Here is a 115,343-nt window from a genome sequence, read left to right as displayed (position 1 = left end):
TCATCATTTAAAACGAGATAAGGTGACAGGAACGAGTCGTCGATGGCTGGACTTATCTCTTGTACAGATAACAAATTCATTTTGCCAGATATGGATAGGTTTACATCAGAGTAAGGTCGAGATGTGCCTTTGAAACTCAGGATTATTGGATTAGACATGGACTCATCTTGTAAAGAGGCAATATGTGTAATAGTTCCGTGGTTTACTCTAGTTAATCCATCGATGCGTAGGGTATGGTCATCAGGCAGAATATCGACAATAGTGTGGTGATAACGATTATCCTCGGCGTTATGACGACAAGGTAGATTCCAGGCCCCAAGGAACAATAGGCAAGACAGGGCAACAGCGATATAGGGTTTCATCGTCTCTCCTCCGCAACAAACTGAGCAATGGTCTTCGAGGCTTGCTCAAACTGGTCTGGTGTGTAAAACACATTGATTGACTTTCGCGTTTTTTTATTAAGCCAGGAGAGCCCAGAAAATCCGTTATTTTCTTCAATATAAACAACACATTGGCATTGGTTCTCTGCGAGTAACTCTTGAACTCGGAGTGACAATGAGGTGCTAGGAGACATATAAACCTCAAGCGAGCCCACGGTATGTTCATTGAGCAACCTACTAAACTGAGGATGGCTATAAGAGCTGTGATACTTACTCGCTACCATTAGAACGGCGGCAAATAAGAAACTCAGTGATACAACATAACAAACTAGGTTTCGATAGCCCGGCTTTTGCTTAATGGCATACGCGGGCTGAGAGATTTCTTCTGGTTTAGCCGGAACTCTTTCCTCTTTTGGAGCGTTGATGGTAACGAGACACTCATTCAACAAGACGTCCTCCACCAAGCGATATCCGACCTTTGGAACCGTGAGAATAGGGGAGTCTTTGATACCGATTTTGATAAAGCTTTGTCTGAGTACGCTGATACTTTTGGCTAGCGAAGTTTCACCGATGTACTCATTTCCCCAAGCGAATTGAACAATGTCTTGTTTTTTCACAACCTCAGGGGAGCGTTCCAGTAAAAGGGTAAGAATCTGCGATTCTCGGTACCCGATCTTTATTGTTTTTTCACCATTAGAAAGCGTGTTTTTAATAGGATTATATAAGTTCATACGACAGTTTTTGTTTTTATAATAAGCAAGGGGAAACGAAAAAGAACATTACACTTTACTTTGTGTGAATAGGCGTCACAAAAGTCACATTTAAATATGAATTAGTTAATACCTAATTTTCATTTTATAAAATAAAGCACAATAGTCGCTAAACATCAATCTCGTGTAGTACCAAACTTAAACCAATTGAAAAACTTTCAGATGAATCTCACCTATTTCGGTAATGACATAATGGTTTAGTATCTACTCATTTATCGAACGGCTTATGGTGAAAAAATTGATTTCATATATCGTCATAAAACTTGTTAATTTGTAATATCTTCAGGGTTATTAAGCGAATTGAAAATTAAATGGGGAAAGGGAATTGGAGGTTAGAAAAAGATGGAATTCAAGCCAAGAAAAAGCCCGCTGAATTCAGCGGGCTTAGAGTTTCTAGCTTGGCTTATGCTTTCACTGCATCAAAATCATCCGATTGAGATGACGGTTTGAAGAACAGTTTTGTTTCTTCCAACACCACATGGCGCAGAGCAATTAAACCAATCAGGTTAGGAATTGCCATCAGGCCGTTTACGATATCAGCTAGTAGCCAAATCATATCGAGGTGAAGGAACGCGCCAGATGCCACCAAACCAACGAAAATCAGCTTGTATGGAAGCACCGCTTTGGTACCGAATAGGAACACAACGCAACGCTCGCCATAGTAGTTCCAACCAAGAATTGTGGTAAACGCGAAGAACATAAGACCGATAGACACTAGCATTGGGCCAAATGTTGCTGCGTTTAGGCCTACTGCAAATGCATGGGTTGTCATCGCTGCACCAGAGAAGTCACTTTGCCAAGCGCCTGTCAGGATCAAAGCTAGACCAGTCATAGTACAAATGATGATGGTATCGAAGAAAGTACCTGTCATAGAAATCAGACCTTGTTTAACACAAGAGTCTGTTTTCGCTGCTGCAGCTGCCATAGGTGCACTACCCAAACCGGATTCGTTTGAGAATACACCGCGAGCGATACCTGACTGGATAGCTAGCATAATGCTTGCCCCCAAGAAACCACCTGTCGCTGCGGTTGAAGTGAAGGCTGACACCAAAACCAACTCAACTGCGCTCAGCAATTGGTCTGCGTTCATGATGATCACACTTAAACACGCCAGCACATAAAATAGCGCCATTGCTGGAACCACTTTACCCGCTACGCTGGCAATCGACTTGATACCACCTAAGGTTACGAATGCCACTAATAGTGTCAGGACAAAAGCAGACATTTCACGGTTTACACCAAGAGAAATCTCGCTTGCATCAAGAATCGCATTCACTTGAGGGAAGGTACCGATACCAAAACAGGCAACGCCCAATGCAAATACCGCGAACATGATAGCCAGCGCTTTCGAGCCAACACCATATTGCAGGTAGTACATAGGACCACCAATCATTTGGCCTTTGTCGTCAACACGACGGTATTTCACCGCAAGAAGACACTCAGCGTATTTGGTTGCCATACCGAATAGGGCAGCGAGCCACATCCAGAATAGGGCACCAGGGCCACCAAGTTTGATTGCGGTAGCAACACCAACGATGTTACCTGTACCAATGGTTGCAGACAGCGCAGTACATAGCGCTGCAAAACTAGAAACGTCACCCTGTTTATCAGATGACTTATCTTTACTGAATACCATCGCTAACGCAGTTGGCAGGTGTTTAAATTGGATCATGCCTAGGCTAAAAGTGAAGTAAACACCGGTACCCACAAGCAAAAGCAGCAGTGGTGGACCCCAGACAAAGTTATCAATGGTTTGAAGTAAAGATTGTAGGTCGTTCATGATTTCCCCTTAATAAAACAACTAATAAGGAGAAGAGGGAAAGGACGAGATCAATGATCTCTAATAGCCACGCTATTCAAAATAAGGCGGGAACGCCAAATAGTTAGGTTGTTACTTTCCACTCCTCTGTCCTTTTGCCTGAGAGTTTCACCCTACACACATGTGCAGGGCTTGCTCCTTCGGCGACCGATTTAACGGTTCTCTCCAGAGGTTCCTCCAACTACAGTCCCCGCTACTAAGGTAGCACCTGAAATAGTTAATTCTTCGGCGAGTTACCCTAACTAAATGTTAAAATTTAGTTAATAACCACTCTCCTGCAGTCTTCATCGGAACATTTACTCAATTAAATGAGTAAAGGTTAGTTAATGATGCTGGTCACCATTAACGTGTGAACTCTATCATGTTTTGTTACCATTTCAACACCAAATGAAGATTTATTTTCAGCATATTATGGCGCCTTTGTTGTCTTAGTTTCATAGGCTTGCTGATTAACTAACCAAATGCTTTCTCGGGCTGGTTATTGTTGGTTTGTATAGAAGGGAAGAGATTAACCCTATTTGTTGATGAGAATCGCATGGCTTGGCGATAAGTTGTTCAGTTTAGAACAGATAATTGATCAAAACGGGAGCAATCGCTTCAAAATCTACGCTAAGTTGACCGTAAGCAACGTAGAATTAGGTTACAATGATTCCTTGAACAGCTGTCTATGGGATCGGATAAGTTTTTATTATTGGACAAGGAGACGGTATGACCAGATTGTTAGCCATAGCGGTATTGATTGGAGTAGCGTTTGTGCTATTTCGTTATCGTACCAATGAAAAAGTCCAAAAGGCGACCGTGATTACTTTGATCGGCGCATTCTTAATTTATACCGCGTCAATTATGATTGCGGAACTCACTCGCTAGCCAACCAGTAGAGTCCTTGGAGTAAGATACGGTGACTTCTCAAAATAATATTGAAGACCAAGACGAAGTAGTTGTCATTGAGGAACGCGATAAGCGTACTCACATTTATATTGCGATTGCGGCCGTGTTGGGTTTGGCATTCGGTGGATTGGCTGGCTCAGCAATGACAGCAAGCAAGTGGGAATCCACTTATCAAGTGCTGGAAGAAAAGTACCAAGCACTGGCACAAGATAAAACTAACTTGGTCTCTCAAGTGAAAACACGCGAAGCGGGCATAGATAAAGAGATCGACGTAAAGGTTGCGAAGCTGCTGACAGAGAAAGAAGAAGCGCACAAAGCGGAACTGAAAGCACTTCAAGAGCAGCTGACTGAAGTGGAGAAAGTGAACTTGTCGCTTGAGTCTCAAGTGAAAGAACAGAAAGCAACGCTGAACACGACCAAAAGCGAGAACGACAAGCTAAACCGCCAAGCAGATATGCAAGCAACCATGTTTGAGCGCTCACGTGAAGTGTTCCGTAAAGAACTGCAAATCTCACAGGAACTTGAGTCACTCGAGAAAGAGCGTCAAGCGTTAATGCCGAAGATCGAGAAGCTCAAGAAAGAGTGTGACGTTTTCTTGGAAGGCAAATCTTGGGATGTGAAGTCTGACGCGTGTGATAAACACGATGAGGCCAATTCCCGACTTAGCCAAGTTGACCAGCTCATTGAAGTTAACAAAATGGACTTGAAACAGATTAAAGAGATCACTGAAGACATGGGCCTGTAGCGCCAACATATAGCACAACGATTTTCGGAGGCTATATATTTCCACAGATTTGGAAACAACAAAGGAGCTCAATGAGCTCCTTTTTTATGTGCCATATTTCTCTGAAAGCGGGATCAGATACGAGAGGCGTCGTAGCCTGAAGCCAACAGTAATTCGCGCTCGTGTTTAATCAACTGAGCGCGATCTTCAATCAGCTCGTTCAATGCTTGAGAAGGCTTACCTGCAAGTGCTTTGAACGAGTCAAACGACTCAGCGCTGTCGATCTCATCAATCATGCTACTGATGACGTTACGCGCTTCGCAAGGGTTATCATTGGTAGTGAAGTATTCCACTTGTTTTGCCGCCGATTTCATTTCCGTAAGCAGTTCGAGCGGGCTACTTTCTTTTGCCACAGCCATGTAATTATCAAGTACACGCTTCGCATACAACAATTCTTTTAGTGGGATATCTCGGCCACTTACAATCAGCGATTCATTAAGGATCATACTTGAGCTCATTGGCATTCCTTTTTTATCAATAATTCAAACTTCTTGGGCGTTTGACTGAGTCTAATTTATTGCCGACTGAATGGGAATGCCTAAAAAGCACATTATTAAACGGTTTTTCTGACTTTTTACGCTTTTTTAGTGAGTAAATACGCGAATGCGGTGCCCGTCAGGATCAAGTGCAACGAAGTTCCAGCCAAAAACAGAATCTTCTGGCTGTTGTGCAAAGTGCATGCCCTGAGCTCGCCACTCTTCAAACAATGTATCCAGCCTAGATTTGTCTGCCACTGGTATTGAGAGTTCTGTACCGCCTCCATTGACATCACTACTAGGTACTAATGCATTACTTTGTTTAAGTGTGATAGTGACATTATTTGCGAAATCTAACGCGACAAAACTGGGAGAAAGCACTTTTGGCTCGCACTGAAAAGTTTGCGAATAAAAGTCCTTACTCGCGTTGATATCTGTGACGTAAAGGACGAAAGAATTGATAGTAAACATCGCGGTTTCCATAACTTTTGGGGGATTGAAAACCGAGCTTACCTAAGAGAAATGACAAGTTATGTCAGGAGTGACAATGAAAAAGGAGCGCATGGTGCGCTCCTTATCTTTATCTACTTCGTCGCCTTGGAAGAATACCAGTTGTTTTGATAAGCCTTAGAAGCAAACAATGCGTTGGCTTTCGCTCGCTCGATAATTGCCGGCTCCACTTCGATAGGTTCCATCGTTTGGTTATCGAAGTTGTATTGCATCGTCGATACCTTTTCTCCCGGAGAGAATACAACAAGATTATCTCGGGTTAGGTAACCAAAGTTTTTGTCGTATTGCATCATGGCACGTTCATCTTCACGCGCGAGAGGCTTGGTAAGGTCACGACCAATCATTGGTGATGTCGCATCCACACCAATCAACGAAAGGAGGGTCGGCGGCATATCTAAGTTATTAGCAATGCGGTCATCTTTACGCGGCTCAACACCTTTACCAATGATCAATGCTGGAATGTGGAAGTGTTTCACCGGTACTAGGTTTGCACCAGAAACACGAGCATCGTGATCAGCAATGACAATGAAAATCGTGTCATCCCAGTAAGATGATTTCTTCGCCTTGTCAAAGAATGTGCCAATCGCATAGTCTGAATACTTAACTGCGTTGTTGCGTGTCATAAATTCAGAATCATAAGGTTCGATCTTGCCTTCTGGATATTCGTAAGGGCTGTGGTTGCTCGAACTGAATACCAGACTAAAGAAAGGCTTGTCTGTTTTAGACAAACGTTCAAATTCTTGGTCTGCTTTGGTGTAAAGATCTTCATCACTTACCCCCCAAGAGCCAACAAATTCTGGGTTCTCATAGTGTTTCTCTTCAATAATTTGATCGAAACCATTGCCGAAGAAGAACGACTTCATATTGTCAAAGTTTGCTTCGCCACCGTAAATGAATTCGGTGTGGTAGCCATTTGCTTTAAGAAGATCGGCAATCGTAAAGAAGTTCGTCTGACTCTTGCTCAGTTTCACAACGGCGCGAGAAGGCGATGGTGGAAAACCGGTTGTCACGGCTTCAATACCACGAACAGAGCGTGTGCCCGTCGCGTACATTTGGGTGAACTGCCAACCTTCAGCCATTAACTTATCGAAGTTTGGTGTTAGTGGAAGACCACCGAGTGAACCAACAAACTGAGCACCTAAACTTTCCTGAAGCAAAATTACCAAGTTCTTTGGTTTACCTTGATAGGTGGCTTTGTTGGTGTTCATCGTTGGTAGCAATGAAGTGTCGAAGTCAGACTTAGTTGAAGAGGAGCGAACAAGCTCAAGCATCTTCTGGTTGTCCATCTTGCCGTAAAACTGCTCAGCGCTTTTCTCGGATTTCATATTATTCACAGCAAACAGCAGTGAATAAGAGGAGTTAAGTGCCAAGTCATTGAGCAGAGGATCATTACAAAATGCCACCATCGCAGGGTTAAGAGGACGGTGACCTAACGAAGAGCGTGCACCGCCGACACCGATCAATACAACCAATATTGCAATCAACGGGCGCCATTTCCAGTTTACTTGCTGAGCATTGTCGGTGAGTTTTTTACTCCATTTCCAACCAAGGAAAAGCGTGATAGCAGTGCCTAGTGCACCAATAAATAGCTCTAACTTGTAACCGGTCCATAGCATACTGAATACTTCTTTCGGGTAAATTAGGTACTCAACAAACAAGCGGTTAGGGCGCAGGTCATACTCTTGAATAAATGGGGCAGTTGCAAGCTCCATGTAAACCAAGATCCACAAACCAGCGACCATCCAGCAGCGGAGAACTAGTTTCCAACATGCACCTATTTTACCTTGTACGGGCAATAGAGCAGAGAGTAAGCCCGGAAGAATGAACAGCCAACAGATAGTCGCGAAGTCTACGCGTAGGCCCTGACCAAGAATATAGATGAGGTCGTTAAAAGATTCGATTCGGTCAGCGAGCCAAATGGCCAGTAAAATTCGCGAAACAGAGAGAAAAGCGAGCGAAAATAGCGCAAATACAGCAATAGGCTGTAAAGGCCCAAATGCGGGCTTCTTCATAAACAATTCCTAATTTATTGATGTGTAAGACGTTATGCAGCGTTTTTTATCAAATAAAACGTGAAACAAACGTAAAATATAAGGTTTATTTATAAACTTAATTGTAATGATTGGTACGGCTTTGTAAGGTAGAGTAATGCCATACGGCACACGCAGTTCAATTTGTCGCCACGAAAGGCGTGATAATCACAGGGTTGATTTCTAAAGATTTCTTATTTAGGGTGTTGGGTATGAACTATTTAGCTATTTCTATCTCGACTAACTGTTGTTGTCGCACCTCTAAAGACGTGCGGCGGCTTTCGCGTAGCTATTAGTTAGCAAAAGATCATACAGACATATTAAAGGCCGCCGATGTTTTCATCCGCGGCCTTTTTGCATTTAAAGGAATAACAATATGAGTCAGTCAAAACTACAACTATTCAATACACTGGGGCGCACCCTTGAGCCGTTCAATACCATCGAAACGGGTAAGGTTGGTTTGTACGCTTGTGGTCCGACGGTGTACGACTATGCGCACGCAGGAAACTTGAGAACCTACCTTTTTGTGGATGTGTTAAGACGCACGCTAGAGCTCAACGGCTACGACGTAAACCACGTTATGAACATCACGGATGTTGGCCACTTGGTGTCTGATGCCGATACCGGTGAAGATAAAATGGAGAAGGGCGCGAGAAAACAGAACAAGTCTGCTTGGGAGATCGCAAAGTATTTTGAAGACGCGTTTTTAGATGATCTTAAAAGGCTCAACATCATTAAGCCTTCCATTATTTGTCGGGCTACCGAGCACATTCAAGAACAGATTGAATTCGTCCTAGAGCTTGAACAAAAGGGCTTTACCTATCAAACCTCCGATGGCGTTTATTTTGATTCGGCCAAGCTTCCAGATTACGGAAAACTTGCCAAACTGGACCGCGAGGGCTTAGAAGCGGGCATTCGCGTCGAAATGGCAGAGAAAAAGAGCCCAACCGACTTCGCACTCTGGAAGTTTAGCGGCGACATACCAAGACAAATGGAATGGGAAAGCCCTTGGGGAGTTGGCTTTCCAGGGTGGCACATTGAATGTTCTGCGATGGCAGAGAAGTACCTTGGGGAAGTGTTCGATATTCATGTTGGTGGGGAAGACCATATCCCAGTTCACCACACCAACGAAATTGCCCAATGCCAAGCAAAGAATGGACACGTTCAAGCGAATTACTGGCTGCATGGCTTCTTCCTTCAATTGAACAAAGAGAAGATCTCTAAGTCCGGTACGTCACTTCGCCTTGATGCCTTAATCGAGAAAGGCTTTGACCCGCTGGCTTACCGTTATTTGGTATTGACCAGTCATTATCGCAGTCATTTGAGCTTTACTTGGGAGAGCTTAGACGCTGCACAAACAGCTTTAAAGCGCCTGAAAGCGAAAGTGTCGGCACTACCAGAAGGTGGCAAAGTCGACCAAACGTATGTTGAGCGTTTTATGTCACTCATCAACAACGATTTAGCCATGCCACAAGCGATCGCATTGATGTGGGAGTTGTTTGGAAGTGCATTAAACGATGCAGATAAAAAGGCAACGGCGCGCTATTTTGACCGTGTGTTTGGTTTGGAGCTTGATAAAGTAGAAGAAGAGGAAATCCCTAGCGAGATCTTGGAATTGGTAGAGTTGCGTTTGCAAATGAAAAAGCAGAAGGAATACCAACAAGCTGACGAAATCCGCCAGAAAGTTGCCGAACTTGGCTACAGAATCAACGATGCTGGTGATGGCTCAACGGTAAGTAAACAAGGCTAGCAAGCTGGAAAACAAAAAAGCTCACTGCGATAGTGAGCCTTTCTAATTGAAACGATCAACGCTCTCGTCGCTATTGAATCGCTAACTCAGGTTGCGAAGCCGTATTCACTTCTGCGGTTTGATTGTATTTCTTAATCACTAGCGTCAAGCGAATCAGCATTGCAATTGCTGCTGTAGTTAAGCCGGTTACGATACCAATCCAGAAGCCTTCTTCGCCCATTGCAGGAACGATTTCATCCGCGATACCCAACAACATACCCAGTCGAAGCGCCAAGCCCCAGTAGGCTAGAATCGCCAGAATCATCGGGATCTTAGTATCTTTGTAGCCACGCAGAGCGCCGTTCGCAGAGGTCTGTAGCGCGTCGCTGAATTGGTACATCGCAGTAAACATCAGCAGAGTAGCCGCTGTTGCTGAAACCACTGGATCTGTGGTGTACAAACGAATGATCCATTCTGGGAACAGCAGGAAGAAACCGACTGAAATCAGCGACAGTAGCGCTGCGGTAATAATGCCAACCACGCTCCGATGTGAAGCTGTTTCAAGCTTTTGTTCACCTAATTCATGACCAACACGAATCGTGATACCAAAGGAAAGGCTCATTGGGATCATGTACGTCATGCTAGAGATGTTCAGTGCAATCTGCGCCGCCGCAACGTTCTCAGCACCAATACGCACGATTCTTTAAAAAAGCGAGAAAAAGAGGAAGGTGTGTTTTGCATGGATGTAGTTAAACACCAATATCAATGCACCAGTGGAAGCAGGATAGCGTTGTGCATTGTAAGGTGTGCCGCGTAGGCAGGCGCAATATACGGATTTTTGTTCTTGCGTTCAATATGTAATTTAGATCACAAGAAAACGATTGCTTTGGCTTCTGAATTTATCATTTGCTGTGTGAATGTATTGCTTTGTTTGCTGTCGATTTGTAGATGAAAACTGGCTGACTTGAACGCTCTCGTTTCAATAATAATCAGTCATTATTCCGCTTTTCGATGGTTACAAATCTTTTTATCTAACCTCTCGATTTATTTATTGTGTGATTATTTTCTTGGTGATATTTATCGCCTTAGTTTAGGCAATGCATGGAATAAACAATGGAAGCCGAGCAATTAGAAGTACTCAATTTCATTAGCCAATACCCACCTTTTGATGACTTACCGGAAGAGCACCTGAGAAACATCGCAATAAATGCCGAAGTCGCGTATTACCGCGCAGGGACAGACATTCTCAAGAAAGGCGATGACATTCGTGATTTGTACATGATCCGCAGTGGTGTGGTAGAAATCTTCCGCCGTAAAGGCGAGTTGTACAACCGCATCGACGCTGGTGGCTTGTTTGGACAAATGGGGTTGTTGATGAACAACCGTGTCCGTATGCCAGCCAAAGCGATTGAAGACACCTTGGTTTACTGCATTCCAGAGAAGATCTTTACTGAGCTATGTGACGAGTTTGAGAACTTTGCCGATTTCATGGAGTTGGAAGACAGCGCGAGGCTACGTACCGCGGTATCAAACCACTCAGATGGGAATGACTTTACTACTGCGAAAGCGCGCAAGATCTTAAGCCGTGAGCCAGTGACACTTGAAGCCAGTGCAACGGTACGTGAAGCGGCGATCTTGATGGCGGAAGAGGGCGTTACTGCGCTTTTGATTGTCCGTGCGCAAGAAGACATTACCGAAGACGACGATGACCAACTGCTTGGTATTTTGACCGAGAAGGATCTGTGTGATCGCGTTTTAGCTGAGGGTAGAGGCAGTGATATTCCTGTCAGTGAAGTGATGAGCTACGACGTTGTGTCGCTCGATTACAGCGCTTACGTGTTTGAAGCCATGCTGACAATGCTACGTTACAACGTCCATCATCTGCCTATTCTTAAAGACAAAAAGCCAATTGGCGTAATTAGCATGACTGATATCGTCCGTTATGAGTCGCAAAACAGCTTGTTGCTTGTGAGCTCTATCTTCCAACAAAACTCAGTCGAAGATCTCAAAGCGGTTTCTAAACAAGTGAAAGACTGCTTTGTGAGAATGGTGAGTGAAGATGCAAATGCCCACATGGTTGGACGAGCAATGTCGGTCATTGGCAGCAGTTTTAAACAGAGACTGGCAGAGTTAGCGGAGCAAGAATTAGGTCCCGCGCCAATCCCTTATTGCTTATTGGCGATGGGCTCCATGGCGCGTGATGAACAGCTTATCGTCACAGACCAAGACAACGCACTGATTCTGGATAACAGCTACGAACCAGCACTGCATGGTGAGTATTTTGCTCAGTTTGCGAAGTTCATTTGTGATGGATTAGCGGAGTGCGGTTACACCTACTGTACTGGCGATATCATGGCGACTAACCCAGAGTGGCGTAAAACGCGCTCCGAATGGGAAGAATGCTTTGCGAACTGGATTGATGATCCAACGCCAGAGCGACTTCTGCACAGCAATATATTCTTCGACTTACTTGGTGTACATGGACGCGTAAAATGGGCAGAGCAGTTGAGTGGATTCATTGTCCGCCGCGCAAAGAAAAATAGCCGCTTCTTAGCTTGTATGGCTTACAACGCGATTCGTCGCACGCCGCCACTTGGTTTCTTTAAAGACTTCGTGATGGAGAAAGACGGTCGTCATCGCAATTCCATTAACTTGAAGCGTCGCGGTACCGCACCAATGGCGGATCTGATTCGGGTCCACGCTTTGGCGATTGGCTCTCGCTCGCAAAACTCGTTTGAACGTCTAGATGATATCAACAATGCAGGAATCTTACCGAAGGGGCGCGTCATGGACTTAAAAGATGCGATGGAGCTGATCTACATGGTGCGAATCCGACATCAAGCGTTGGATATCGAAAATGGGGAAGAGCCGGATAACAACATCGAGCCAGAAGAAATGTCGGAGTTTGAACGCCGTAACTTAAAAGCCGCATTCCAAATCCTAAGCAATGCTCAGAACTACATTAAGTTCCGTTACCAGAGAAGTGGCAAATGATGTGGTTTTCGGAACTAAAGCAAGACAGTCTCGATTTGCTTGATACCAGCCAGACACCCGATTGGCCGATCTACTTTAAGCAACTTGCCGAGCAAGCGAAAGATACTCGATTAAAACGCTATTACTCTGCGCCTATTGTGAATGGTGATACGCCATTAAAAGAGGTACCGTTTGTCTCCGTCGATTTCGAGACCACGGGTTTAAACGCCGAGCAAGATGCCATTCTCACCATAGGTTTGGTGCCATTTACGCTAGGGCGAGTGCAGTGCAGCGGATCTCGCCATTGGGTGGTGAATCCAAATCGAGAACTGAATGAAGAGTCTGTCGTGATTCACGGTATTACCGATTCTGAAGTGAAGAATGCACCGCAACTTGAGCAAATTCTGGAAGCCATTCTTGATGAGTTAGCCGGAAAGATTGTGGTGGTGCACTACAAGAGCATCGAGCGTCAATTCTTTAATAACGCGTTGTTAAACAGCCTGGGTGAGGGGATTCAATTTCCAGTCGTTGATACGTTGGACATCGAATACGCCATTCAGCGTCGAGAGTGTGAAGGTTGGTTGAACAAGCTCAAAGGTAAAAAGCCAGGCTCAGTGCGACTCGGCCATGCGCGTGAGCGTTACCATTTGCCTGCTTATCAGCCACACCATGCGCTGACCGACGCTCTCGCTACCGCTGAGTTGTTACAGGCGCAGTTCCAATACCACTTTGACGGTGACATGCCGTTGTCTGTGATTTGGCAGTGAGTTATTAGTCTCGTTAATGCATTGGCGATAAATTTTATTGGTCGTCCTGATAACAAAATGCAATGCGATATCAGGACGGTTGAAGGTAAAATTATAAAGTAGAGCAACCCTTCTAAGAGCGACACAACGATCGCACATAAGCTTTGCAATAAGTGACACAAGAGAGCCATTACTCGGCTTCCTACATCAAGCTTAATTTGAACTTAAATATAGCCACGTTTTGAGGAGATAAATCGTGAGCACCGACAACAATGGCGGTATACAACGCCCCGAGGGTAAGGTGAACCCGATCGATACTGATTACCAGATTGGTCAGGACAACGTCGCGTTAAAAGTAGGTCCTTTTGGACTTGATATTCACAACCGTGTGTTTGCTATTTCAGGTATGTCGATCATCCTGTTCGTAGTGTTAACACTGACATTCAGACAACAAGTAGAACCGTTTTTTGCGGGTTTGCGTGGTTGGCTAGTGTCGAATCTTGATTGGTTCTTCCTATCTGCAGGCAACGTGTTTGTCGTGGTGTGTTTGATCCTGATCGTAACGCCACTTGGTCGCGTTCGTATCGGCGGTACAGAAGCAACACCGGACTACACTTACGCAGGCTGGTTAGCGATGCTATTCGCTGCTGGTATGGGTATCGGTCTGGTATTTTTCGGCGTATCTGAACCTATGTCTCACTTCAGTGCTGCTCTTGGCGGTGTGAACGTTGAGAATGGTGTTCGTACTGACTGGGCTCCACTAGGCGCAGCAGAGGATGATACATCAGCGGCATCTGCACTGGGTATGGCAGCAACGATTTACCACTGGGCACTTCACCCTTGGTCAATCTACGCACTATTGGCACTTGGCTTGGCGATCTTCTCGTTCAACAAAGGCCTACCTCTAACGATGCGTTCTATTTTCTATCCTCTTTTTGGCGAGCGAGTTTGGGGTTGGGTTGGCCACATTATTGATATCTTAGCGGTAGTCGCGACGGTATTTGGTCTTGCGACTTCTCTTGGTTACGGCGCATCACAAGCAGCTACAGGTCTAAACTTCCTGTTCGGTATTCCGATGACAGAGACAACGCAAGTTGTGCTTATCGTAATCATCACAGCACTTGCTTTGATTTCGGTAGTCGCTGGTTTGGATAGTGGTGTAAAACGTTTGTCTGAAATCAACATGGGCTTAGCGGCACTATTGCTATTGTTCGTGATCATCGTGGGTCCGACAGTCGCTATCATGACTGGTTTCTTCGAGAACATCATGTCATACCTTGCGAATGTTCCTGCGCTTTCAATGCCATTCGGCCGTGAAGACGTGAACTACTCTCAAGGCTGGACGGCATTCTACTGGGCGTGGTGGATTTCATGGTCACCATTCGTCGGTATGTTTATTGCGCGCGTATCTCGTGGCCGCTCAGTTCGTGAGTTCATCGTGTGTGTTATCCTGATCCCATCAACCGTCTGTGTCCTATGGATGACGGCATTCGGTGGTACGGCGATCAGCCAATACGTGAACGATGGTTACCAAGCGGTATTTGACGCAGAGCTTCCACTTAAACTGTTCGCGATGCTAGATGTGATGCCACTGTCTCAGATCACGTCTATCGTGGGTATTATTCTGGTTGTGGTGTTCTTTATCACATCAGCGGACTCTGGTTCGCTTGTGATCGATACGATTGCCGCGGGTGGTAAAGTAGATGCACCAACACCTCAACGTGTATTCTGGTGTACATTTGAAGGCTTAGTTGCAATTGCGCTAATGCTTGGTGGTGGTCTCGCGGCTGCACAAGCGATGGCGGTAACAACTGGTCTGCCATTCACTATCGTATTGTTGGTTGCAACGGTATCTCTAGTGAAAGGTTTGATGGATGAGCCTCGCCCAGCATCAAAATCAATGAAGAAAGCGAAGGCGTAATTTAATCCTCCTTCAAAACTAACAAAAAACGGCACGTCTCGACGTGCCGTTTTCTTTTCTGAATTCTTCGTATAAAACCATCGGTGGCCAGCGATTTTCTTCTGGTTCAAAACGTTTCAGCTAGTACGAAACAGAAGGTATTTGCGCTGCACTTGTTTGATCAAACCATGGTTGGAAAAGTGGACAATGTCAGTTATGAACTGATGGAGATCATTGCCGATGCGCGCGTCAATCTTATCAGTAAAGAGATGAATGTTGCTTAATCGCTATTTGAAACTGCTTAGCTGAATACATATTTTAAACTTCGCATGATAGTGGAGAATACAAGAGTAAATAATGACTTAGAACGTCGTTTATCAATTAGTTCTTCTATCACAAAAGTGTCGTCTTTCGTTAACCTTGCTCGCCAAATTAAGCACCAAATGACCCTAACACGATAACACTGGTTGTTAACGGTAATTGGAGCGTTTCTAAATGCGATAATAAAAAGCCGTTTTGAATAGAGGATCTCTTCTCCAATTCGCAAGGTAAACCTCGTCGACAGGCGGTGGTATTCTGCTGTTACGAGTATGCCATCGACATAATGTGATTGTGTTTGAACGGTTTTGAATCCCATCTCGATCTATCCTTAGACCTCTCACTTAACGCTACTAATCAATATCTTACTATAAGTTCGTCCAAGAAATTTAATTACATTGTATTTCTTAATAAAAGCCGGGTTAGTGCATATGGAGTGGTATGCCATTGCTCGGAATAACAGCAAGAGGCTGAGACTGAAAAAGTCATATATTCAACAGATGAAACTGTATTAAAGCGGCTTGATAAGCAGTAAAGGAGCCAACCATGGCTCCTTTGTTATTCATGAACGACCGAGTTAGATATTTGGACGTGCCGTCTCGTTGGTTGAAGGTGGAAGATGAGGCAGTGTTACCTCTGGTTAGTCACCGGTTAACGAGCGTAAGAACTCAGTGATTTTTCCAGATTCCTCTTTCGTTAGCTTCTGGCCAAGTTGAAGGTCAGCCATCATTGTTACGGCTTCTTCTAAATCCTAAACCGAGCCATCGTGGAAGTACGGGTAGGTGAGTTCGACATTACGCAGTGTTGGTACTTTAAACACAAATTTATCGAAGTCATTACCCGTGATCGCCTTGCGTCCCACATCTGGATTGTCTGTTGCAAACGGCTTCACTAAGCCCATTTTTTGGTACATTTGCCCACCGGCGAGAGGACTACTGTGACACGCAGTGCAACCAAAGGAATTTGAGAGATGGAGTCTCTAGATTGGAGAAAAAGTGGAGATTTTATCGCCCAAATAGGACGTTGGTAGAGGACATATAACAGCCAACAAGTCCGATGTTTAGAATTATTCCATTTTAGGGAGTTTGCTCTAACTCTGAGTTAATCATTACATTTCAATTTCAAGAAAGGTTTGGAATTGGTCATGTTTCTGAGTATACGAATTATTATCAATTACGCATCCGGTTGCGCATTGTTCTAGGTTGAATTGTGTAACGTCACTGCAGCACGTATTGAGCGTATTACGCTGATTGTCTGTGTTTTCGTGTTGACAGTTTGGTACTAGGTAAAAATCAACAACACTATGATTTCAAGGAACATTTTATGTCAAAGAAACTACTTACTTGTTGTATAACCTCGGCAATCTGTTTTCATTCTGCTTTCGTTTACTCTCAATCAACGGATCTGCCAGGTGCTTCTGATTTACAACAAGCCCCTGCAGCGCTGATGCTCGCTCCGGACGATGTCGCCATCGCGGATCGTTATATCGTGGTCTTTAAACAGCCGCAAATGATGCCGAGCGACTCTCCAGATTTTCAACAGTCCACGAAACAATCGGTGGACAGTATGTCCAGTTTATATTCGATACAGGCGGAGTCCATATTTGACCGATCCATCAGTGGCTTTGTGGCAACATTGAATGCAAACCAACTCGATGAGTTACGCTCTGATCCCCGAGTAGACTACATCGAACAAGATAAAATGCTAACGCTCGAACCGATAGTCTCGGTAGAAGCAAACCAAAGCAATGCGATTTGGGGTCTTGATCGAATTGATCAGCGCAGCCTACCTCTTGATAGTAACTACAACACCAACTTTGATGGTACAGGGGTAACGGCTTATGTCATCGATACCGGTGTGAACAATTCACACGTCGAGTTTGGTGGGCGTTCTGTTTCTGGTTACGACTTTGTCGATAACGATTCAGACTCAAGTGACTGTAACGGACACGGTACGCACGTTGCCGGCACCATTGGCGGCAGCCAGTATGGTGTGGCAAAGAACGTGAATATTGTTGGTGTAAGAGTACTTAGCTGTTCTGGCTCTGGTTCGACATCCGGTGTCATTGCCGGGGTGGACTGGGTGGCTGCTAACGCTTCCGGGCCTTCTGTTGCCAACATGAGTTTGGGAGGCGGACAATCCACAGCGTTGGATAGCGCAGTACAAAGTGCGATTCAATCAGGGGTGAGCTTCCTGCTCGCAGCTGGCAACTCTAATGCGGATGCTTGTAACTATTCACCAGCTCGCGTTCCTTCTGGCGTGACCGTTGGCTCCACAACGAGCTCAGATTCACGTTCGAACTTTTCAAACTGGGGTAACTGTGTCGATGTGTTTGCACCGGGCTCGCAAATCAAATCTGCTTGGTATGATGGTGGCTACAAAACCATCAGTGGCACCTCAATGGCAACGCCACATGTAGCCGGTGTCGCAGCGCTATATCTTCAAGAAAACAGTGCATTATCACCAAGCCAGCTAGAGGCACTGATTGCTGAACGAGCATCCAATGGCAAAGTCACAGACACTCGCGGAAGCGTAAACAAGCTGCTCTATAGCTTGGCGGATTCTGACTGTGGTCAAGATTGTGGTGGTCCAAATCCAACGCCAGATCCAGAAGGCAAGCTAACCTCTGGTGTTCCAGTGAATGGCTTGAGCGGCGCAACAGGTGCGATGGACTATTTCTATGCTGACCTAGAGGCTGGCCAACGTCTAACTGTGCAAACCATTGGTGGTAGTGGGGATGCTGACCTCTACGTTCGCTTTGGTTCGAAACCAACACGCAGCAGCTGGGATTGCCGACCATATAAATACGGCAACAACGAAACATGTACTGTGACGGCGCCTCAAAGTGGACGTTACCACATCATGATTCATGCATACTCTAGCTACAGCGGTATGACGATTCAGGCGAACTACTAACGCTCATCACTAAGCCCACTTTCGGGTGGGCTTTATCTCTCAATCCCAAATAATTCTGAGTTGCTGGTTCCCGATGAACTTCCATCGTTTCCCTCGACGAATGCTTGTACTTTCAGTGAGTTCCTTCACCTGAAGTCACTTGAGCGGCTCAGATTCGCACTTCTTAAAGAGACAAATATCATGAAAATACCAAGGATACAGGTTGGTTTGTTCTTAGCGACGCTGCTCTTTTCTTCGCTGGCGACTTCTCAGGAAAAATTGATTCAAGTGGCGGACAAAATTGAACATGCCTATACATTTACCAATACAGAAGAGAACCACGACACCGTCAAATATCAGCTCCATCATTCAGGTGCGAGCTTTATCAAAGTCCATTTCTCCCAATTCAATCTTGGCGTTGGTGATTCCGTTACATTGAGCTCTGATAACTCAGCAGAGAAGGTGACTTTTCACGAAGGTAGTAATGAGCCCTTTTTCGCACGTTCCATTTCTGGTGACGCTGTCACTATTGAATGGTATCGTGCTTCTGAGTCTGGCAGTCTCGCCATTGATTACTACACGGCAGGCTACAGTGAAGAAAAGTTGCAACAAGTAGGTACGCTTTCTACCTGCGGTGTTAATGAGCGACGCGATGCTGCTTGTTGGGAAGAAAGCCATCCGACAGAGTTTGGTTGGAGTCATGCCGTCGCGCGATTGCTCATCGATGGCCGAAGTCTTTGTACAGCTTGGCGAGTGGGACCAGAAAACCATCTGATGACAAATAACCACTGCGTTTCAACGCCAGGTAAGTTGCGCAATACAGAAGTGTGGTTCAACTACCAACGTATGACGTGTAATGGCAGTTTAGATGACGTGGTAAAAGTCATGGGTAATGAGCTGATTAAGACTGACTACACGCTTGATTACTCTCTGTTTAATGTGACCAACTTCGACACCATTGCCCAGTTTGGTTATCTAGGACTAACGGATACACCTCCTGTATACGGTTCAGGTATTTATATCCCACAACATGGTGCAGGTAATCCAAAAGAGATTGCGATAGAGAGTGACAAGAATGGTTCAGGGCTTTGTCAGATCGATGTCGCGAGTGCAAACGGCCGTGGCACCGGGACGGATACCGGTTATTTCTGTGACACGATTGGTGGGTCTTCTGGCTCCCCGGTTCTTCTCTCGGATAGCCATCAGGTTGTCGCACTTCACCACTATGGAGGTTGTGAAAACCAAGGGGTTAAGATGGAACGAATTTGGCCAGAAATTGCGCCAGTTTTTGGAGGGCAATTGCCTCAAGGTAAAATGGGTAAACAGCCTCCAACATCGGATTACCCAACAATCTCCATTGGTGACGTGATCGGTGATTTACAGCAGCCTAAAAATGGCCAATTGATCTTTGTTTTACCCGCTTCTGAAAGAACACAAGACGTCGTTGTGTCGATGTCTGGTGGGGCGGGGGATGCGGATTTGTATACGCTTTCCGGGAGCCGACCGGATAAATCAACGTACGATTGTCGACCTTATCGTGCCAACAGCAACGAGAGTTGTGAAGCGCGAATGGAATCGCAAGACCTCTACATTCTTATCAGCGCGTATTCGGCGTTTTCCGGCGTAACATTGAGCGTGGATGTGAAGTGATTATTACTTGTAGCAATCACGTAGGGGGCTCCCTGAGTCCCCTAGACCTCAAACCTCAGCAGCTTTGTTCCAAGCAGCACTCAAAAAATAACGACAAAACGCACCACATATTTTAGAGCTATAAGTCTAGATTGCTGATAGAAACCGCTACCTTTAAATTTATCTGTGTCGATTTTCCCCTCAGTTACTCATCAAATTACATCTGTCATTAAAACCACTAGAAATCATGAGTTTCATTATATTTACTTTTTAAATTTTTTTAATTAACGAGTGACTATTAGGTCAGTAGTTATGTTCATGATAAAAACTTCGTAAGATTGGCAACTACGGAAAAGTTAAATTTTACGTATTTTTATTTATTCCATTGGAGGTGTTTGAAGATATATCGGTTTCAATTTTACAAGTGTTTTAATTAATAGAAGTATAATGTAAATAAGATTACGCCAGAGGAAGTCGGCGAAATTTATTAATAAGTTAGTTTTAATTTACACACGTGAAGAAGTTTATTATGAATAGAAAAATGTTGTCTCTATTATCAGTGTTTTCATTGCTTATGTCTGCAAATGCCATGTCTGCTGAAGAAGGTAACCTATCTTACGATGAGAACACGGACAGTTGGGGGTACCCATTTGTAACCGTTGCTAATTCGACTCAGTTTCATGTGTCGGGACGAGTTGATTTTGCTGTTTGTTTACAAAGCACTTATGTTGCAAATGCGGGTCAAAAATGGACCGATGATGAAAGAGGCCTTTGTTTAGTTACTAAAGTGACGGCAACGGTTGCTACGGCTGATGGGAACGTAACCGCTAAACCTTACACTTCCACTGGGACATCTTTCAGTAACTTTGCCGTAATTTACCGAGATGGAAATTACGAAGTGACTCGTATCATCAATTAAAAATGAGAAATAAATTTAAGTCCTAGGATATATAATGAAAACAATTATATTTTTATCGCTATGTGCTACATGTATTACGTATGCTGGTTCCATGAGTAGGTCTTCTGAAGGGTATTTTAGTAGTAAATGCAAAGCTACGCCTTCGCATGAGATGTGTAAGATTAAGGGTTAGATTTTAAATACAACGGATTAATAGGTTTTCTGTTATTGAAATTCGAAAATTTATTCAAGTAAATAAATCAAAGCCCACCGCGCGGTGGGCTTTTTAAGTTTACGGTTGGGAATCTTCCTCTAACTCGTAACTGGGCTTAAGAAAGTAATGATGACGTTGATTGTACTTAAACATCAGAAAACCGATTAAAAGTAGTGGAGGAATAAGAATTGGTTTGCGAGCGGCCAGCGTCATGAGGGTAAGAAAAATCGTCGCCATCTCACCAGCCATCAAAACGAGGTTTTTAGATAGCGGATATTGCTCTGCGCCTTTGAAACACTTAAATTCCGCTTTTGGTTGGACACCCTTGTAAATCTTTAAATCTAAGTCACCATTACGATACTGTGTGGCATCTACACTAATGGTGTACCAATGCCCCCCAGCGAAATAAACCGTTCTATGGATGTCTTTATCCGATAGTCGATACTCATCGATCTTTTCCCCATTTAAGGACAACACCATACGGCCTGAATATCCAAACTCCATGGCTAACTTCTCGTCATCTAAAGTGAACAGCCATTGGTGCCTACTAAAGATAAAGCTTGGTTTTGAAAAATAACGTACCTCAATATCAGATGGCGACTTGATCTCTTTTGGTATGCTTTCGGAGTCATGAAGTGAGACAAAAAAGTTCGCCTCTAGCCCATTCTGTGTAAGGTACTTTTCAAACGACAGCCTTATTTTCTCAACATAGTTTTCTGGGTCATGCAGCAGTGTATTTTGTGTCGTTCGCACTACAACCAGTGGTGTCGTTTCTTCAAAAATCAGTCTGATCTCCACTTGGCCGCTGACCGCTCGTTCTTTCTTGGGATCAGGATCATTTTCAAAGATGGGTAACAGATTTTCAGAGCGGACCCAGTCAAATATAAAAGGTCCGGTATCAAACATGTCGATAATGCTGGAAGACGGTACAGGAAAGCCAATAGTGAATGATGTGTCTATACACTCTTTTTCAATCCTTTCATCATCCAAGTTGTCAAGATACCAAGCTCGCAAGTTGAAACGACTCGTGAAAAAATCGCCACTGAATGGGACTTGTATGTCGAAGGCTTCAAGCAAGCCTGTCTGATGCTTTTGTGCGTATTTGAGTGCTTTAATAAGGCCACTGTCTTCTTCAAACAAAGGGCCGACAGCGCGATCTAATTGCATGAGCGCGTCGTGCAGCGGGGTTATGTTTTCTTTACTTATGTAGTAGCCGGAGCAGTAGTTTGGGCCGCCTGAATCACCGCAGTGAGGCACGGTCGAAAAGAAGGTTTGAAAACAATTCAATAGCGAAAATAAGTGCTCTGATTGTTCACCGCCGAAGTCATATGCCAATCTTCCTAGTGATTGTCCTCTGTCATAATAGTAGGGAGACAGATACGCCAAAATACAGCATGAGGTAAAGCCAAAATGACTGTCGAATGTGTCGTTTTCAGTCTGAGCTAAGAGGTTTTTATACAGCGTATGAGTGAGAAACTTTCTTTCTTGCTCAGAAGGCGTGAGTTGATTCACTCTTTGTTCAACCAAATCAGGGTTGTTACAAACGTCTTCAACGAAGTACTTTATGTCCTCTTCTGCAACAGGGATGTAAGCAGTATCTAGCCCCAAAACCATTCTCCATATCGTTCGTTTGGATGAGAATAGGAAATATTATCAAAATACGATTGATTTATAAATCGAGTAATTCAATAAAGCATAAGGCGTTCTTACAAAGTGAATGTTGATGATAACAGTAAGTTAATACACCTAATCCATTAGGGGATGGTGAAATACAATAATTTAAAGAGAGGAGGTATTTTAATGATAAAAACATCACTTTATTTATGTCGCACCAGTATTCTATTGATAATTGGAACTTTAGTTTTAATTGTAATTACTAACTACGTTAAATATGATCATTGTCAGATTTGTTGGTAGTACCAGTAATTCAATCTTTTTTTCAGTAGCATAAGTTAAAAATAGATGTTTAAGTTATTCTTTCTAAAAATACTACTATTTAAATTCATTGTTTTTTATAATTAGAGGAAATTACATTTCCACATGTTTATGGTCTGATGAATTTTATATTTAATGTCTACGTTTTTAATTTAAATCTCCCAAGAGTAAATTTATAATGAAAAATAAATCATTATTATTAGCTTTACTGTCAACTAATACATGTTTTGCTAATGAAATCTTTTTTTTCGAGCAAGTCACAGCCTACAAGATAAGTGCTAACGAGCATAGTCTTAGCGGGTTGGAAAAGTATACGAATCAGAGAATTCGCATAGAATGGCAAGAAAGCCCCTATGCTAAGCCAGAGCGGTTTAATAGATGTATTGATGTGTTTCAACAAGCGATGAGTCAACCAGAGCTATATTATTTAAATGTAGAGCTGTCTGGAACATCGTTTATAGGTTGTGAGGTTGGGATAAAAGAAAGATACATTTCTAATGAAACTATATCAGAATGAATTTAGTTAGCTTGGTTTACATGAAAATAATCCACACCTTCAGCTTAACATCGAAATAGCTACTTCACTGGCCTTATTAAAACCCTAATGCGCTGGCGGTTGGAACCGCCAGTGAGAAAATAGATCCAAATGCTTACAATAGGCATCCAATTTTTCCCATAAAAACCTCTCCCGCTGCCACTGACAGCGATAATCAAGTATACATAACCATAACACCAGTTAGCTTTGTAATCAGAAAGTCTGTAGTGCTTGAGCATACCGCTTGTAAAACAACCCCATTACTTGCTTACAATTGAGCTAATTACTGTCCCATATCAGTGGGGGTCTTGTGCTCTGATCTTTATCGAGATCACAATAAATCATATTTTTCTTGCAAAAAAGGTAGAAAAATTTATAGTTTTTTAGGTCGGATTTGGAGAGGCGACATGTCATTACAAAAGAAAAAGTCCAAAGTATCGCTGAACATTAAAATTTCGTCAGATTTAGATTCTCGCTTGAAGCGAGCTAGGAAATCTGCACGTGATCAAGGGTTGATGTTCAACGTATCTCGAGAGGTTGAAAATTTCCTCGAGAAGGAACTTAAGAAAGTAGAGCGCCACTTATCGATAGATGACGAGATTAAATCAAATCTAGAAGAACTTGGCGGACTCAACATAGAAAAGATGATGAAATCAATGAGTTGATTGTTACTCATTTGATTGGCTTACAAACTTTAACTGCAATTGGAGAGCATAATGGGAACAATAATCGGAATATTAATTTTAGCTGGGATTGATTATTTACTTAAGCGTAAAACAGGACTTCATTTGCACCAGTGGATTGCAAAAAAAATCAAGAACTCTGAGAAGAGCGAGTAAACTCACTTCATCAAAATGCAGAACTCATGATTTCAACGTTTTGACTTTGTGAGTGCTGGTATCATTAAATATTCTGACCTGAAACGTGAATAACGATTAATATTTCAGAATAGTAAGAAAACGCCCTGTTTTTAAACATGTTAGTTATGCCAATGTGCAGTGTCACTTTGCCGTTTCAAAGTGCCACTGCATAGGATTGACTGCTTAATTACCTTAGGTAGACTTCAGTCACAATACCATGTAACCGAACATTTTTTAAAGGCGTTAAATAGGAAGTTTGCTTTATGCGCAAGTCAGATAAGAAGATCGAAAACCAAATTAGAGAGGTGTTAACCGACGTTTGTGAGGATACATTAAAAAGCTACGAGGGCTTTCTTTGGGTGACTCATACGGTCAATTACTCTTCCTTCCCACAGAGCTTAAAAATCATCTGTGTATTTGAAACAAGCCAATACAGAACAAACTTTTTAACCGGAGAGGGGCAACGTCATGTTGCTACAGCAATCCAAAAGGCGTTTCATGAGGCAGGAACTCAGCTGAAGAACGTAGAGAAGCAAATCAGCTACGACATAAAAAGCGATGTTCGAAGAAAGTAAGTCGCGTTTGATTGGGTATCTAAGGCTCTACATTACGAGCTTGAATATAAAGCCTTTAGTCTACGTTTACCCTCTGAGTCAGAGCTACGAATGCCAGTTCGCCTATTTCAACTCACTGAATCATGTTCAGTCCAATCGGGTAATAAACGTTTGTTCGTCATCCACAAAGGCGACAAAGCCACCGTGATAGATAAATACTCGGCCACGCCCTTCAACTATGCAGGCAAGTTCTGGATTCAAATCTTCTTCGTTATCTTGGCTTTGAAAGGTGCCAGTATCCGTGATTACGCCGCGGAGTGGTGGCAAGTATCCATAAGTGCGCTTGGCTTGATCTATCAGGCTCAATTCACTGGTGATAGAGAAGGAAGCGGGAATCGACCCCGCGTCTTCAATAAATAGAGGCTTCAGTTCTTCAAAGGCGGTAATCACCAGCCAGTCAATGCCGTTTACATTATGGATAAACATAGGTGTTCTCGATAATTCTGGATCGGAGATCTTATCATTATCAGAGGAGAACGCAGTAGAAATTTGCTGTTTAAAATCGTTATTCCATTGTCACTCGAGTCATGCGAGATGAACTGAACCTATGGCAAAACGCGGCTCATAGATCCAATTCTCTTGTCTACTTATTTATAGATACTAATCCTCACAAGCAACGCGTCTTACAAATAAAGATCTGCAAGTTCATGCCACTTTTGTTTACCGATGACATCAGTAATGTCAGAGATGGAAGCTTCAGAAAGATGCCCCTCTTTGTTGAAAGTCAGAGTCGGCAATAGCGTATCTAAACTTTTTCCTTTAGCCATTAGACTCTGATCAATCAATTGCCAAAATGCAGGGCCCTTAACGTAAAACAATGGGTAATACTGGTACATCTGTTCTTTTGACACGCGGTCATTGGCCTCTAAGAGCCCGGTACTTGCAAAGGGGAAGCGCTTCTTAAAGTCATTCCATTCTGCTTGAGGATCGGTAAAGTCATAACGCGTCTTTCCTAAAGACTTAATACCATAGTATTCAGCAAGACTTTCAGATGCCCACATTGGCGAAGTTGTGTCGAGTAAATGCATGGACTCGTGAGCTGCAATCTTAAGCAGCATCGGCATTGCATCATCTTCTAGTTCATCATTGTTTAGTAAGGCGTTAACAAGAATTTTATCGCTACCTGCTGCACCACTGACGCTGCCCGATTGTTTATCTCGGCTAAAAAAAGCGATATCCCATTTTTCTACTTGATTGTTCGGAAACAAACTAATTAGGTATGCCAGCTGAGACTCAAGCGCAGGTTTCCAGTCTGACATGGTTTTTAAAATCTCATCAGTATCTGTGGTGACCGTGATTGTTTTACCATTGATATCCAGTTCGATAGGCTTTAAGCCCCAGATCATAAACAGTGGCGGCTGGCTTTCATCTGGCATCCAGCTACATTGGTTGTTTGGAGAACAGACTTGAGCGGGGATAGGTTCATCATTGTTTTTAGAAAATCGTGGCAGAGAGTTGAATTCACTAATAAAGCGCCATCCTTTATCTGGGGAATAGCTATCGACTTGGTCAGCGATATCGAAGCCGTCATGGCCAATTTTAGCTAGCGGTAATTGCCAATCGACATGGTCACATTGGATATCCGTTTGGTACTTAATATCAGAACGGCTGCCACTTGCAGTAACGCAGGCTAAAGTAGGCTGTGTGCCGTCTGCGAGTGTTCTTGCTGGCTGGATATTGAATGTGCCAAGTTGTTTAGTGTCGACACTAACAGTGACCACATCAGAGCGTTCAGTGTTTTGCTCCAATTGATAGGTTAACGATGATTCGGCTGCGGTGATGAGTGCGGTGGAGAGCAATAATACAGACATAATACGATACTAGTTATTGTAAAAACCGTTGGACATGATGCAGAGGAGTTAGTTCACTCTTAAATGTCTTTGATGTTAAGTATCGAACCCGCCTGAATATCGACTTTTCGTTTTGTATGAAATAGAAATGCCATTGCTACGGTCTCTCTTAATCAACGTATTACCAGTTCGCTATTTACTAAATTATAAACACATTCGGGGAAGATTATGTGGATTAAGAAGAATCATCGTTGGGCTTTGTCTGAAAACGAAGCGACGCCAGAGTCAGTCTATAAAGAGCGTCGTGAAATACTGAAAAAGCTTGGCATTGCGGTTGTCGGTATGCCGCTCGCTGCAAATGCGCAAGCGGGTATTTTGGACATCTTCGCGTCAAAGGAAAAGCCAGTCTCAGATAATCGAATTGACCTTAGTGCAGTTAAGCCACAGCAGTACCAAGCGGATCTTTCTCTTACTCCTGAAAGTAAGGTTCTGAAATACAATAACTTCTACGAATTTGGTACCGATAAGTCTGATCCTGCGAGAAACTCTTCTGAGTTCGTGTCTGACCCATGGACGGTAGAGATCGACGGTTTGGTGAATAACCCAATCAAGCTCGACTACGACGATATCTTTAGTAAGTTCACACTGGAAGAGCGTATCTACCGCTTACGTTGTGTGGAAGCGTGGTCAATGAACATTCCGTGGATTGGTTTTCCTTTAGCGGACATCATCAAAATGGCGGATCCAAAAAGCAGCGCGAAATACGTGGCTTTTGAAACCCTCTACGATCCAAAACAGTTCCCAGCTCAAGGTTCGTTTAGCAGCATTGAATATCCTTACGTAGAAGGGCTTCGTCTTGATGAAGCAATGAACCCGCTCGCGCTGATTTCTGTGGGTTTATATGGTAAGACGCTTGCTCCACAAAACGGTGCGCCACTTCGCTTAGTTGTACCTTGGAAGTACGGCTTCAAAAGCATCAAGTCTATTGTTCGAATTCGTTTAACTGACCGAGAGCCGCCAACAACGTGGAATCGTTTAGCGCCGAATGAATACGGTTTTTACGCCAATGTGAACCCAAATGTTGACCATCCACGTTGGAGCCAAGCAAGTGAGCGTTTCATCGGCGAGGGCAGTGTGCTCAGTGCTCGCAGACAGCCAACATTGATGTTCAACGGCTACGAAGAAGAAGTGGCACATCTCTATAAGAATATGGATCTGAGGAAGTTCTATTGAGAAAGCTGACGCCAAAACACATCATTGCGCTTAAAGTCCTGATCCACCTTGTCTCTCTCGTTTTCTTGGGTCTGCTGGTTATTGCGATTAATACCGACAACCTAGGTGGTGATCCTGTTCAAGGTATCATTCATTACACGGGTATTAGCGCGCTAAATACGCTGTTTATTACCTTGTTGGTTTCTCCGCTTGCGCGTTGGACGAAGCAGGGTTTGTTAGTGAGATTGAGACGACTACTCGGTCTCTACAGCTTTTTCTGGGCAGTGCTTCATTTGGTTGCGTTTGCTGTGCTCGATTTAGGATTAGATTGGAGTTTACTTGCCTCCGAAATCGTTAAGCGCCCTTATTTGACCGTTGGTGCAGCAGTGTGGGTAATCTTGTTACTTCTGGCGGTAACTTCGACTCAATCCATACAACGTAAAATGGGTCCTAAATGGCAAAAACTGCATAACTGGGTTTACCTAGCGGCGATATTGGCACCGATTCACTTCTATTGGTCGGTGAAGTCAGAGGTGGCAGAGCCAACGATTTATATCTTCATCGCCATTGGTTTGTTGCTGTTACGCTGGAAGACATTGAAGCCGCGAGTGTTTCGAAAGCGGTTATCCAGTTGATACGCTGTTAGACTAATTGCGACAAATGAATCAACAGACTAAAAGGGGCTACGAGAGCCCTTTCTTAATTGGATAACAAGCCGCTAACCCAAGCTTTCTGTTGCGGTTGGCTCACCACGCTTCCACACCTTTTGTTCGCTCTCGCCAAAGACCGTGAGACTGTTCCTATCAAATACCATCACAACGCTTATAGCGTTAGCTCTTAACCTACGACTAATATCTAACTGTCTGACACTATTTGTATTTTTCGTTTGGTATAAGGTACTAGCAACTGAAATTCAAGGATTCATGAACATCCTTCATCGAGTTCTTGTAGAAGAGAATGTAGGCAATCAACTGCTTAATCTTCGTTTGGTGAGTAAATAACGTTGGTTGGAAAAACACACCTTAGAGTGTGAACGAAAGGAATCACTATGAGCAGTACTTTAGAGTCCGTAAAGATACGAACAGATAAGCCTCAAGCCAATGAGGCTGAACTCACTTATGAACAACAACATAAGCCAAGATCGAAATTTGAGTCCCGAGAGCAGTATTTAGATCACGAGTTGCAGATCATGGCGCCTAAACGCTGGCGTCCCAATTTGCCGTTCAAAGATTACCGATTCGAGGTAGAAGATGCCATTCCAGCGATGGCCGCGACCATTGGCAAAGTCGTTATGGTGGGAGCCATAGCCGCAACCTTTGCTGGGCGCTAGGGCTCAATGAAGGCTTTATATTAGAAAATGTTCGATATGAACTGCTCATAGCCTCAGTTTTCATTATTCTTTTCTCAGGCTTTCTATTGCCGACCGCAAACCTCGCGGGTACACACGGCCCACTCATCTCTTTAATTCCAATCGTTGTTGCTGCTGGTGGGCACCCAATGGCCTTTGGTTTGCTGATTGGCGCTTTTGGCATACTGTTAGCTATTAGTAAAGGTGGCAGTATGCTGGCAAACCTTACCAGTAAAGGCGTATGTGGCGGCTTATTACTCTACCTAGGCTTTGTTGGAACCGTCTCTCAAGTGAAAAAACTGTTCGCTTGGGCAGAGGGAATAGGGATGAGTCACATCGCTTTTGTCGTGATCTTTTGCACCATTATTTTATACGCATTATTGGAACATTTTCGTAAGCGTTGGCTAGCTGTCCCTCTTAGTTGTTTGCTAGGCGGCACTTTAGCTTTTGCCATGGGTGCCCCGTTTTCTTTTCAAACTGAGCCCGGATTACCTAATATGAACCCTATGTATTGGTGGGGGGAAGATACGGGTTGGATGCTAGGTTTGCCTGCGATTGAGCATTTCATGGTGGTATTGCCTTTTGCTATTTTAGCCGTGGCCATGTGGTCGCCAGATTTCTTAGGGCACCAAGTGTTCCAAAAAATCAGCTATCCAGAGCGTACAGAAAAAGTACATATGAACATCGACGATACGATGACCACAGCGTCAATTCGTCAGACGTTCGGTTCTCTGCTCGGTGGTACTAACTTTACTTCTTCTTGGGGAACGTACATTGTTCCGGCGGCTATCGCTAAACGCCCAATTCCTGCTGGTGCTTTGCTGACAGCACTGTTCTGTATCATCGCCGCGGTTTGGGGCTACCCAATGGACTTAGCGATCTGGCAACCTGTACTCTGTGTTGCGCTCATTGTTGGGGTATTTGTGCCTTTGCTAGAAGCTGGAATGGAAATGACACGTGAAGGGAAAACCACCCAATCGGCGGCGATTGTTGTATTTTCTTCAGCGTTAGTTAACCCTGCATTTGGCTGGTCTCTCACCATGCTGCTAGATAACTTAGGCTTAGTTGGCTGTAAAGAACGTAGCGGGGAACTCAGTAAAATGAGCCGTTGGGTGTTGCCTAGTATTATGTTTGTTGTGCTAACAAGCGTAATGGCGTTGGTTGGTCTATTACCGGGAATTCCAGCGATTATCCCAAGTTTCCGTTAGAGAGGTTCGTAGTACGATTTATGGTTTGAAGAACCTTTTTCTAACCTGATAGAAACGGTTTAGTTCAGTTGTTCTAAACCGTTTTTTGCCCCAAAGTGATTTATAAAATACTTTAATGACTCAGCTGATTAACTAAGAGGTTGATCATGATGTCTTAGAGCGCTTGTTGGTCAAGCTTCGGAGATGATGCTATAAAAAGTTGTTTAGTAATACTAATTTACTGTATATCAAATAAAGAAAAGGTAAATTGCTATCAGGCATAGCATTCCACCCATAACCTTATTAAATATGGCAATACTATTTCTTCTTTTTAAATAAACACTCATTTTCTCGCCCAAAAATGACCAGCAACCTATACCTAAATAACAAATAAGAAAATAAATACTCACGAAGGTAGCGAGGGCTTCATTGGAAGAGTGGACATTAAAAGCCGAGCAACCCGCTAAGCAAGCCATCCACGCTTTTGGATTGAGCCACTGCATAAAAATGCCTTGCGTGAAAGATGGAATATCGTTGAAATCAGCACCTTTAATTTCTTGCGGATTAACGCTAAAGATCTTTATTCCCATATAGAGGATAAACCCGCAGCCAAAGTAACTTAAATATTCTAAGGGTTGAGTGTAGTTGCTAAGTAGTGTTCCAATTCCTAAACCAATTAGAAGTAATAAAAGTGTAAACCCTATGGTTGCACCAGACACAAAAGGGATTGAACGCCAGAAGCCATAATTAAGTCCGCTTGTAAGCGCAATCAAATTCACAGGTCCTGGTGATATAGACATCGAAAAAGAAAATAAACTCATTGCAATTAGTACCGACATAGGAGTCTCCTCATAAAGATTCCATGATACGTCATTGAAGTTTGTGTCACTATATGGTTCAATTCGAATTTAAAATTCGAATAAATAGTACAGTTGGTGTGTTTAACAGTCTAAAATCAATGGCAATTTTTGCGGAAGTGGTTAAAAAAGGTTCGTTCAGAGAGGCTGCCAAATCGTTATCCTTATCTCCATCAGTTATTAGTTACCACATCACGCAGCTTGAAAAGAAGGTCGGAGCAGCGTTGGTCTATCGTTCGACTCGCAAGCTCGCTTTGAGTAATGAAGGTGAGCAGTTCTACGAATATGTAGAGCAGATGCTTCATGCAGCCAATCAAGGGTTGGAGCTGCTTTCAGGCCAAGATGAAGAACCATCAGGTGAAATTAAGCTTTCTCTGCCTACCGCTCTCAGCGGATCATATATAAACAATCTAATCGCAATGTTTGCCAATCAATTTCCTCAAATCTCGCTTAAGTTGATATTTACTGATACTCATAGCGATATTATTGAAGATGGCTTTGATTTGGTTTTGAGGGCAGGAGAGCCTTATTCGAGTAATCTAAAAGCACGTAAAATTGGCTATTTGGAAAGAGTGTTAGTATGCGCACCCTCATACTTCGAGCAGCGTGAGCCCCCCAAAAAGATAGATGAGTTATCGAAGTGGAATTGGATTAAGCTCGAACAACTTTCTAATGAGCGTACTTTTTGCTTGGGGAAGGTAAAAAAAGTAGTTAAGTATCAATATCAAATTAGCGTAAATAGCGTAGAAGCTATGCATCATTATTGTCTTCTCGGTTTAGGTTTGGCGACACTGACAAAGTCCCAAGTGTCGGAATCTATAGAGATTGGAGAGCTCATACATATCATGCCAGATTGGAAAGTTGAGCCTATCCCTCTGTATGCTCTGTGGCCAAACAACCTTACTCCTAAAAGCAAAACCAAAAAGTTAATTGATTTCTTAGCTACTAACGAGCAGAGTTTCTAGATCTAAACTAGTTTGGGTTAAATCAGACATTTTATTGAGCTTACCCGTTACACATTTTATTTTTTAGTTATCAACATCAACATCAACATCATTGTCAATAATCTAACTAAAATATGCCCGTGCTACCTGAAGTCGTATGAAGCGTTGTTCATCACGATAATAGTGAACCGACTGTATCCATGCAAATAAACGAGGCTCTAAACACCTATTCCATGGATGAAATAATTCTTACAGAAAATTAGGACAAGAGTATTTTGGTTTACATGTGTAGATACCCATGCCTTTGGTAGCGCGTCACTGAGCCGATTACATGCGTCAGACAGCTTGGAAATAGAATACTATTCCTCATCGTTGTCTTCCTTGAATTTAACTCAGTGACCTCGCTCTTAATCAAGCATCTGAGGTTACTTGGGTGCATTTGAACCCACTATATCGAGGTCATCACAAAAGAAGGGACCACTGAACTCTAATAGTGCTTGCGGCAAACTGATAGTTTCTACGAGTTGTCTATTCTCGAATAACGTTACGTTAACCTTTGCTTTCATCGATTTCATGTATTTTTGTTCCCCACCAAAAATAATGACCGATGGAAAAGCAAGAGGATAGAAGTCAGAAAGGTCTGACATAACTTCCATGACCATACTTTGGTTGAATTTATTCATTTCGACTTTCAAATAACCCGCACAGCTATCGATCTCTCTCTTTACTGAAAGGTTGCCTATAGCAGGGTAAAAAATCAGATCATATTGATCTGAAATATACCGACCCGCCCATAATTCAATCGATGAGGTGCCGATTTGAGCTCCGGTGAACATAAAATAGAGTTCATCTGAGAGTCCCATGGTATAGACCATCCCTGCACTGGATTCTTTGTCATACCAGCCTTTATCTAACTGTGCATAGCCTTGCCCAGAAAAAGACTCTTCACCGTTAAAAAAATGGTATTTAATTGGTGTCCCAACGGTATAAAGAAACCATTTACCGCCTACTCCGGGAATATCTGGAATAAAGCTAAATGGAGTTTGCCCTGGATTCCTGCCCGGCCAGTAATGTGTATGTTCACCATCCCAGCTCATTGAAAAGTTGAACTGATCAGCATTGACATTCACTGTATGGTTATTGGCGCTAATAATGCCGGGGATCTCGTAATGGAATTGCTCTACATCGTCAAACCCCTTAAGGATCAAGTCATCACTGAATATGTCGTACTTGATGGTTTTGCCATCAATCGGTGTAAAAGCGAGGTGAACATAACCTTTTGGTGTAGGTTCAGTAAAATCAGGAGCGATGTAAGTCTGTAAACTTATTTTAAAATAACCGACCTCAGGAACAGAAATATTATAGAACCATTGCTCCGCCCAAGTTTGCTCTGAACTAGGTTGGTGAGGACGAATGTCGTCAAGAGTCGTTGCTAGGCTGTTCAATGATAACAATGAGCACCACAGAAAAAGCAGGGGGGATATAATGCGCATATATAAGATTGCCTTGTTTAGTGGGTGGGTATTCAAGCGTTGAACTCCTGTCAACGCTTGAATAGATGATGATGAGTAACTACGCATCATTAGTTATTTACAAATGACTATAAAAGTGTCTGTTTGTAATTGGTTGTTTATGAGGTGCTGTTTTAATATTAACGGCAAATTCTTGCTTCAGTGAAGTGCAAGCCAGGTTGACAAGTGGTACCTGTTTGACAGTGCGAATCTTCTTGGCAATAACATTCTCCACGCAGGTTACATCCTGGCTTTAAGCTATCTACTTGTGGAATTTCTCCACTCGCTCGACGCCAGAATGGATTGCTAAACACATCATAAGGGTCGAGCTCGGCCTTCGCTTGTAAGAATTCTGACCACATAGGAAAACGTGATGGCATGTCTTCAAAAATGGCGACCGAGTTTTTGCCCCAATGTGGTCGAGCATCGTATTTACGTAGCGACATTTGCTCGATTTCAAGGTTCACAAAATAGTTTTTAGGTTCTCTGTTACCTTCTTGTCTTAATGTGTACTCGATGCCGACAAATGCGGTTTCACGACCTGCACTCATACCTAGGTAACTCTTCGAGGCTTTACCAAATCTAAAATAGATACCATTGAGCGGGAAGCAAGTTCGTGGGTGCTTAGCGACAATTTGGCGTACGTCTCGAATCCAGTTAGGTAGGCGTTCGATGTCTATTGCCACCTCTTGAAGGGCGATTGGTAATCTATCCCAAATACATTGATTGGGGTCTTTGCATTTGAAATATTGCATTTGATCAGAGTAGCCAACAGGTTCTGCAACTAGGTCACCAGATACGCTATCACGAAAGTAAGATTTAGCTCTTGCATTGTATCGTGCGGTTGCAGCCAGGCATTGTAGGCCGGAACCAGGGAACTCATGTGCGGCGTTAAATAGCAAACCAAAGAAAAACTCTTCAGTATCGCTGACATCAGCTTGAGCGTTATAGGCTTGACCTGGTGTCCCCGCTGGAACAGGGTTGTAGAGGGTAGTCGTATAGCGGCCAAGGCCTGGAAACCAAGCAATGTTCGCCGAGTAATTATTTCTTGCGATCTCAAGTACTTTATCTTCTAAGCCAGTATCATCCCGATAGCCTTTAACCTCGGCACTGACTTTAAATGCATCTTCTAGCGCTAAGGTTACTTCGACAACGACCCCTAAGACCCCTAGATTGACTCTTGCCGCATCGAGTAAATCGCCATTCAGCACTCTGACATTGCCTTGCCCATCGACGACTTTGAGTTCGGTGACGTAATCCGCCAACATATTACTTGGCTTTGTTAATGTAGAGCCATGAGTACCACTCCCGAGCATGCCACCAATAGTAAAAATAGCCAGTTCGGTCACCATATTAATCGCATAGCCTTGATGACGGAGGAAGTCATTCAGATCGTTAAATCTTAGACCTGCCTCGACGGTGATGCGTTTGGTGTTTGAATCGAAATGGAGAATTTTATTCATATTACTCAGTGTGAGCTGAACTTGATCATCACCAGCACAAGCCGCATCAATTTGGCTGGCAAATTTGCGGTTGCCAGTCATCACTTTTTTGCCTCGAACTAATGCATCTTTAACAATCCTTTGTACTTCTTCAATGTCATTGGGCTCATAAATCGCTTCAGGGTAGCAAGTATAAGTCCCCTGATAGTTCGAGAGAGAAGGGCCAACCGTTGATGATGCTTGAACAGAGGCGCTGCTTAAGCCCATAGAGAGAATAAAAGTACTCAAGGCCGTGGTTGTTACGTTCATTAAAAACTTCCTTATTTATTTTGCTGTTGTATTTATGGTGATGCTTCTAAATTGTTGTGTTTAGAGCTTACGCTGGGAAAAATTTTGAAAGTACTGTCAACCAAATCTCGGTAGAATATACTGTTCGATTACTTCTTTTACTGAGCTCCTATGGTTGCTGGCTTTAGAGCGAAAGAAATCCCCTACATTGGCGTTATAAACATCGAGGGGTCTTGGCCCTATATTGGCGACCCAGAGAGCATGATTGGTTGTGGCAAAGTTCAGTTTTGGATGGCCTAAAATTGCGAGTGGACCTTGCGCAAGATGCTGGGCATCAAAAATCCAAATTTCTTTGCCATTACCGATGGAATGGGTAGTGTTATTGCGCACGACAGCGGTAAAAATGTAACCATCATCTTGGGTGTGGCTGTTCTTTCTCGGCATAAATTGAGGTGTTCTCATAACGCAATCGGTAGGAAACTGATACGCATCCGTCAGGCGCATGGCTAAGCAATCCATATGTACTAAGGCCGAAGGCTGATCGTTCTGCGGTAAGCTATCATTCGTGTATAAACGGCCAGGATAATCTTCGTAGGCATCAGCAACACGTTGAAGTACATGATCTTTTCGGTATCCAACGGCGGCCCAATAAATATGTTCAAATTGTTCAGGGAATTGAAAATGTCCTCGATACGCTGGGTCATTCATATCCCAGAACAATTGATCGTCGCGAATTAAACGAAAATCACTGGTGATCTCTCTGACTGTGAGAGGTTGGACGTCGATTCTTGCTCTGACCAACCCACCAACGTCAATGGGGGCTGCTGGGTAACCCGCTAATTGATTGGGGACTCTTCCACCGAAGGTACGTTTATCTCTCGAATATTGAGGTTCAGATTTGTCCATCGCTCCGAGATATTGACCATAAAGGGTGATTTCACTGTCTGAGTCATCGTAATTGCACATGATGTCAGACGTGTCGAAGTCCAATTCGAGGTAATCGGCAATGACAAACTCTTGTCCTAGCTGTAAATCGGCTTTACGAATGATCCAAACTGGGGTTCGGTGTTGCTGCGGCTGAACGGAGCGAATTCCCATCATTCGAAGTGGTTCGACTTGAGCTGCAGTTTCAAATACTAGTACATGGTGACGTGTTACTCCGAGTGAGTGTGCTGTTGCAGCAATGAAGGCTGGGTGACCATCACGGCCAAAAATACGCCATCTTTGTAGTGGGTGGTATTTGTCCCATTTAATTAAATGAATAAAGCCGTTTTTTGTTCCCGTATTCGCGACATTGCCACCGTAATTAATCGTGAAGCATTCGTCAGATTCAAGGTCAAAATATGGGTGACCTGTGGTTCTAATTTGTGGGAAAAGCCACTTATCGGGTATAAAACTATCCATCCAAGGGGGAAGGCTACTTTGCCACTCGTTATAGTGCCCAATTGGGGTAATAAGATCTAAGCTTAAGGCGTCAAATTCATAGGGAGCTCCGCCTTCGTGGCTGAGCGCGAAACGGTTATTGCCTAAGTAATTTGGTGCTGTATTACAGTAGTTAACAAAGCCCATAGAGGGGCTGTAATAGGCCAATCCACCCAGTAATCTGAATTTATCGAATCCCCAGTCAATGTGCTGCTGCATGATTGCAGAGGGGGTATCAATCATTTTACGTAGAAATGTCACTTTCTCAGGTGAGAAATCAATTCGAGTTAAAGCGCCACGTCCACTTGGGCTTAAATGGCCTGGCTCCAGAGGGATACCCTCAGCAAAAAATACGTGACCATGAATATCATTTGGTACCTGCCCATAAATCAGGTGTAGTTCTCCAGAGGCTGGCTCTAAACTTCCCTGCATAATGGATGTGGGAAATACACTACGGCCTGTGTTGGGGTTTGCTAGTAATTGATGAGGGAATAAGCTCGCCCCTGTCATGCCTTTAAGGAATGTTCGTCTCTTCATGTTTTTATGATTTTTTATTAACTATGATTCTAAAATAGAAGAGTTTTATATTGTGAAATGATTGATTTTTAAAACTATGAATTGAAGCAGATAAAAATTGCAAACATTTAAACTAATTACAATGCATTTCATCAATAGTGTTGGGGTGGGGTGGGGTGAAGAGATATTATTGATGCACATATGGCTTTGTTCCATAATTTGATGGCACTAAAAAAAGTCGATACGATCTGATCTGTTACATCTTCCAATCGTTGTAGCCTCATGTTTAAACAAAGTTACAAAACAACTAACTGAAAGCAGCATAATAAAGACTTAATCAACCGTGGTTCTCTGACCTTTTGGATTGATGAGGGAGCGATAGCTGAGTGGAAGCAAAACAAACAAGGTAAACGTAGAAGACCTCGCCGATTCAGCGACTTAGCCATTACTACTGCACTGATGTTGAAACGTGTTTTCTTTATGCGATTGCGAGCGCTGCAAGGTTTTTCTAGACTCAGTATTTAAGCTGGCTCACATCCCATTGAATTGTCGCTGTAAATCCGCAATTGAAGTTCAGTTTCCTTTGCTTAACGCGGCCACTAAGCTAATGATTAGCTGCTCGGGTAATATCACTCGACACCGTTTCATCAGGCCTGTACTCTCGCCATTTTTTGAAGGGTGACAGGATTAAAGAATTGCTTAAATTGCTTCTGTAAGGAGATAATCGTCATCGGCTTCACTATTGATTTAGGTAGTTTGTTTGGCGACGATTATCTGATCATAAATGAAGCTTTTTTCTTTCTAAATAAACAAGTTAGCTCTTAATATCCTGTCTATGATTGGCCTATTAGAAGAGCATTTAGCAGATATGTATGAGACGTCGCCACCAGAAAGCGTGCATGCACTCGATCTTGATGCTTTGAAATCACCAGAGATTGCTTTTTTCAGTGCATGGAAAGACAGTCAATTATTGGGTTGTGTTGCTATTAAGGAATTGGATGCCCAACACGCAGAGCTTAAGTCGATGTGGACTTCTCAGTTTGCTCGCAATACAGGAGTGGCGAGCAAACTCTTGCAGCACGTTCTCGACACGGCCTCTAACCGCAAATATCAAAAAATCAGCTTGGAAACAGGTTCTGAGGAATACTTCAAGCCTGCGCGCAATTTGTATGAAAAGTTTGGCTTTGGATACTATGGCCGAGTATCGAATTACGCTGGACGCAGTCTAGTTGAAACACAAGGTGAAAGAGATTCTCAATCACGTTCGTTCCTCACTGTTGGCAATGACGAGTACTACACTCGTGCTATTTTCTCTCGTCATTGCAGAATCGAGTGAGGAGGTATCTGGAATCTCTTTTGCTGCAATAAAAAAGAAAAAGGTTGCTCTGGGCAACCTTTTTCTTCGCTAATCAATGAATAGGAAAGCGTTAGCGCGTTTCCAACTCTGTGAATATCGCCTCAGCGTCAATCACGCTTCCGGAAATCGATAGGGTGTTGAAAGGCACTAAATCTGTTGGGCTAGAAGGCTTTTTAACAAGCAATTCTGGATAGATTTTTGATTCGTTCATTAATAGCGATTTCAACTCTTTTACTGATAGGTCTGGGTAACGAGACCATACTAATGCCGCGACACCCGAAACTACAGGTGCTGCCATGCTAGTTCCACTTTTCGAACCGTAAGTGTTACCTGGTGTTGTTGATAAGATACGATATCCAGGAGCAAATACATCGACTGATTCTTGACCGAAGTTACTGAAGCTTGCGACTAAGCTTTGATCTGCGTATTTTGCAGATGCACCCACATCTAACCATGTTGAGATAGGCTTTGAACGGTAGTGCTTAGCGTAGCGGTTGGGAAAGCTTGGTTTGATGTCGTTGTCGTTACGGCTATTACCCGCAGAGTGAACAATCAATACACCTTTACGAGCGGCATAGCGGAATGCATGGTCAACAATGTACTTGCGAGGTGAGTAGCTTTTTCCGAAACTCATGTTAATGATCTTTGCGCCATTATCGACAGCGTAACGAACAGCGTTTGCAATGTCTTTGTCTCGCTCATCTCCATTTGGCACCATGCGTACTGCCATAATTTGAGCATGGTCTGCAACACCATCGATACCAATAAAGTTGCCGCGTTCAGCAGCGATGATACCAGCTACGTGGGTGCCGTGAGAGCCCACAGGCCCCTTAACATCGTTGTTACCGTAACCTTTTTCCCAAGGGTTATTGATGTCATCTAGGACAATGTCGCGACGAGTATCGAGCTCAAGATTTAAATGGAAGTCTAAAGAGTCTTGATAGCGGCTACGACGAGACTCCAAGTATTCAAATGAGTACCAAGATTCAAATAGGCTGAGTAGGCCTTGCGCCGCTGTAACAACGCTAGCGTTTTCGTTATCTAAAAGCGTTTTTAAACCATTAGTCGAAAAGTCTTTCTGATCAACGTATTGAAGAATCACTTGTTTGTATTCGTTGGCTTGGTCAATCGCGGTAGTGACACGATTTAACGCATCTTGGTCGCCTTTTAAAGAGGAGAGATAGTCTGACTCAACGCCTTCATAGTACTTACGCTTTTTGCGTGGAATCCAATGCCCATTTTCTATAAGCTTCAGGTACTTATTGTATTCTCGTGTGACCTCTAATGTATCTTGATCAACGTTGATCCCTAATGAGTTTCCGAGAAAGTTCCATCCGTGAATATCATCGATGTAACCATTGCCATCATCATCGATACCGTTATCTGGGATCTCGCCTTTGTTCGTCCAAAGCTTGTTTTTAAGGTCTTCATGTTCCACATCAACGCCCGAATCAAGAACAGCTACGATCACTGGCTCTGGCTTTAGTGGTGGCAAAAGGTAGTCATATACCACGTCAGAACCTACGCCTTGAAGCCTTGTGTAGCTCGCAGATAGATTGAACCAATCGCCGCGCTGTGAATCAGCAGAGCTCATCATTCTCATCGAGAAGAAGGATGGTTGGATGGGATCTTCAGAGTAGTCCTCAACAATCGTACCTTTTACATCTTGTATGAAAGGTGAATTTACAAGCTGTGGTGTAACGCCATCTTCTTTAACCGTTGAAGCGGTGGCGTGTGCGGAAGCAATAATAGCTAAAGCGAGAGTAGTAAGTCTGTATCCGTGTTTCATCTGTGTAGCATCCTTATAATTATGCGGTCAAAACTGTTTTTAAACGCAATGCTAAACGCGTTTTGCAAGTTTTGTGAGCGGGAAATGCCCGTTCAAAAAGCAGCTCAAAGGTAATATGCAATTAGACTGCTATCATTCACTTGGTCAATGAAATGGTATTGAGATCTCACTGTGAGCGATTTTTAAGCTTTAAAGTTTGAGCTGAATTCTATTAACATATTCAATATTTATAAAGTACAAACTGGAGGGTAAACTTTTAAAAATCAATTGATTAATTTGTTGTTTTTCAGGCGGGAAGGTTTTCATTTAGCCCGTGGAAAGGAGGGGATAAGGAGCTCGATCTTTACATTGAAGGTACAGAACGAGCATCCCAAGTGTGTTTTGTTGGCTCAATCCTATGGCCGTATTAGAGCGTTACTCATTTGGACTAAATACAAAGTGAGCATCATTAGCAAAATGGTCGGATAAGTGCCAACTTCCCCAAGTCTCCGAGTTTAGCCTTTGGTTGTGCTTGACCGTATTTGTGTTACTAACAGCTCGTCTATGCACTCTACTTACAAAAACGTAATCCAGATACTCTACATCAGCACCACCTGAATACTTGTAAGCAGCGTACGGATTAATCGTCGTATCAAAAGTTGCACGGGTATAGCCCTTGAACTCGGGAGGATCAACATCTAAATTAGCAAGCATCAAAAGGTATTCCTAAAATGCAAGCATGGCAGAGCGCGTTGATTAAGTCGGGCTTAACAGACAAAACGGTACCTCAATACTTTTTGGAGAAGTTTAGTGGTTTCTATTTAACGAATACCTATTTGGCAAGCCTCTCTGAAGCTCGTTAATATTGCATTTAGTATTTTAAATATATTTTAATGGCACTTTCTTCCGAATGACTTGAAAAGAGAAAAATAAAGCTCACTCTATTAATAAATAGCGTGGGCTTTTTGTTTTCCAGGAAGTGGTAAGTTAACAAATAGCTAGCATATATATACCACTTCAAATGATGGTTTTTACTATAAGTATATGATTTATATTTATTTTATAGCTATGAATGTAATGCTGATATTGTAACGCTTACTTGTCTTTTGTCTTTTGTCTTTTGTCTTTTGTCTTTTGCTCGATTTTGTCCAAAAACTTCCCAAATAAGTTGGACATCGGACGTGCTATCCAACTTACAGGTGATTCTACAAAGGCCACCTCTCTTCTAGAACTTCAGCGATTATATATAAGCATTAGGTACGGCTTAGCCAGCATAAGCCCCAAATTTTGAGTAAATCAGGGTCTCTGTGCAGATAAATTGTGTTTGACGGCAGAGTGGACTTACCAGGGAGTTATCCAAAAGGGACGCAGTCATCGCAAGGGAGTGGATAGAGGTTTTATGAGCTGCATGTCCCTTTTAAGACTCCGCTACCATCGTTTTTAAATGAACCCGTCCCCGAAATCGTTAAGGAATAGCAATCAATGCTTTCTGAAACAGAGATTTTACCGATTATTTTTATTCGCAAAAGGTCTTCTTTGGGCGGAGCTTATCACAAATAATACCACCCCATTGGTACGCGGTTTTTCCAGAGACTGAGACCTTAAACCAAGGATAGCCATTCCAATAATTGGACGTTTCTTGCAAGATAGCAATTGGCTGCCTCTCATAAGTTGAGCCAACTTGGTCGGACTCTAAATTGGGTAATTGGCGAAGAACTCCTCCCCATGAAAAAACAACTGACTCCCTCGTCTTCAAAATGCTAAGTCTCTCTAAGCTCTCAGTCTTCAGGCAGTCAAAGCTGTACTCGCACTCGTTTCTATTTTGAACCCACACTCTCTGAGCCTGACGCAAAGACTGTTTGTCATTCTTCGAGCTAGCCTCGCTAAGAGCATTTCTATACTGTTTAGCAATTAAAAGGTCTAAGTTGGCGAGTTCTTGGCTACCACAAATAACTTGTTCCGCGATCTGGCTGACTTGTTTGCAGTTGTAACTTGGTGCCGCGAAGGTAAGTGCAGGGAGCAAAGCTAACGCGGATGCAAAATAATTGTACATGAGCACCTCAGTAATGATAATAAAAATTTCTAGCGTACGTTATCGTCACAAACAATAACATCTCTTTTTAGGCAGAGTGGGGGTATGAGTGTTTTAAAATAAAACTGCGCTCGATTTGACGAGCAAATTTAGCTGTGGATTTATCTTAAATGCTGATGGTATAGCGACTAACCAAAAAATGTTGGATGAGCAACACTTAGAGGTTAAAGGCTACTTCGTCAAGATTTCTACATATTGGCATAAGGAGTGGAGTTTAGTGTTTCAAGCAAGATGTTTTGATGCAGTCGCTACAGCAAAATACTTTTTGGTAGGTTGAGACTTATTGCTCTTTTAAGTCTCGCTTGCGTACAACCATGCTTTTACTATCGAATTGGGTGAGGGGAGTGACAGACAATTGCACTTATTTGGTGGGCGGTTTAGAACCGGTGACACAGTGGAATACGTAATCTTTGCTGGCCTTTCTCATATTACAGGCGGACCAAGCTTTGCACCTTTCTTTTACGATTGGGCTGGCATGTATGAGCAAGTTTTAATTGATGCCTTAGAATGGAAGACTAACCAATTCAAAAAGCTCCACTAGTCAATTGAGGTGGCTAACAGGGTGCAAGGACTTGGAGCACCCCGCTAGCCAATTCTTGTTATTACTTAGCTAGAACTTCAACCGCACGACCTGTACGACCGTTTGTCGATACTGAACGAACGAGCGCCTTAGTACTCACTTGGGGCTTCTTAGTATCGTCGTACTTATGCCACGTTTTGCCATCCAATGAATATTGGATGGCAACACCGTGGAACTCTGTCACAACATCAAGGATATTGTTTTTGATAACAGCACCAAGAACTGGCAGACGGTAAGTAATGCCTGCTTTATCTAGCTTAGGCATTTCTTTGTAGCCTAGGATGTTAGAGAAGTGAGCCCAGTCAGCGTCACGAGCAGCAATGTTGTCGTTCAGGTGAGTAGTACCTTCATGCCCGTCAACATTTGAAGTGTATGTAATCCCTTCTTTATGCTCTTCTTCCCAAGAGGCTTTATGCCAACCACGCTCAGCAACGGCAATCATACGAGGCAGAACCATGTACTCAACTTGAGCATCTGTACGTATTGTTTCAGACCAGAGAGCGCCTTGAACACCGAGGAAATCATGAGTCTTCTCACCTGTTGTTGCTGAGATTTTCGCACCCATACGGTCAGTCATCCACTCAACGTTAGCAGGCACGTTTTCAGGCATGAATGAGAACACTTTCTTAGTGTCGTTGAAACGAGTCGCCCAGTAGTAACCGCGCTCTTCTGGGTCATTCTCGTAGGGCATATCGAAGTAGTATGCATCCGGCGGAGTTACCACAACATCGTAGCCTTTGTTAGAGAAGCTGTTGTATTGGTCAACACCACCCCAGAACATTGTACCCCACACCCAAGCTTTAGGTGGATTGCCCGCTAGACTAGATGCATCAAGTGCCTTATGAGATAAGCCATCGTTCCATGCACCAAGAGTCAAACCTTTAGCATCTAGGATGTGGCTGATACGGTTGATGAAGTAACCGTTAATGTCTTTAGCATTCTTAACGCCACTTTCAGGAGCTACGAACATCTTACGACATTCAGGAGAATCACCCCATGCGCCTGCTGTCTCATCAGCACCGATGTGGTAATCAGTTAGAGGCTGACCACCTTCCTTGTGTAGCTTATTGATTTCATCAATTACTTTGTCCATGAAGACAAAGCTTGATTCCATACATGGATTAATCGTGTTGTCTTGGTAGTGCTGAATTGAGTAATACTGAGTTGTGTCGTTAGGATCAGAAAGTAGGTACATTTCTGCTTTAACAACATCACCTTCTGCCATGAACTTACGGTAACGAGCTTCCATTGACTTCACTGCCGCCAGACTGTGTCCCGGCATATCCATTGAAGGGATTACTTGGATGTTACGAGCGCTAGCGTAAGCTAGAATCTCTTTGTAGTCTTCACGAGTGTAATAGCCAGAACCGTTATTTGGTAGTTCAGCACCCGAGCCTAACTGAGGCATCATACACTTGTTTTGTTCTACGTCATGGCAACGGTGAGCACCAACTTGTGTTAGTTCTGGAAGACCGTTAATTTCCAAACGCCAACCTTCATCATCTGCTAGATGGAAGTGGAATTTGTTCATCTTGTACGCTGCCATTTGGTCTAGGAAGCGGAATACGAGCTCTTTAGAGTGGAAGTTACGAGAAACATCCATATGCATGCCACGGTAATCTAGGCGAGGTTCATCATTGATAGACACCTGATTAATCGTGTCCTTACCAACAGTTACCAGACCTGCTAGAGACTGAACACCGTAAAACGCACCTGCTTTGTCAACACCGACAATTCGAATACCACTGCTAGTTACATCCAGAGTGTAAGCACCTGACTTCTTGGAAGAATCCGCTTTAATGGTTACATTAACTGGAACGCCTGTGCCCGTATTTACACCCAAAGTTTCGAAGCGAAAGTTCAGCGCTTCAACTTGGTCAGCAGGCAGAGCATCGCTAACGATGTTGATACCTTGTGCAATATTTAGAAAACCTTCGTAAACAGACGTCTCTAGCGGAGTTGGCAGGATGTGCGCAGATACAGCATCAGCACCCAGGTCTTTCACTTTAGAGTATTGCTCGTAACGAGTTGTTGCTGTAGCTGCTGGCAATAAGTCATTCGCAGTACGCTTAAGTTGATTTGGAGTATGTTTAATACCCGTCGTGAAGCCTGATACTTCTTCAGTAATGTGGACAGCGTCAATAGGTACCGTGTTTAGAATGTTCCGACCTTCCAAGTCTTCGCTTGCAACATAGTAATTAGGCATGAAGTCAGAGTTAGACACAATCCAGTTCATGAAATCAACTTGGAAGGATTTGGTTTTGCCGCCCTTCAAGCCTTTGAATTTTTCAGTTGTTGTGATTTTGTGCAAATCGCCGTTGATGTGCTCAACTTTAAACTCTTCGCTCTTGGAACCAAGGGTACGGTGAATGCTTGAAAAATAAATCTCCACATTCTCGTTAAGCGATTTGCTACCTGTGTTTTCTAGGTTGATTTCAACACGGTAGCAGGCGCCCCAAGGCGCTTCCGGCGGACAGTCCTTAGGCTTGTTAGCAACTAGGCTAGTCGTTAGTTTTAAATTCTTAGCAGCATAGTCAACATCTTTTTGGTCGATATCGCTAGCCATAACACTCGTAGACGCTAGTGCAATTGCGCTTGCCAATAGAGACAGTTTCATACCCATTATATTTATTAACCTTATTGGATTGGAATTAGGTCTCATTCTTAAGTGAGACCTTGAGAATTAGAAGCTTAGTGGTATCGTGAACGATAGCTTGAAGTCACGCTGAGACATAAACATGTTGGGGTTACCCCAGAACTTAACTTGTCAGAGTGGTTGCAATCCGATCGACTATTCATTTTTTACATGAGTATTTCTAATTGTGATGGTTAACTGACAGGAACTAATTTTCCAAAGCAGGCCACACTACCACTTGCGGTCAACATTAATTTGCACTGCAAATAAATGCAATTAACATTTATTTTTCTAGTTGAAAAATAGGAGGTATTTCAAAAATAAAACCCACTACTCAAGCAAAAAACGTTAAGAGCGGTAGCGGTTTACGGCCGAAATCAAAAGATCGTCAGCTAATCAAATCGTCGATTTAGACTAATTAAAGGTGTAAGCAATAAATACATGCATTGGCTTGGCGATTCACCAAGCCTTTTTATGAGGGATGTACTCACTTTATTCATGTAAAGAAACAAGCTATGCTGCCATTGTCAGACTTGGTTTTGTCGCAAAACTTCCCATCAGTTGGATAAAAGGCTACTACTAACTTACTAGTGATTCTGCAAAATACTATTCCTCTTCTAAAACCTTATCGATCGCTGTATCTAACTAGTCTTGTATTTCTTTTGATAAACGTCCGAACTTATCAGAGAAGTTACGCCTTTTGACGAGTTTGTAGGCAAATATGCCTTTTCTATCTAATTGGACAAGAATCATCTAGCACGTCAACCTAAGATTTAGGGATTTATATATGTTTGGTCATTTTGGGATGTTGACTTCGAAAAGTTGGGTCCAAAAAGCGCCCAAACGTTAACTCCTATTCCTATCACTTAAGGTATTTGGAGCAGACTGGATAACGAGTTGACTTACACGAATGGAGCTTGGTTTGGGCCGCTCTTTTCGTTTTGGAAGATATCTACTTGGATAGAGGCTTAACTGATAGATTTTGAGTTTAATAAAAAGTTAATCAGTATACGCATTCGTTTTGGCAAGTTTTCTCGACTGGGATAAAGTAAATAACAAGAGAGTTGCTGAGCCTTCCAGTCGGGAAGTACTTGAACCAATTCACCTGAGTCGATATAGCTGCGGCTAATGTTGTTAATCAGTAGCCCAATCCCCATTCCTGATAAGATTAAGTCCCTTGAAAAAATGGGAGAGTTGGTATGTATAGGGTTGATCGGCGTGAAACGTCGCTTCTCAGTGCTGTTTTGTAGCCAGATATCCCCATTTTCACTCACTCGCTTGAGCAGAACCCAACGTTGTTCAAGCAAATTCTCATCACTGATAGGCTCAGAGAGTGACTGCAAGTATTGCGGAGCTGCATAGACCTCTAATTCATCATCAAAGACTTTTCTTGCCACAAAACCATATTCACTCATTGCAGAGACTCTTACTGCCAAATCTACCTGATTTTTTATTAAGTCCACTTTGTCATCAGTAATGAGAAAATCAAACTCAATATTGGGGTATTGCTCAGAGAATGTCTTGATTCGGGGTAACAACCAGTTATGTGCAATATCATAAGTGGCTGTCAGGCAGATTTTTCCGACCATTTCATCTTTGGACAGAACACGTTCAGTCATTAATAACGAATCTAATACCGATTGAGCTAAAGGTAATATCTTCTCACCATCGGGCGTTAAGTTCATCATACGTGTAGAGCGTTGTAATACTCTGACTTTTAGTAGTGTTTCTAACTTCTTGATTTGCTCACTCACCGCAGGTCTACTCAAACCAAGCAACGCAGCGGCTTTATTAAAGCTACCGGTTTGTACAACGGCTGCAAATACCGCCATGGCTTTCAATCTTTGTAACTGCATGATCTATTATTCCGTTTTTCGTAACAGTGAAATCTTAACTTACTCCCTTACTGATACAAATAATTTCTTCTAAAGTACCTTCATCGCACCAACTTAAAAACACAAACCAACTTAGAAAGGAAAGATAAATGTCTGATTTAAAGACCCAAAAAGATAATATCGCAGTCGTAAGCTCTTACTTTGCTAGTCTTGCGGTCGGTGACATGAGTAAATTTGCAAGCCTACTCGACGAGAATGTTATTTGGCATCAGCCTGGCGACAACCAATTCTCTGGTAAGAAAAGTGGCATAGCAGAAATCGGTGCAATGGTGGCGGACATGATGACCAAAACACAAGGATCTTTTGCAGTACACCCAAATGCTCAACCAATGGCAAGCGATGATTTAGTCTCCGTACCTGTACTATTTTCAGGCCAAAGAAATATCGACGGTGTAGAACACAGTATCCATATGGAAGGAACCGACTTATTCAAACTCAGCAATGAGAAAATCACCGAAATCTGGTTGTTTTCATCTGATCAAGCAACAGAAGATAAGTTCTGGGATCGCTAATACATCCTTACTCGTTTGCCTTTAGGAGCCTTTTATGACTTCAACCAGATTAAACCTTTTTACTTTTCCTCACAAAGGATTACGCAACGCAATCGCCCAGCTTAGTAGGCTTACAGGTCAGGTAGAGTGTACAGATACTCAACAGTTAGAAGCCTTGAATAGCCTTGCCGATGAGGTTTTTTTGTTGCTTGATCTTCATGCTAATTCCGAAGAGTCCGTCGTTTTACGCGCTTTAGAAAACAAACAACCGGGCAGCACGACTCATAACCTAAGCGAACATAGAGATGTTGAGCAGCAACTAGGTAACTTAAAAAAGCAGCTGCATATACTCAATCAACAACCAGTCTTGTCGCATAGTCAGATGTTCTATTCCATGATTAATAATTTTCATTCTGCTTATTTAGCCCATATGGAGATGGAAGAAAGTGACATCAATGAACTATTGTGGACAAACTTTACTGATAAAGAGTTAATGCAATTGCACCACGATGTCATGTCGTCTTTAACTCCAGAGCAAGTGAGCGTATGGTTTAAATACATTGTGCCTGCGCTTAACCAATCAGAGCGATTGGCCATTATGAATGGTCTAAAAGAAGCGGCTCCAGAACCCTTTTTTCACTCCGTGTTAATGATGCTTAAGCACTATATAGCTCAAGGCGATTTCAATTTCCTACGTCACCAGCTGGGATGTGCATAACTTCAGCTCAAGCGACGCTGAGGTGCTTGTTCATAGTAGATCATACTGATGAACGAACTTATGACCTTTAATTCCCTCTATTTATGGCTAGTAATACATATGTTTTTTATAAGGTCATAAGATGTGAGAGTCATAATGGTAAAATGTAAGAAACATCAGTATTGTAATGATGCGTTATATTTCTGCGTACTCACATTTGCACACAACGGGCCTAACTGGATATCCCTATCTAGTTAGAACTTACCTAGTTAGCTCTTACAGCTAACTAGGTTTTTTTTATTATTTTGATTCAAAACCTGAAAGTATCCTTTTCTATATAAAAACACAGAATATAAATAGAAGTCTTATTAATTAAATCAATGCTATTCAGGGTGTAACATTTTGGGAGATGTTAATTTCAGCAACTAACCTGAGGTAAATCTGTACAGCATGTTGTGTACTGCGATGTCAGAAACTGACGTCGCATTTGCCAATTGTGCTCTATACCATTGAGCACAATGGATTACCGTGTTCTAGCCATAACGCTGATTCAGGCCATCAACACCACATTAACGGTGAACTGTTTGGCGTAGGGTTAAATAAATCCGCCTTCTCTCGCCACCCGTCGACTAAATCCAAAAGCCCAACTCCAACCTTGTAAAAGGTACACCTTCAGAAAAGAGCTGGTTCGTCAGCTCAGAGACCACTTTGGTGATCTGCGTAATATCCGCAGTAGGGTAGGGGAACCTGTTCACGACTCGGCGATTGTAAGAGACATCATCATCTAGATTGAGCGAAATTTGGCGTTAGTCTGCAGCAGGTGACTCAAAGCCAGTGATGTTGACACGGGTAGAAGTAGGGATACCGTTCATAATTACACTGTTTCTATATACAGTTTTTCAAGCGCTTGTTCGTAATTTGGTTGTATTTTATAAAAGTTCCCATTTTAATTTTTATTTTATAAATACAGCCTAGTTGTTCACATTTTTATAGATGTTGCAGTGACCCCAGTTGCGTATAGGAGTAGTCTGCGATCATATCAACAACTTGAGATAGTCTGGGGAAAGAGTAGGAAGATACTGAAGTAATGATCTAATTAGAGTTTTATTGAATGCATATCCAAATAATTTGCTGGTTAAAATACGAGATGCCAATAATGAAAAAAATATATTCAGTCGATAGAGCATGTTTGGAGGAGGAACTTACCTTCTTCGATAGGTTATTCAATAGTATTCCTATTGATCCTTACCTGAAAACGGGGTCGCGTTACAAAAATATCTCGCGTGTCAGCGTCAATGGTGTCGATTTAAATCGAAACTCCTATGAGCCTTTGCTAATTCTCCATGGCAAGAAATATACTGCTGCAAAAGAACTCGATGTAAGGCATTACCCTGAGATCCCACTTAATTATAACAATGAGCTTCTGAAGAAAGTCATTAATAAATTCATGCGCATATGTGGTATATCAAAATAAAAGGAAGTTTTAGTACAAGCGCATCGGATTACTAGTAGAGGGAGTCAAGAAAGCTTTCCATTAGTTGAGGGGCCTCACCAAGATGGCATGGAGTACGTTGGTATTCTTTGTATATCTCGTAAAAATATTAAAGGCGGTATATCACAAGTACTCACCGATCGTGAAATGTAGTCTTCGAACATATTTTAGAACCTGGAGAAATACTGACTATTAATGACAGTGAGTATTTTCACTATACAACACCGACAAAATGTAAAAATGAAAATGAACTCGGGTATCGAGATATTCTTATATTCTCTACTCCTAATGCTAGGCCATCAGAATATGTATGGTTTTTAAACTAAACATTTGTCAAGAAAATAATTCAGCAACAGATTGGGAGCAATTTTGCTATGCTTTCACCTATTAATGGGACCATTTGGTCGTTACTACCACAACGCCTTATTGACATAAGGTTGTTCAAGGGACAATTAGGTGCTAATCGATTATTAGCTCAACACAACCAATCATTATCAACGCTGTTTTTTCCTTATAGTGTTAATTTGTCCAAGTCTTTGGAATTGCTCAACTGCTTCGCCTTAAATGACTTTGCCACCTCTTTCGGCACGCCGATAGAAATTATTCTTACTGGAAGAGAAGAGAGCATCCACCAGGCAACCTCAATTTTTGACCGGCACTTTAATACAGAAGTGATGAGTAAAATGATAAGTATTAAATCATTGCTCGATGCAGCCGATAAAATTAAATACAAACTCTTGGCCAAAAATTACATAACACAACCACACTCCCGCCATCTGGAATTGCAGGCTTACCTACTCAACCGTCTGAATAGGAATACAAAGCAAAAGTTACTGTTGCTGGTATATGAATCAGACGTTGAATTCATTTATCTATTAAGTAAGTCGCTACCAAAAAACTTGAATGAACGTATCGGAACAATAGTGCTACATGAACCGCACCATGATGTCATCAAACTTGGAGCACCTGACAATAAAGACAGTTTCCAGAAGTCTTTTAGCCGTTTACCCAGCGGTCATGAAACCGAGCAAGAACAAAAAATAACGAGCTGTGAAGTCTACAAACTCCTTTTTCATTATGGCGAGCATCACTCGAACAGTTTCAGTGCAAAGATTTTAGATAGTTGTTTAACTGGCGAAATGGGATGCAAAACCTGTAAGTCACGGTGCAGCGACTATTTGGCAACAAAATACCTTAATACCATAACAGCAAGTAGGAATCCTTTATGATTAACCGAGAACAATCAACCAACAGTATTGACTATACCTCACTCAAGCAAGCCTTTGACAACTGTCCGTTGCTGCCGATAGATGGCAAACAGTTCGTCGTCAACTCCCTGACCGAACAGGTTCCGGCGACAGAGCCTTTAGTGCTGGCAGAGGCAGCAAAATCTATCATTTCAATGGGTAACTTTTCCGAAGCCACCAAAATTGTTGGTGAAGAAGAAAAAGGTGCAATTCTCGTTGCGGCAGTGTCATTAAGTACCAATCTGCCTTTCGGCATGGCGCGTTGGTATCCGAACGGTCTCGATGGTCAAATCGTCGTGCCTTTCGACTGTGAGTACTATGAAGGCAAGCTGTACTTAAACGGGGTTGAGCCAGGTGAAAAGGTGATCATTGTCGATGACATGGTTAGCACCGGGGGTACCCTGATTGGCCTTATTGAAGCAGTAGAATCGGCAGGTGCCGAGATTGTCGATATTGTCTGTCTGGCAGAAAAGCTTGAATACGAAGGTGTAGCCAAAGTCAAAGCTGCCACCGGCCATGATGTAAAAAGTGTGGTAAAGCTTTCTGTGACTGGTGAGACCTCTAAAGTCGTTTCGTTGTTTTAGTAAATCAATAATTGATAAGGATATTGCAATGAAGCGACTCAATCTTCTGGTTTCTGCTGAGCCGTTCGGTTTTGGCCCCATTGGCAAGCTGATGAGTATTGTAAAGCAGCTCAAAGAGCTCAAATATAACATCACGTTTCTAGGCTGCGGCACCGCTAAAACGGTGGTGAGCATGAATCAAGGTCTGTTTGACAATGTCGTCGAACTGGATGTTAACCATATGGAGAAACATGCCGAATTATTTGAACAGTGTGACGCCATCTTAAGTGTGATGGAATCATCGTTGGTCATCACAGGCTTTGCCTACGGCAAGAAAACCTACTACGTCGACAGTCTTTCATTTTTGTGGAGGTCCAACCTCGAACAATCAGACCTAGAAAAAATGAAAAGTGAGCTTGAGAACAATATCAATAAGGCATTTGACACAACAAGAACCATTGAGATGCACAATTCTCAGGCTCTAGCCCATTATATTGCGGATACCTCATTCGTTCAGCAATATGGTTCTAGGGTTAAACATTCAATTCATATTACTAATCACCAGGAAATTGAGGCCATAGTGCCATACTTCGAAAGCAAAGTTGAAATGGAACCCACTGATTTGTTGGTAACGTTGTCTGGCCAGCTGTCAGCCTTTGCCACAGAGCAATCTTCCATTGATTATGTTCGTATGGTCTGCAATATTATCGACAATATCGAAACTCTGTATCCAGGTGATTTGAAAATCGATATTGCCATCAACCCCACAGTGCTTGCTTTTGTCGATGAAGAGACCAAAGCCAATTACAATTTCTGTTCTTTCAGCCATCAGGAGATGAATGAAAAAATAAAGCAAAGCAAATTGCTGTTGGCGCCTCCTGGATTAACCACAGCACTAGAGAGTATATTCCTCGGTACGCCTTATTTGTTGTTGCCGGACCAACATTACGCCCACCACTTCAATCGCGCTATCTTAGATCCTAGCTCTGATTTCAGCCCGATGAATTTTGATTTGGACAAAATGCCAACAGATCCCAAGGCTGCCACTATCCACTTGCAACAGCAAGCTTCGGCGCTGCTGCCCTCAGCTGATTTGGTCTCGGTTGTCGATTCGTTCAGTCAAAAGGTCGTTAATTTTCTCGCTGCCCCGGCTTTGTTAGATGCCTTGATCCAAGAACAGAAATCCAATTTTAACGATTGTTTCGGCGGGTTTAACGGCGCCCTTCAAATCAAGAAGCACATCAACCAGCAGGTAGATTAATATGTCAATATTTAAAGAGATTCGGATTGCTCCTGTAATTGGCGGCAATGAAAGGCAATACATAGATGAAGTACTGCGTAGTGCCAACCTTTCAGGTACACCTAGCGGCCATTTTGTACAAAAACTCGAAGCGCAATTTTGTCAGTATACGAGCGCTAAGTATGCCGTTGCAGTCAATTCAGGCAGCGCTGCTATTCACGCAAGCTTGGTCGCTGCAGGTGTAAAACCCGGGGATATTGTGGCCGTAACCTGCCATACCTTTGTCGCCACGGTAAATGCCATTTTACTTTGTGGTGCCGTACCATGGCTTTTGGATTTAGATCCGACCACACTCCAACCAACCGAAGACAGTATTAAAAACGCGTTTGATAATGGTGCAAAATACTTCATACCCGTTCACCTTTATGGCATTCCTGCAGCAATACCACAATGGCTCGATAAATCCCAAGTCATAGAAGATGCAGCTCAAGGGTTGGGCTGTTTTTCCCAAGATGGCCATGTTGGCACTATAGGCATAGCGGGCGCTTTCAGTTTAAGCCCATCCAAGGTGGTCAGCGCCGCTGAGGGCGGTATGGTATTGACCAATGATCAGGAGGTTGCTAACAAGGTCAGGCTTATTCGCAATCATGGAATGTCAGGTTGGAACAAATACCATCAACCCGGATTCAATTATCGACTGTCTGAATTACAAGCCGCCTTGGGTGTGGCTCAGTTTGAACAACTTGATGGATTTCTTCAGGCTAGACGCGAAGTCGCTAAAGTATATCAATCCCACTTTAGCTCTTCTGCCTTTGGCACCCTGTCGGAGCATCCTGCGACAAGAGTGAGTTGGACTAAATACCCTCTGATAATTCCCGACGATTTTCATATGGATGAGCAGTCTTTTACAGGCTACCTACGAAGCTGCAATATTCCTTTCGAAAGTACCTATCGTGGTATTCATACCTTTGACTTTGTACAGCAGATGCTTCCTGAAAATCATCTTAACTGTTCGATCGCTAGTGACGTTCTGCCAAGGGTAGTCAACTTGCACACAGGGCCTAACTTGTCGGCGGAACAAGCCGTACAAATAGCCGAACAAATCAAACGAATAATTGGGTGAGAGCATGAATATGACCAAAGTTACGAACGCACAAGCGAGTGTTACCTGGGAACTGACCTACCATTGCGGGTTGTTATGTGTAATGTGTCCCTTCACCCAACTTTCCGATGCCTACAGGGTGAAACCCCAATATCTCGATCGTGAAGAGTTGATTCGGGTAGCAGAATATTTATTGAGCTTCCCGTTGGATACCAGGATCACTTTAACCGGTGGCGAACCCTTGTTCAGCGAGCACTTTTCGGTAGTTTATGAGACTTTGGCCAGTCAGCAACCCGTGAATTTACTCTCGAGCGCCATCAAGATAACCGAGGAGCAGTTTGAGCTGATTGAGAAATTACCGCCACAGTCCATCACTGTATCGCTGGACGGCCCGGCAAAAATTCACGATAAGATCCGGGCTCATAAAAACGCTTTTTCCAAAACCGTTAAAAATATTCGCAGGTTACGGGAAATCTGCGGTGATAAAACCGATTTCAAAATCAACTGCACTATCAACAGCCTCAACATCCCACACTTGTCCGAACTGTATCATTGGTGCGAGGAAGAAGGGTTACCTCTACAGTTACAGCATCTTTGGTTTTTAGAGCAGCAAATGCAAATAAAATGCTTCGATACCATCGAAGCTGAATTTCCAGTGCTCAATAAACATCAGTTCTCCACCTCCCAGGTTGATTTAAATCTTCTGGATAAACTCAAACAACAATTGCAGTTGCTTGAAGGTAAAGTTGATTTACTACCGAATGTTCCGCTCAGTAGAGTAGATGACTACTACTCGAAACCGACTTATTTTGCCAACAACTCTTGCACTAAAGTAGATAACTCTATTCGTATTGACCCATACGGCAATGTTACCCCTTGTTTGGGTATCCCCTTCGGAAACTTAAAAGAACATTCTCTGGAAGAAATTTATTTTTCTTCAATGCGCCAAAAGTTTTTGAATACCATTCACAACGGCCTTTATACGGTTTGTTCTCGTTGCTGTAAAAACTCTTCTACCAATGAGCAAAGCGTTCCAATGGATGTTATCGATACAATAGACATTAGGGAAATATCATGACTAAATATCCATCAATAGTTTATCTACGGTTATTGCAAGAGTGCAATGCTCGTTGCGTAATGTGCGATTCTTACAAACAAAGTAGGGAACATGCCGACCTTAATTATATAAAAGGCCTGATTGATGAATTCGATGCATTAGGTGTAAGTGAAGTACGCTTTACCGGCGGAGAAGCATTTATTTACAAGCCAATTAGAAAATTACTATCATATATTACCGATAAGCGGCCAAACTTTTCCTTCATCACCAATGGCGCTTATCTGACTAAGTTCTGTGATGAGATAGTCGAAAGTAAAGTTGGGAAAATTGTATGCTCGGTCGATTCACCTTATGCCGAAATACATAACAGCGTACGAAAAACCCGTAACTTGCTAGAAAATGCCTCTGCAGGAATAAAACTGATTCAACGCCGTTCGTATGAAAAAAATAAGTCGTTGAAATTTGTGGTCAACAGTGTTGTCTCATCATCAAATTATTATCACCTGAGGGACTTTCTGCCCTTCTTACAGGACCACAATGTTAATTACTGGAACCTCATTCCTATTCATGGTGAACAGCCCATCAATATGACTCAGGCCCACATTGATGTGGCAATGAAAGAAATTGATTTTATTCTCAATAAGATCGAACGTCTTAATCTACCTTTGGACCTTAATATCAATGACCCGAAAGACTTTTTTGCCACTGCAGTTCACGGTACTAAACCTGCGGAGTTAACTCATGGGGTGAATCAATGTCATGTTTTAAACCATGTCGCCTTCATAGATGCGGTTAACGGCAAACTAACCGGTTGTAACGATTTGATGTATTCAGGTTTTGATGAAGTTATCGCTACCAAAATTCACGGAAAAACCTTTGAGCAGGTCTGGTGTGATCCTGATTATCAGGCAATCAGAAAAGATTTTACCTGCAAGGCTCTGAATAAATGCGATCGCTGCGAGCCGACCAACATCAAACTCAATACACACCTCCACAAGGTTGGTCCGGATTCTCAGATCAACATTCCGACATGGTTTTAACTATGATTACAGAAAACGACAAAACCGCTGTTATGGAATGTTATCATCAGGCGAATTTCTATCCCGCATCAGAACAAAACTACGATTGGCTTGATGCGGTCTTTTTACGTCACTTTGATAGGCTTTTGACGATTGCTGACCCATTTTGCGGTTCGGGTACTATGGCTCTTGCCTCTATATTGAATGGTCATCAAGTATTAGCTTCAGATGCCAGTCCTTTAAGCGAGATGTTTATCGCGACCATCTTGGCCGATTATCAGTACTTCTCTGATATTCAGTATCAAACACTTGAATGTAAAAATGAGCTAGGCAAAGAAGTTATTGAAAAAATAATCGGCAGTGACTTTTACAAAAATGACATAGCTTCTAACTATGCACTGATTTATTGCGCTAATGGCTTAATTCAAGGCAAAAATGTCACGCTGGAAGATTTCTCTCAATGCCAATCAAACATAAGTGAATTATTACAAAAGCTCGTACCCTATACAAAAAACCTAAATAAATTGCTCGACTATAAAACCAGTGATTTGGCTAGTTTGGTGATTGATAATAAAGTTGATATTTGCTATTTCGATCCTCCATATTTTCAGCGAGGGTCGTTTAAACAGGCTCTACAGCCGTTATTAAATTTTATGGGTAACAGGATAACCCTCAGTGAAGATGAAAATTTTTTAAAAAACGAGGCTTTATATCAAAAAAAACTCTGCCAGTGGTTAGAGGTATGCTACGGAACACTATTAGAAGATGGCATGTTACTTTTTACCGTCTCAGCGGAAAATGAGTTGCAGCGTCATCAAATATTTAAAGCTTGTGGACAGGTGAACCTAGCGATACATACAGATTACTATCTCGACCAGCCATACTTTTATTGTATCAAGTAAAAAACCTAAAACTATGAGGAGTATTCATGTTGACCCTTGGCTTTGACTTCATTGAGAGGTGGTATGGCTTAGACGCCACGACAGCGTTAAATAAATTTCAATTAGTCTCGAGCAAAGTCCCTGCCATACTTGAGGGTCTGCCTTTTACAGATGCCGGCCTTTTTCTCGATGCTAGCGAATTGGAAAGCATTGGTGAAAATCCCTACATTTGCAGTGGTGTCTGTATCACAGATTGTATTCCAAGCTTAACGTTGGAGTGTATCGCAAAGATTTATAATCTGGTGAGTGTGGCGGCAAGGCTCAAAGCAACGGCAATTTTATTTGTTGGCCTACATGGTGAGAAGCTGAAGTATGAGGGTTTATCGGTGGACTGGGACAACATTCTTATAAAAATATCTAGGCTTACGAGGTTATTTGCAAATGAATGGGGGCTACAAAATTATCATATCTGCAATACTGAGGATTTTTATCAAAATGATGCCATTATTAAAGTGTGTGAGCAGGTGAAAGGTGAGGTACCTGTTGATGTCCTTCTCAATATTTACGAAATAGGAAAGACGCCTGGAAAGAACCTCCAGGGCACCGCTGCTCAAATCGAAGCGACGATCAACTGTGTTGCCTTTAATAGCCCTCGGGCATTAGCTGAACTTTATGACAAGGAAATGAGCCTGTTGATATACCTTGAGGATCTACAACAGACCAATGTGATTGCCCTAGCACGAGCCCTAGACCAATCTGGCATCACGACCAAGACAGTTTATTTTTGTCCATTCCCGGGATTAAATGGCCAGGGCCGCATGTATCGCTCTCCACCCAGTCAAAAAATTTACTGCTCTGATTCGATTTTAAAGCTCCATTATCAATTCGCCGCCATGGATAAACAGGTGCTGGCAAGCTGGCTGGCGTTTTTTCAAACTAGAAATGATATGTTCTTGCCTGACACCCCGAAAAGGCTGGCTGAGATAGTTGGGTCTATTGGAGTTGCAACAAAAAAATGAAAGGTTTAGCCCTCTTTATTATCCCTTTCTTTGCGCACTACGGCATTGACGGTATTCTTGCTCAGAACCAATTCTCGTGCTGTCCAGCGATAGCGCCTTCCTAGTTCTGTTGCACCTCTAGCTATATTCGCGACAGAACCAACACGAGTCATTTAACGAGTTTTTAGGTAAAAGCTTGTCAATGATTTTGCTAAATTAGTAACAAGTGAATTAACTTGGGTATGGTAATTTCACGTTGTAGTATTGGTGCGATTAGTAAATCGCACCAGTAAAAGGGAGTAGGGTGTGAATTAAGTGTAGTTATGGTAAGTAGGCAATCTATACACAGCGAATTTCGTGTGAAATTTACAGTTATTGCCTTGGGTTTCTAGCAGAGCAAATCTCGCTTTCAAAGTCGCTACGGTAAGGATTTATATCGAGTCCACCTCTTCGCGTATATCTAGCAAAAACTGTCAGCTTTTCAGGAGCACAGCATCGTTTGATATCAGAATAAATACGTTCGACGCATTGCTCGTGAAATTCATTATGTTCACGAAATGAGATTAAATACTTCAGAAGACTCTCATGGTTGATTTTTGATCCCGTGTAACGAATGTATACGCTTCCCCAATCTGGCTGATTCGTCACCAAACAGTTCGATTTCAAGAGATGAGAGCATAAAGATTCAGACACATATTCATCTACTGTACTCTCAAATAGCGAATCCGCATTATACTCAAACGAGTCTACCGTGATGTCTAAACCGTCAATACAATGAAATTGCTTATTTATTGAGGTTTGTTGTGGTTCATCTACATCCCTAAAAGATACCGTCACTTCTGCACCGGCAGCATTAGTTAAATCAGACTGCATTTTCTCAATAACAATGTCTTTTGACTCAAAGCGAGTTTGATTGAAGCTATTTAAATACAATTTGAATGACTTAGATTCAATCAGGTTGTCAGACGTATGAGGAATAATAAACTCCGCGATTGCTACGATTGGCTTTCCTTTAGTATTCAACCACGAGACTTCAAAAGCTGTCCATAGGTCATAGCCAGTATGATTAGCGATTTTTAGTTCTTTAATTTGACCTCTGCCTTTTTTTCTTGGGATAGGGTCGAGCAACTCAGGTTGATACTGAGAGATATACTCACTTCTTTTACCTAGGTTCTTATCATAGGTTGTCATTATTATTTTAGCTCCTTGACGTTGATTAAACGGGAAAATAATTTTCTTGCGAGGTAAATCGGCGCTACGATAAACAGCGCATATAAGATCTTGATAGCCACTTGACTAAAAAACATAACCCAAAGCACATCATTTTTTATTAAACACAAAAGCGTTCCACGAGTATTAATCGAAAAAGAAAATCATCCTCTAAAAGAGTTGTGTTAGAGGAAAGTGCAAGTAACGCACCATCACGAACGATGAGTTTACTTCGTTCTTTTTTATTATGATTCGAACGATCAATGATCAGTAGATTCCCCGGAGTAAAATAATTGGATAGAATTTGTCCTACTCGGAGCGCTATGATGTTATTCCCTTCAGAAAGATGATAGGTAAGGGGTATTCAGTGATTAGGTCACTGATTTAACACTCGCATTTTGTTAAGAATGCCATTTCACTTAGAATCGAGACTGCAATAGGGTTTTTATTTCCATATACCGACACAATAGGTGCTTTAGTTAGAAGATCTTCTAAGGACTCATTATTGAATAATATGGCAGGTCGTACCAAAGAAGTTAGCAATACGTTCAACAGTCGAGGTCTGCACCCTTTCCACTTTTTCATCCAGTATTTTATAAATAGTGGAACGCGTAACACCAGTTTTGCGCCTTAACGATTCCTTAGTTTCTTTGCTCTTATTTAGACCAAACTGAATGTTGTCTCTGAGTATGCCCAATTGCTCACTGTTGTTCTTCATCTTTGTGCCTTTTATTCATAAAGCTAGGGTTTGTATCTTAAGAAACTTGGGCGGTATCATATAAAAAATAATTTAATATGCATTCAGGATTATATAGTAAATTTTTTAAAGGTCGGTTATCAATTCTGAATACAGAGAATCTAGAGCGTCGCCTTCAAGAGATAACTTACTGCTGCCAGTTCATTAACACAGAGTCAGAGAAACAAGAGGCGATATGTTACCTCTATGTTTATACACAACTTCTACTGGACGAACTTCAAAGTAAGAAACCTGCTAAATAAGAACATCCAAAAATTAGCTACATCGTACACTGTGACTTTGATGTGGCCTCACAAGGATGTTTAACCTCTCCAGAATGGCGTTCATTATTCCAAGTTTATTAATTCGTTCCTTCAGAAAAAACAGCTTGAAAACGTGTTTGGATAGGTTTTTGGCTCCTTCGACAAGGTACGATGCCTCGATTTTGTAAGGCTTCTGAAGTGATTTACAGAGCATAAGTCCGCACATTCATTTGAGCCAAAAACAACACAACGAATCCACTTTTACGCTTCGTGAGTCTTGAATGTCAGACTTGTTATATATTGTCAGGATCGAGCCGACCGATTGAACATGCCAATTTTGTCCAATGTAGACAACAATGGGATATTTTTGTTTCTGAAGCTGCGTAAACATGCCACTAGTCAAAAGCTTGTCAGTGACTTTGCTATATTTCTGTAGGGGACTGAGGGATGTTCATCGGATCTGTTAGATGAAATATTGTTTTGCGTCATTCAATTGGTAAATTGTTTTACATTGAAAAATAAAAATGTATTATGTCATCGCATATGCAACCACCTTGCATAAATTCTTTGTTCTTTAGGTAAGCATAGTGAATGCGGCCCTGTCTCTCTTATCGAATAAAGCTCTTCCACCCAACAGAGCTATACCATGAAAATCATATTTATCCTCCTTGCGTTAGCATGCTTTAATGTACATGCTTCTATCTCTATTGACACTCCCCCTGATGGAAAGCGAGTCATCGCCACGTCATCTGATGAGGGCAACCTATATCAAGTAGAACGACATATTTACGTGCAGACTACCGATAACTCATTTATTCAGACCGTTAAAGATCACCTAAACGCCCTTCATAGTACCCCCTCTGGTCGGGAAATTATCCGTCAAATTAATGATTATGCGCCGATATCACGACCTGGGGAGCAGCCTGCTTACGCGATAGACGCACCTATTGAGGTCGCGAAGCAGATTCATTTGGTATTTCGACGCTCAACGACTGGTTGGTCAATGACTCGTCCACTTTTGTTCGATCCTGGCTTTCTGGCGAATGCTTCCAATGGTTTGGGAGTACCAGCTGTAATTTATCTGGCTCCAAGAAGCTCCTATTACATACCCGATAGTTTTGACATCGCAGATACCGTTGTTGATACCGGTCACCAAATGCTGCATGGCCGGGACTACTTGACGGGGTCATTTATTGAGGCAGCAACGACTCTTATTCGCTCTTTGGAGGGACAGGAGAGAAGGGTTGAACTGAGTGGTTCTGAGATATCAGCGGCTGGTCTTGCCTATAGCGATCAGCTAAATCCGATCGAAAAGCACATTATTACCCAAGAGCGATTAAGAAGTGTGAATCAACGTATGGCTTATCGACAGCAGTGGGTAGAGGCGTCGCGTCTTTCTCATTCAAGTATTGATAGTCAGCAGTTTGTCGATACGATGGAGTCTCTCAATGCAATGAATCGCGAATTGGCGGTGAGTGAGTTTCACTTGGCAATAGAGCGCGGAGCCCCGGTAAGAGATATGGTTTGGCCTAAAGAGATGTTCGACTATCAGATGGTTGAGCTTGATGCGCATGTCCCAACATTAGGTAGCGAATTAAAGAGCACAGTCTCTAGTCAAGGAAATAACTATAAAATGTTTAAGAGAGTTAAACGTTTTATGACTTCAGGAGTAAAACCGGCACTGGTTTTAAACCATGATTACCTTACCCATGCGGACCTAAAAAGCATCTCTATGCTCGATGCAGAAGTGTTTCGCATGGCTGCAAAGTACCAATACCCCATTTATGTAGCGGTCCCTGAAAATATCTCACCGTTGGATAGTGATAATCTGCAAGTGGCGATCTCGGCAAGACAAAATTTACTTGAGGCTTACGCGAGCTTTGAAGTGCAGCCCATCAATATGTTGACCTTCTCATCAGATGGTATCATCGCTCAGGATTTGGTGCAGCTTAGCAATCGCAGTCATGTCGTTTTATTTGGGATGGGGCAATCAGAGCAGTTATTTCCTATCGCTCAATCATTGAAAGCATCGTTTAACCCCAAACTAATGATCAGTCGAGCCTCAAATGAGATCACGCTTAACCCTAAGCTGAGCTTTGAGCGCGCACAAGAATGGCAAGCCTTAATGAAGCGTTATGGACAAACAGAATTTATGTCTTCACAGTTAAGTTCAGCGTCGAGTATTTGTCTTCCGGAGGCAATGTAATGATGGTTTTGATTCGATTACTTTTTATATGGTTGATGATGAGTAGTGTTGCTCATGCGACGATATGTAATATTTCTGATGCAAATGTAAAAAGTGAATTTGAATGGATGAAAAGCCTCGAGAGTGAGTTTTCAGATGATATCGCCAGCTTTAGTGATGAGGCAATGGCGTTAGAGGCCATCCCTGGAATGGATTTTAGCAATGCAGTGATCAGCGGAACTTCCTCTTCATGGATGTCAAATGCGGATCAGATTCTGTCGATTGATATTGATGCCCAAGATATGATGGAGATAGAAGAAGCCGAGGCTATCGGCCGTCTTGGAATGACCAATATTAAAACCAAAGCCGTAAAGCAGATATTCAAAGAATCTTTCAAAACAGCAATGCTTATCGCCGACATTGGTATTCTGGGCCCATGGTGGGAGAGTGTAACCCGCTCTGTTTATGATGAACATCAGAGCGACCTAGATCGAGCACAGATACTTTTTAGTATCGTTCCAGCCATTAATGAAGCCGTAAGCTGGGTAGATTATCAATCTCACCGAGCGACCACAGATACAATAATTCGGCAAATGAACCAACAGGATTACTATCGTTATTCGGTATCAACACCTGATAAAGCCTTGTTGAGTAACAGTCAGAATACGCTAAAGCATGACTTTGAAACGCTACGCTCTCATGCAACCGAAAATCTTAAACGTATTATTGATAATAATATTCTTCATTTCGATGCGCTTTATACCGAGAAAGTTTTGGAGAAGCAGAGTAAGCTCGATGTGATTCTTTCACATATGGATTATAAGTTTTTCACTATCCAGATCGAACGAGTGAACGGTTTTAGGCCAGCGCAGCTTTCTGTGATCGGGCAATCTCTATGCGGTATCGAACGACAAAATGCTCAGGCTTATTTTGCGACACGAAAAGGAGATAAAAACGCGATTAATCAGTCCTTACATCAGTGTTTAGCGAGTAATTTGCCAGGCCACCTTGGAACACTGGTGACGTTTAATGATGATACTATTACCACTACATTGAGAAGTGTACTTCTACGTGGTGAGCGTACAGCTGGACAAGACATTTCCAACCTTATTCTTGATTGGCGAACCTTTTACATTAACAAAAGTATCGAAACATCAACGACAAATGCACGTTTTATGCGAGCGCAGCAGAGCTATAAAGAGTATGCGGATGCCTTATATGAAAAAGCTCGGTTGGTAGCTTTGGAGCGATTTGCTTCGGTTGTTTATCAGCATCCATATCCGTTGACTGAAGAAGAGGTAGAAAGTGGTTCATTCCGTGTTGATGCTGGTTATATTTGCGCAGGAACGTACTGCCAACATTACCCAGGGAAGTTGATCCAATTTGATGAGCGTCGCGATCCTGTTTTACGTTATATGCAAGACACTCCCTTGTTCGACCTTGATATCCAGCAATATGTCCAACAAAGAATCCAACATGGCTGGACTGAGCAGGAGTTGAATTATCCACTTGAGCAACTGTGGCATCAATGGCAAGCACGTCTCACAGAGCGAAGACACTACTTTTATAAAGGTAACCCCTCGCTGGATGTCATTAGTGCAAAATATCCTGCTTTGATAGAAATATTGAGTAGGATCAACCCTGAGAACACAACAGCACAAGCCGTGAAGTACTTATCTCAAAAAATGGACTACGAACTGAGCCAAATCGCTTTCGAAAAAAGTTGGGATAAATTTGGTGACTTTATCTTCTCAGCGCTTTACAGACTTCGTCAGCAGCATACCGATAATATGTTGCCGACTATGTGGCAAAGGGATGTATTCGCTTCTCAACCGATCGAGGAGGGGGTATTGTTTAACGCTTATCTAAATAAGCCACACATGTATTTTACCGTTAACCCTTGGTCAATGCGTCTACCCTTTTATCAATACCACCAGACACCGTTTTTGTTTGACGAAGTTTTGCACATGGAAGATGGTACGGATATGACTGCGATTATCTCGTCAGAGACCGAAGGGCTATTTTGGTCACGTTTTAACCATAGATTGGCTCAGATAACGGAAACTCCTGAAGTGAGGTGGCGGCCCGTGCTTCGTATTATTCTGTCCGATTATGTGCGTCAGATAGCGGAGATACTTGCACTAGTAGAACAAGACTAGGCTGATTCATAACACAGGATTCGTCCTGCTCGAAATGTTGGGGGTATTTTTACTACTTGTTGGTCTTAGTGGTTAAGGCGGTTCGCGGTAGCGTCAGCGTGCGTGCTTCAATACTTAAAGGCCCATTGGAAGCGCACCGAAAAGGTACTCAATAAGTCCTTATCAACTGGGGTAGTAGGGGGCCATCTTTGAGATCAGGCCTCTTTCATACTGCGTATGGAATGGTATTTAAAATTAGACTCGGCCAGAAAGCTAAACTCAGTGATGAGTCACAGCTAAGTCTTGCCGAGTCGGAGTTTTACAACAAGTCAAATGTTTAACGATTAGAACTTAGCACCAAATAATGTAGTCATTGCGCCCATTGGCAGTAGCTCACATATGAATAACTCTTTGACTCGATAATTAAATTTTACTAACCGCTCTTCAACTAAATATCGATGCGGTTACTTTATATCGAATATATAAAATTAATAATTTAACTTATGTTATTGAATACTAGATAAAATTCAATATAACTTTTATAAAAACCCTAGGAGAGGGCCTAAAGTGATAAAAGAGAAATTTGGTGAATTTCAAATGTTTTGGCCAAGCTTTAAGCAGATAATTAAAAGAACAAGAAACGTATGCATTCAACCCTAAAATGACCTATAAGCAAGCCTTCGAGCTATGGTGTAAGGCTCCATTAAAAACATTTGTTTATTTAGAATGTGATTAAGTACTAGGGAGTTACTAAATAAAACAAAATACACAAGGCCCTAGTAGTCATATTTGCAACTGTGGTTACATGGTGCAATGTCAGTCTCGTGGTAAAGGTATTGCAAGAAAGTAGTGTGAGCACTCGAACGAAACTGCTATAACCCTTGGGTCTAGGGCAATACAATTCAACTCCGTGGCGTCTTCAAATGAAGTCGCGGTTAACCTCTGGAAAAACTAGGTTTTACCGCGATAGGTACGATCCCCGCAGCTTATCTTCACAAACAGTTTGGGTATGTTGATTGTTTTATAACTCTTAGAGCATTAGTTAGTAAATTATAAAATACTATTGTGGGTGGATAATCATAAAAGCTTTATGATACGCCGTATTATTGAATAGTAAGCGTTTTAGATCAGAAGTGTTCAAAGGATTCGTGACGGGCACTTCTAGTTTAGTAGCACTCCACTTCTTCTTAGCACAAATACCTGCTCAAACCTTAAACTGTATGTTTGTCTTGCCTTTAGTCGTTCGATAAAGTGCCGAACCAAACTTTCTCAAAATTATGCGTTATTTGGCTGTCTAATACTCCGTACCTCTCATTAACCTATTGATTGTAAATTGAACTTTGAACAGAAAGGCGGCATTATATGACGCTAAAAGACGGCCAAAAGCCGTATAGAAAGCGTTATTTCCGCAACGGATCTCTCAGGCTGAATGTACGTGGTTGTAGCCTAAGAGTGAAAGTGGCGGGGTAATAGGGTGGAAAAGCGGCGAAAAGGGCGAATATTGGTCATTTTCGTGCTAGCCTTAAAGCGCTTTAAGCGCACCTTAATATGGCGCAGCAATTAAAGAGTGACGCTAAAGCGATTTAAGGTAGTGAGCTGCCAAATATTTCGGCTTCGATTTTTGCCTGCATACCGAAAATTTCTCTTCATATCAAAAGATTAGGCGTAAACATAGCCGACTTTAGTTGCGGAATAACAAGACGTTCAAGCCGATTCGAAACGCATTGGGGTTTTAGTGCCCAAATAGGCACGGATTTATCAGAGTTTATTTTAGGTTAGGGTGGATCTGCGTCTCTCACACCTTAACTGCGCGTTATGAGTACCCCCAGAATTACAGGCAAGGAGCCTAACTTGTTCAAGCTTTACTACTATCCAAACAACGCGAGTTTGGCACCACACTTTCTATTGCAGCATGTGAAAGCTGACTTTGAATTGTTGTTGGTAGACAAGAAGGCTCAATCCCACAAAAAGAAAGACTATCTCAGATTGAACCCTGCGGGTCGTATTCCAACTCTGATTGTCGATGGGCAGGCGGTTTTTGAAAGTGTTGCGATCTGTATTCATATTTGTGAATTACACCCTGACTCAGGGTTAATGCCAGCGTTGGGTGATGCCAAGCGCCCTTTATTCTTTCAATGGTTAGCATTTCTTAACAATACGCTACAGTCAGAATTAATGATTCGCTATTACCCAAAGCGTCACACAACTAGTGAATTAGGGGCTTCAGATATAGTCTCGGCTCAAAACTCTCGCATTATGGAAGTGTTATCCATTCTTGATGAGCAACTTAAGCAACATGAATACTTAATCGGAAATGAGTTAACTGCATGCGACTACTTTCTGTTCATGTTGGCTGGGTGGCTACCAGAAGAGGCGCATGTGGAGAGTTATCAGCACTTATCGGATTATCTGAAACGCCTCTGTCGCAATTCAGTAATAAGAGCTGTATGTGATTTTGAGGGGGTTGATCTCACACACTTTGAGTCATACTCATAACAAATTGTTTAAGAGTGATTCGGCACGCGTGGTATTTTTGCTATGCGTTGGTTTTAGCGGTTAAGGTTTTATGCGTCAGCTTCGGTATTGCGTGCCTCACACCTTAACAAGGCGTTAGGTTTACGAGTTAACATGGGAAGTTAAAGTGGATAAAACAGAGTTGATAAAGCGGCTTGAAGAGTTAGGTATAGGGCTAGAGCGTTTTACAGTCCAGCTAACCGATTACGTCCATAAGTGGTCTGAAGCCTATGAGTTGATTGTCAGCGTGATTGCGCCTAGCTTGAGTGGTGTGACTATTTATCATATTGGTAGTACAGCGATCCCAGGCTCAATTGCAAAACCGATAATAGATATAGGTATCGCATATAATGACACTTTAACTTTGCAGCAAAACATTCTAGCGCTCGAATCTCTAGGCTTTACTTGCAAAGGAGAGCAGGGTGTTGAAGGTCGTTGTTTCTTTACATATTACAACGATAACGAACGTTTCGATTATATCCATGTTCATGCTTATGAGAAGGGTGACTCAAAGTTAAGAAGACATATTCAATTTAGAGATGCTCACATTCAAAACCGAGAGTTACTGATCGAGTACAATGCCCTCAAACAGGGCTTAGTTGCAAATGGCGTCAGTAGGCAGGATTATCCTGAGGCTAAAGCAGCTTATATTCAAAGAATATTGTCACTTACATCGTAAAATCATAAACCTAACAAACTGCTCAAGAGGGATTCGCAACGCGTGGCATTTTTACTATGCGTTGAATTTAGTGATTAAGGCGGTTTGCGGCGGCTTTTGTATTGCGTTGCTCACCCCTTAGCAGGGCGTTAGTATTCTTATAAAGTTCAGAGGTAAATGTTGGACGAATATTCAATTCATCTAAAGCGACAAGGCTTTGACTTGCTCGAGGATATTGGAAGTGGACTTTCTGGTAAAACCAAGAAAGCCAAGCAAAGCTCCTTGGAAAGGTTCGTTGCCGTAAAGTTCTTCGATAGTGTATTTAATCGAAACAACTCCGAGCTAAAGAAAAAGTTTAAGAGGGAAGCGTTCATTCTTTCAGAGGCGCAACATCCAGCGATTCCGTATGTCATTACTCATGGCGAAGTTAAATGTGAGCATGATTCGGTTCCATACATCGTTATGGAGTATATCGATGGTACAAATTTGGAAGATTATGTCCAAAAGCACGGTGTAATTGAGCAGCGACAGGTCATCACAATTGCAACTCAGATTCTTGATGCTCTGTCACTTGTGCACTCAAAGGGAGTTATTCATAGAGACATAAAGCCCTCAAACATCATGCTATCGTCAACTGGTCACGCTTACCTGATCGATTTTTCAATTGGCTTTGCGCCTTCTGGAAACACAAACTTTACAAGAGCAACTCGAACTGGGGACCACCTAGGCTCGGTGGAGTACATGTCCCCAGAGCAAAGCGTGGATATGAAAAACGTTGATCGCCGTTCTGATATTTACTCTTTGGGGCTAACACTCTGCAAATTGCTTACGGGTACACCAACGCCCAAAGCGTTGGACAAGCCAGAGCTATCAGTTCCTTATGCTTTACGAAACTTAATTAATAAGGCTTCAGAGTATGACGCCAATAATCGCTATCAAAATGTCGATGACATTTTGAGGGAGCTAAAAAGTATTTCCGGCGCTGGGCATTTCGCAATAAACACGCCAAGCAAAGCACTTTGCTCGAATTTGAAATGTCCAGATGCGCAATGGTCACCAAATGGGTACTACAGGGGAGCTAATTTTACAGAAAACTGCATTGATATTCATTGTACTTCCTGTGGTGACAAACTCACCTATCAATGTACGTGTGGGTACCCGATAGCCGAAACCCGTTTCTGTGGTGGCTGTGGTACAGAGCTATTCAAAGTACCAGAGTGTAGTAGTTGTGGCTCCTATCTAAAGAAACAAGATATGAGCAAAGATACGTCAAAAGGTTGCAGCAAGTGTCTAGCTAAGCAAGTTCTACCACAGCCTCAACAACCTATTTGGGGGCAGCCACAACAGAAACCGGCTGGCATGGACTTTGATGACGATATTCCGTTCTGAGGAACTGAATACTAACAAGCAATTTAAGAGGGATTCACAACGCTTGGCATTTTTGCTTCTACTTCAAATTTAGTGTTTATGGCACAATGCTTTAGGTTTGGGTGGAGGCGTTGTTCACCCCTTAATTGGGCGTTATGTGTAATTTTGGTTTCTACATCATAATTGAACGTAAGTTTATGTATTTGCTGAACTAACATTGCTTCTTCGCCTCTGTCATGGTTATCTAAAGGAATAAGACTATATAACCACAGGGATGTTTTATGAATTCTATATACGGTTCAGTGATGATATGGGCAGTTTTTATCGTCTGGTTAACTCCATCTGTATTAGTTTTAAAATCCAATAAAACCACAGGTCGAGAAAAGCTCGCTTGGGTACTTACCATACTCTTTGTTTCTTGGTTTGCTTGGGTTATCTATATGGTTATTGCACCTATCAAACCTAAAGTTGATGGTTAGCAAACTAATGGTGAGGGCGAGCAAAAATTTCACATAACAAACTGCTCAAGAGGGATTCGCAACGCGTGGCATTTTTACTATGCGTTGATTTTAGTGATTTAGGTGGTTTGCAGCGGCTTCGGTATTGCGTTGCTCACCCCTTAGCAGGGCGTTAGCTTAAAGGAGTTACAAATGAAATGTGGGTGCTGTGGGAAAGAAATCGGCGACTTTGTTTTTGATAAGTCATATCAAATGCCAGATGAAATTTGGGAGCTCAGTGATGAAATACGAGATGAGCGAGCAAAAATACATTCAGATTTATGTCGCTTGGATTCAAGATACTTTATTCGAGGAGTTTTGTATTTGCCTGTCCATGCTGTTAAAAAATGTTTTGGTTGGGGAGTTTGGGTTGAAGTTTCGCAAGGTGATTTTTTCAATTATTTTGAAAAGTTCGACTTAGATAATAGCAATGAATCACCCTTTTCTGGAGCAGTAGCGAATAGTTTACCAAGCTACCCAGAAACAAGAGGTATGAAAGTTCAGGTTAGACTAGGTGATAGCACTCAAAGACCAACATTCCAGGGAATGGAAAAGGGACATTTGTTAACGAAAGAGCAAGAAAATGGGATATCACTTGAAAGGGTTCATGTATTTAACGGTGAGTAATTAAGCTAACAAACAATTCAAGAGTGATTCCCCACGCTTGGCATTTTTGGTTGGTCTTTAGTTTAGTGATTACGGCGTCCAAATTTAGTGTTGTGGTTGCGTGGCTCACACCTTAATTGGGCGTTAGCTGTTTTCTGAAGTCTGGCGGTTTATTGTGCTCGTAAACGAATATATTAAATATATGGGGCGTTCATGGAAGGTGTTGTAGTAGAAAAAAGTAAGATGGGTGAGATCGTATATCTACTCTATTGTAAAAAAGAGTCGGTAAATAATCCTTTAGTCATCATTTGTCATGGGTGGAACAATGATAAATATGAAGGTTCTAATCTAGCTTTAAATTTAGCTCTTCAGGGTTACTCTGTTATCTGCTTTGATGCAGATAAACACGGCGAAAGAGATGATGGTAATGCTCAAAATGTTAGTAGTCATTCGAGCTTTATTAAAAGAATGACGGGGGTTATCAAGCAGAATTCAGATGACATAAATACACTCATTGATCACTATCAGGAAGATATTCGGATTGATCGATCGAGGATTGCGGTTGTGGGTATCTCTATGGGCGCAATGTCCACATTTTATTCTTTGACCAAAAATCAACTGATTAAAGTTGCAGTACCAATTCTCGGTTCTCCTGATTTTGTCGGTTTGGAGAAGTTCGCCTTAGAAGCAGATTCGGTGAATAAGATTCTTAGTGATGATGAGAAGTTAGCTATTAGGCATATGGCAGAGATTGATCCATGTTTGTTCCTTATAGAAAATGAAAGTCGCCCTATGTTGATTATAAATGGCGAGAAAGATGATTGGGTTCCTGCCAATTTAGCTAAGGACTTTTATGAAAAAGTGAAGAGTAAATACGATAAAAATAATACTGAAATTGAGTTCAATTTAGCTGATGAATCGCATTATTTTTCCAACGACATGAGAGATCATACGATAAAATGGTTGAATAAAAATTTATAGGCTAAAAAGTAAATCTCTAGCAATAAACAGCTAACAAAGCGTTTAAGACAGATTCGCAACGCTCGGCATTTTAAGCTCAAGTTGAGTTTTGTGTTTACCGTGCAACGGGTTAGGCTAGGTGGCAGGCGTCGCTCACTACTTAACGCGGCGTTATATGACATAAGGAGGAAGTCATGAGTAAATGGGATCCTGTGGCGGATCTAGTTAATTTTAATTTACAAATATCAGCTAATGATCTTATGGCAGCAGTTCCATTTGAAGCCAAAGTCTTAGATTTCGGATGTGGATATGGACGTATCACAAAGCAGATATCTGAGCTTGGCTATAGTGAAGTTGTTGGTATTGATTCATCAAGAGAAATGATAAATCGAGGTCTAAGTGAATATCCAGAACTCGATTTACGACACCTATCAACTGATGCTTTACCTTTCTCAGATGCCGAGTTTGATTCCATCGTCTTGTGTGCTGTACTAACTTGTATTCCTGAGCAAAGCACCCGTTGCCATGTGCTGAGTGAATTACGACGAGTCCTCAAACCTCAAGGTGTTATTTATCTTGCGGAGTTTTGTTCAGACCGAAGCTTACATTTTATCTCTGGTGCAGGTGTCCCAATGTGGCACAGTTCAAAAACCGAACTTGAAGGGTTGCTAAGAGGTTTCAATATTGAGAGTTCGACGTTAGTTGATTGTTCAACCATGACTGGGCATCAAAGCGAAGCAAGACATATCATTGCGCGAAAAATCATATAACAAACTGTTCAAGAGTGATTCGCAACGCGTGGCATTTTTACTATGCGTTTGTTTTAGTGTTTAAGGTGATATGCGGCGGCATCGGTATTGCGTTGCTCACACCTTAACAGGGCGTTATGCCTTTTGGGAGCAAATATGCAGTTTTACAAAGCAGATGAATATCAGGCATCTTGTGAAAGCCTATATCGTAAGTATGCACTTGAGATAGCTGCTTTACTTCCAGATGCATCTATTGAGCACATTGGGTCTTCCTCTATCCCTAATGCCGTATCTAAGGGTGACCTAGACATACTTGTTGGCGTCAACGGCAAGGAACTAGAGAACGCAGTAAAGTTACTTTCTACTCTAGGTTTCAACGAAAAATCCGATACGTTAAGAACTCCAGAGCTTTGCATGCTGGAAAATAGTTCAGGTGAGGATGTCGCTTTTCAAGTTGTAGCTAATGGTTCGGAGTTTGAGTTTTTTGTGGGGTTTAGAGACAAACTCCGTAAAAGTCCTGAGTTAGTTCAACGATACAATGAGCTGAAAATGTCTTGTACAGGTTGGTCTCAAGAAGAGTATCGTAGGGAGAAATCAGCTTTTATTGAGCGCGTGTTAGGACAGGCATAACAAACTGTTTAAGAGTGATTCGCAACGCGTGGCATTTTACTATGCGTTGGTTTTAGTGGTTAAGGTGGTATGCGGCGGCTTTTGTATTGCGTTGCTCACACCTTAACAGGGCGTTATATTTAAGGAGCAAGTTTTGCCTCGTTGTATTATTGAACATTCATCACCTATCGAGCCAGTAGAGTTGAATCAGAAGGTGTTTTTGGGGGCTCTAGAGTCGAATTTGTTTGAGCCAGATGGTAGCGATATAAAGGTTAGAAGTATCGCATATGAAAATTATCAAACGGGCTCTAATAAAGAGAACTTTATTCATGTAACTCTACGTATTCTTTCCGGTCGCAGCGAGCAGGACAAGTTACTTTTGTCTAATAGTGTTATGTCTAAGCTGAAATCAATCCAGTTAGTCGGTGCTTCTTTAACGGTAGAGGTTGTCGATATAGACAGAAACAGCTATTCCAAGCAGGTAGTTTAAATATAACAATCTGTTTAAGAGTGATTCGCAACGCTTGCCACTTTTGCTATGCGTTGCGTTCTGTGTTTAAGGTGGTTTGCGGTAGCTTCGGTATTGCGTTGCTCACACCTTAACAGGGCGTTATACGCTTTATGAAAAATGATACAAAAAGGACGTTATGAAGTTATCTGAGTTACAAAGTTATATAAAAGAATTCGATTATGCGCCAGAGCAATCTGAACACTATTTTTTAAAACTAATCGAAGAAGTTGGCGAGTTATCGGAATCTATTCGCAAAGGCAAAAGTGGGCAACCAACGCTAGATGAGCTCAAAGGTTCAGTCGCAGAAGAGTTATATGACGTTTTGTATTATGTTTGTGCTCTAGCCAATATTCACGGTGTAAACCTTGAGAAAACGCATGAACTAAAAGAAGTTTTGAATAAAGCTAAGTACAACCGATAGGACGCGTATAACAAATTGTTTAAGAGTGATTCGGCACGCGTGGCATTTTTACTATGCGTTGATTTTAGTGGTTAAGGTGGCATGCGGAAGCTTCGGTATTGCGTGCCTCACACCTTAACAAGGCGTTAGCCCTCAAGGAGAAAATATAAAATTGTTTGAAAATCATTTAAAAAGAACAAAGTTCTTGCTGTTTTTGCAGGGTATATCTGTTGCAGTTACTCTGTTTCTACTATCTACCTTGCTTGCCCAAGTAAATCAATTGAGCTCTTCGAGTCTTTTTCTCACATTTGCAATTGTTTTAGTGATGCTAAGCTTGAACTTGTCTAGTTTTTACGGGTTGTTAAAAAAGAAGCTTTGGGTATTTAAGTTAATGATCGTTCTTTATTTAATTCAGATGATAGGCATAGAAACACCTAACTTTTCCTTAGCCTTTTCTTTTGGAGTTGAAGTACCGATAAGTGTGAATGTTAATGAAGTAACGGTTTCTCTAAACTTACTGGCAATCTTGGTGGTTTGGTTGTCGTATACAAGTCTTAACCTTTTGAAAAAGGGCTAACAAATTGTTCAAGAGTGATTCGGCACGCGTGGCATTTTTACTATGCGTTGGTTTTAGTGGTTAAGGTGGTATGCGGAGGCTTCGGTATTGCGTGCCTCACACCTTAACAAGGCGTTATACGCCAGAGTTCTCCTCGTGCTAGATAAAATATAAATTGAGTAATAAATGACGACACAACAATACCCGCCAATCAACTACGATGGCGCTCGGAAAGTATACAAAGAGCAACCAGGAAATATTGCTGCTTTGACAGATATAATCAAGCGCAGGTTGGCGCAAAGTGAGGAGTGGAATTATGTCAACCCAGGGGACTTAGGGTTTGCGATTTACACTAGATCACTATATTTAAAACTTGCGGACATTGACAGTGCATTGCACTCTCTTGTCGCTTGGCAATATTTTGACTCAAAAAGTATTGAATATGCCTTACTGGAGGATGGCGAAAAGATTACCATTTCGTTACCAAATAAAGAGGTGTCATTTGGTTTTCACACAGACAGGGATTATCGGAGGGTTCAAGGTGGTGATCTCTATGGTTTAACGTGGTTCTCTCTGTTGTGTGAAGATTTTGATAGCGCAAGACGCTTCGTCAAAACCGTGGATCACCCGCAAATTAAATGGCTAAGTCAATCTGGCAAAGTTTTACTGAGGTTGATCGGGTGCGTTTTCGATTTGAGTGATGGTGAGCCCATGGATTTGATTCAGGAGTACGTCAACCTTAGTGCTTCTGAACCAGTGAATCACGGTGAGCCTGATGCTGTCACCTACCTTCATTTACCAATGATCGATGTGATAATGAAAGTATTTGGTGGCGCTGATGAAAAAACCTACCAAAAGGCAATGTACTCTGCAGTTCAAAATCATCATGAATACTGGAGCCAGCCACGTTTGAATGATTCAAAACACGGCTATTTCTCCATGCAACTGACCACCCTTGCCAAAGTCGCCTTTGCAAGGCATGGTTACCGCATTGGTTTTGAGACTGACTATGTACCAGAGGCCTTTTACGCCCAACCGTTACCCACATTGAACTATGATTTTTTAAATAAATACACAACACAAGAAAACGGCTAAACGGTGTTGCCTCTTTGGGCTTGCGTATAACAAACTGTTTAAGAGTGATTCGCAACGCGTGGCATTTTTGCTATGCGTTGGTTTTAGTGTTTTAGGTGGTATGCGGGAACTTCGGTACTGCGTTGCTCACACCTTAACAGGGCGTTATGTGTAATCGAGAGTTCAGGGAAAGAATGAAAGTACTTATATCAGGATCCAATGGGTATATTGGTAGCCACGTGACTAAGATGTTTGTCGAGAGTGGCTTTGAAGTTTCAACTTACAGCAGATCTAATGGTGTCTTACCTCTTGCTCGGAAGCTAACCGATGTGCTATCAGATTTCTCTGGTTACTTTGATATCGTTATAAATTGTGCTCGCCCACATTGGTCAGAATTTTCACCGGAGGAAATAGCTGATATAGAGTCCAAGCTGCTCACGCAGCTGGATAGACTAGCGGCTAATGGAGCAACAAAAATCCACACATCAGGCGTTTGGTTATTTGGCAATGCTTCTCACAATGACCTGAAAGAATTTAGGCTTAAGCCTCTAGAGGTGGTGAAACCGGACACAGTTACAATAGGTTGTGCTATCAAAAAGAAGTGGCATGTCGTTTACTGTCCTAGTTTGGTTTATGGTGGTGAAAACTGTCAGCTAAAGCGGATTGTAGACTCCTTATCTGACCAAACTCTCCAAGTAGCGATACCATCTCAAGGTTACAACCAATATATCCATGTTAATGACATCGCTCGATTTTATTTGGCACTGGTTCAAGGTAAACGTCCGGCTACCCAACACTTTATTGCTGAGACTAAGGGGTATAGCCCCGAAGCATTTTCTCAATTGCTACTCGACTCTCGAGCCGTAAAGCGGGTTCACGAGTGCAGTTGGAGTGACTTTGAGAAGTACCATGGCTCTTCGGCAGTTGAAATTGAAAAGCTAAATCTTAACCTTCCAATTAGTCCCTTGTTTGAATCGACTGAGTCATTAAGGAAGTACATAGAAAATTACACATAACAAACTGCTTAAGAGGGATTCGCAACGCGTGGCATTTTTACTATGCGTTGATTTTAGTGATTAAGGTGGTTTGCAGCGGCTTCGGTATTGCGTTGCTCACCCCTTAGCAGGGCGTTAGTTTCACTCGGAGGGTTATTTGAGAGTCAAAGTTATAGAAAGTACATCTGACGATGTCGATATTATTCTTTCACTTATCCGGCTTCTCGCTGAGAGTGATGGAGTAAAAAATGTATCAATAGGAAAAGATGCGCTTTTAACCAATATTTACTCGGAACAACCTATTGCTTTCGCAAAGCTAATTTTATGTGATGAAATAATCGCTGGGTTTATCATCCATAGTTGGAAATTTGCAACCTTTCTGGGTACACGCGAAATGTACATGCAAGCGATCTACATTAAGCCCGAGTTTCGTCGTGGTGGTATTGCTACTAAGGCTCTAGGTCAACTATCTAAAATAGCGCTAGAAGCTGGATGCTCACGACTCGAATGGTATGTGGTTAAAAACAACTCAATGAGCAACGGTTTCTACGATGCGTTAGGTGCTGATACGTTGTCGCATGCTAGGGTTAGGCGGTTTTCTGAGGCAGCTATGAAGAGGCTGGTTGAAAGAGAAAACTAACAAGTGCTTCCAGTCTGACCCCAAACACTGCTCGGTTTTGGTGTTAACTCGCTGCGCTTAAACAATAACACAAAACCCGCTTCGTATTAGGGGCCGCTGAAGCTGGCGTTAGCTTTCAAGGAGGAAAATTGAGCGCAAGTGACTATATCAAAGAGGTTCGTTCTAAGATTGGAACGATGCCACTTCTTATCCCCGGCGTTGCGGGTGTCATTTTAAATGAAAATAAAGAGCTACTACTTCAGCAAAAATCAGATGGCACATGGAGCCTTCCTGCCGGAATGATTGAACCTCAAGAGTCGCCAGTGCAAGCATTGACCAGGGAAGTCCGCGAGGAAACAGGTTTGGCTGTAAAAGTAGATTGCCTACTTGGTGTATTCGGCGGTGAGGGTTTTGGTTTTACATACCCAAATGGTGATCAAGTTGAATACACAGTCATCATGTTCAAATGTGTAGTAGAAAGTTGTGCTCAATCCGCACTCGATGACGAAACGGTATGCCTTAAATGGTTTTCAAAAGGTAATATGCCAAGACTTGAGCTGCCGTACCCGTTGGATTGTTTATTTGCAGAAAATGATTCAGCGTACTTCGTTGGCTAGAAAGCTAACAATTGTTCAAGAGTGATTCGGCACGCGTGGCACTTTGACTATGCGTTAGTTTTAGTGGTTAAGGTGGTATGCGGAAGCACAGGTATTGCGTTGCTCACACCTTAACAGGGCGTTAGGTATAATAAAATGGCATGTTTCGGAAATTGCGTATGTTTTAACTGTAGGGTGGTAGCTCGTCGCCCAACATGGCGGAGAGCTACATATGATAAACCTGAATCTATCGGGGAAAAAAGCACTGTTACTAAATGTCAACACTGTGGATCTTTGATGTACTTTCTGGGACCAACGATTAAAGTTCCGTCCAAAAAGAGAGTTAAGGAGTGGACAAAGCTGCATGATGAGGTTTTTGCTTTTCGACGGTATTTGATACATGACTCAAGTGTTAGGAAAGTCAAAGCAAAGCACTTATTGGAAAAGGAGATTCAAAAGATTCGGGCACGTGCGTCGACCAGAGGGCGAGACAAGTTAGTAAAAGAACTTCAAAATAGGTTGAATAAATATACCTAACAATCTGTTTAAGAGTGATTCGCAACGCGTGGCATTTTTACTATGCGGTGGTTTTAGTGGTTAAGGTGGTATGCGGAAGCTTCGGTATTGCGTTGCTCACACCTTAACAGGGCGTTAGGAGTTTGCGCATGAAATTGATTTTTAGTGTCGCTTTAACATTGTTTGCATTCAGCTCTAACGGAGCAGAGCAAGTAACCACAAAAGATTTGTACGAGAAATTCAACATGAGAACTGTCTATAGCTCTTATGGTCAGAATTTAAAGTGGTATTGTGAAAGTTATCCTAGAGAGTTCTTTTCTACAGAAGAGGCTTCGTTTGTTTCTGATAGTCGACTTGAGTTAGTGTCAGGTGACAATGTTTGGATTTTCACTATTTCAGAGCCAAATATAGTTACTATTGGAAATCAGATAACATCGGGTACATATAACAGCGTCTCAACGTATGAGCTTTACTTTGACCCTCGGACTCAGGACTGGAGGGCAAATGAAACATATATAGACATACCGAAAGATTGTGAACGCTATGAATAAAACTCCTAACAAGTGTTTAAGGCTTCAAGATACTTTTTCTAATAACTACAACACAGGCTAGAGGTTTTTCAAGCTAACTTGTGTCCAGTTTTGTGCTGACGGGCAGATAATCGTAACTGTCCATCTACATACATTTGATTATGGCAAACACACCTTTGTCGAGTAGACAACATGCGTTACTGTAGAACCCCTCTAAGAATCCATGTGCAACTTTCACTGTGCTGGGCTCAAGCCTTCAAGAATGTACCTACTGGTACGCAGCAACTTATAAAGCAGCAGGAGTGGTGAATTGTCATACGTATGAGTAAGACTGTTTTTGCTATTAATTAAAATAACTTCGAACTGCTCAACTTTAGTTTAAGGGATTTTAGATAGTTCTTGCTTTAAGGCATCAATTTCACGCTGCTTTTCCTTTATTTTGCGTTCATACTTGCTAACCTTATCCGACCTGTTTTCTGTTTCGGCTCTTTTTAAGTCGGCTTGGTATTCAACTATATCTTCTTCTTTATCTTCAATTTTATTGAGGATCTCGTCTTTCAACCCTTGGTTGGTGCAGTTTTCTTTTTCAGCTTTCAAAGCCGTGGTCAGACCGTCGACTTTGTATTGATGGTTATATTGCTTAGCTTTTTCGATTTGATACTCTATCTCACATAACTTTCTCTCACAGCCAGCAAGTGAGTTACAGGTTGTACTTGCTAAACAGCTAAAAGAAAATGCACTGAGGAGTAATATTGAGCCTTTTAGGTGTTGATTCATGATTGACCTTCTACTGGTTCTATAAGGTTGAGCCGATTTTGATCGTGACTTAACATCCGTAAGCATTGCTTATGCCAGAGGATTGTTAAAGGTAATTCTATGTATCGAATAACTTATCTCTGTTGAAGATAGAGTCAAATATAGTAATGATTATGTTGCAATTGTTTTAGTTAAAACTATAACTGGTAAATTTGAAAAACTTGCTCAGGAAGAAATGAGGTTTAATAGTTTTTTTGACATAATTTTTAGTGCAAACCCAACTAATCTTCCCATTATGCTAATGCGGTAATACTCATTATAGTAGCTCTCTGCAACAATTTTGCCATCACTCAAGTTATTTGAACTTTGCTAAATTAGCAAAATCGAACACTTGCAATATGTCTAAAACGAGCCAGCCACTCTTCAGCTCAACTTTCACATTAAAATATCCGAGCAAACAAAAAGGGGCTACATGAGCCCCTTTGTTTTATTGGATAAACAGCCGTTACCCTAAGCTTTCTGTTACTACTGGTTTGGTATTGCGTTTGGCGATCCAGTAAGCAACGCCGCCCCAAAGAACTGTAAGCACCCAAAGTGCGGTCCAGTGTTTAGCCACTTGTTGCCACGTTGCGCCCATTTGGTTGAGTGCTAAAAAGCCTTTGATTGCCCATGTGCTCGGGCTTAAATCTGCAAACCAAAGCAGCGGGGCAGGGATCGATTCAACTGGCCAAATAAATCCTGCCAAGAAGATCAATGGCATTGAGCTAACCAGTACGACCAATGTCACCAGCTCGCGTCTTGGTAACAAGTAACCGAGCCACAAACCTAAACCACAACAACCAAGCAAGAATGGCAACAGCAAGGTCAGTAGCTCACCTGCGTTGGCTATATGGTTGACGTTCAAGCGCTCGAAGCTAAAGCCAAAGTAGTAAGCGCTAAGCAGGTAGTAAATAGCGACGAAGACTAAGGTTCTGGCGAACAGCAAAGCGCCCGTTGGTACTTGCGACCAATAGCCGCGACCATGGCGTTGAGTACCGGTCTGCAAACCAATTGCCATGATCAACGTTTGTTGAAGAATCAACACAAACACCGCAGGCACCACGTATTCGATGTAGCCCATGGTTGGGTTGAAGGTTGGCTTCATGTTCAGCTTAATCGCGGAGTAATCATGGCTGGCCATACTTAGTGGCACACCATCAATCACCATCTTGCTCACTTTTACTTCTGCGCCAAGAGCTCCCCCTGCGGTGGCAAGGCCTTCTACTACGGTGCCGTACACCAAAAAGTAAGAAGCATCCGCGGCATACGCCAAAGTAGGGCTGCTGCCAAGCATCAAGTCTTTGTAGAAGTGTTCTGGAATTACCAAGAAGCCAGTGATCTCACGGTTTAAGAACGCTTGTTTTGCATCGGCAATGGTGTGCAGGCGAGTCACGACTTTGACTTGTGGCGTCGCGTCTACCATACGTTCAAGCTTCAAGCTGGTTTGGCTACCATCGAGATTTACAATCGCAATCGGCTGTTCTCTCGGTGTCTGTTGCGCGTATGGGAGTGGGTATAAGAAGGAGTAAAACACCACGCCACCAAAGACAGTCAGTACCACGACAGGATTGGTCATCACTGAGCGAAGCTCTGTTTTAATCAGTTGCCACAGTGTCATACAGCCTCCTGTTTGCTACTTGTTGAAGACGCGATATTCTTCAACGCTGTGTTGCGATGTTTTGCCATCAACGCAGCTGTCATTAAGAGCGGGATAATGTACCCAATCATTGGCCAGAGTGAGCCAATAGATTGCGCGGCACTTGCACCGTAGCTTGCTTGATCTACCTGAACTTCGATGTAATGCGTAATTGGCAGCAATCCTCTCCATGCATGGGCGAGAGCATTCATGTCTGAAACCGGGAAGGTAATCCCCATAAACGCGAAGCTCGGTGCGGTAAATGCGCCAGCAAAGCTCATCGCGCGTGCAGGATCCATCGATAGGAAGAAGAACAAGGAGCCCATGATGATGCACGCGATGGTCGTTACGAACTGCGCTAAGAGCATCACTACGTAACTGCCTTCCATCGGCCAATCCAGCAGCACATAAAACCAGATTAAGAACAGTGCGCCTTGTGCCATAAATAATGGGATATATTGGCCAAGGATTTTGCTTAATCGAGTGAAAGGGCGATCGCCTAAGAACGCGAAGCTGTTGTTGCCATTTCCATAAATACGAAAATGCGCTGCGAGGATCAAAATAGTGCTGACCACGACACAGATTTGCCAGATCGCTGGAACAATCGCTGTCACCAAGAACTGAGCGTAGTTGGTGTTACGGTTAAACAAGGCCGTAATCTGAGTCGAAATCGGCACTGCTTGACCAACGGCGGCCAATGTTGTGGTATTGCCTTTTGCTAGATTACCCATGGCTTCGAGCTGAGCATCAAAATAGCCTTGAGATTGCGCAACCGCAGAGTTAATCAGTTTCGCGACCAAAATGTATTGGCTGTTGAAGAAGACCGATAACTGCGGTTGGCGATGCAAAAGAATGTCTTGGTCAAACTGAGGCGGGATCACGGCGTAAGCGTAGATGTCACCCTCAATCATCGCGTTCTTCGCTTCTGTTGCACTGGTGTAGTGGTAATCGACAGAAAGAGTAGAAGAGGCATCAAGAGATTGAATCATCTTGCGTGACAATTGTGAGTGCTGCAAATCAACCACACCTATTGGGAGATCTCTGGCAATGCCTGCCGAGAAAACGCCCCACATAGTGACGGCTAATAAGATTGGCACCCACGTTAGGCAAGAGAATAGCCATTTATCGCGTCGCAGGATTTGTCGTTGTGAGATTTGAATCGTCATAGTTTTAAACCAACGCGATTACAGCTCAACCATAACGCTCATGCCCATTCGAAGCTCAGGCTCTGGTTGGGTAGGGCGAGCTTCGACTTCGAAGGTACGAAGATCAAAACCTTTCGATGCGTCTGTTGCACGCCAAGTTGCAAAATCACCCATTACCGCAACGTGAGTCACTTTAAACTCAAGATCTTTGTCCAGTGCAGGTAGGTAAGCTTTGAATGTGGTGCCTTTGGTGAAGTGCTTAAGTAAGTCTTCGCGTACGTTCAGTGTTGCCCAAGAATCTTGAGTATCAATCACCGTCACAACCGGGAAGCCTTGAGGTGCCAGTTCGCCACTTTGCAGTAGAACTTGAGAAACTTCACCATCAAACCAGCTGTAGATTTGTGTGTCTTTTGCGTAAGCTTCTACTTCGGCTACTGCGCCTGCTGCCATGCGTGCTTTTTCTGCTGCTGCGACTTTAGTTTCGCTACGCGCCCCTTCTTTTGCCATGTTGTACATTTGGAACGCTGCGCTTTCGGTGTATTTCGAAGCTTGCCATTGCGTCATGGCTTCATCGCGTTTTTGCTCTGCGACTACGCCATCTTTGTAGAGGTTATTTACGCGCTGGTAAGTTTTTTCCATCAAATTAGCAGCTGCTTTTGCTTTCAACCATTGGTCTTTTGCAGCTTGGATTTGTTGCTCACGCGCGCCTTTTTCTGCTTCTAACGCCAAGGCGCCAGCGGCTTTTTCACCCGCCTTCGCTTGTTCTAGCTTTGCTTCGATTTCTGGGCTGTGAAGAGTAAAGATCAACTGACCTTTTTCTACATCATCGCCTTTGCGCACCATAACTTCATCAATACGACCAGGGACTTTAGAAGAGATGCTGTATTGCTGCGCTTCAATCAAACCTTGTAAACGTGCTGGTTCCGGTTGATACGCTTGGTAGAACTGGTAACCAACCCAAGAAGCGACACCCAAAGCACACAGTGATAGTAGAGCGGGTTTTAGAGATTTTGCTGCCATGACTTATTTTGCCTCTTTGGATGTGGATGCTGGAACGTAAGCAGTGTGTTGGTATTGAGCGAAGCTGTTCATTTCGCTGCTTAGTGCTAATAGTTTGGTTAAAGAAATCAGATAACGGAAACGTGCTGCTGATTGCTGTGTCTCTACACTAGCGACATACAGTTGCGCGTCGACCACATCTAAAGATGAAGATAGGCCTTGAGTGAACGCTTTCTCGCGTAGGCGAAGGTTTTCATCGGCCAGTGCAATACTGGAATCCAGACCTTGCACTTCATCAATGGCTTGCTGGGCTTCTAGGTAGGTTTTTTGTACCAGAAGGGACAAGTCTTGTTTCGCTTGCGATTTGAGTGCGTCAACCTGCGTGACCATGCTTTGCGCGGCTTTGACTTTTTCGCTGCGGCCAGTGGACTCGATCAGTGGGATGTTCACGCCAACACCCACTAACCAATCTGGTTTCATTTGGCTGGCAAGGGAATCGTCTTCATACAGGCTGTAATCACCGTAGAGGTAAACTTCTGGGTAATATTTGCCTTTTTCAGCTTTGATTAAGCTCGATGCTTGCTTGTGTTTGGCATCCAACAAATCTAAGCCTGGGTAGGTCAGCAGGGTTTGATCAACAAACGCGCTCAACGGCGGTAGATTGTTGTTAATGAATAGGGTTTCTGAAGGTTCGACGGCATCGTTCTGCGCTAAGATTTTGCCTAGAGCCGCTTGTGCGATACTTAGGTCACTGGCCGCTTTACGCGTCTCGACCTTGGCTTTGTCTAGTGAAGCTTCAGCTTGAAGGCGCTCAACTCGGGCGATTTGGCCTTGTTCTTCCATCTTAATGGCAAAGTCACGGTGTTTGGTTAAGCCTTTTTCTACTGCTTGGCGCGTTGCCAATACTTCTTTGGCGAGCACGACAGAAAAGTAGTATTTAGAGAGATCCTCAAAGCGCGCTTGCTGCTCCATTGCGAGCTGGCTTTTGGCTTCATCCGTTTTACCTTCCGCTGCGGCTTGTGCTGCGTTGATTCGTCCACCAGTAAAAATTGGCCAGATAGCGCGAATAGAAGAAGAGAAGATGTCGCGCTCAGTAATGGTAGAAGTGACATTAAAAAGAGGAGGCAACGTAATGTGTGCTCCAGTACTGTCTAGCAATTGCTGACCAGAAACCGCCACATCGGTGTCTAAACGTGTGTAGTTCGCACCAATACTGACTTGCGGCATATTGAGGTTATCGGTCGCGCTTTGCTGGTATTCATAGCTTTCAACGTTGGCACGTTGTGCTTTAAGGGAATAGTTGTTTTCTAACAACAAATTCCATGCATCATCAAATGTGATAGGAGCCGAGTGACAAGCAAGAGAAATTGAGCTGCTGAGAAGGCCCAAAATCCAGAGTTTTCCGGTGTTTTTCATAGTGGCTACTGTGCTTTTAGAGTATTAGCTCTAATATAAAGTATTCATTGGAATGTGTTAAGTGCTTGAAGAAAAGAAATGTTGGAAAAATGTTGCGCCCAATTAAGAGTGGCATAGCTGGGCGCAGCGTTTATGACGTTGTTTCTGGTGATTCACTTCATGGAAGGGCAGTGAAATTCTGCTCTCCACTCAAGCTGGCGAGAACCTCGCATCGTATTCAGTAGGTCTTTACCGCTCATTTGTGGGAATGATAATAGCACCTTAAGGTCTGCGGGGCTCGCATCACTCTTTTCATAAGCTCTGACGTGCGTAAACGTTGAATACATATTCTCTGACAGCATGGCCTTATTCAGGCAAATTCCAAATGTATCGCGTTCCATGTTTTGGTGTTCCTTCTAACTATAAAAGCACCTCTGTTTATAGTTATCTCAGTGCAGATGGTGTCTAAGTGTTTGTCCTATGGTCAGTATTTGTATTTTTATCAATGTGTCTTCAAATTTTCTGACGCAAGTGTTGAGCGTTAAATAGACTTCCAATTAGCTGCTTTCTTTGTTCAAAGCTCTCGGTGGCTTCTTGACTAAAAAGTATACGACGGAAAGTCTAAAAACGCCTCAAAAACCGCTAAATTTGGTGTGATCGTGCTCAAGGTTTAGATGGCAATTTATGTATGATGTTGAATAAATTACAACATTATTTAGCGGGTGATAGGATGCGTTTTTTATATTTCACCGCAGTTATAAATAAGCTGAAGAGTCGAAGGCTTGATGTGGTGAGGAGCATGAACATGAGGCAAGAGAGAGGCTTGCCTCAACTGGAAACAAATCTATCTAGAGAGGTGACTTTGGCTTAGTCATCAGCTCCGCATTTCGCGCACTCTTCATAAGTGCGTTCTCCTTCGCTGATGATGACGTAATCTTTTACACACTTGTCGCACAATGCAAGCTTCGGGTAGGCGAGCTTTTGTTTTTTGGCGTTCTTATCGCCTTCTGTCACGTAGATCTTTCTCATCGGTCATCTTTTGGAATTTAAGAGTGGGCGAGATTTTACCGCGATTTTCGTTGGATGTTGAGTCTATGCCGCCACTTATTCAAAGCGTTTACGAATTAACCGTGTGCTGACCAGTTCAATTCGTCCGTTCACAGAATTGTCATTTATTAAAAGCGTCGTTATTAAGTCGGTGTTAATTTAGGGACATCACCACAGTGACGTGGATCAGCAGTAAAGAAAAGGGATGCCAATGAGTTGGAAAACGATCAGCTTTCGTAAGCGTATGCTCATCATTATGACGCTGTCGGGTTTGATCGAGCTGCTCATTCTCGTTGCTGCAGGTTTTACTTACCTTAAATTCGACCAAGAGCAGGAAATGGGTGAGAAAGCCTTGGGCATCGCACGTTTCTTGTCTACTTCGCACATTGTGTTAGAGATGATTGAGTCGAAAAACGCCGAGCCGTACCAAGCACGTTTTCGTGAAATGACCGAAGCGATTGGCGCGGCATTCATTGTGATTGGCGATAAAGATGGCGTGCGATTGATTCATCCTATCGACGAGCGCATTGGCAAGCCGATGAAAGGCGGTGACAACCAAAGAGCGCTGGTGGAAGGGGAATCGTATATCTCAACGGCCCAAGGCTCTTTGGGCTATTCCGTGCGTGGTAAAGCGGCGATCGTCGATCAGGATGGCAACATCGTCGGTGTAGTGTCGGTCGGCTACTTACTGGAGCGTTTGCAAGACCGCATTGAACCGTTTCTCGCATTCTTGATCTTAATGGCACTCGCGGTGGTGGCGGCTAATGCCATTGTCTCCAACTACGCTTCTCGTAAATTCCAACGTTCTATCTTGGGATTCGAACCAGAAGAGATTGGCCGCTTATATGGTGAGCTCGACGTGACCATGAGCACAATTAAAGAGGGCGTGCTGAGTATTGATGCTCAAGGTGTGCTGCGCTCTATCAACCGCAGTGCTTGTCAGATTCTAGGCATGGATAGAGGCGCCGCGCTTAATAAGCCATTAACGGATACCCTTCGTGACAGTGATTTGTATACGGTGTTGGAAACCGGGCAAGAAGATCACGACATCGAAATATTCCTTAATCATAAGCGCCTTATTGCGAACCGTTCGCCGATCTTTGTGGATGGCAAAATCGTTGGCGCAGTATCGAGTTTTCGTCTGCGTGATGAAATCAATGAGCTGACCGAGCAGCTTTCACAAACCAAAGAGTATGCCGATTTACTTCGCTCTCAGACTCATGAACACAGAAATAAGCTCAATACTATTAGCGGTTTGGTTCAAATGGGTGAGCTAGAGGCGGTGCAGCAGTTGATTGGGCAAGAAACCGCGCATTACCAAGCGATGATCGAGTTCTTGCGAGACACCATTAAAGACCCGCTTATTGCTGGCATGCTTTTGGGCAAAACAGAGCGTGCACGGGAGCTAGGTTTACAGTTGATGGTAGAAGAAGGCAGCCGCCTAGAACCGCTACCTGAATGGCTAAACGCTGAAGATTTGGTAACCATTCTTGGCAACCTTGTCGATAACGCATTTGACGCGACTTTGTCTGCTATTCGCGAGGAATCTACCTTTGCATTCGAGCGACGCGGCATTGATGTGTCCATCAGTGATTATGGCAACGAAGTGATTTTAGAGGTGGTCGACCAAGGGTGTGGGCTACCAGAAAGTATTGAGCCTCAAGAGCTCATGAAAAAGGGCATCTCAACCAAGTCTCGCCAAGGCCGAGGCGTCGGATTACATCTTGTGAGCCAACTGGCGACGCGTTATCACGGTTATGTTGAGATGCTACCAAATACAGAACATGGAACGAGAATTACCGTGTATTTGCCTAAGGAAGAACAAGTATGAATACGGCAACGCGAGTCATGATCATTGAGGATGACATTGCCATTGCAGAGCTTCACCATAAGTACCTAAGCCAGCTTTCTGGTTTAGAAGTGGTGGGCATTGCTACAACGCGCATGGAAGCGGAAATGCAGCTTGAAGTGCTTAAGCCAGATTTGCTGTTAATGGACGTGTATTTAACTGATGGAACGGGATTAGAAATCCTTAATACGCTACGCACGAATAATCAAACCTGTGATGTGATTTTGATTACTGCCGCCCGAGATGTGGATACGCTACAACAAGCGATGCGGGGCGGTGTGGTCGATTATTTGCTCAAACCGGTGATGTTCCCTCGGTTAGAAGCAGCATTGCAGAAATACATTTCTCAGCGCCAACAATTGGATGTGGCAGAAAGCTTGGATCAGAACCTGGTGGATAAGATGCTGCAATCGAGTGTTTCAGCAGAAAATACTCCGCAGCGATTACCCAAAGGCATTGATGGTGTGACACTGGATAAGATACGCGCTTTATTTGGTGGGGAAGTGATGTTTACTGCTGATGAAGCGGGTGAAAAGATTGGTGCTAGCCGCACGACGGCGAGACGCTATCTGGAATACCTGATTAGCTCAGGTGAACTGGAAGCCGACTTAAACTATGGAACAGTAGGGCGACCAGAGCGCTGCTATAAAAAAGTGACGCGGTAATATGCATTGTTTATGAAAACAGCGAATATTAATTGTGTAAATGGGTGATTAGGCGGTGGCGATTATTCAGCCACCGTTTTGTTTTCTAGCACATACTGCTCATTCTTTATCTTCAAACCGATAGAAAACTCGGTTCAGCCTTCTCAAGTCTCACTCTCAGCAATAAAGCGATTGAACGGTAAACTCCACGTAACGCACACTACTTATGTAATGGATTGCAATTTTGAGCAATTATTCTCCAATTTAGAGTTTTTGCTTAAATTTTATAACTTTCAGTCTAATGATGATTACTTTTTAATATTCAGTGTTTTACTGTCATTTGTGTAAATTATTTAAACGTTTGCACCAGCAAGTGTTGATGTAAATCAAATAGTCGTAGACAATACGCCCCCGTGTCGGAAATCTCCTCCAGAGAGTGCAAGGTTGTACTCTAGAGACATAAGCGTCCTAAATGCGCTGTAATTGGTGAAATCCTGACTATGGTTAAGGTGCTCAGTTGTTGCAGAGATTTAGGTCTATAGGCTTTACCTATCAACGTAATAGGTAAGACCAATTTTCTATTTTGGGGTGCCATTGATAGGGTTGGCTCAATCCTTTAGCCGTATCCGGGCACACAATAAGTACCTCGTTTTTAAGGGAAAGATGATGGTAATACCAGAAAACAGCAGCATCGTTATTTTTGGTGCTTCAGGTGATCTTACATATCGTAAGTTGATTCCTGCTCTATACCACCTCTATGCGAACAAACAGCTTCCAGAGAATTTTGCCATTCTTGGCGTTAGTCGTACTGAATACAGCGACGATTCTTACAGAGAAAAGCTGAAGAAATCGCTTCAGGAAATGGAGAAAACCGAGCCAGAAACGCTTAATGCATTTATCAACCACCTGCATTACCAAGCAATCAATACTTCTGACACACAAGATTACAGCAAGTTGGCGACTCGTTTAGACCAACTAGCAGACGAATACCAATTTGAACAACGTAATACGCTTTTCTATCTTGCGACGCCACCAAGCCTATACAGCGTGATCCCTGCAAGCCTTGCAGCACACGGTCTGAACAATGAGGAAGATGGCTGGAAACGCCTGATCATCGAAAAACCATTCGGTTACGACCTTGAATCAGCACGCACGTTGGACAAAGAAATCCACGAGCACTTCCAAGAGCATCAGATCTACCGCATCGACCACTACCTAGGTAAAGAAACGGTTCAGAACCTGCTTGTCCTACGTTTTTCTAACGCGATGTTTGAGCCGCTATGGAACCGTAACTTCATTGATTACGTGGAAATCACAGGCGCAGAATTCTTAGGCGTGGAAGAGCGTGGTGGTTACTACGACGGCTCTGGTGCAGTACGCGATATGTTCCAAAACCACCTGCTACAAGTGCTAGCAATGGTGGGCATGGAGCCGCCTGCACAGATCAATGCTGACGCGATGCGTGATGAAGTTGTGAAAGTGCTTCAGTGTCTGAAACCACTGGATGAGAACGCACTGCGTAATGATCTTGTATTGGGTCAGTACACAGCATCGGATGTGCGTGGTCAGCATCTTCCGGGTTACCGTGAAGAAAACGGCGTAGCAGACGATTCTCGTACTGAGACTTACATCGGCCTGAAAGCTTACATCAACAACTGGCGTTGGAATGGCGTGCCTTTCTACGTACGTACAGGTAAGCGTCTACCGACTCGCGTGACAGAAGTGGTTATCCACTTTAAACAAACACCACACCCAGTGTTTGGTCAAAACGCACCAGAGAACAAGCTGATTATTCGTATTCAGCCAGACGAAGGCATCCAAATGAGCTTTGGTCTGAAAGAGCCGGGCGCAGGCTTTAAAGCGAAGGAAGTGAAAATGAACTTCCACTACGCTGATCTGCAAGAAACCCAAATGCTAACTGCTTATGAGCGTCTACTTCTTGATGCCCTAAACGGTGATGCAACGCTATTTGCTCGGAGCGATGCGGTTGAAGCGTGTTGGAAATACGTGCAACCGATTCTAGATTTCAAGCAAGACCCACAAGCGCTATTCGGATACGCATGTGGTACATGGGGTCCAAAAGAAGCGGACGACTTGCTACAGCGAGCTAACCGCGCATGGCGTTTCCCTTGTAAAAACCTAACAGATACGGACTACTGCGAACTATGATCAACCACAAGATCTACCAAACAGCAGAGCAGGTAGTAGAAAGCCTTGCTAACGACATGAAAGCGTTTAGCGAAATGGGCCGACCTGTTCATATATCTCTCTCTGGCGGCAGCACACCAAAAATGCTGTTTAAGCTTTTAGCAACAGAAGTTTACGCGACGTCAATTCAGTGGCAAAACCTACACTTCTGGTGGGGTGATGAGCGCTGTGTTGCGCCTGATGATGCAGAAAGTAACTATGGCGAAGCGAATGCTCTACTATTTACACAGGTGAATATTCCTGCTGAGAACATCCACCGCATCCGTGGTGAAGAAGAGCCAGAAGCAGAAGCACAGCGTTTTGCAAAAGAGATGGCAGAAGTGATTCCAACTGAAAATGGCACTCCTGTGTTTGATTGGATCTTGCTTGGTGTTGGCGCAGATGGTCATACCGCATCACTGTTCCCAGGTCAGACAAACTACGATGATGAGAACCTATCAGTGTTGGCTTCTCATCCTGAGTCTGGTCAAATTCGTGTATCGAAAACGGCACGCGTACTAGAAGCAGCGAGGCGCATCAGTTACTTGGTACTTGGCGCTGGTAAAGCAGACATTATCGAAGAGATTAACAGCTCACCAGCACGCGTACTTCCATATCCGGCAGCGAAGATCCAAGCGAAAGCGGGTCTGACGGAATGGTATTTAGATTTAGACGCAGCGGCAAAAATCGTTTAATACGGCCGTTGGTCGAATAAAAGACAATTGGAGAGAAACAATGAAAGGTGATATCGGTGTAATCGGCCTTGCTGTAATGGGTCAAAACCTTATCCTTAACATGAACGACCACGGCTTTAAAGTAGTGGCTCACAACCGTACTGCTGCAAAAGTAGACGAGTTCCTGGAAGGTCCAGCGAAAGGCACAAACATCATCGGTGCATACTCTCTAGAAGAACTAGTAGAGAAGCTAGAAACGCCACGTAAAGTGATGCTTATGGTTCGTGCAGGTGACGTTGTTGACACGTTCATCGACAACCTAATCCCGCTTCTAGACGAAGGCGACATCATCATTGACGGTGGTAACACTAACTACCCAGACACAAACCGTCGCGTAGCACACTGCCGTGAGAAAGGCATTCACTTCATCGGTACTGGTGTATCTGGTGGTGAAGAAGGTGCACGTTTTGGTCCTTCAATCATGCCTGGCGGCGCGGCTGAAGCTTGGGAAGCGGTTAAGCCAATCTTCCAAGGTATCTCTGCAAAAACTGACGCTGGCGAGCCATGTTGTGACTGGGTTGGTAACGACGGTGCTGGTCACTTCGTTAAGATGGTGCACAACGGCATCGAATACGGTGACATGCAGCTTATCACTGAAGCTTACCAATTCATGAAAGACGGTCTTGGTATGTCTGCTGACGAGATGCAAGCAGTATTCGCTGATTGGAACAAGACTGAGCTAGACAGCTACCTTGTTGAAATCACGGCTGACATCCTTGGCTACAAAGATGAAGACGGCGAGCCTCTAGTTGAGAAGATCCTAGACACAGCAGGCCAAAAAGGTACTGGTAAGTGGACAGGTATCAACGCACTAGACCTAGGTATTCCTCTAACGCTTATCTCTGAGTCTGTGTTCTCTCGTTGCCTATCTGCACTGAAAGATCAACGTGTTGAAGCGGAATCTCTATTCGGCAAGACAATCACTCCAGTTGAAGGCGACAAGCAAGAGTGGGTTGATGCACTGCGTCAAGCGCTACTAGCTTCTAAGATCATCTCTTACGCTCAAGGCTTCATGCTAATGCGCGAAGCATCGAACGAAAACGGTTGGGACCTAAACTACGGTAACGTAGCACTAATGTGGCGTGGTGGTTGTATCATCCGTTCTGCGTTCCTAGGCAACATCCGTGATGCGTACGAAGCAAACCCAGATATCGCATTCCTAGGTTCTGATGAGTACTTCAAAAACATCCTGCAAGGCAGCCTAGCAGCATGGCGTAAAGTAGCAGCGAAATCTCTAGAGTCTGGTATCCCAATGCCATGTACGATTTCTGCGCTATCTTTCCTAGACGGTTACACAACAGCTCGTCTACCAGCAAACCTGCTTCAAGCTCAACGTGACTACTTCGGTGCTCACACTTACGAGCGTACGGATCGTCCACGTGGTGAATTTTTCCACACAAACTGGACTGGTACAGGCGGCGACACAGCGTCTACAACTTACGACGTTTAATCCGCAGTCAGTAAACGGATAAAAGCAAAAGGATGCCCAAGTGGCATCCTTTTTTCATTCTTACTCTATAGAAACTCAAAGAGCGCTTAAGCGCTCTTTTCTTTTTTGTGACATAGGGTTAGCTCAAAGTAAGAGCTTTACCAATACCGATATCAAATCTAAGATTGCGTAAAAAGGTGATAAAGAGTGCTAAGTAAGCCTTTGAACTCCCACTATAATTAGGTTGCATTTGGAGGATGTTTGATGGTCGAACATCCTCTATTTTTTGAAACCTACAACAAGGAACCGGCATAAGTCGTTTTTGCTGGTGTTGTTTACATTTACCAAGAAGGTGATTTAACACTATTAATTGAGGCTCTTAAGATGACTCTTAACAAGTACTTTGTTTTCATTCCGACTGATATGGACCAGGAAACGCATAAGGAACAGAAAGTGAATTCAGAAACGGAAACTCAACGTCAGGCATTAGTAAAACAGGCGCAGCAAGAAGGCGGACTGTAAGGCTAGGTTTCAAAATAAGAAGAGCGCCTCAAGAGGTGCTCTTTTTTTATCTATCACATTTCATTATTTTAGCATTCCAAGGCTCTTGAGTTTGCGATAAATGGTATTGCGGCTCAGACCCAGCATGCGTGAGGTTTTACTGATGTTGCCTTGGTTTGCTTGGTAGGTTTTCACCAGCTTATCTTCCACAGTTGTACGCATGTCTCTGGTTTTTGACGTATCCACTTGTTCGATAACGCTTGCTTGGCTCAGCTTTTTGGCAAGATGGTTAGGTACGTGGCTAAGCTCGAGTTGCGCTTCTCCTTGCGCCATCAAGGCTGATACTTTTATTAAGCTGTCGAGCTCCCGCAGATTCCCCGGCCAACCATAGCCCAACATTAATGACAGTAGGTGAGGGCAAATGCTTTGTTCAGACTCGGCGTGACGACGATGAATGTTCTCAATCAGCGCTTGTTTGTCGCTACGCTCTTGGAAACGAGGCAATTCGACGATGAGTCCGTTTAGGCGGTAATAAAGATCCTGACGAAATTCACCTTGTTCGACTAATCGCTCTAAGTCTTTGTGTGTTGCAGCGATGATTTGTGTATCCACTTGAATGGTCTGGTTTGAGCCGACAGGCAACACGGTTTTGTCTTGGAGCACATGCAGCAGTCGGCTTTGCGCTTCTAATGGTAAGTCTGCGATTTCATCTAAGAACAAGATGCCTTTGTGTGCTTGACGGATCTTACCTTGGTAGCCTTTGTTGTTTGCTCCGGTGAAGGCACCTGCGACATAACCAAACAGTTCCGATTCGACCAAGTCTTTTGGCAGCGCGCCGCAGTTCACGGACACCAAGGGTCCGTTTTTTCTCTGACTGTTTTTGTGCAGAGCTTTAACGAACTCATTTTTACCTACGCCTGTTTCGCCAAGGATCAATAAGCTAATGTCTTTGTCGATTACGCGATTGGCTTGCTGCCAGCAGTGCTCGACGGTGGTATCGCCGTAATGCAGGTCATTCGAGGCAGAAATGGCACGAGATGATGCTTTTCGCTCCGATAGTGGCTGGGTTTTAAAGACTAAAGATTGATTATTAGAAGAACTGTCGAGTATTGAGGCGAGTTGCTGTCCAACAACGTTAGTTTGATCCAGCAGTTGTGAGGCAACTTGGTTATGAGCCAGAATCTGACCCTCTTCATTGGCGATGATGATGCCTTGCCAACCGCTATTCAGTAGACCTTGCTCACAGGCTAAATCCACTCGAATGTGGCCTTGAGGGATTTGGTTGAGCAGTTGGTTCTCCACTTGCTGAACCATGTTTTGCACTAAGACTTGCGTGGAAAAATCATGCTTCTTTTGTTCACTGGTGATGTCGAGAACCCCAATCAAGTTACCCAAATGATCAAAGATAGGGCTTGCCGAGCAACTGATGAAACGGTGATGTTGTATGAAGTGTTGGTCACCAATCACAGAGACGGGCTTTGCTTCCACTAATGCAGTACCAATGGCATTCGTACCTTTGAGCTTTTCTTGCCAGCATGCGCCAGAGCTGAGTGCAATCTCAGTCAACTTTTCGCGGAATTTGGGTTGTCCCCAACTTCCAATGATTACGCCTTCTGCATCGGTCAGTATTAATCGACTGTCGCTGTGCGTAAACAACTGGTTAAACAGAGGCAGAGCGAATTGTTTTACCTTATCGATCAAGAAATTGAGCTGGTGGCGTCTGTCTTCAAGAAACGCGGAAGTTACACGAATATCGTCTGGCCGACGTCGTTGTTTTAAACCGGCTTGCTCACTTCTATCCCATGAAGTGGAAAGCCAATTGCTGTTGGTAGTGTGTTGAAGTTCCATGACTGTACCATTTTGTCACAGTGAGGGTGTGCCATTTTGGAACACTTGAACATTGGTGTTCACACCATACATCCGCCCAAACGCCACTCACTTGGTTTGTTATCGCTTGGTAATCATAGTTTTACATTTAATTAACAACAAGACGCGCGTTGTTGGCATGTGATTTGAGTAATGAAGTGAACAACACAATTGAGTTGAACACTCGGTTGTTTAAAACAAAAAACTGAACGAGAACAAAAGGAAGAGTTATGATTTATGCACAGCCAGGTAGTGAAAATGCCATCATTAATTTTAAATCGCATTACGACAACTACATCGGTGGCGAATGGGTAAAACCAACGGGTGGTGAATACTTTGACAATACATCGCCAATCAATGGCCAAGCGTATTGTAAGGTGGCTCGTTCTGGAGAAGCAGACATCAATCTTGCAATTGATGCTGCACATGGCGTAAGAGCGCAATGGGCGAAAACTAGTGTGACTGAACGCTCGAACATTCTACTCAAGATTGCAGATCGCATTGAACAACATCTTGAAGAGCTGGCTGTGGCAGAAACATGGGAAAACGGCAAACCCGTTCGTGAAACGCTAGCCGCAGACTTGCCTTTGGTCGTCGACCACTTCCGCTATTTCGCAGGTTGTATCCGTGCTCAAGAAGGCAGTGCGGCAGAGTTAGATGTGCATACCGCAAGTTATCACTTCCCTGAGCCGATTGGGGTAGTTGGGCAGATCATCCCTTGGAACTTCCCAATGTTGATGGCGGCTTGGAAGTTGGCTCCAGCATTGGCTGCGGGCTGTTGTGTCGTGCTAAAACCTGCCGAGCAAACGCCTACTTCGATTCTCGTTCTGATGGAAAAAATTGGTGATCTTCTGCCTGCTGGCGTGGTGAACGTAGTCAATGGCTTTGGCTCAGAAGCAGGGCAAGCACTGGCGACCAGTAACCGAATCGCTAAGTTAGCGTTTACGGGGTCAACTGAAGTGGGCAACCACATCCTAAAATGCGCAGCAGAGAGCCTTATCCCATCGACGGTTGAGCTTGGTGGTAAGTCTCCAAATATCTACTTCCCAGATGTATTTGATCATGAAGACGAATACTTAGATAAGTGTATTGAAGGTACTTTACTTGCGTTCTTCAACCAAGGAGAAGTGTGCACCTGTCCATCACGTGTGTTAGTGCATGAGTCTGTTTACGACAAGTTTATCGCTAAAGTTGCGGAGCGCGCGCAAACAATCAAGCAGGGTAACCCACTCGATACCGATACTCAGGTTGGCGCTCAAGCCTCGCAAGAGCAGTTCGATAAGATCCTGAGTTACCTAGAAATCGGTCGTCAAGAAGGCGCGAAAGTCGTGTTTGGTGGCGATGTAGCGAAACAAGAAAACGACTTGGAGCAGGGCTACTACATTCAACCGACTTTGTTACAAGGTCACAACAAGATGCGCGTATTCCAAGAAGAGATCTTTGGCCCGGTCATCGCAGTGACCACCTTTAAAGATGAAGCAGAAGCACTAGCGATTGCCAATGACACCGAATATGGCTTGGGTGCAGGTGTGTGGACGCGAGACCAAAACCTTGCTTATCGCATGGGGCGAAACATCGAAGCAGGGCGCATTTGGATTAACTGCTATCACGCTTACCCAGCACACGCTGCGTTTGGTGGTTACAAGAAATCAGGTATCGGCCGTGAAACCCATAAGATGATGCTCGATCACTACCAGAATACGAAAAACCTACTCATTAGCTACGACGTCAATCCGCTAGGCTTCTTCTAAATAAATCGCCTTTTAAGGCAACAAGAAAAGCAGTGATGAACAAAGCCTCGAACTCTTCGAGGCTTTACTTTTTGTGGTGGGGTAAAGGAGCATTCATATTTCTTACTGATCAATGCCTTCTAGCCTCGGACTCTTCTTCTCAGGATGTGATCTCGGACGTTATCAACTTGTTAACGGTTGCTATACTTATTTGGCCATAAACAAAGGAAAAATAAGGACGTTCAATGTTAAAGCTCAAGCAAATTGCTGTCGCGGCTTCTCTGGCTGCACTAAGTACAAGTTTTTCAGTTTCTGCTAAAGATACGTTCGTGACCATTGGTACGGGCGGTGTAACTGGTGTGTATTACCCAACGGGTGGTGCAATTTGTCGTTTGGTAAATAAGTCTCGTGCTGACCATAACATTCGTTGTTCGGTAGAAAGTACTGGTGGTTCTATCTACAACATCAATACTATTCGCGCAGGTGAGCTAGACCTTGGTATCGCTCAGTCAGACTGGCAGTACCATGCTTACAACGGTACGAGTAAGTTCGAAGATAAAGGACCATTCAAAGAGCTTCGTGCTGTGTTCTCCGTTCACCCAGAACCGTTCACCGTTGTGGCTCGTAAAGATGCAAACATTAAATCGTTTGATGATTTGAAAGGTAAACGCGTTAACATCGGTAACCCTGGCTCTGGCCAACGCGGTACGATGGAAGTACTAATGAAAGAGTACGGCTGGACGAATGATGACTTCAAATTGGTGTCTGAGCTGAAAGCATCCGAACAGTCTAAAGCGTTATGTGATAACAAGATAGATGCGATGATCTACACAGTGGGTCACCCAAGTGGTGCGATTAAAGAAGCAACCACATCGTGTGACAGCAACATCGTGACTGTTGCAGGTAAGCAAGTAGATAAACTTGTTGCAGACAATAGCTTCTACCGCATTGCAAATGTACCGGGTGGTATGTACCGCGGTTCTGAAAACGATGTACAAACCTTTGGTGTGGGTGCAACGTTTGTTTCTTCAACGGCAGTGCCTGATGAAGTGGTTTACAACGTCGTGAAAGCGGTATTCGAAAACTTTGACGACTTCCGCCGTCTACACCCAGCATTTGCAAACTTGAAGAAAGAAGAAATGGTGAAAGATGGTCTATCTGCGCCGCTTCACCCAGGTGCTGAGAAGTACTACAAAGAAGTGGGCTTGATTAAGTAACCAACCCGTCGCTACGTCAATAAAAATCGCCATCGTATATCACGATGGCGTTTTTTTTGCCATTCGTCAGTGCTATTGCACTTTAAACCGCGAAACTACATCCCCCAGACCAGTAGAGGTTGCTTTTAGTTCGTCGCTGACTGATGTTGTTTGCGAGGCGTTATCGTTGAGCTTACGAATGATCTCTTGAATCGCGCTCATGTTACGGCTGACTTCTTGAGTCACTTGACGCTGCTCTTGAGCAGATGTCGCCATCAAAGTGTTCAAGTCGTTAATCTCTACCACAGAATCTGTCACTACGTTTAAAGAGTTCATTACTTGATTCGTTCGATCTGCGGTTTGTTGACAACTTGAACGCGTTGAGTCCATTTCGTTGACCACATTATCAGTCGTCGCCTTCAATTTCGCTAACATCTCATTGATTTGAGAGGTGCTTTGCTGTGTACGAGCGGCGAGGGCACGCACTTCATCCGCTACGACTGCAAAACCTCGTCCTTGTTCACCTGCACGTGCTGCTTCAATCGCCGCATTCAATGCCAATAGGTTGGTTTGCTCAGCAATATCTCCAATGACTTGTAGCACTGAGCTAATTTGTTTGGTGTCTTCGTTCATTGTGCTGATCGTATTGGACATGGAAGCAACCTGCGTGACCATGTCACTAACACTCTGAACAGCGTTACCCACGGTGCGCTTTGATTCTTCCGCATAACGGTTGGTGCGATCGGTCAGCTTGGCAGCATCATCGGCACCGCTTGCAATAGATTCTGCTGTCGCACTCATTTCTTCAATTGCCGTGATCGCTTGTTCGGTTTCAATGGTATGCTGTTTTAGGGTACGACTGTTGTTATTTGATTGGTTTGCGAGTTCGCCAACGGCATGGTCGATGTGGCTTGAAGAATGAGATACCTCGACAAACATTTTTTGCAATTGAGCAATGAACTGGTCGATAGAATTGGAAATTGCACCGATTTCATCTTTGGTATCGATGTTCAAACGTTGAGTTAAATCGCCGTTACCATCAGATAGATCACCTACAAGATGCTTCAAACGCTCAAGTGGTTTGAAGGTGTAGTGCAGCAGAACCACGCTACCCAAGACAATCGCGATGCCTGCAATAGATAGCGCCAGAGTAATCATCCAGTTCAACGTATCAGTGTTTGCTTGGATACTGTCTTGGTCAATGTAACCAATTAATTGCCATTGATTTCCACCAAACGCTATGTTCCGCTCCACAGGGATGAGGTTTGAGCCTTGGTTATTGCTGTAAATGGTTTGACCATCTGCCCTTAGTTCTGCATAACTGCCTTCCGCTGCCAGTGAGTTAATTAGCACACCTAATGCGCTTAAATCGTAAGTAAAGAAGTCAACAGACTCATCAAAACGCTTAATCGAAAAGGTAATGTAAGGGATGTTATCTTCTAGTGAGATTGGGCTGATTGTTAGCTTCTCATTTTGAGTCTCTGCTGCTTCAATAAAGTACTGTGCGCCATCCTCACTCATGTTGCCGGTATCATCAAACGCATAGCCATTAACAATTTTTACGATCTTAGTGAAACCAGATGTCTCTTTAGTTTCGGCAATGTCCATCATGCTGAAGTTGAGATTGGTGGCTTGAGCGGCTTTGTTGTTGAGTTCGGCTTCGAGTTTGTTACGAGTAATGTCGATGAGGTGAGTGATGTTCTTTGTGTCTGATTGGTGAATATAAGAGCTAATGAAGTGGTTAACGCTAAAGTAAGAAATAAGGGTGGTTGTGGTGATGATCGCGACGATCAGCAACACCAGTTTATTCTTAAACGAAAGGTGAGCCATTGTACCTATGCATCCTTGTATGGTGACGTATCAAAAAGATGCCGCAATCCGGCGGCAAGCGAAATAACGTTTTTTGTTGAAATGCTCAATAATAAGATAGTTGTGATGCAAATGTAAAACACTTGATATGCTTACGTGATGAATTCTATCACTTAAAAGCCCAGTTTAAGCGTAAACATCAATAAAGAAGTAAATGGTAATCGCGATAGAGGAGAGGGCGACAAAGCCTTTTACGTGGCTGGGATTCAATTGGCGAGATACACGCGCTGCCAAGTAGCCGCCGACTAAAGTACCAACCATAACAACGCTGCCTTTGGTCCAATCGATTGAACCGTTAGCAACAAAAATCACGATGGCAATCAGGGAAACACAGGTCGAAACCAGCAGCTTAAGCCCGTTCATTAAGTTGATGTCTTGGTGTCCTGCAACCACTAAATAACTCAACACGATCACGCCTAGTCCCGCGTTAAAGAAACCACCGTAAGCAGAGACGCCAACCAAAAGCAGGCTCAAAGCAATTACGCCTAAAATGCCAGCGTGTTTGGTCTCTTTGGTCAGAGACTTAATCAACGCAGTCATGCGTGAGCCGGTTAAAAAGAGTAAGGTTGCGAATAACAGTAGCCATGGAATCGCTTCAAGAAAAACAGATTCTGGCGTATTCAGCAGAAGGTAAGCACCGACAGCGCCACCAATCAAACTGAAAGAGATTGTGAAAGCCAGTTCTTGCTTGTTCTTCATGATTTCTTCGCGAAAGCCGATTGCACCACTGATGTAACCTGCGCAAGAAGCATAAGTATTCGTCGCGTTCGCCATGATGGGAGGCACGCCAACCGCCATCAAGGCAGGGAAGGTTATGAAGCTACCACCACCGGCGACGGAGTTCATGATTCCACCCACGACGCCTGCAGCAAACAAGAGAGCAAATTCCAGCAGCATAAAAAGTCCTTTTTTTTCTTATAGTTTTTGTTTCTGAACGGTTAACACTACGCAACTCACCCAAAGAAATAAAGTAGCGATTAGTCCAAGAAAAAAGCCACCGCATAGGGTGGCTTGGTTTCAAAGGTCTATTTTGAGGGAGAGATAGAATGTGCTTATTGCTCAACTTTCACTGGTTGCGCTTTAAGCTTTTGAAAGAGTTTTACAAACAGTGGAATGCCAAGTACCAATACTGCAAGCACTGTGAATGTCAGTGTGATTGGGCGTTCCCACAGGAAGCTCAGTTCTCCGTCGGAAATCATCAATGCTCGGCGTAGGTTCTCTTCCATTAATCCACCAAGGATAAAGCCAAGTAACAGCGGTGCGAGAGGGAAGTTTGCCAGCCGTAGTGCGATGGCAGCCATTGCCACAAGTAACATCACAAACACGTCCATGGTGTTGAAAGAAACCAGATACACACCCGTAATGGAGAAGAACAGAATCATTGGCAACAACACGGTTCTTGGCACGGCCAGTAGCTTTGAGATGTATGGGATCAACGGCAGGTTAAGAATCACCAACACAATATTGCCGAAGTACATGGAGATAATCACCGACCAGAACACATCTGGGTGTTCCACAAACAGGCGAGGGCCCGGTTGAATACCGTATGCGATTAACGCACCTAGCATGATTGCGGTTGTACCAGAGCCTGGAATACCAAGGGTTAAAAGAGGAACGAAAGAACCACTTGATGCCGCGTTGTTCGCTGACTCCGGAGCCACCAAACCTCGGATGCAGCCTTTACCAAACTGTTCTTTTTTATCCTTTGGAGCTAGGTTACGTTCCATGCCGTAACTTAAGAAGGCGGCGATGGTTGCACCTGCGCCCGGAAGCACACCAGTAAAGAAGCCAAGGATTGAAGAGCGAATAGAAACCGGTGCTACTTCTTTGATTTCTTCCCTGGTGACTTTCATCGAGCCAATGTTGCTCAGCTTATCTTGTTCTTCATCACGCGTATCCTCAGAAGGCTTCAAAATGCCCATCAACGTTTCACCAAGCGCAAAGGTCGCCATCGCCAACAATAGGAAGCTGAAACCATCCATCAAATCAGTAAGGCCAAAGGTGAAGCGTTCAACACCGACGCCTTTATCAATACCGACGGTAGATAACATCAAGCCCAGAATGGTCATCATCCATGCTTTGATCACTTGTCCTTTGCCAGCGAACGCAGCTACTGCGGATAAGCCAAGAAGCATTAGCGCAAAGTAGTCAGAAGATTGGAAGCTTAACGAGACGTTAGCCAGTGCTGGCGCCGCTACAAGCAGCATGATTGCTGAAAGCGTACCACCAGTGAAAGAAGAGTAAGCCGCCAGTGCTAGTGCTTTACCTGCTTGGCCTTTCTGTGCCATTGGGTAGCCATCAAACGCAGTGACTACGGTTGAAGAACAACCCGGCGCGTTGATAAGAATAGAAGAGGTTGAACCACCAAATACCGCACCATAGTAAACACCTGCCATCAGAATCAGACCCGACGACGGATCCAAACCATAGGTTGTAGGGATCATCAGAGCGATGGCAGAAATAGGGCCAAGCCCCGGTAGCATGCCGATAAACGTACCAACAAAACAGCCAACAATCACCATCATGATGTTCATTGGCATCACGGCGGTGGATAAACCTTGCAGAATTCCATCTAACATAATTCAGTCCTTTCTTTTGACTACCAGATGGTGAAAATCAGACCAGGCTCAAGGTAGATATCCAGACCTTGAGTGAGCAACAAGTAAAACGCGATAACGAACGGGAATGAGGCTCCAAACAACACCGACTTACGTCGTTCGCCAAGAAGGTAAAAGCCCGCAATCAGGAAGAATCCTGTCGCTAATACAAAGCCGATGTAAGTCAAACCCAGACCATAAAGCGCCATCAAAACTAAAAAGGCGATAAGCAATTTCCAGTTGAATGACATTACAGCGCCGCTTTGTTTATCGGGCTGACCAGTGACCAATAGCATAAGCGCTAAACCAATCCCGACGTAGGTCAGAATGGTCGGTAAGGTGCGAGCCGTGAAGGGTTCGTATTCATCCCCCGGAAAGAGAGGGATTTGCGTAGTTTGGTAGCCATAGCATAGGCAAAACAACAAAAAGATCATCGCGCCGACACGATCGCGGCACAGTAAATTCTCTTTGGTAAAAATATTGGTTGAATGAGACATATCCAACTCCTAGAGCAAGAGGAAAAGACCGTATATGGGCGTTAATGAGGAAGGGTCAAGTCATTAACAATTAAGCGTCTCGCTGCTAGTCGAAGTGCTTAGAACCAATAAACAAAGGAGTTTTTACTTGTCGATCATCGACAATGCCCATATACGGTGAAATTAGAGTGCAAATACAACTGGGGTAGGTATATAGCTAACCCCATAAACTCGGATGGGAGTTATTACTTCTTAAGGAAACCTAATTCGCGCATTAGATCGCCCATTTGCTGCTCTTGCTCTTCTAGGAACGCGAAGAACTCTTTATCCGCTTTGTAGTTGTCAATCCAACCATTTCGGTCACGAACAACTTGCCATTCGTCCGTTTTGTACATTTTGGTCAGAGCTGCGTTCCATTCGTCGAGCTTGGCTTGGCTTGTGCCAGGAGCGGCAAAGAAACCACGCCAGTTCGCGAACACAGTCTCATTGCCATATTCTTTGAGGGTAGGGATGTTTGGCGCAGCGTCCAGACGTTTTGGTGCCGTAATCGCCAGTACTTTTACCTGACCAGATTTCGACATCTCTAGCACTTCGCCAAGACCGGTTGAAAGCAATTGTGTTTCGCCAGATAGAAGTGCTGCCATTGCTTTACCGCCGGCATCGTACGCGATGTAGCGAACTTTACGTGCGTCAAAACCTTCGCCTTTAAATGCAGCTGCTACGACAAGGTGATCCATCGAGCCACGAGCAGAACCGCCTGCGATTTTGACTTTACGTGGGTTAGATTCGAAATCTTTGACCACATCTTCCCATGTGTTGTACTTCGAATCCGCGGAGGTCACGATAGCGCCGTAATCAGCAATCGTTGCGGCTACAGGCGTGAGATCTCGGAAAGATTGCGGGAAGATACCCGTCAGTGAACGAACAACGATTGGGGTGGAGTTGACCATCAACGTGTCAGGTTGGCGTTCAGCGGTTTCGATGAGGTGCGCAATGGCTTTACCACCACCGCCACCAGAGAGGTTTTGGAAAGAGACATTTTCAACGATGTCGGATTTAACCAGCACATCACCTGTACCACGAGCCGTCATATCCCAACCGCCACCAGCACCACCTGGGATTAGGAAGTGGAGTTTTTCAACATCAGCAGCAAAAGCGTGGAAAGAAAATGAGGCTGCAATGATGGATGCGGCGAGCGTTGGTTTGAGTACCTTTAACATGTTTCACGTTCCTTATGTTGGTGACTCACTTGTTTTGAAGAGTCTTATTATTTGTTCTCCTAGCGAGGTCGGGTGACTCGCTAGTGATGAGTCAAAGGTTAATAAGGTGTTAACGTGATGTCTCTAATGCGTAGATAAAGAGAATATTGAGCATAAACGACGTTTTGTTCATAAAGTTCATAAAAAAGGGAACCAAGGCTGGATTTAATAAAAGACTAGATTGGTCACATCAATTGGGCGCCTTAAAACGCCATAATAATGGAGCTTTAATTAGGAGTGACAGCGATGAAAGGAACCTGTTTATGCGGCGCTATTGAAGTGGCTGCACCTCAGCACAATGAAGTGAGTTTTTGTCATTGTGATATGTGCCGAAAGTGGTCTAGTGGTCCTCTACATGCGGTGCATTGCGGATCTGGAGTAAGATTCAATGGTGCTGAACCGAAGCGTTATCAGTCTTCGGAGTGGGCTGTACGAGGTTTTTGTGGGGAATGCGGTACGAATATCTATTACCACTTATTGGCAACGGATGAATACATTCTTTCTGCGGGATTATTTAATGAGCCAGATTTTAAGTTAAGCTTAGAAATATTCACCGATGAGAAGCCCGCATACTATGACCTGCAGCCACATAGCAAGAAAATGACAGCTCAAGAAGTTTTTGCGCAGTACGCGCCTGAAAAGTAGGTAACAATGAAGTTTCTCTAGTTAAAGATTTTACTGACAGTAGCGGTATTTGCTGGTTTATTTTTGATTGTCTATCAGCAAGTACAAAGTGGCGTAAGTTGATCATAAAAAGCCGAGTACAGCTCGGCTTTTTCATTCTAATCTCTCTAAAGACACTTCTTATAAGCCAGAAACCAGAAGCCATAAACTAGCAATTGTCATAGAATTTGTTCACTTTCAGCTCATACATTGAAACAATCCCTTGTTTATCTTAAGCCGTGAAAGGGCGACTAATACTGATGAAGCACTCAGAATCCCTTATCTTTAGAAGAGACTTTTCCTTCCCTAGATAAACGATGAGCGAAGGTGTCTGATTTGAACCAGTATTGACAAGATTAAACCCGTCGATCTCCATCGCATTAGCGACATTGAAGTCATCTAAAGCTAATGATCCCATTCGAACGTAAATGTCGTGATCTGACAATTTAGCCAAAGGCGCATTAGCAACTCCCTGAATCTTAGCCTTGGTCATCACAACTTCGTTAGTTGCATGAAATGCGCCCACGAAAGCTTCCAATGTATTGATACGAGCCTCACGTTGCATGTGCATGATTTTAGGTGCAGCAAATAATCCGATGATTGCCAACACAACAATAGCGACGACTAACTCTGTCAGGGAGAATCCTTTTTGTTTCATAGAGATTTCTTAAAAATGGGGAGGTACACAAAAGAAGCGTCATGTTAATGGCTGAAGGAGGAAGGATAAATTTGAGATGGCCGATTCTATTAACAGGTAAAACCTATGAATGGCAACTTTAGAGACGTTAATTAACTTTTTTCGCTCGGAGTTACCGAGATATTACACTCGTTATTTAGCCTATCTCATTGTGGGGTTTATCTTGAATACGCTAAGAAATTCATGCCTGAAGAACCAATTGATCTGGTTGATATAGGAAAATACCTGACTTAGCACGCGATTCCTCAATATCACTAAGACGCGTAAGCCATAGAGCTTAGAGCGTTGAATCTCTACAACTTCAGAGAGTTGCGCATTCGTTGCCACTCTTTTTGTATCAGAATTTGGTGGCGCGTTGGTAAATCAATGTTGCTTGGGGTAGGTAACAGTTCTGCCGCTTCTTTTAACGAGAGGCCTACAAAGGGATGCTGATCGTGATAGCTGAGTAAGGTCAAAAAATCATCGTTCTTACTTGCCTGATCGATACGCATAGAAGGGCGTGTCGCACTATAGGCTCGGCTAACGGTTGTATGTGAATACTCTTAGCATTTAGCAGCAACTCGAATCACACTGCCAAAGTCCATAAGCCGAGCTTGGTTATTTTGTGTCACGATGACGTTATGTGGCTTACAGTAGGCAATGAACGAATTCACCAAATGGAGTTACATAAAGAAGGGTATAAAACATTCTCTAAGTCATATTTTGAGCGTCTGCCAATTGAACTAATAGGCATGTGATTTCATAATGATTGGAACGTGGAATGTATCGTTATGATTACCGACTCAAAGATAGGATAGCTCGGCAATCAATACCATTTGGAGGGTATAAGAGATGGAATTGCCATCAAGTTTGCCGCGTAAGTTTTCAATAAAATTTACTATTGGTTGTTTGTTTCTTATTACAACTACGATTACCTCCATTTTTGCAATCGGTCTACAGTACTACTTTGGAAAACAAATTTCACAAGATTATGTCCTTTCAAAACTTTCTGTTGCATCAAATCAAGTGAGTGATTATGTACAACGAGTTGAAAAAAGTGCCATGAGCAGTGTCCAGTTACTTCGGAGTGTTGCTGTATCGACAGATCATATTTTTGCAGAGCAAGAAATTAGAGATATTTTTATTCAAGTTCTAACTGATAATCCTATTTTTTATAGCATTTACTTTGGACGGGATAACGATGATTTTTATCAGATAATTAACTTAGCATCCTCTCCCGTCGTTCGAGAGAGAATCGGAGCTACTTCATCAGATCGATGGGTGGTAATAAAAATCTCTGGGAGACCGGGAGAAAGGCTCAGACAAAACTATTACTACAACTCAGAGTTTAAGCTCAACAAACTAACTAGTGAACGCAGTAACTATTATCCAACTCGTCGACCGTGGTTTGCTAAGGCGCCATCAGACTCAGTATTTAAGACAGAACCTTATCTTTTCCAACATTTAAAAATTACCGGCCAAACTTACTCTATACGGAGCGTTAGAGGTGTAATTGGGGTCGATATCGTCTTATCCTCCCTCGAAGATAAGATAGCACCGCAAGAGATTGGCTTACCACTAAGTAGCGGAGCAGAGTCATTTATCTTTAACGAGCGTGGTGTAGTGATAGCTTCAAATAAACTATCTCAGGATGCGATCGAAATCCCCCCACCTAAGTCCTTAATACTCTCAGAGAAACAAATATCGTTGATTGAGTCGACACACTCATTGATGGTTTCAAACCAGAAAGACTGGGGACCTTATGATTTCTCTGTGTCCGGTCAGCCAATGGGCTACGCTGTTGATGTTCTTAATCTCGTTGCACAACAGACGGGCATAAAGCTTGAATTCATTAATGGATTTGACTCTAAAATGCTTTCTGAGAAGTATCGTAAAGGCAACTTGGATATTCTTCACTCAGTTATTGGTGAGCCGCAGGGTTTTGGGGAAAAGAGCTTGCCTATTTTTAAGAGCTCCGTTGCTATTGCTGGAAGAGATGAGCGTCTGAATTCAAAAACTTTAAAAGAAGTTGATGAGAAGCATGTCGGAGTCGTCGCTGGTTTTGGAATGAAGCAGTGGCTCAAAGACAACTACCCAAAACTCAATATCTTGGAGTATTCTAGTTTCGATAATGCAAGAGCAGCATTTGATAGTGGTGAGGTGCATTATCTTGCTGATTCCGAGGTAGCGTTATCAGGAATGGTTAGTTTAGGTCAAGACACGCCGTTCAATGTTTTTGTGTTGAACGACCATGCGCCAGTACCGTTTCATGTATTCATGAAATCAAGTGATAGTGAATTGCTTGGCATTATCAATCAGGCAATCAGCACAATTACTCCAGAGCAAAGAGAGGCTCTATACAGAAAATGGCTTGATACTAAATGGCAACAGCACGGGGTTTTACCATACAGTAAGGTGTATGAGCTTGCTAAGGTCCAAGATAAACAGAATGATATGGTCAAGATAGATATAGGTGATCAAACAAAGTATCTATATATCGCACAACTAGAACCTGGCTCCAAATCGAGCGACTACTTCGCTGTAATTATTCCTGAAGACATTATTTCAGGTGTGGTTATCGAACGCATACTTACATCCATAATAGCGACAGCTTTTGCCATGCTTATGCTGTGCCCGCTCGCTTGGAATTTTGGAAGCCCAATTGTCAAAAGGATTAAAGAGCTGAAAAGGGAAACAGCGAAAATCAAAGCCCGTAAATTTGACGATCTTAAAATTGTTTCAACCCGCATATCAGAATTGTCAGAATTGTCACAATCTATATCCGATATGGGTCAGGCAATAGGGCAGCATGAGAAGCAACAAGAAGATTTTGTGGAGGCGATTGTGCGCCTTATTGCTCAGGCGATTGATGATAAGTCCCCCTACACAGCAGGTCATTGCAATCGTGTCCCGGAAATTGCAATGATGCTCGCTGAAGCTGCGGATAAAAGTCAAAAGATACCCTTTAAAAATTTCTCGTTTAATACGGAAGATGAAAAACGTGAGTTCAGAATCGCCGCTTGGTTACACGACTGCGGCAAGATTACGACCCCAGAGCACGTTGTAGATAAAGGGACAAAGCTTGAAGCAAACTACAATCGAATCCATGAAATAAGGACACGATTTGAAGTCCTTTGGAGAGATTTGGAGATTGAATATTACAAGACGATCCTTGAAGGTAAAGAAACGGCAGAAAAGGCGCTCAGTTTATTGAATGACAGAAAGCTCAAACTCACTCAGGATTTTGAATTTGTGGCTAATTCAAATATCGGTGCCGAGTTCATGAGTAGTGAGCACATAGATCGTATAAGAGAAATAGCAGATCAAACATGGGTACGGAATTTTGATGCTAGCCTTGGTCTTTCTCCTTTCGAACAGTCGAAAAGGTCAGACGATAATTTAGATTTACCTGCTCTAGAATATTTGCTGGCAGACAAACCGGAACATATTACCCATCGCACTCGTCCCGTAGAATTCGAACCTAAACTAGGTATTAAGATGGCAGTGCCAGAATATGAGGGGAATCATGGGGAGATTTATAATTTATCAATATCTAAGGGGACATTGACGACAGAAGAACGGTATAAGATCAATGAACATATGATAAGTGGCATTAAAATGCTCGAAGCTTTACCGTTCCCACCAGAGCTGAGTCGAGTCCCTCGTTACGCGTCAACTCATCATGAAACATTGAAAGGTACCGGTTATCCAAGAAAATTAAAAGCGCAGGACCTATTAATACCAGACAGAATACTTGCCATAGCCGATATATTTGAAGCGTTGACAGCTGCCGATAGACCATACAAAAAAGCCAAGCCTGTTAGTGTCGCGCTAGATATCATGTATAAGATGGCGTTGGACGAACATATCGATTTTGATCTTTTTATACTCTTCCTAGAAAGTGAGGTTTATTTGGAATACGCCCATATTTTTTTGCCAGAGAGCCAGCTTGACCCTGTTAATATTCAAAAATATTTTAGGACGACTGAAATAGCTTGATATTCACACTTTAGATGGATTGAGGTGTGGGTAAACAATCTTGTGGATTCGAGTTCGTACTCGGAAAGGCCTAACTCACAATATGAATGGCTAGATAAACCTCATGCTAGCCACAAACTTGGGCCGCAATCAGGGGTGTTTTGCTCTTTACTTCCATTTACTATATGAATCTATTGGTTTTTTTATTGTCGACAATCTTGTTTTCATCTTATTAATTAACCTATTTATCCGTTCAAAAATCACTCACCAGCACTATACCTTAGTCTAAATTGTCGACAATTCACTTGATTGTCGACAATATGTTCGTCTATTTTATATTCAGGTTAACAAATTGTTGACACTTTGATTTCTAAATACGAGTGCCTTGAATATGAATACAGAATTGAAAACTCGTCATAAAGTGATTGTCTCTGAGAAGGAGCACACTAAATCTGAATCGCTGACCGAATCGTTAGTGGAAGCGATCGTAAGTGGTGAAATCGAACCGGGCAGTAAAATCTCAGAGCCTGAATTAGCCAAGAAATATCAAGTGAGTAGAGGTCCTTTACGTGAAGCCATGATGCGCCTTGAAGGACTTGGGTTGATTGAGCGTATTCCACATGTTGGTGCTCGAGTTATCACTTTCTCTCCAGAAAAACTCATAGAATTGTATTCCGTTCGCGAAGCATTAGAGGGCATGGCTGCCAGACTCGCGGCTCGCCATATCACTCAAGAAGAATTACTGAGTTTGGAAATGCTATTGTCGACACATTCCAAACACATCTATGAAGTTGAAGGGGCGTCTTACTTCCACCAGCATGGTGACTTCGACTTCCATTATCGAATCATTCAAGCGAGCCGAAACAGCAAGCTTATCTCTTTGCTTTGCGACGAGCTGTATCACTTGTTGCGCATGTATCGCTACCAATCGCCACGTGCGCAATCTCGTCCTATTGAAGCACTCAATGAACACAAATTCATTCTGCAAGCGATTCACAATCGTGATGAAGAGCTGGCAGAAATGCTGATGAGAAGGCACATCTCAGGCAGCCGAAAACTTATCGAATTACAGATTCTACATTCTGAAAGTAAAGATAGAGAACAAGACTAGAAGGAAATTGTCATGAGCTTATCTCCGGGGGCGAAGTTCAGACTCGCCATTGAGCAAAACAACCCGCTGCAGATCGTCGGCACCATTAACCCATACTGCGCCATGATGGCGAAAAACTTGGGTCACCAAGCTATCTACTTGTCGGGTGGCGGCATCGCTAACGCATCCTACGGTTTGCCAGATCTTGGTATTACGACACTGAACGATATTTTGGTGGATGTAGACCGCATCACCAACGCGAGTGATTTGCCGTTACTGGTTGATATCGATACTGGCTTTGGCGGTGCTTTTAATATTGCTCGCACCATTAAAGCGATGGAAAAAGCGGGAGCGGCGGCAGTACACATGGAAGACCAAGTGGCGCAAAAGCGTTGCGGCCATCGTCCAAACAAAGCGATTGTTAGCCAACAAGAAATGGTCGACCGAGTGAAAGCGGCGGTGGATGCACGTAATGACGAGAGCTTTGTCATTATGGCTCGTACCGATGCGTTAGCGGTTGAAGGCATGGACAGTGCGATTGAACGTGCGATTGCATGTGTGGAAGCGGGCGCAGATATGATTTTCCCGGAGGCGATGAACCAGCTAGACCAATATCAACAGTTCTCAACAGTGCTAGAGCAAGCTACAGGGAAGCACGTGCCAATTCTTGCCAACATTACTGAGTTTGGACAAACGCCACTTTACGGCTGTGAAGAGTTAGCCCAATCCAACGTGGACATGGTTTTGTACCCATTGAGCGCATTCCGTGCGATGAACAAAGCTGCCGAGATGGTTTACAAACACTTGCTAGAAGTTGGTAACCAAGAAGCGTTGCTTGATTCAATGCAGACACGAAAAGAGCTGTATGAGCACCTTAATTACCACGACTACGAGAATAAGTTAGACAAGCTGTTCTCCGAAGGTAAATAAGGTCAACTAAGAAACAAACGGAAGCCCAAGACAAATACTATTTAAGAATCTCATCCAATAACGTGAAAATTGTCTGATTCAAAAGCGCCCATTAAGAGAGCCAAATCAGACAGAAAAGGAGTTCAACAATGCCTCATTCTGTAGAAAAGAAAGCTGAGATAGGTGGCGCAGGTCTACGCGGCCAAAGCGCTGGAAGCACAGCTTTATGCACTGTCGGTAAAACGGGGACAGGTCTAACGTATCGTGGTTACGATATTACGGACTTGGCAAATCATGCTCAATTTGAAGAAGTGGCGCATTTACTGTTACGCGGTCACTTACCTAATCAACAAGAGCTAGACGCCTACAAGACACATCTATTGAGCTTGCGTGGTTTACCAGCGGAGCTTAAACAGGCGTTAGAACTGATCCCTGCCGATGCTCACCCAATGGATGTCATGCGCACGGGGTGTTCTATGCTGGGTAACTTAGAACAGGAAATTGACTTTGAGCAACAGCTCCATGCTACTGAGCGAATGCTGGCGCTTTTCCCTGCGATCATCTGTTACTGGTATCGCTTCAGCCACGATGGCGTACGAATCAAAACTCTCGATAGCAGTGAAGACTGCATTGGTGGCTACTTCCTGAAACTGCTTACCGATAAAGCACCAAGCGAAACGCACAAAAAGGTGATGCACTGTTCTTTGATTCTTTATGCAGAGCATGAATTCAATGCCTCAACATTTGCTGCGCGCGTGTGTGCTTCTACGCTTTCTGATCTTCATTCTTGTATTACGGCTGCTATCGGTACGTTACGTGGCCCACTTCATGGTGGGGCAAACGAAGCAGCGATGGAAATGATTCAAGATTGGCAGACGCCGGATGAGGCAGAAGCCAATATTCTTCAGATGCTAGAGAACAAAGACAAAATCATGGGCTTTGGTCATGCGATTTATCGTGAAAGTGACCCTCGTAATGCACTGATCAAGCGTTGGTCAGAAGCGTTATCGAAAGAGGTGGGTGACACGCATCTTTACGCAGTTTCTGAGCGCGTGGAATCCGTCATGAAGCGAGAGAAAGGTCTGTTCTGTAATGCCGACTTCTTCCATGCTTCGGCTTACCACTTCATGGATATTCCAACCAAATTGTTTACACCAATCTTTGTGATGAGCCGACTGACAGGTTGGGCGGCGCACGTGTATGAACAACGCGCGAACAATCGAATCATTCGCCCAAGTGCGGATTATACCGGACCGGATCATCAAGACTGGGTGCCAATCGAACAACGCTAGCGCGTGACGCCTCTTTGTGAGTTTCGTCTTGATGGCAATCACAAGGGGCGTCTCTTTCACCGCGAATCCATTTCAAAAACAGTATCGCGGTGCGTTCAGGCACAAGATGTACACTAAAGCGGAAGCAAGCCTATGAGCATCACCACAAATATAAATACTCAATATCGTAAGCCGCTCCCGGGAACCCAACTCGATTATTTTGATACCCGAGAAGCAGTTAACGATATTTCTCCTGGAGCCTATGAAAAGCTCCCATACACCTCACGCGTTTTAGCCGAGCAGTTAGTTCGTCGCTGCGATCCAAATACGCTCACTGATAGCTTAAAACAGTTGATAGAACGCAAGCGTGACCTTGATTTTCCTTGGTATCCGGCGCGCGTGGTTTGTCATGACATCCTTGGACAAACCGCTTTAGTCGACCTCGCTGGTCTGCGTGATGCGATTGCCGAACAAGGCGGTGACCCAGCGAAAGTAAATCCGGTGGTTGAAACACAATTGATTGTCGACCATTCACTGGCGGTCGAACACGCAGGCTTTGACCCAGACGCGTTTGAGAAAAACCGCGCGATAGAAGAGCGCAGAAACGAAGACCGATTCCACTTTATTGAATGGTGTAAAACGGCGTTTGAAAACGTCAGCGTTATTCCTGCGGGTAACGGAATCATGCACCAAATCAACTTGGAGAAAATGTCTCCGGTTGTGCAAGCCAAGCAGGGCATTGCTTACCCTGATACCTGTGTCGGCACGGACAGTCACACTCCTCACGTGGATTCACTTGGCGTTATTGCGATTGGTGTCGGTGGTTTAGAGGCGGAGACAGTGATGCTTGGTCGCCCGTCGATGATGCGTCTGCCAGACATTGTTGGTGTGAAGCTTACTGGTAAGCGTCAACCGGGTATTACCGCCACCGATATCGTACTAGCGATTACCGAGTTTCTGCGAAATGAACGCGTGGTTTCATCCTATCTCGAATTCTTTGGCGAAGGGGCGCGAGACCTAACCATTGGTGACCGCGCGACCATCTCAAACATGACGCCAGAATACGGCGCAACCGCTGGAATGTTCTACATTGATGAGCAGACCATTAATTACCTCAAACTGACAGGACGTGATGATCAACAGGTCGACTTGGTCGAGAGGTACGCCAAGCAAACCGGTCTATGGGCAGATGACTTAGATACTGCCGTTTACGAACGCGTACTTGAGTTTGATTTGTCTCAGGTCGGACGCAATCTGGCTGGTCCATCAAATCCTCATCGCCGTTTACCTACGTCAGAGCTTGCTGAGCGCGGCGTTTCTGGTGAATGGCAAGAGAAAGAAGGCGAACTTCCAGACGGCGCTGTGATCATCGCAGCGATTACCTCCTGTACCAACACCAGTAACCCAAGAAACGTTGTCGCAGCGGGTTTGGTCGCTAAGAAAGCGAATGAGCTTGGCTTGGTGCGCAAACCTTGGGTGAAGTCTTCATTTGCTCCGGGTTCTAAAGTTGCTCGACTCTACCTTGAAGAATCTGGATTACTCCCCGAATTGGAGAAGCTTGGTTTTGGTATCGTCGCTTATGCGTGTACAACCTGTAACGGTATGAGTGGCGCACTTGACCCGAAAATTCAACAAGAAATCATCGACCGAGATATGTATTCAACGGCGGTACTTTCTGGGAACCGCAACTTTGATGGTCGAATTCATCCTTACGCAAAACAAGCATTTTTAGCATCGCCACCTTTGGTCGTTGCTTACGCGTTAGCTGGTACGATTCGTTTTGATATCGAACGTGATTCTTTAGGTACAGACAAAGACGGTAAGCCGGTTTATCTCAACGACTTGTGGCCAACGGATGAAGAAATTGATGCTGTGGTGGGTGAGTACGTTAAGCCAGATCAGTTTAATCAAGTCTACATTCAAATGTTCAAACTGAATGATGAGGCTCGTAACCCGAATCCGCTCTATGATTGGCGTCCGATGAGTACGTATATCCGAAGACCTCCCTACTGGCAAAAAGAGGGGGAGGGAGCACTGGCTGGTGAGCGAACTCTGTCTTCAATGCGTCCTCTTGCCATTTTAGGCGACAACATTACAACCGACCATTTGTCGCCATCGAACGCAATTTTGGCAAGCAGCGCCGCAGGCGAATACCTCGCGAAGATGGGCGTGCCAGAAGAAGACTTTAACTCATACGCCACACACCGAGGCGATCACTTAACCGCGCAGCGCGCTACTTTCGCTAACCCAAAACTTTTTAACGAAATGGTCAAGGAAAATGGCGAAGTTGTGCAAGGATCGCTGGCGAGAGTTGAACCTGAAGGCAAAGTGACGCGCATGTGGGAAGCGATTGAGACTTACATGAATCGTAAGCAGCCACTTATCGTGGTCGCAGGTGCGGATTATGGTCAAGGTTCGTCGCGAGATTGGGCGGCGAAAGGCGTTCGCTTGGCGGGTGTAGAAGCCATTGTAGCTGAAGGGTTTGAGCGTATTCACCGTACCAACTTAGTTGGGATGGGCGTACTTCCTCTGCAATTTAAAGATGGTGTGAACCGAAAGACACTCGAATTAGATGGCAC

94 protein-coding genes, 11 pseudogenes and 1 riboswitch (2 of these 106 running past the window's edge) are annotated in these 115,343 nt (G+C 43.3%); of the genes and pseudogenes, 67 read left to right on the top strand and 38 right to left on the bottom strand.

The window, feature by feature from the left end:
• The 3 genes from A8140_RS08960 to A8140_RS08950 form a co-directional block, all read right to left on the bottom strand.
• A protein-coding gene (locus A8140_RS08960; protein WP_005534716.1) for a hypothetical protein crosses the window boundary here: on the bottom strand, window positions 1-362 show its 5' portion. 100 nt of this gene lie to the left of the window's left edge; only the first 362 of its 462 coding nucleotides appear in the window; its start codon is at window positions 360-362; its stop codon lies beyond the left edge, outside the window.
• Complete coding sequence (locus A8140_RS08955; RefSeq protein ID WP_005534718.1) at window positions 359-1,111, bottom strand: transcriptional regulator; 753 nt, start codon at window positions 1,109-1,111, stop codon at window positions 359-361. Before A8140_RS08955 ends, A8140_RS08960 begins: the two co-directional genes overlap by 4 nt.
• 442 nt (window positions 1,112-1,553) lie before the next feature.
• On the bottom strand, window positions 1,554-2,930 hold the full coding sequence (locus tag A8140_RS08950) for an alanine/glycine:cation symporter family protein (protein ID WP_005534720.1): 1,377 nt from the start codon (window positions 2,928-2,930) through the stop codon (window positions 1,554-1,556).
• Window positions 2,931-3,046: 116 nt separating this feature from the next.
• A riboswitch (glycine riboswitch) is annotated at window positions 3,047-3,148 on the bottom strand.
• Window positions 3,149-3,677: 529 nt separating this feature from the next.
• Here A8140_RS08950 and A8140_RS08945 point away from each other — a divergent pair.
• Both A8140_RS08945 and A8140_RS08940 read left to right on the top strand, forming a co-directional pair.
• Complete coding sequence (locus tag A8140_RS08945) at window positions 3,678-3,836, top strand: hypothetical protein (protein WP_005434065.1); 159 nt, start codon at window positions 3,678-3,680, stop codon at window positions 3,834-3,836.
• A gap of 31 nt (window positions 3,837-3,867) precedes the next feature.
• Window positions 3,868-4,602, top strand: a complete 735-nt coding sequence (locus A8140_RS08940) for a coiled-coil domain-containing protein (RefSeq protein ID WP_005434001.1) — start codon at window positions 3,868-3,870, stop codon at window positions 4,600-4,602.
• Between the two features lie 113 nt (window positions 4,603-4,715).
• On the opposite strand, the gene A8140_RS08935 is transcribed toward A8140_RS08940, so the two are convergent.
• The 3 genes from A8140_RS08935 to A8140_RS08925 all read right to left on the bottom strand — a co-directional run bounded on the left by A8140_RS08935 (window position 4,716) and on the right by A8140_RS08925 (window position 7,639).
• Window positions 4,716-5,099, bottom strand: a complete 384-nt coding sequence (locus A8140_RS08935) for a hypothetical protein (RefSeq protein ID WP_005433654.1) — start codon at window positions 5,097-5,099, stop codon at window positions 4,716-4,718.
• Between the two features lie 126 nt (window positions 5,100-5,225).
• The gene (locus A8140_RS08930) at window positions 5,226-5,588 is read right to left on the bottom strand and encodes a VOC family protein (protein ID WP_005534722.1); all 363 of its coding nucleotides are present in this window, start codon (window positions 5,586-5,588) and stop codon (window positions 5,226-5,228) included.
• A gap of 113 nt (window positions 5,589-5,701) precedes the next feature.
• Window positions 5,702-7,639, bottom strand: a complete 1,938-nt coding sequence (locus A8140_RS08925) for an LTA synthase family protein (RefSeq protein ID WP_005534723.1) — start codon at window positions 7,637-7,639, stop codon at window positions 5,702-5,704.
• A 394-nt stretch (window positions 7,640-8,033) separates the two neighbouring features.
• Here A8140_RS08925 and cysS point away from each other — a divergent pair, with 394 nt between their 5' ends.
• Entirely contained in the window at window positions 8,034-9,407 is a 1,374-nt protein-coding gene (gene cysS / locus A8140_RS08920; RefSeq protein ID WP_005534725.1) for a cysteine--tRNA ligase, read from the top strand.
• A 70-nt stretch (window positions 9,408-9,477) separates the two neighbouring features.
• On the opposite strand, the pseudogene A8140_RS08915 reads toward cysS, so the two are convergent.
• Window positions 9,478-10,086, bottom strand: a pseudogene (locus tag A8140_RS08915) (MATE family efflux transporter); the annotation flags it as partial.
• A gap of 413 nt (window positions 10,087-10,499) precedes the next feature.
• Between A8140_RS08915 and A8140_RS08910 the strand changes: the two are divergent.
• The 3 genes from A8140_RS08910 (at window position 10,500) to A8140_RS08900 (ending at window position 15,026) form a co-directional block, all read left to right on the top strand.
• On the top strand, window positions 10,500-12,380 hold the full coding sequence (locus A8140_RS08910) for a DUF294 nucleotidyltransferase-like domain-containing protein (protein ID WP_005534728.1): 1,881 nt from the start codon (window positions 10,500-10,502) through the stop codon (window positions 12,378-12,380).
• The gene (locus A8140_RS08905) at window positions 12,377-13,126 is read left to right on the top strand and encodes a 3'-5' exonuclease (RefSeq protein WP_005534730.1); all 750 of its coding nucleotides are present in this window, start codon (window positions 12,377-12,379) and stop codon (window positions 13,124-13,126) included. The genes A8140_RS08910 and A8140_RS08905 overlap by 4 nt, the downstream gene beginning before the upstream one ends.
• Before the next feature lie 235 nt (window positions 13,127-13,361).
• Window positions 13,362-15,026, top strand: coding sequence for a BCCT family transporter (locus A8140_RS08900; RefSeq protein WP_005534732.1), 1,665 nt, complete (start codon window positions 13,362-13,364; stop codon window positions 15,024-15,026).
• A gap of 874 nt (window positions 15,027-15,900) precedes the next feature.
• Here the strand turns inward: A8140_RS08900 and A8140_RS08885 are convergent.
• A pseudogene (locus A8140_RS08885) lies at window positions 15,901-16,284 on the bottom strand (cytochrome-c peroxidase); the annotation flags it as partial.
• A 362-nt stretch (window positions 16,285-16,646) separates the two neighbouring features.
• Between A8140_RS08885 and A8140_RS08880 the strand changes: the two are divergent.
• The 3 genes from A8140_RS08880 to A8140_RS08870 all read left to right on the top strand — a co-directional run bounded on the left by A8140_RS08880 (window position 16,647) and on the right by A8140_RS08870 (window position 20,766).
• Window positions 16,647-18,239, top strand: a complete 1,593-nt coding sequence (locus A8140_RS08880; RefSeq protein ID WP_005534736.1) for a S8 family peptidase — start codon at window positions 16,647-16,649, stop codon at window positions 18,237-18,239.
• A 180-nt stretch (window positions 18,240-18,419) separates the two neighbouring features.
• Window positions 18,420-19,868 (top strand): serine protease, encoded by a 1,449-nt coding sequence (locus tag A8140_RS08875; protein ID WP_033000486.1) that lies wholly within the window; start codon window positions 18,420-18,422, stop codon window positions 19,866-19,868.
• Window positions 19,869-20,376: 508 nt separating this feature from the next.
• On the top strand, window positions 20,377-20,766 hold the full coding sequence (locus A8140_RS08870) for a hypothetical protein (RefSeq protein WP_038863499.1): 390 nt from the start codon (window positions 20,377-20,379) through the stop codon (window positions 20,764-20,766).
• A 271-nt stretch (window positions 20,767-21,037) separates the two neighbouring features.
• Here A8140_RS08870 and A8140_RS08865 read toward each other — a convergent pair whose 3' ends face one another.
• Window positions 21,038-22,573, bottom strand: a complete 1,536-nt coding sequence (locus A8140_RS08865; protein ID WP_005533000.1) for a hypothetical protein — start codon at window positions 22,571-22,573, stop codon at window positions 21,038-21,040.
• A 499-nt stretch (window positions 22,574-23,072) separates the two neighbouring features.
• Here A8140_RS08865 and A8140_RS08860 point away from each other — a divergent pair, with 499 nt between their 5' ends.
• From A8140_RS08860 to A8140_RS08850, 4 genes are all read left to right on the top strand, one after another.
• Entirely contained in the window at window positions 23,073-23,411 is a 339-nt protein-coding gene (locus A8140_RS08860) for a hypothetical protein (RefSeq protein ID WP_005533002.1), read from the top strand.
• Between the two features lie 425 nt (window positions 23,412-23,836).
• On the top strand, window positions 23,837-24,094 hold the full coding sequence (locus A8140_RS08855) for a hypothetical protein (RefSeq protein WP_038863760.1): 258 nt from the start codon (window positions 23,837-23,839) through the stop codon (window positions 24,092-24,094).
• A gap of 51 nt (window positions 24,095-24,145) precedes the next feature.
• A complete protein-coding gene (locus tag A8140_RS25820) occupies window positions 24,146-24,268 on the top strand; it encodes a hypothetical protein (protein WP_005533005.1) in 123 nt (40 codons plus the stop codon).
• 284 nt (window positions 24,269-24,552) lie between these two features.
• Window positions 24,553-24,864 carry a hypothetical protein gene (locus A8140_RS08850; protein ID WP_005533007.1) on the top strand — a complete coding sequence of 104 codons (312 nt, stop codon included), beginning with the start codon at window positions 24,553-24,555 and terminating at the stop codon, window positions 24,862-24,864.
• A 126-nt stretch (window positions 24,865-24,990) separates the two neighbouring features.
• On the opposite strand, the gene A8140_RS08845 is transcribed toward A8140_RS08850, so the two are convergent.
• Window positions 24,991-25,329: a hypothetical protein gene (locus tag A8140_RS08845; protein ID WP_033000253.1), complete on the bottom strand. Its 339-nt coding sequence runs from the start codon at window positions 25,327-25,329 to the stop codon at window positions 24,991-24,993.
• A 197-nt stretch (window positions 25,330-25,526) separates the two neighbouring features.
• Window positions 25,527-26,714 (bottom strand): hypothetical protein, encoded by a 1,188-nt coding sequence (locus A8140_RS08840; RefSeq protein WP_005533010.1) that lies wholly within the window; start codon window positions 26,712-26,714, stop codon window positions 25,527-25,529.
• A 207-nt stretch (window positions 26,715-26,921) separates the two neighbouring features.
• Between A8140_RS08840 and msrP the strand changes: the two genes are divergently transcribed.
• The 3 genes and pseudogenes from msrP to A8140_RS08825 all read left to right on the top strand — a co-directional run bounded on the left by msrP (window position 26,922) and on the right by A8140_RS08825 (window position 30,461).
• Entirely contained in the window at window positions 26,922-27,926 is a 1,005-nt protein-coding gene (msrP, locus tag A8140_RS08835; RefSeq protein WP_005533012.1) for a protein-methionine-sulfoxide reductase catalytic subunit MsrP, read from the top strand.
• Window positions 27,923-28,540, top strand: a complete 618-nt coding sequence (gene msrQ, locus A8140_RS08830; RefSeq protein ID WP_005533014.1) for a protein-methionine-sulfoxide reductase heme-binding subunit MsrQ — start codon at window positions 27,923-27,925, stop codon at window positions 28,538-28,540. Before msrP ends, msrQ begins: the two co-directional genes overlap by 4 nt.
• A gap of 413 nt (window positions 28,541-28,953) precedes the next feature.
• A pseudogene (locus A8140_RS08825) lies at window positions 28,954-30,461 on the top strand (DUF3360 domain-containing protein).
• A 227-nt stretch (window positions 30,462-30,688) separates the two neighbouring features.
• Here A8140_RS08825 and A8140_RS08820 read toward each other — a convergent pair.
• Complete coding sequence (locus tag A8140_RS08820; RefSeq protein ID WP_005533016.1) at window positions 30,689-31,279, bottom strand: LysE family translocator; 591 nt, start codon at window positions 31,277-31,279, stop codon at window positions 30,689-30,691.
• A gap of 53 nt (window positions 31,280-31,332) precedes the next feature.
• On the opposite strand from A8140_RS08820, the gene A8140_RS08815 reads away from it, so the two are divergent.
• The gene (locus A8140_RS08815) at window positions 31,333-32,262 is read left to right on the top strand and encodes a LysR family transcriptional regulator (RefSeq protein WP_005533018.1); all 930 of its coding nucleotides are present in this window, start codon (window positions 31,333-31,335) and stop codon (window positions 32,260-32,262) included.
• A 404-nt stretch (window positions 32,263-32,666) separates the two neighbouring features.
• On the opposite strand, the gene A8140_RS08810 is transcribed toward A8140_RS08815, so the two are convergent.
• The 3 genes from A8140_RS08810 to A8140_RS08800 form a co-directional block, all read right to left on the bottom strand.
• Window positions 32,667-33,734, bottom strand: coding sequence for a hypothetical protein (locus A8140_RS08810; protein ID WP_005533019.1), 1,068 nt, complete (start codon window positions 33,732-33,734; stop codon window positions 32,667-32,669).
• A gap of 158 nt (window positions 33,735-33,892) precedes the next feature.
• Window positions 33,893-35,503, bottom strand: coding sequence for an FAD-binding protein (locus A8140_RS08805; protein ID WP_005533021.1), 1,611 nt, complete (start codon window positions 35,501-35,503; stop codon window positions 33,893-33,895).
• Between the two features lie 96 nt (window positions 35,504-35,599).
• Complete coding sequence (locus A8140_RS08800; RefSeq protein ID WP_005533023.1) at window positions 35,600-37,441, bottom strand: carotenoid oxygenase family protein; 1,842 nt, start codon at window positions 37,439-37,441, stop codon at window positions 35,600-35,602.
• Window positions 37,442-37,756: 315 nt separating this feature from the next.
• Here A8140_RS08800 and A8140_RS08795 point away from each other — a divergent pair.
• Window positions 37,757-37,970 (top strand): annotated as a pseudogene (locus tag A8140_RS08795) (transposase); the annotation flags it as partial.
• A gap of 26 nt (window positions 37,971-37,996) precedes the next feature.
• Here A8140_RS08795 and A8140_RS25110 read toward each other — a convergent pair.
• Window positions 37,997-38,151 (bottom strand): annotated as a pseudogene (locus A8140_RS25110) (IS4 family transposase); the annotation flags it as partial.
• Window positions 38,152-38,255: 104 nt separating this feature from the next.
• Between A8140_RS25110 and A8140_RS08790 the strand changes: the two are divergent.
• Entirely contained in the window at window positions 38,256-38,756 is a 501-nt protein-coding gene (locus A8140_RS08790) for a GNAT family N-acetyltransferase (RefSeq protein ID WP_005533025.1), read from the top strand.
• Window positions 38,757-38,847: 91 nt separating this feature from the next.
• Here the strand turns inward: A8140_RS08790 and A8140_RS08785 are convergent, their stop codons facing one another.
• Both A8140_RS08785 and A8140_RS08780 read right to left on the bottom strand, forming a co-directional pair.
• Window positions 38,848-40,566 carry a S8 family peptidase gene (locus tag A8140_RS08785; protein ID WP_005533026.1) on the bottom strand — a complete coding sequence of 573 codons (1,719 nt, stop codon included), beginning with the start codon at window positions 40,564-40,566 and terminating at the stop codon, window positions 38,848-38,850.
• 414 nt (window positions 40,567-40,980) lie between these two features.
• A pseudogene (locus A8140_RS08780) lies at window positions 40,981-41,271 on the bottom strand (sphingomyelin phosphodiesterase); the annotation flags it as partial.
• On the opposite strand from A8140_RS08780, the pseudogene A8140_RS08775 reads away from it, so the two are divergent.
• Window positions 41,262-41,408: pseudogene (locus A8140_RS08775) on the top strand (glutathione S-transferase family protein); the annotation flags it as partial. The pseudogenes A8140_RS08780 and A8140_RS08775 overlap by 10 nt on opposite strands.
• A gap of 653 nt (window positions 41,409-42,061) precedes the next feature.
• On the opposite strand, the gene A8140_RS08770 reads toward A8140_RS08775, so the two are convergent.
• Window positions 42,062-42,598 carry a lysozyme inhibitor LprI family protein gene (locus A8140_RS08770; protein ID WP_005533032.1) on the bottom strand — a complete coding sequence of 179 codons (537 nt, stop codon included), beginning with the start codon at window positions 42,596-42,598 and terminating at the stop codon, window positions 42,062-42,064.
• Between the two features lie 382 nt (window positions 42,599-42,980).
• On the opposite strand from A8140_RS08770, the pseudogene A8140_RS08765 reads away from it, so the two are divergent.
• Window positions 42,981-43,178 (top strand): annotated as a pseudogene (locus A8140_RS08765) (metal-dependent hydrolase); the annotation flags it as partial.
• A gap of 61 nt (window positions 43,179-43,239) precedes the next feature.
• Here A8140_RS08765 and A8140_RS08760 read toward each other — a convergent pair.
• Complete coding sequence (locus A8140_RS08760) at window positions 43,240-45,840, bottom strand: family 20 glycosylhydrolase (protein WP_005533035.1); 2,601 nt, start codon at window positions 45,838-45,840, stop codon at window positions 43,240-43,242.
• A gap of 980 nt (window positions 45,841-46,820) precedes the next feature.
• Complete coding sequence (locus A8140_RS08755; protein WP_005533037.1) at window positions 46,821-47,708, bottom strand: LysR family transcriptional regulator; 888 nt, start codon at window positions 47,706-47,708, stop codon at window positions 46,821-46,823.
• A 128-nt stretch (window positions 47,709-47,836) separates the two neighbouring features.
• Between A8140_RS08755 and A8140_RS08750 the strand changes: the two genes are divergently transcribed.
• Entirely contained in the window at window positions 47,837-48,259 is a 423-nt protein-coding gene (locus tag A8140_RS08750) for a nuclear transport factor 2 family protein (protein ID WP_005533038.1), read from the top strand.
• A 34-nt stretch (window positions 48,260-48,293) separates the two neighbouring features.
• Window positions 48,294-48,956, top strand: a complete 663-nt coding sequence (locus A8140_RS08745; protein WP_038863651.1) for a hemerythrin domain-containing protein — start codon at window positions 48,294-48,296, stop codon at window positions 48,954-48,956.
• 397 nt (window positions 48,957-49,353) lie between these two features.
• Here the strand turns inward: A8140_RS08745 and A8140_RS25550 are convergent, their stop codons facing one another.
• On the bottom strand, window positions 49,354-49,422 hold the full coding sequence (locus tag A8140_RS25550) for a DUF4113 domain-containing protein (protein ID WP_231692818.1): 69 nt from the start codon (window positions 49,420-49,422) through the stop codon (window positions 49,354-49,356).
• Between the two features lie 669 nt (window positions 49,423-50,091).
• Between A8140_RS25550 and A8140_RS25375 the strand changes: the two genes are divergently transcribed.
• From A8140_RS25375 to A8140_RS08685, 11 genes and pseudogenes are all read left to right on the top strand, one after another.
• A complete protein-coding gene (locus A8140_RS25375) occupies window positions 50,092-50,409 on the top strand; it encodes a hypothetical protein (protein ID WP_198299867.1) in 318 nt (105 codons plus the stop codon).
• An 18-nt stretch (window positions 50,410-50,427) separates the two neighbouring features.
• Window positions 50,428-50,580, top strand: a pseudogene (locus A8140_RS25980) (2OG-Fe dioxygenase family protein); the annotation flags it as partial.
• Window positions 50,581-50,588: 8 nt separating this feature from the next.
• Window positions 50,589-50,753: pseudogene (locus A8140_RS25975) on the top strand (2OG-Fe dioxygenase family protein); the annotation flags it as partial.
• A 48-nt stretch (window positions 50,754-50,801) separates the two neighbouring features.
• Window positions 50,802-51,656, top strand: a complete 855-nt coding sequence (locus tag A8140_RS08720) for a hypothetical protein (RefSeq protein ID WP_005533044.1) — start codon at window positions 50,802-50,804, stop codon at window positions 51,654-51,656.
• Window positions 51,653-52,258: a phosphoribosyltransferase family protein gene (locus tag A8140_RS08715; RefSeq protein WP_005533047.1), complete on the top strand. Its 606-nt coding sequence runs from the start codon at window positions 51,653-51,655 to the stop codon at window positions 52,256-52,258. The genes A8140_RS08720 and A8140_RS08715 overlap by 4 nt, the downstream gene beginning before the upstream one ends.
• A 28-nt stretch (window positions 52,259-52,286) precedes the next feature.
• Window positions 52,287-53,498 carry a hypothetical protein gene (locus tag A8140_RS08710; RefSeq protein WP_005533049.1) on the top strand — a complete coding sequence of 404 codons (1,212 nt, stop codon included), beginning with the start codon at window positions 52,287-52,289 and terminating at the stop codon, window positions 53,496-53,498.
• A 1-nt stretch (window position 53,499) separates the two neighbouring features.
• Window positions 53,500-54,600 carry a DegT/DnrJ/EryC1/StrS family aminotransferase gene (locus A8140_RS08705; protein ID WP_005533051.1) on the top strand — a complete coding sequence of 367 codons (1,101 nt, stop codon included), beginning with the start codon at window positions 53,500-53,502 and terminating at the stop codon, window positions 54,598-54,600.
• Between the two features lie 10 nt (window positions 54,601-54,610).
• Entirely contained in the window at window positions 54,611-55,657 is a 1,047-nt protein-coding gene (locus tag A8140_RS08700) for a radical SAM protein (RefSeq protein ID WP_161623850.1), read from the top strand.
• The gene (locus A8140_RS08695; RefSeq protein ID WP_005533055.1) at window positions 55,654-56,676 is read left to right on the top strand and encodes a radical SAM protein; all 1,023 of its coding nucleotides are present in this window, start codon (window positions 55,654-55,656) and stop codon (window positions 56,674-56,676) included. Before A8140_RS08700 ends, A8140_RS08695 begins: the two co-directional genes overlap by 4 nt.
• A gap of 2 nt (window positions 56,677-56,678) precedes the next feature.
• Window positions 56,679-57,557, top strand: coding sequence for a DNA adenine methylase (locus tag A8140_RS08690; RefSeq protein ID WP_033000254.1), 879 nt, complete (start codon window positions 56,679-56,681; stop codon window positions 57,555-57,557).
• Window positions 57,558-57,583: 26 nt separating this feature from the next.
• Complete coding sequence (locus A8140_RS08685; RefSeq protein ID WP_005533058.1) at window positions 57,584-58,555, top strand: hypothetical protein; 972 nt, start codon at window positions 57,584-57,586, stop codon at window positions 58,553-58,555.
• A 351-nt stretch (window positions 58,556-58,906) separates the two neighbouring features.
• On the opposite strand, the gene queF is transcribed toward A8140_RS08685, so the two are convergent.
• Together queF and A8140_RS25545 are read right to left on the bottom strand one after the other, a co-directional pair.
• Window positions 58,907-59,725, bottom strand: a complete 819-nt coding sequence (gene queF / locus A8140_RS08680; protein ID WP_087490650.1) for an NADPH-dependent 7-cyano-7-deazaguanine reductase QueF — start codon at window positions 59,723-59,725, stop codon at window positions 58,907-58,909.
• Between the two features lie 520 nt (window positions 59,726-60,245).
• Entirely contained in the window at window positions 60,246-60,461 is a 216-nt protein-coding gene (locus A8140_RS25545; RefSeq protein ID WP_005536494.1) for a helix-turn-helix domain-containing protein, read from the bottom strand.
• A 927-nt stretch (window positions 60,462-61,388) separates the two neighbouring features.
• On the opposite strand from A8140_RS25545, the gene A8140_RS08665 reads away from it, so the two are divergent.
• The 19 genes and pseudogenes from A8140_RS08665 to A8140_RS08510 all read left to right on the top strand — a co-directional run bounded on the left by A8140_RS08665 (window position 61,389) and on the right by A8140_RS08510 (window position 78,844).
• The gene (locus A8140_RS08665; protein WP_005536488.1) at window positions 61,389-62,948 is read left to right on the top strand and encodes a hypothetical protein; all 1,560 of its coding nucleotides are present in this window, start codon (window positions 61,389-61,391) and stop codon (window positions 62,946-62,948) included.
• Window positions 62,948-65,086 (top strand): hypothetical protein, encoded by a 2,139-nt coding sequence (locus A8140_RS08660; protein WP_005536486.1) that lies wholly within the window; start codon window positions 62,948-62,950, stop codon window positions 65,084-65,086. The genes A8140_RS08665 and A8140_RS08660 overlap by 1 nt, the downstream gene beginning before the upstream one ends.
• Before the next feature lie 576 nt (window positions 65,087-65,662).
• Window positions 65,663-66,121, top strand: a pseudogene (locus tag A8140_RS25540) (GNAT family N-acetyltransferase).
• Window positions 66,122-66,916: 795 nt separating this feature from the next.
• Window positions 66,917-67,561, top strand: coding sequence for a glutathione S-transferase family protein (locus A8140_RS08650; RefSeq protein ID WP_005536484.1), 645 nt, complete (start codon window positions 66,917-66,919; stop codon window positions 67,559-67,561).
• 145 nt (window positions 67,562-67,706) lie between these two features.
• Window positions 67,707-68,258 carry a GrpB family protein gene (locus tag A8140_RS08640; RefSeq protein WP_080639323.1) on the top strand — a complete coding sequence of 184 codons (552 nt, stop codon included), beginning with the start codon at window positions 67,707-67,709 and terminating at the stop codon, window positions 68,256-68,258.
• A gap of 156 nt (window positions 68,259-68,414) precedes the next feature.
• Window positions 68,415-69,626 (top strand): serine/threonine-protein kinase, encoded by a 1,212-nt coding sequence (locus A8140_RS08630; RefSeq protein ID WP_005536846.1) that lies wholly within the window; start codon window positions 68,415-68,417, stop codon window positions 69,624-69,626.
• A gap of 260 nt (window positions 69,627-69,886) precedes the next feature.
• Window positions 69,887-70,084 carry a hypothetical protein gene (locus tag A8140_RS08625; RefSeq protein WP_005536847.1) on the top strand — a complete coding sequence of 66 codons (198 nt, stop codon included), beginning with the start codon at window positions 69,887-69,889 and terminating at the stop codon, window positions 70,082-70,084.
• 171 nt (window positions 70,085-70,255) lie between these two features.
• Window positions 70,256-70,729 (top strand): DUF2199 domain-containing protein, encoded by a 474-nt coding sequence (locus A8140_RS08615; RefSeq protein ID WP_005536849.1) that lies wholly within the window; start codon window positions 70,256-70,258, stop codon window positions 70,727-70,729.
• Window positions 70,730-70,921: 192 nt separating this feature from the next.
• Window positions 70,922-71,689, top strand: a complete 768-nt coding sequence (locus A8140_RS08610; protein ID WP_005536852.1) for an alpha/beta hydrolase family protein — start codon at window positions 70,922-70,924, stop codon at window positions 71,687-71,689.
• Window positions 71,690-71,862: 173 nt separating this feature from the next.
• Window positions 71,863-72,438, top strand: coding sequence for a class I SAM-dependent methyltransferase (locus A8140_RS08605; protein WP_005536854.1), 576 nt, complete (start codon window positions 71,863-71,865; stop codon window positions 72,436-72,438).
• Between the two features lie 135 nt (window positions 72,439-72,573).
• Window positions 72,574-73,047, top strand: coding sequence for a GrpB family protein (locus A8140_RS08595; RefSeq protein ID WP_050909555.1), 474 nt, complete (start codon window positions 72,574-72,576; stop codon window positions 73,045-73,047).
• Window positions 73,048-73,180: 133 nt separating this feature from the next.
• A complete protein-coding gene (locus tag A8140_RS08585) occupies window positions 73,181-73,516 on the top strand; it encodes a 5-carboxymethyl-2-hydroxymuconate Delta-isomerase (protein ID WP_005537417.1) in 336 nt (111 codons plus the stop codon).
• Between the two features lie 157 nt (window positions 73,517-73,673).
• Window positions 73,674-73,958 (top strand): MazG nucleotide pyrophosphohydrolase domain-containing protein, encoded by a 285-nt coding sequence (locus tag A8140_RS08575; protein ID WP_087490649.1) that lies wholly within the window; start codon window positions 73,674-73,676, stop codon window positions 73,956-73,958.
• 151 nt (window positions 73,959-74,109) lie between these two features.
• Complete coding sequence (locus A8140_RS08565) at window positions 74,110-74,514, top strand: hypothetical protein (RefSeq protein ID WP_033000082.1); 405 nt, start codon at window positions 74,110-74,112, stop codon at window positions 74,512-74,514.
• 165 nt (window positions 74,515-74,679) lie between these two features.
• Window positions 74,680-75,588 (top strand): Imm49 family immunity protein, encoded by a 909-nt coding sequence (locus A8140_RS08555; RefSeq protein WP_005531031.1) that lies wholly within the window; start codon window positions 74,680-74,682, stop codon window positions 75,586-75,588.
• Window positions 75,589-75,761: 173 nt separating this feature from the next.
• The gene (locus A8140_RS08545; protein WP_005531029.1) at window positions 75,762-76,583 is read left to right on the top strand and encodes an NAD-dependent epimerase/dehydratase family protein; all 822 of its coding nucleotides are present in this window, start codon (window positions 75,762-75,764) and stop codon (window positions 76,581-76,583) included.
• 136 nt (window positions 76,584-76,719) lie between these two features.
• Window positions 76,720-77,202: a GNAT family N-acetyltransferase gene (locus A8140_RS08535; protein WP_005531028.1), complete on the top strand. Its 483-nt coding sequence runs from the start codon at window positions 76,720-76,722 to the stop codon at window positions 77,200-77,202.
• 128 nt (window positions 77,203-77,330) lie between these two features.
• Entirely contained in the window at window positions 77,331-77,798 is a 468-nt protein-coding gene (locus A8140_RS08530) for an NUDIX domain-containing protein (RefSeq protein WP_005531025.1), read from the top strand.
• A gap of 644 nt (window positions 77,799-78,442) precedes the next feature.
• Window positions 78,443-78,844, top strand: a complete 402-nt coding sequence (locus A8140_RS08510) for a hypothetical protein (RefSeq protein ID WP_005531021.1) — start codon at window positions 78,443-78,445, stop codon at window positions 78,842-78,844.
• A gap of 357 nt (window positions 78,845-79,201) precedes the next feature.
• Here A8140_RS08510 and A8140_RS08505 read toward each other — a convergent pair whose 3' ends face one another.
• The 7 genes from A8140_RS08505 to A8140_RS25365 form a co-directional block, all read right to left on the bottom strand.
• Window positions 79,202-79,600 carry a DUF1090 domain-containing protein gene (locus A8140_RS08505; protein WP_005531020.1) on the bottom strand — a complete coding sequence of 133 codons (399 nt, stop codon included), beginning with the start codon at window positions 79,598-79,600 and terminating at the stop codon, window positions 79,202-79,204.
• A gap of 484 nt (window positions 79,601-80,084) precedes the next feature.
• Window positions 80,085-81,236 carry an ABC transporter permease gene (locus A8140_RS08500; protein WP_005531019.1) on the bottom strand — a complete coding sequence of 384 codons (1,152 nt, stop codon included), beginning with the start codon at window positions 81,234-81,236 and terminating at the stop codon, window positions 80,085-80,087.
• A complete protein-coding gene (locus A8140_RS08495) occupies window positions 81,233-82,420 on the bottom strand; it encodes an ABC transporter permease (protein ID WP_005531018.1) in 1,188 nt (395 codons plus the stop codon). The genes A8140_RS08500 and A8140_RS08495 overlap by 4 nt, the downstream gene beginning before the upstream one ends.
• Before the next feature lie 18 nt (window positions 82,421-82,438).
• The gene (locus tag A8140_RS08490) at window positions 82,439-83,419 is read right to left on the bottom strand and encodes an HlyD family secretion protein (RefSeq protein ID WP_005531017.1); all 981 of its coding nucleotides are present in this window, start codon (window positions 83,417-83,419) and stop codon (window positions 82,439-82,441) included.
• A 3-nt stretch (window positions 83,420-83,422) separates the two neighbouring features.
• Window positions 83,423-84,814, bottom strand: coding sequence for a TolC family protein (locus A8140_RS08485; protein WP_005531016.1), 1,392 nt, complete (start codon window positions 84,812-84,814; stop codon window positions 83,423-83,425).
• Window positions 84,815-84,966: 152 nt separating this feature from the next.
• Entirely contained in the window at window positions 84,967-85,194 is a 228-nt protein-coding gene (locus tag A8140_RS08480; RefSeq protein WP_005531015.1) for a hypothetical protein, read from the bottom strand.
• 466 nt (window positions 85,195-85,660) lie between these two features.
• On the bottom strand, window positions 85,661-85,822 hold the full coding sequence (locus A8140_RS25365; RefSeq protein ID WP_005434038.1) for a hypothetical protein: 162 nt from the start codon (window positions 85,820-85,822) through the stop codon (window positions 85,661-85,663).
• A gap of 229 nt (window positions 85,823-86,051) precedes the next feature.
• On the opposite strand from A8140_RS25365, the gene A8140_RS08465 reads away from it, so the two are divergent.
• From A8140_RS08465 to A8140_RS25360, 6 genes are all read left to right on the top strand, one after another.
• Window positions 86,052-87,671, top strand: coding sequence for a sensor histidine kinase (locus tag A8140_RS08465; RefSeq protein WP_005531013.1), 1,620 nt, complete (start codon window positions 86,052-86,054; stop codon window positions 87,669-87,671).
• A complete protein-coding gene (locus A8140_RS08460) occupies window positions 87,668-88,354 on the top strand; it encodes a response regulator (protein WP_005531012.1) in 687 nt (228 codons plus the stop codon). The genes A8140_RS08465 and A8140_RS08460 overlap by 4 nt, the downstream gene beginning before the upstream one ends.
• Before the next feature lie 645 nt (window positions 88,355-88,999).
• The gene (gene zwf / locus A8140_RS08455) at window positions 89,000-90,502 is read left to right on the top strand and encodes a glucose-6-phosphate dehydrogenase (RefSeq protein WP_005426592.1); all 1,503 of its coding nucleotides are present in this window, start codon (window positions 89,000-89,002) and stop codon (window positions 90,500-90,502) included.
• Window positions 90,499-91,215 (top strand): 6-phosphogluconolactonase, encoded by a 717-nt coding sequence (gene pgl / locus A8140_RS08450; RefSeq protein ID WP_005531011.1) that lies wholly within the window; start codon window positions 90,499-90,501, stop codon window positions 91,213-91,215. The genes zwf and pgl overlap by 4 nt, the downstream gene beginning before the upstream one ends.
• A gap of 40 nt (window positions 91,216-91,255) precedes the next feature.
• Window positions 91,256-92,704, top strand: a complete 1,449-nt coding sequence (gene gnd, locus A8140_RS08445; protein WP_005531010.1) for a decarboxylating NADP(+)-dependent phosphogluconate dehydrogenase — start codon at window positions 91,256-91,258, stop codon at window positions 92,702-92,704.
• A gap of 363 nt (window positions 92,705-93,067) precedes the next feature.
• Window positions 93,068-93,205, top strand: coding sequence for a hypothetical protein (locus A8140_RS25360; protein WP_005531008.1), 138 nt, complete (start codon window positions 93,068-93,070; stop codon window positions 93,203-93,205).
• Window positions 93,206-93,268: 63 nt separating this feature from the next.
• On the opposite strand, the gene A8140_RS08440 is transcribed toward A8140_RS25360, so the two are convergent.
• The gene (locus A8140_RS08440) at window positions 93,269-95,032 is read right to left on the bottom strand and encodes a sigma-54-dependent Fis family transcriptional regulator (protein ID WP_005531007.1); all 1,764 of its coding nucleotides are present in this window, start codon (window positions 95,030-95,032) and stop codon (window positions 93,269-93,271) included.
• Between the two features lie 248 nt (window positions 95,033-95,280).
• Between A8140_RS08440 and exaC the strand changes: the two genes are divergently transcribed.
• Together exaC and A8140_RS08430 are read left to right on the top strand one after the other, a co-directional pair.
• Window positions 95,281-96,801 carry an acetaldehyde dehydrogenase ExaC gene (exaC, locus tag A8140_RS08435; protein ID WP_005531006.1) on the top strand — a complete coding sequence of 507 codons (1,521 nt, stop codon included), beginning with the start codon at window positions 95,281-95,283 and terminating at the stop codon, window positions 96,799-96,801.
• A 224-nt stretch (window positions 96,802-97,025) separates the two neighbouring features.
• Entirely contained in the window at window positions 97,026-97,997 is a 972-nt protein-coding gene (locus A8140_RS08430) for a TAXI family TRAP transporter solute-binding subunit (protein WP_005531005.1), read from the top strand.
• Between the two features lie 72 nt (window positions 97,998-98,069).
• Here the strand turns inward: A8140_RS08430 and A8140_RS08425 are convergent, their stop codons facing one another.
• From A8140_RS08425 to A8140_RS08405, 5 genes are all read right to left on the bottom strand, one after another.
• The gene (locus A8140_RS08425; RefSeq protein WP_005531003.1) at window positions 98,070-99,806 is read right to left on the bottom strand and encodes a methyl-accepting chemotaxis protein; all 1,737 of its coding nucleotides are present in this window, start codon (window positions 99,804-99,806) and stop codon (window positions 98,070-98,072) included.
• Window positions 99,807-99,971: 165 nt separating this feature from the next.
• Window positions 99,972-100,742 carry a sulfite exporter TauE/SafE family protein gene (locus A8140_RS08420; protein ID WP_005531001.1) on the bottom strand — a complete coding sequence of 257 codons (771 nt, stop codon included), beginning with the start codon at window positions 100,740-100,742 and terminating at the stop codon, window positions 99,972-99,974.
• Between the two features lie 155 nt (window positions 100,743-100,897).
• Window positions 100,898-102,424 carry a tripartite tricarboxylate transporter permease gene (locus tag A8140_RS08415; protein ID WP_005530998.1) on the bottom strand — a complete coding sequence of 509 codons (1,527 nt, stop codon included), beginning with the start codon at window positions 102,422-102,424 and terminating at the stop codon, window positions 100,898-100,900.
• 20 nt (window positions 102,425-102,444) lie between these two features.
• Window positions 102,445-102,939: a tripartite tricarboxylate transporter TctB family protein gene (locus tag A8140_RS08410; protein WP_005530996.1), complete on the bottom strand. Its 495-nt coding sequence runs from the start codon at window positions 102,937-102,939 to the stop codon at window positions 102,445-102,447.
• 224 nt (window positions 102,940-103,163) lie between these two features.
• Complete coding sequence (locus tag A8140_RS08405) at window positions 103,164-104,138, bottom strand: tripartite tricarboxylate transporter substrate binding protein (RefSeq protein ID WP_005530994.1); 975 nt, start codon at window positions 104,136-104,138, stop codon at window positions 103,164-103,166.
• Window positions 104,139-104,423: 285 nt separating this feature from the next.
• On the opposite strand from A8140_RS08405, the gene A8140_RS08400 reads away from it, so the two are divergent.
• On the top strand, window positions 104,424-104,822 hold the full coding sequence (locus tag A8140_RS08400) for a GFA family protein (RefSeq protein WP_005530993.1): 399 nt from the start codon (window positions 104,424-104,426) through the stop codon (window positions 104,820-104,822).
• 250 nt (window positions 104,823-105,072) lie between these two features.
• Here A8140_RS08400 and A8140_RS08395 read toward each other — a convergent pair whose 3' ends face one another.
• Window positions 105,073-105,498, bottom strand: a complete 426-nt coding sequence (locus A8140_RS08395; protein ID WP_005530992.1) for a type II secretion system protein — start codon at window positions 105,496-105,498, stop codon at window positions 105,073-105,075.
• An 870-nt stretch (window positions 105,499-106,368) separates the two neighbouring features.
• Here A8140_RS08395 and A8140_RS08385 point away from each other — a divergent pair.
• From A8140_RS08385 to acnD, 5 genes are all read left to right on the top strand, one after another.
• Window positions 106,369-109,515 (top strand): HD domain-containing phosphohydrolase, encoded by a 3,147-nt coding sequence (locus tag A8140_RS08385; RefSeq protein ID WP_005530990.1) that lies wholly within the window; start codon window positions 106,369-106,371, stop codon window positions 109,513-109,515.
• A 370-nt stretch (window positions 109,516-109,885) separates the two neighbouring features.
• Window positions 109,886-110,605, top strand: a complete 720-nt coding sequence (locus tag A8140_RS08380; RefSeq protein ID WP_005530989.1) for a GntR family transcriptional regulator — start codon at window positions 109,886-109,888, stop codon at window positions 110,603-110,605.
• A gap of 12 nt (window positions 110,606-110,617) precedes the next feature.
• Window positions 110,618-111,514 (top strand): methylisocitrate lyase, encoded by an 897-nt coding sequence (gene prpB, locus A8140_RS08375; RefSeq protein ID WP_005530986.1) that lies wholly within the window; start codon window positions 110,618-110,620, stop codon window positions 111,512-111,514.
• A 128-nt stretch (window positions 111,515-111,642) separates the two neighbouring features.
• Window positions 111,643-112,785, top strand: a complete 1,143-nt coding sequence (gene prpC, locus A8140_RS08370) for a bifunctional 2-methylcitrate synthase/citrate synthase (RefSeq protein ID WP_005530985.1) — start codon at window positions 111,643-111,645, stop codon at window positions 112,783-112,785.
• A gap of 132 nt (window positions 112,786-112,917) precedes the next feature.
• Window positions 112,918-115,343, top strand: the 5' portion of a protein-coding gene (gene acnD, locus A8140_RS08365) for a Fe/S-dependent 2-methylisocitrate dehydratase AcnD (protein WP_005530983.1). Its footprint extends 184 nt past the window's final position; the window shows 2,426 of its 2,610 coding nt (coding positions 1-2,426); it begins with the start codon at window positions 112,918-112,920; the stop codon falls past the right edge of the window.

The sequence above is a fragment of the Vibrio campbellii CAIM 519 = NBRC 15631 = ATCC 25920 genome (assembly GCF_002163755.1).
GTDB lineage: Bacteria > Pseudomonadota > Gammaproteobacteria > Enterobacterales > Vibrionaceae > Vibrio > Vibrio campbellii.
Note: the sequence above shows the minus strand (reverse complement) of the source record. Positions and strands in the feature narration are given on the sequence as shown.

Coding starts and splice junctions, on each gene's coding strand:
- A8140_RS08415 (WP_005530998.1), bottom strand. CDS start 102,424: ATGTTAGATGGAATTCTGCAAGGTTTATCCACCGCCGTGATGCCAATG.
- prpC (WP_005530985.1), top strand. CDS start 111,643: ATGCCTCATTCTGTAGAAAAGAAAGCTGAGATAGGTGGCGCAGGTCTA.
- A8140_RS08845 (WP_033000253.1), bottom strand. CDS start 25,329: ATGTTTATCCATAATGTAAACGGCATTGACTGGCTGGTGATTACCGCC.
- A8140_RS08505 (WP_005531020.1), bottom strand. CDS start 79,600: ATGAATCAACACCTAAAAGGCTCAATATTACTCCTCAGTGCATTTTCT.
- A8140_RS08855 (WP_038863760.1), top strand. CDS start 23,837: ATGTCATTACAAAAGAAAAAGTCCAAAGTATCGCTGAACATTAAAATT.
- A8140_RS25365 (WP_005434038.1), bottom strand. CDS start 85,822: ATGAGAAAGATCTACGTGACAGAAGGCGATAAGAACGCCAAAAAACAA.
- queF (WP_087490650.1), bottom strand. CDS start 59,725: ATGACAACCTATGATAAGAACCTAGGTAAAAGAAGTGAGTATATCTCT.
- A8140_RS08395 (WP_005530992.1), bottom strand. CDS start 105,498: ATGAAACAAAAAGGATTCTCCCTGACAGAGTTAGTCGTCGCTATTGTT.
- A8140_RS08935 (WP_005433654.1), bottom strand. CDS start 5,099: ATGAGCTCAAGTATGATCCTTAATGAATCGCTGATTGTAAGTGGCCGA.
- msrP (WP_005533012.1), top strand. CDS start 26,922: ATGTGGATTAAGAAGAATCATCGTTGGGCTTTGTCTGAAAACGAAGCG.
- A8140_RS08545 (WP_005531029.1), top strand. CDS start 75,762: ATGAAAGTACTTATATCAGGATCCAATGGGTATATTGGTAGCCACGTG.
- A8140_RS08630 (WP_005536846.1), top strand. CDS start 68,415: ATGTTGGACGAATATTCAATTCATCTAAAGCGACAAGGCTTTGACTTG.
- A8140_RS08695 (WP_005533055.1), top strand. CDS start 55,654: ATGACTAAATATCCATCAATAGTTTATCTACGGTTATTGCAAGAGTGC.
- exaC (WP_005531006.1), top strand. CDS start 95,281: ATGATTTATGCACAGCCAGGTAGTGAAAATGCCATCATTAATTTTAAA.
- A8140_RS08425 (WP_005531003.1), bottom strand. CDS start 99,806: ATGGCTCACCTTTCGTTTAAGAATAAACTGGTGTTGCTGATCGTCGCG.
- A8140_RS08820 (WP_005533016.1), bottom strand. CDS start 31,279: ATGTCGGTACTAATTGCAATGAGTTTATTTTCTTTTTCGATGTCTATA.
- A8140_RS08905 (WP_005534730.1), top strand. CDS start 12,377: ATGATGTGGTTTTCGGAACTAAAGCAAGACAGTCTCGATTTGCTTGAT.
- A8140_RS25820 (WP_005533005.1), top strand. CDS start 24,146: ATGGGAACAATAATCGGAATATTAATTTTAGCTGGGATTGATTATTTA.
- A8140_RS08750 (WP_005533038.1), top strand. CDS start 47,837: ATGTCTGATTTAAAGACCCAAAAAGATAATATCGCAGTCGTAAGCTCT.
- A8140_RS08485 (WP_005531016.1), bottom strand. CDS start 84,814: ATGAAAAACACCGGAAAACTCTGGATTTTGGGCCTTCTCAGCAGCTCA.
- A8140_RS08745 (WP_038863651.1), top strand. CDS start 48,294: ATGACTTCAACCAGATTAAACCTTTTTACTTTTCCTCACAAAGGATTA.
- A8140_RS08410 (WP_005530996.1), bottom strand. CDS start 102,939: ATGTCTCATTCAACCAATATTTTTACCAAAGAGAATTTACTGTGCCGC.
- A8140_RS08460 (WP_005531012.1), top strand. CDS start 87,668: ATGAATACGGCAACGCGAGTCATGATCATTGAGGATGACATTGCCATT.
- A8140_RS08850 (WP_005533007.1), top strand. CDS start 24,553: ATGCGCAAGTCAGATAAGAAGATCGAAAACCAAATTAGAGAGGTGTTA.
- A8140_RS08400 (WP_005530993.1), top strand. CDS start 104,424: ATGAAAGGAACCTGTTTATGCGGCGCTATTGAAGTGGCTGCACCTCAG.
- A8140_RS25545 (WP_005536494.1), bottom strand. CDS start 60,461: ATGAAGAACAACAGTGAGCAATTGGGCATACTCAGAGACAACATTCAG.
- A8140_RS08800 (WP_005533023.1), bottom strand. CDS start 37,441: ATGAAGAGACGAACATTCCTTAAAGGCATGACAGGGGCGAGCTTATTC.
- A8140_RS08955 (WP_005534718.1), bottom strand. CDS start 1,111: ATGAACTTATATAATCCTATTAAAAACACGCTTTCTAATGGTGAAAAA.
- A8140_RS08510 (WP_005531021.1), top strand. CDS start 78,443: ATGAAATTGATTTTTAGTGTCGCTTTAACATTGTTTGCATTCAGCTCT.
- A8140_RS08930 (WP_005534722.1), bottom strand. CDS start 5,588: ATGTTTACTATCAATTCTTTCGTCCTTTACGTCACAGATATCAACGCG.
- A8140_RS08720 (WP_005533044.1), top strand. CDS start 50,802: ATGCTTTCACCTATTAATGGGACCATTTGGTCGTTACTACCACAACGC.
- A8140_RS08495 (WP_005531018.1), bottom strand. CDS start 82,420: ATGACGATTCAAATCTCACAACGACAAATCCTGCGACGCGATAAATGG.
- A8140_RS08755 (WP_005533037.1), bottom strand. CDS start 47,708: ATGCAGTTACAAAGATTGAAAGCCATGGCGGTATTTGCAGCCGTTGTA.
- A8140_RS08710 (WP_005533049.1), top strand. CDS start 52,287: ATGAAGCGACTCAATCTTCTGGTTTCTGCTGAGCCGTTCGGTTTTGGC.
- A8140_RS08420 (WP_005531001.1), bottom strand. CDS start 100,742: ATGCTGCTGGAATTTGCTCTCTTGTTTGCTGCAGGCGTCGTGGGTGGA.
- A8140_RS08575 (WP_087490649.1), top strand. CDS start 73,674: ATGAAGTTATCTGAGTTACAAAGTTATATAAAAGAATTCGATTATGCG.
- A8140_RS08860 (WP_005533002.1), top strand. CDS start 23,073: ATGAAAAATAAATCATTATTATTAGCTTTACTGTCAACTAATACATGT.
- A8140_RS08805 (WP_005533021.1), bottom strand. CDS start 35,503: ATGAACGTAACAACCACGGCCTTGAGTACTTTTATTCTCTCTATGGGC.
- A8140_RS08465 (WP_005531013.1), top strand. CDS start 86,052: ATGAGTTGGAAAACGATCAGCTTTCGTAAGCGTATGCTCATCATTATG.
- A8140_RS08950 (WP_005534720.1), bottom strand. CDS start 2,930: ATGAACGACCTACAATCTTTACTTCAAACCATTGATAACTTTGTCTGG.
- A8140_RS08665 (WP_005536488.1), top strand. CDS start 61,389: ATGAAAATCATATTTATCCTCCTTGCGTTAGCATGCTTTAATGTACAT.
- A8140_RS08440 (WP_005531007.1), bottom strand. CDS start 95,032: ATGGAACTTCAACACACTACCAACAGCAATTGGCTTTCCACTTCATGG.
- A8140_RS08880 (WP_005534736.1), top strand. CDS start 16,647: ATGTCAAAGAAACTACTTACTTGTTGTATAACCTCGGCAATCTGTTTT.
- A8140_RS08715 (WP_005533047.1), top strand. CDS start 51,653: ATGATTAACCGAGAACAATCAACCAACAGTATTGACTATACCTCACTC.
- cysS (WP_005534725.1), top strand. CDS start 8,034: ATGAGTCAGTCAAAACTACAACTATTCAATACACTGGGGCGCACCCTT.
- pgl (WP_005531011.1), top strand. CDS start 90,499: ATGATCAACCACAAGATCTACCAAACAGCAGAGCAGGTAGTAGAAAGC.
- A8140_RS08405 (WP_005530994.1), bottom strand. CDS start 104,138: ATGTTAAAGGTACTCAAACCAACGCTCGCCGCATCCATCATTGCAGCC.
- A8140_RS25375 (WP_198299867.1), top strand. CDS start 50,092: ATGAAAAAAATATATTCAGTCGATAGAGCATGTTTGGAGGAGGAACTT.
- A8140_RS08875 (WP_033000486.1), top strand. CDS start 18,420: ATGAAAATACCAAGGATACAGGTTGGTTTGTTCTTAGCGACGCTGCTC.
- A8140_RS08380 (WP_005530989.1), top strand. CDS start 109,886: ATGAATACAGAATTGAAAACTCGTCATAAAGTGATTGTCTCTGAGAAG.
- A8140_RS08615 (WP_005536849.1), top strand. CDS start 70,256: ATGAAATGTGGGTGCTGTGGGAAAGAAATCGGCGACTTTGTTTTTGAT.
- A8140_RS08770 (WP_005533032.1), bottom strand. CDS start 42,598: ATGTACAATTATTTTGCATCCGCGTTAGCTTTGCTCCCTGCACTTACC.
- A8140_RS08840 (WP_005533010.1), bottom strand. CDS start 26,714: ATGTCTGTATTATTGCTCTCCACCGCACTCATCACCGCAGCCGAATCA.
- A8140_RS08610 (WP_005536852.1), top strand. CDS start 70,922: ATGGAAGGTGTTGTAGTAGAAAAAAGTAAGATGGGTGAGATCGTATAT.
- A8140_RS08555 (WP_005531031.1), top strand. CDS start 74,680: ATGACGACACAACAATACCCGCCAATCAACTACGATGGCGCTCGGAAA.
- zwf (WP_005426592.1), top strand. CDS start 89,000: ATGGTAATACCAGAAAACAGCAGCATCGTTATTTTTGGTGCTTCAGGT.
- A8140_RS08625 (WP_005536847.1), top strand. CDS start 69,887: ATGAATTCTATATACGGTTCAGTGATGATATGGGCAGTTTTTATCGTC.
- A8140_RS08700 (WP_161623850.1), top strand. CDS start 54,611: ATGACCAAAGTTACGAACGCACAAGCGAGTGTTACCTGGGAACTGACC.
- A8140_RS08480 (WP_005531015.1), bottom strand. CDS start 85,194: ATGGAACGCGATACATTTGGAATTTGCCTGAATAAGGCCATGCTGTCA.
- A8140_RS08430 (WP_005531005.1), top strand. CDS start 97,026: ATGTTAAAGCTCAAGCAAATTGCTGTCGCGGCTTCTCTGGCTGCACTA.
- A8140_RS08815 (WP_005533018.1), top strand. CDS start 31,333: ATGGTTCAATTCGAATTTAAAATTCGAATAAATAGTACAGTTGGTGTG.
- A8140_RS08685 (WP_005533058.1), top strand. CDS start 57,584: ATGTTGACCCTTGGCTTTGACTTCATTGAGAGGTGGTATGGCTTAGAC.
- A8140_RS08870 (WP_038863499.1), top strand. CDS start 20,377: ATGAATAGAAAAATGTTGTCTCTATTATCAGTGTTTTCATTGCTTATG.
- A8140_RS08690 (WP_033000254.1), top strand. CDS start 56,679: ATGATTACAGAAAACGACAAAACCGCTGTTATGGAATGTTATCATCAG.
- A8140_RS08490 (WP_005531017.1), bottom strand. CDS start 83,419: ATGGCAGCAAAATCTCTAAAACCCGCTCTACTATCACTGTGTGCTTTG.
- A8140_RS08500 (WP_005531019.1), bottom strand. CDS start 81,236: ATGACACTGTGGCAACTGATTAAAACAGAGCTTCGCTCAGTGATGACC.
- A8140_RS08660 (WP_005536486.1), top strand. CDS start 62,948: ATGATGGTTTTGATTCGATTACTTTTTATATGGTTGATGATGAGTAGT.
- A8140_RS08865 (WP_005533000.1), bottom strand. CDS start 22,573: ATGGTTTTGGGGCTAGATACTGCTTACATCCCTGTTGCAGAAGAGGAC.
- A8140_RS08385 (WP_005530990.1), top strand. CDS start 106,369: ATGGAATTGCCATCAAGTTTGCCGCGTAAGTTTTCAATAAAATTTACT.
- A8140_RS08945 (WP_005434065.1), top strand. CDS start 3,678: ATGACCAGATTGTTAGCCATAGCGGTATTGATTGGAGTAGCGTTTGTG.
- A8140_RS08790 (WP_005533025.1), top strand. CDS start 38,256: ATGATTGGCCTATTAGAAGAGCATTTAGCAGATATGTATGAGACGTCG.
- gnd (WP_005531010.1), top strand. CDS start 91,256: ATGAAAGGTGATATCGGTGTAATCGGCCTTGCTGTAATGGGTCAAAAC.
- A8140_RS08760 (WP_005533035.1), bottom strand. CDS start 45,840: ATGGGTATGAAACTGTCTCTATTGGCAAGCGCAATTGCACTAGCGTCT.
- A8140_RS08810 (WP_005533019.1), bottom strand. CDS start 33,734: ATGCGCATTATATCCCCCCTGCTTTTTCTGTGGTGCTCATTGTTATCA.
- A8140_RS08705 (WP_005533051.1), top strand. CDS start 53,500: ATGTCAATATTTAAAGAGATTCGGATTGCTCCTGTAATTGGCGGCAAT.
- A8140_RS08925 (WP_005534723.1), bottom strand. CDS start 7,639: ATGAAGAAGCCCGCATTTGGGCCTTTACAGCCTATTGCTGTATTTGCG.
- prpB (WP_005530986.1), top strand. CDS start 110,618: ATGAGCTTATCTCCGGGGGCGAAGTTCAGACTCGCCATTGAGCAAAAC.
- A8140_RS08785 (WP_005533026.1), bottom strand. CDS start 40,566: ATGAAACACGGATACAGACTTACTACTCTCGCTTTAGCTATTATTGCT.
- A8140_RS08605 (WP_005536854.1), top strand. CDS start 71,863: ATGAGTAAATGGGATCCTGTGGCGGATCTAGTTAATTTTAATTTACAA.
- A8140_RS08910 (WP_005534728.1), top strand. CDS start 10,500: ATGGAAGCCGAGCAATTAGAAGTACTCAATTTCATTAGCCAATACCCA.
- A8140_RS08595 (WP_050909555.1), top strand. CDS start 72,574: ATGCAGTTTTACAAAGCAGATGAATATCAGGCATCTTGTGAAAGCCTA.
- A8140_RS25360 (WP_005531008.1), top strand. CDS start 93,068: ATGACTCTTAACAAGTACTTTGTTTTCATTCCGACTGATATGGACCAG.